At 38.2% G+C, this 115,343-nt stretch carries 114 protein-coding genes and 1 pseudogene (2 of these 115 running past the window's edge); 83 read left to right on the forward strand and 32 right to left on the reverse strand.

Translation table 11 applies throughout. The features are described 5' to 3' along the window. Nucleotides 1-284, forward strand: the 3' portion of a protein-coding gene (locus PHY84_RS00610; RefSeq protein ID WP_299856637.1) for a rhodanese-like domain-containing protein. 199 nt of this gene lie to the left of the window's left edge; the window shows 284 of its 483 coding nt (coding positions 200-483); its start codon lies beyond the left edge, outside the window; the stop codon is at nucleotides 282-284. A 2-nt stretch (nucleotides 285-286) separates the two neighbouring features. Next, entirely contained in the window at nucleotides 287-640 is a 354-nt protein-coding gene (locus PHY84_RS00615; protein WP_299856640.1) for a DsrE family protein, read from the forward strand. A 16-nt stretch (nucleotides 641-656) separates the two neighbouring features. Here PHY84_RS00615 and PHY84_RS00620 read toward each other — a convergent pair whose 3' ends face one another. Then, complete coding sequence (locus tag PHY84_RS00620; protein ID WP_299856642.1) at nucleotides 657-2,615, reverse strand: methyl-accepting chemotaxis protein; 1,959 nt, start codon at nucleotides 2,613-2,615, stop codon at nucleotides 657-659. A gap of 184 nt (nucleotides 2,616-2,799) precedes the next feature. Between PHY84_RS00620 and PHY84_RS00625 the strand changes: the two genes are divergently transcribed. After that, nucleotides 2,800-3,045 carry a helix-turn-helix transcriptional regulator gene (locus PHY84_RS00625; protein WP_299856644.1) on the forward strand — a complete coding sequence of 82 codons (246 nt, stop codon included), beginning with the start codon at nucleotides 2,800-2,802 and terminating at the stop codon, nucleotides 3,043-3,045. A gap of 69 nt (nucleotides 3,046-3,114) precedes the next feature. Here PHY84_RS00625 and PHY84_RS00630 read toward each other — a convergent pair whose 3' ends face one another. Then, a complete protein-coding gene (locus PHY84_RS00630; protein WP_299856646.1) occupies nucleotides 3,115-5,160 on the reverse strand; it encodes a methyl-accepting chemotaxis protein in 2,046 nt (681 codons plus the stop codon). A 360-nt stretch (nucleotides 5,161-5,520) separates the two neighbouring features. Continuing rightward, entirely contained in the window at nucleotides 5,521-6,642 is a 1,122-nt protein-coding gene (dnaJ, locus tag PHY84_RS00635) for a molecular chaperone DnaJ (protein WP_299856648.1), read from the reverse strand. Nucleotides 6,643-6,904: 262 nt separating this feature from the next. On the opposite strand from dnaJ, the gene PHY84_RS00640 reads away from it, so the two are divergent. The 24 genes from PHY84_RS00640 to hypF all read left to right on the forward strand — a co-directional run bounded on the left by PHY84_RS00640 (nucleotide 6,905) and on the right by hypF (nucleotide 35,397). Continuing rightward, nucleotides 6,905-8,092: a murein transglycosylase A gene (locus PHY84_RS00640; RefSeq protein ID WP_299856651.1), complete on the forward strand. Its 1,188-nt coding sequence runs from the start codon at nucleotides 6,905-6,907 to the stop codon at nucleotides 8,090-8,092. Between the two features lie 16 nt (nucleotides 8,093-8,108). Continuing rightward, on the forward strand, nucleotides 8,109-8,678 hold the full coding sequence (gene recR, locus PHY84_RS00645) for a recombination mediator RecR (protein ID WP_299856654.1): 570 nt from the start codon (nucleotides 8,109-8,111) through the stop codon (nucleotides 8,676-8,678). A gap of 1 nt (nucleotide 8,679) precedes the next feature. Beyond that, a complete protein-coding gene (locus PHY84_RS00650) occupies nucleotides 8,680-9,468 on the forward strand; it encodes a VacJ family lipoprotein (protein ID WP_299856656.1) in 789 nt (262 codons plus the stop codon). 3 nt (nucleotides 9,469-9,471) lie between these two features. Further along, nucleotides 9,472-10,074 carry an ABC transporter substrate-binding protein gene (locus tag PHY84_RS00655; RefSeq protein WP_299856658.1) on the forward strand — a complete coding sequence of 201 codons (603 nt, stop codon included), beginning with the start codon at nucleotides 9,472-9,474 and terminating at the stop codon, nucleotides 10,072-10,074. A gap of 5 nt (nucleotides 10,075-10,079) precedes the next feature. Next, the gene (locus tag PHY84_RS00660) at nucleotides 10,080-12,566 is read left to right on the forward strand and encodes an MMPL family transporter (RefSeq protein WP_299856660.1); all 2,487 of its coding nucleotides are present in this window, start codon (nucleotides 10,080-10,082) and stop codon (nucleotides 12,564-12,566) included. 74 nt (nucleotides 12,567-12,640) lie between these two features. Next, nucleotides 12,641-15,307 carry a glycosyltransferase family 2 protein gene (locus PHY84_RS00665; protein ID WP_299856662.1) on the forward strand — a complete coding sequence of 889 codons (2,667 nt, stop codon included), beginning with the start codon at nucleotides 12,641-12,643 and terminating at the stop codon, nucleotides 15,305-15,307. A gap of 63 nt (nucleotides 15,308-15,370) precedes the next feature. Then, the gene (locus tag PHY84_RS00670; RefSeq protein WP_299856664.1) at nucleotides 15,371-17,782 is read left to right on the forward strand and encodes a hydrogenase small subunit; all 2,412 of its coding nucleotides are present in this window, start codon (nucleotides 15,371-15,373) and stop codon (nucleotides 17,780-17,782) included. Next, nucleotides 17,763-19,436: a nickel-dependent hydrogenase large subunit gene (locus PHY84_RS00675; RefSeq protein ID WP_299856666.1), complete on the forward strand. Its 1,674-nt coding sequence runs from the start codon at nucleotides 17,763-17,765 to the stop codon at nucleotides 19,434-19,436. The genes PHY84_RS00670 and PHY84_RS00675 overlap by 20 nt, the downstream gene beginning before the upstream one ends. Nucleotides 19,437-19,623: 187 nt before the next feature. Then, nucleotides 19,624-20,724, forward strand: coding sequence for an AccI family restriction endonuclease (locus tag PHY84_RS00680; protein ID WP_299856668.1), 1,101 nt, complete (start codon nucleotides 19,624-19,626; stop codon nucleotides 20,722-20,724). Continuing rightward, the gene (locus PHY84_RS00685; protein WP_299856670.1) at nucleotides 20,724-22,316 is read left to right on the forward strand and encodes an Eco57I restriction-modification methylase domain-containing protein; all 1,593 of its coding nucleotides are present in this window, start codon (nucleotides 20,724-20,726) and stop codon (nucleotides 22,314-22,316) included. The genes PHY84_RS00680 and PHY84_RS00685 overlap by 1 nt, the downstream gene beginning before the upstream one ends. Before the next feature lie 37 nt (nucleotides 22,317-22,353). Then, nucleotides 22,354-22,875 (forward strand): HyaD/HybD family hydrogenase maturation endopeptidase, encoded by a 522-nt coding sequence (locus PHY84_RS00690; protein ID WP_299856672.1) that lies wholly within the window; start codon nucleotides 22,354-22,356, stop codon nucleotides 22,873-22,875. A 170-nt stretch (nucleotides 22,876-23,045) separates the two neighbouring features. Continuing rightward, the gene (hypB, locus tag PHY84_RS00695; protein WP_299856674.1) at nucleotides 23,046-23,744 is read left to right on the forward strand and encodes a hydrogenase nickel incorporation protein HypB; all 699 of its coding nucleotides are present in this window, start codon (nucleotides 23,046-23,048) and stop codon (nucleotides 23,742-23,744) included. Continuing rightward, nucleotides 23,744-23,986: a HypC/HybG/HupF family hydrogenase formation chaperone gene (locus PHY84_RS00700; protein WP_299856676.1), complete on the forward strand. Its 243-nt coding sequence runs from the start codon at nucleotides 23,744-23,746 to the stop codon at nucleotides 23,984-23,986. Before hypB ends, PHY84_RS00700 begins: the two co-directional genes overlap by 1 nt. Further along, complete coding sequence (gene hypD / locus PHY84_RS00705; protein ID WP_299856678.1) at nucleotides 23,979-25,124, forward strand: hydrogenase formation protein HypD; 1,146 nt, start codon at nucleotides 23,979-23,981, stop codon at nucleotides 25,122-25,124. The genes PHY84_RS00700 and hypD overlap by 8 nt, the downstream gene beginning before the upstream one ends. After that, the gene (locus PHY84_RS00710) at nucleotides 25,106-26,125 is read left to right on the forward strand and encodes an aldo/keto reductase (RefSeq protein WP_299856680.1); all 1,020 of its coding nucleotides are present in this window, start codon (nucleotides 25,106-25,108) and stop codon (nucleotides 26,123-26,125) included. The genes hypD and PHY84_RS00710 overlap by 19 nt, the downstream gene beginning before the upstream one ends. Before the next feature lie 3 nt (nucleotides 26,126-26,128). After that, nucleotides 26,129-26,620, forward strand: coding sequence for a histidine phosphatase family protein (locus tag PHY84_RS00715; RefSeq protein ID WP_299856682.1), 492 nt, complete (start codon nucleotides 26,129-26,131; stop codon nucleotides 26,618-26,620). A gap of 3 nt (nucleotides 26,621-26,623) precedes the next feature. Beyond that, nucleotides 26,624-27,364, forward strand: coding sequence for a CHAD domain-containing protein (locus PHY84_RS00720; protein WP_299856684.1), 741 nt, complete (start codon nucleotides 26,624-26,626; stop codon nucleotides 27,362-27,364). Beyond that, nucleotides 27,361-28,329, forward strand: coding sequence for a Fic family protein (locus tag PHY84_RS00725; protein ID WP_299856686.1), 969 nt, complete (start codon nucleotides 27,361-27,363; stop codon nucleotides 28,327-28,329). The genes PHY84_RS00720 and PHY84_RS00725 overlap by 4 nt, the downstream gene beginning before the upstream one ends. A 163-nt stretch (nucleotides 28,330-28,492) precedes the next feature. Further along, nucleotides 28,493-28,888 carry a type II toxin-antitoxin system PemK/MazF family toxin gene (locus PHY84_RS00730; RefSeq protein ID WP_299856688.1) on the forward strand — a complete coding sequence of 132 codons (396 nt, stop codon included), beginning with the start codon at nucleotides 28,493-28,495 and terminating at the stop codon, nucleotides 28,886-28,888. 261 nt (nucleotides 28,889-29,149) lie between these two features. Further along, the gene (locus PHY84_RS00735; RefSeq protein ID WP_299856691.1) at nucleotides 29,150-30,286 is read left to right on the forward strand and encodes a restriction endonuclease; all 1,137 of its coding nucleotides are present in this window, start codon (nucleotides 29,150-29,152) and stop codon (nucleotides 30,284-30,286) included. Further along, nucleotides 30,283-31,839 (forward strand): AAA family ATPase, encoded by a 1,557-nt coding sequence (locus PHY84_RS00740; RefSeq protein WP_299856693.1) that lies wholly within the window; start codon nucleotides 30,283-30,285, stop codon nucleotides 31,837-31,839. The genes PHY84_RS00735 and PHY84_RS00740 overlap by 4 nt, the downstream gene beginning before the upstream one ends. After that, the gene (gene hypE, locus PHY84_RS00745; protein WP_299856695.1) at nucleotides 31,832-32,824 is read left to right on the forward strand and encodes a hydrogenase expression/formation protein HypE; all 993 of its coding nucleotides are present in this window, start codon (nucleotides 31,832-31,834) and stop codon (nucleotides 32,822-32,824) included. The genes PHY84_RS00740 and hypE overlap by 8 nt, the downstream gene beginning before the upstream one ends. After that, nucleotides 32,825-33,169 carry a hydrogenase maturation nickel metallochaperone HypA gene (hypA, locus tag PHY84_RS00750; protein ID WP_299856697.1) on the forward strand — a complete coding sequence of 115 codons (345 nt, stop codon included), beginning with the start codon at nucleotides 32,825-32,827 and terminating at the stop codon, nucleotides 33,167-33,169. Then, a complete protein-coding gene (gene hypF / locus PHY84_RS00755) occupies nucleotides 33,166-35,397 on the forward strand; it encodes a carbamoyltransferase HypF (RefSeq protein WP_299856699.1) in 2,232 nt (743 codons plus the stop codon). The genes hypA and hypF overlap by 4 nt, the downstream gene beginning before the upstream one ends. Here hypF and PHY84_RS00760 read toward each other — a convergent pair. The 9 genes from PHY84_RS00760 to PHY84_RS00800 are packed head-to-tail and all read right to left on the reverse strand — an operon-like array spanning nucleotide 35,377 to nucleotide 43,733. Then, nucleotides 35,377-36,168: a shikimate dehydrogenase gene (locus PHY84_RS00760; protein ID WP_299856701.1), complete on the reverse strand. Its 792-nt coding sequence runs from the start codon at nucleotides 36,166-36,168 to the stop codon at nucleotides 35,377-35,379. The genes hypF and PHY84_RS00760 overlap by 21 nt on opposite strands. Then, a complete protein-coding gene (locus PHY84_RS00765) occupies nucleotides 36,168-37,571 on the reverse strand; it encodes a chorismate-binding protein (protein WP_299856703.1) in 1,404 nt (467 codons plus the stop codon). The genes PHY84_RS00760 and PHY84_RS00765 overlap by 1 nt, the downstream gene beginning before the upstream one ends. A gap of 39 nt (nucleotides 37,572-37,610) precedes the next feature. After that, on the reverse strand, nucleotides 37,611-38,288 hold the full coding sequence (locus PHY84_RS00770; protein WP_299856706.1) for an SPOR domain-containing protein: 678 nt from the start codon (nucleotides 38,286-38,288) through the stop codon (nucleotides 37,611-37,613). A 45-nt stretch (nucleotides 38,289-38,333) separates the two neighbouring features. Next, nucleotides 38,334-38,876, reverse strand: coding sequence for a DUF1882 domain-containing protein (locus tag PHY84_RS00775; RefSeq protein WP_299856709.1), 543 nt, complete (start codon nucleotides 38,874-38,876; stop codon nucleotides 38,334-38,336). A gap of 10 nt (nucleotides 38,877-38,886) precedes the next feature. Further along, a complete protein-coding gene (locus tag PHY84_RS00780; RefSeq protein ID WP_299856711.1) occupies nucleotides 38,887-40,134 on the reverse strand; it encodes a serine hydroxymethyltransferase in 1,248 nt (415 codons plus the stop codon). A 24-nt stretch (nucleotides 40,135-40,158) separates the two neighbouring features. Further along, entirely contained in the window at nucleotides 40,159-41,673 is a 1,515-nt protein-coding gene (gene lysS / locus PHY84_RS00785; protein WP_299856714.1) for a lysine--tRNA ligase, read from the reverse strand. A gap of 19 nt (nucleotides 41,674-41,692) precedes the next feature. Further along, entirely contained in the window at nucleotides 41,693-42,169 is a 477-nt protein-coding gene (locus PHY84_RS00790; RefSeq protein ID WP_299856716.1) for a Fur family transcriptional regulator, read from the reverse strand. A 2-nt stretch (nucleotides 42,170-42,171) separates the two neighbouring features. Continuing rightward, complete coding sequence (locus tag PHY84_RS00795; protein WP_299856719.1) at nucleotides 42,172-42,819, reverse strand: CvpA family protein; 648 nt, start codon at nucleotides 42,817-42,819, stop codon at nucleotides 42,172-42,174. Further along, entirely contained in the window at nucleotides 42,819-43,733 is a 915-nt protein-coding gene (locus PHY84_RS00800; protein ID WP_299856721.1) for a GGDEF domain-containing protein, read from the reverse strand. The genes PHY84_RS00795 and PHY84_RS00800 overlap by 1 nt, the downstream gene beginning before the upstream one ends. Nucleotides 43,734-43,898: 165 nt before the next feature. Between PHY84_RS00800 and PHY84_RS00805 the strand changes: the two genes are divergently transcribed. Then, nucleotides 43,899-45,248, forward strand: a complete 1,350-nt coding sequence (locus tag PHY84_RS00805) for a class II 3-deoxy-7-phosphoheptulonate synthase (protein WP_299856723.1) — start codon at nucleotides 43,899-43,901, stop codon at nucleotides 45,246-45,248. 15 nt (nucleotides 45,249-45,263) lie between these two features. Here PHY84_RS00805 and abc-f read toward each other — a convergent pair whose 3' ends face one another. After that, on the reverse strand, nucleotides 45,264-47,204 hold the full coding sequence (gene abc-f / locus PHY84_RS00810; RefSeq protein WP_299856725.1) for a ribosomal protection-like ABC-F family protein: 1,941 nt from the start codon (nucleotides 47,202-47,204) through the stop codon (nucleotides 45,264-45,266). Between the two features lie 368 nt (nucleotides 47,205-47,572). On the opposite strand from abc-f, the gene PHY84_RS00815 reads away from it, so the two are divergent. Next, nucleotides 47,573-48,970, forward strand: coding sequence for an MBL fold metallo-hydrolase (locus PHY84_RS00815; RefSeq protein ID WP_299856727.1), 1,398 nt, complete (start codon nucleotides 47,573-47,575; stop codon nucleotides 48,968-48,970). 22 nt (nucleotides 48,971-48,992) lie between these two features. On the opposite strand, the gene PHY84_RS00820 is transcribed toward PHY84_RS00815, so the two are convergent. Both PHY84_RS00820 and PHY84_RS00825 read right to left on the reverse strand, forming a co-directional pair. Next, nucleotides 48,993-49,235: a hypothetical protein gene (locus PHY84_RS00820; protein WP_299856729.1), complete on the reverse strand. Its 243-nt coding sequence runs from the start codon at nucleotides 49,233-49,235 to the stop codon at nucleotides 48,993-48,995. Nucleotides 49,236-49,325: 90 nt separating this feature from the next. Beyond that, the gene (locus PHY84_RS00825) at nucleotides 49,326-50,168 is read right to left on the reverse strand and encodes a universal stress protein (protein WP_299856731.1); all 843 of its coding nucleotides are present in this window, start codon (nucleotides 50,166-50,168) and stop codon (nucleotides 49,326-49,328) included. A gap of 227 nt (nucleotides 50,169-50,395) precedes the next feature. Here PHY84_RS00825 and htpG point away from each other — a divergent pair, with 227 nt between their 5' ends. Further along, nucleotides 50,396-52,288 carry a molecular chaperone HtpG gene (gene htpG / locus PHY84_RS00830; RefSeq protein WP_299856733.1) on the forward strand — a complete coding sequence of 631 codons (1,893 nt, stop codon included), beginning with the start codon at nucleotides 50,396-50,398 and terminating at the stop codon, nucleotides 52,286-52,288. Nucleotides 52,289-52,386: 98 nt separating this feature from the next. Beyond that, on the forward strand, nucleotides 52,387-52,893 hold the full coding sequence (locus PHY84_RS00835) for a hypothetical protein (protein ID WP_299856735.1): 507 nt from the start codon (nucleotides 52,387-52,389) through the stop codon (nucleotides 52,891-52,893). Here the strand turns inward: PHY84_RS00835 and PHY84_RS00840 are convergent, their stop codons facing one another. The 3 genes from PHY84_RS00840 to PHY84_RS00850 are packed head-to-tail and all read right to left on the reverse strand — an operon-like array spanning nucleotide 52,894 to nucleotide 53,722. Beyond that, nucleotides 52,894-53,064 (reverse strand): hypothetical protein, encoded by a 171-nt coding sequence (locus tag PHY84_RS00840; protein ID WP_299856737.1) that lies wholly within the window; start codon nucleotides 53,062-53,064, stop codon nucleotides 52,894-52,896. Between the two features lie 5 nt (nucleotides 53,065-53,069). Then, nucleotides 53,070-53,378 (reverse strand): hypothetical protein, encoded by a 309-nt coding sequence (locus PHY84_RS00845; RefSeq protein WP_299856739.1) that lies wholly within the window; start codon nucleotides 53,376-53,378, stop codon nucleotides 53,070-53,072. Between the two features lie 38 nt (nucleotides 53,379-53,416). Next, nucleotides 53,417-53,722: a DUF3817 domain-containing protein gene (locus PHY84_RS00850; RefSeq protein ID WP_299856741.1), complete on the reverse strand. Its 306-nt coding sequence runs from the start codon at nucleotides 53,720-53,722 to the stop codon at nucleotides 53,417-53,419. A gap of 147 nt (nucleotides 53,723-53,869) precedes the next feature. On the opposite strand from PHY84_RS00850, the gene PHY84_RS00855 reads away from it, so the two are divergent. Genes PHY84_RS00855 through PHY84_RS00865 form a run of 3 tightly spaced genes read left to right on the forward strand, consistent with a single transcriptional unit; the run spans nucleotide 53,870 to nucleotide 57,273 of the window. Continuing rightward, nucleotides 53,870-54,115, forward strand: a complete 246-nt coding sequence (locus PHY84_RS00855) for an OadG family protein (RefSeq protein WP_299856743.1) — start codon at nucleotides 53,870-53,872, stop codon at nucleotides 54,113-54,115. Nucleotides 54,116-54,125: 10 nt separating this feature from the next. Further along, the gene (locus tag PHY84_RS00860; RefSeq protein ID WP_299856745.1) at nucleotides 54,126-55,946 is read left to right on the forward strand and encodes a biotin/lipoyl-containing protein; all 1,821 of its coding nucleotides are present in this window, start codon (nucleotides 54,126-54,128) and stop codon (nucleotides 55,944-55,946) included. A gap of 4 nt (nucleotides 55,947-55,950) precedes the next feature. Continuing rightward, entirely contained in the window at nucleotides 55,951-57,273 is a 1,323-nt protein-coding gene (locus PHY84_RS00865; protein ID WP_299856747.1) for a sodium ion-translocating decarboxylase subunit beta, read from the forward strand. Nucleotides 57,274-57,305: 32 nt separating this feature from the next. Here PHY84_RS00865 and PHY84_RS00870 read toward each other — a convergent pair whose 3' ends face one another. Beyond that, nucleotides 57,306-58,253 (reverse strand): chemotaxis protein, encoded by a 948-nt coding sequence (locus tag PHY84_RS00870; protein WP_299856749.1) that lies wholly within the window; start codon nucleotides 58,251-58,253, stop codon nucleotides 57,306-57,308. 111 nt (nucleotides 58,254-58,364) lie between these two features. Between PHY84_RS00870 and PHY84_RS00875 the strand changes: the two genes are divergently transcribed. The 5 genes from PHY84_RS00875 to PHY84_RS00895 are packed head-to-tail and all read left to right on the forward strand — an operon-like array spanning nucleotide 58,365 to nucleotide 64,210. Continuing rightward, the gene (locus PHY84_RS00875; RefSeq protein ID WP_299856751.1) at nucleotides 58,365-59,162 is read left to right on the forward strand and encodes an HlyD family secretion protein; all 798 of its coding nucleotides are present in this window, start codon (nucleotides 58,365-58,367) and stop codon (nucleotides 59,160-59,162) included. Continuing rightward, the gene (locus PHY84_RS00880; RefSeq protein ID WP_299856753.1) at nucleotides 59,155-60,897 is read left to right on the forward strand and encodes a molybdopterin-dependent oxidoreductase; all 1,743 of its coding nucleotides are present in this window, start codon (nucleotides 59,155-59,157) and stop codon (nucleotides 60,895-60,897) included. The genes PHY84_RS00875 and PHY84_RS00880 overlap by 8 nt, the downstream gene beginning before the upstream one ends. Continuing rightward, nucleotides 60,885-62,069: an aspartate aminotransferase family protein gene (locus PHY84_RS00885; RefSeq protein WP_299856755.1), complete on the forward strand. Its 1,185-nt coding sequence runs from the start codon at nucleotides 60,885-60,887 to the stop codon at nucleotides 62,067-62,069. The genes PHY84_RS00880 and PHY84_RS00885 overlap by 13 nt, the downstream gene beginning before the upstream one ends. Further along, the gene (locus PHY84_RS00890) at nucleotides 62,026-63,231 is read left to right on the forward strand and encodes a TolC family protein (protein ID WP_299856757.1); all 1,206 of its coding nucleotides are present in this window, start codon (nucleotides 62,026-62,028) and stop codon (nucleotides 63,229-63,231) included. The genes PHY84_RS00885 and PHY84_RS00890 overlap by 44 nt, the downstream gene beginning before the upstream one ends. Then, nucleotides 63,221-64,210: an SAM-dependent methyltransferase gene (locus tag PHY84_RS00895; RefSeq protein ID WP_299856759.1), complete on the forward strand. Its 990-nt coding sequence runs from the start codon at nucleotides 63,221-63,223 to the stop codon at nucleotides 64,208-64,210. Before PHY84_RS00890 ends, PHY84_RS00895 begins: the two co-directional genes overlap by 11 nt. A 24-nt stretch (nucleotides 64,211-64,234) precedes the next feature. Here PHY84_RS00895 and PHY84_RS00900 read toward each other — a convergent pair whose 3' ends face one another. After that, nucleotides 64,235-65,317 carry a type IV pilus twitching motility protein PilT gene (locus PHY84_RS00900; RefSeq protein ID WP_299856763.1) on the reverse strand — a complete coding sequence of 361 codons (1,083 nt, stop codon included), beginning with the start codon at nucleotides 65,315-65,317 and terminating at the stop codon, nucleotides 64,235-64,237. A gap of 46 nt (nucleotides 65,318-65,363) precedes the next feature. Beyond that, complete coding sequence (gene gatC / locus PHY84_RS00905; protein WP_299856765.1) at nucleotides 65,364-65,654, reverse strand: Asp-tRNA(Asn)/Glu-tRNA(Gln) amidotransferase subunit GatC; 291 nt, start codon at nucleotides 65,652-65,654, stop codon at nucleotides 65,364-65,366. A gap of 122 nt (nucleotides 65,655-65,776) precedes the next feature. Between gatC and PHY84_RS00910 the strand changes: the two genes are divergently transcribed. From PHY84_RS00910 to PHY84_RS00975, 14 genes are all read left to right on the forward strand, one after another. After that, complete coding sequence (locus tag PHY84_RS00910; RefSeq protein ID WP_299856767.1) at nucleotides 65,777-66,364, forward strand: hypothetical protein; 588 nt, start codon at nucleotides 65,777-65,779, stop codon at nucleotides 66,362-66,364. Between the two features lie 4 nt (nucleotides 66,365-66,368). Continuing rightward, on the forward strand, nucleotides 66,369-67,364 hold the full coding sequence (locus PHY84_RS00915) for a hypothetical protein (RefSeq protein WP_299856769.1): 996 nt from the start codon (nucleotides 66,369-66,371) through the stop codon (nucleotides 67,362-67,364). Further along, a complete protein-coding gene (locus tag PHY84_RS00920; protein WP_299856771.1) occupies nucleotides 67,364-68,191 on the forward strand; it encodes a tyrosine-type recombinase/integrase in 828 nt (275 codons plus the stop codon). The genes PHY84_RS00915 and PHY84_RS00920 overlap by 1 nt, the downstream gene beginning before the upstream one ends. After that, the gene (locus PHY84_RS00925) at nucleotides 68,188-68,661 is read left to right on the forward strand and encodes an HD domain-containing protein (protein WP_299856774.1); all 474 of its coding nucleotides are present in this window, start codon (nucleotides 68,188-68,190) and stop codon (nucleotides 68,659-68,661) included. Before PHY84_RS00920 ends, PHY84_RS00925 begins: the two co-directional genes overlap by 4 nt. A 68-nt stretch (nucleotides 68,662-68,729) precedes the next feature. After that, nucleotides 68,730-69,233, forward strand: a complete 504-nt coding sequence (locus PHY84_RS00930) for a hypothetical protein (protein WP_299856776.1) — start codon at nucleotides 68,730-68,732, stop codon at nucleotides 69,231-69,233. Between the two features lie 5 nt (nucleotides 69,234-69,238). Next, nucleotides 69,239-69,952 (forward strand): sulfite exporter TauE/SafE family protein, encoded by a 714-nt coding sequence (locus PHY84_RS00935; protein ID WP_299856778.1) that lies wholly within the window; start codon nucleotides 69,239-69,241, stop codon nucleotides 69,950-69,952. 136 nt (nucleotides 69,953-70,088) lie between these two features. Further along, the gene (locus PHY84_RS00940; protein ID WP_299856780.1) at nucleotides 70,089-70,310 is read left to right on the forward strand and encodes a hypothetical protein; all 222 of its coding nucleotides are present in this window, start codon (nucleotides 70,089-70,091) and stop codon (nucleotides 70,308-70,310) included. A gap of 133 nt (nucleotides 70,311-70,443) precedes the next feature. Next, nucleotides 70,444-72,000: an ATP-binding protein gene (locus PHY84_RS00945; protein WP_299856782.1), complete on the forward strand. Its 1,557-nt coding sequence runs from the start codon at nucleotides 70,444-70,446 to the stop codon at nucleotides 71,998-72,000. Between the two features lie 96 nt (nucleotides 72,001-72,096). Then, the gene (locus PHY84_RS00950; protein ID WP_299856784.1) at nucleotides 72,097-72,906 is read left to right on the forward strand and encodes an alpha/beta hydrolase; all 810 of its coding nucleotides are present in this window, start codon (nucleotides 72,097-72,099) and stop codon (nucleotides 72,904-72,906) included. A 91-nt stretch (nucleotides 72,907-72,997) separates the two neighbouring features. Beyond that, complete coding sequence (locus tag PHY84_RS00955; protein WP_299856786.1) at nucleotides 72,998-73,810, forward strand: HDOD domain-containing protein; 813 nt, start codon at nucleotides 72,998-73,000, stop codon at nucleotides 73,808-73,810. Further along, a complete protein-coding gene (gene polA / locus PHY84_RS00960) occupies nucleotides 73,810-76,530 on the forward strand; it encodes a DNA polymerase I (protein ID WP_299856787.1) in 2,721 nt (906 codons plus the stop codon). The genes PHY84_RS00955 and polA overlap by 1 nt, the downstream gene beginning before the upstream one ends. Before the next feature lie 13 nt (nucleotides 76,531-76,543). Then, nucleotides 76,544-78,865, forward strand: a complete 2,322-nt coding sequence (opgB, locus tag PHY84_RS00965) for a phosphatidylglycerol--membrane-oligosaccharide glycerophosphotransferase (RefSeq protein ID WP_299856789.1) — start codon at nucleotides 76,544-76,546, stop codon at nucleotides 78,863-78,865. A 50-nt stretch (nucleotides 78,866-78,915) separates the two neighbouring features. After that, on the forward strand, nucleotides 78,916-80,145 hold the full coding sequence (locus tag PHY84_RS00970) for a PAS domain-containing sensor histidine kinase (RefSeq protein ID WP_299857035.1): 1,230 nt from the start codon (nucleotides 78,916-78,918) through the stop codon (nucleotides 80,143-80,145). Then, entirely contained in the window at nucleotides 80,117-80,791 is a 675-nt protein-coding gene (locus PHY84_RS00975; RefSeq protein ID WP_299856791.1) for a response regulator transcription factor, read from the forward strand. The genes PHY84_RS00970 and PHY84_RS00975 overlap by 29 nt, the downstream gene beginning before the upstream one ends. Here the strand turns inward: PHY84_RS00975 and PHY84_RS00980 are convergent. From PHY84_RS00980 to PHY84_RS00990, 3 genes and pseudogenes are all read right to left on the reverse strand, one after another. Beyond that, the gene (locus PHY84_RS00980) at nucleotides 80,778-82,481 is read right to left on the reverse strand and encodes a nitrite/sulfite reductase (RefSeq protein WP_299856793.1); all 1,704 of its coding nucleotides are present in this window, start codon (nucleotides 82,479-82,481) and stop codon (nucleotides 80,778-80,780) included. The two genes, PHY84_RS00975 and PHY84_RS00980, sit on opposite strands and share 14 nt — an antisense overlap. A 41-nt stretch (nucleotides 82,482-82,522) precedes the next feature. After that, nucleotides 82,523-83,224 carry an anaerobic ribonucleoside-triphosphate reductase activating protein gene (locus tag PHY84_RS00985; RefSeq protein ID WP_299856795.1) on the reverse strand — a complete coding sequence of 234 codons (702 nt, stop codon included), beginning with the start codon at nucleotides 83,222-83,224 and terminating at the stop codon, nucleotides 82,523-82,525. Next, a pseudogene (locus tag PHY84_RS00990) lies at nucleotides 83,187-85,451 on the reverse strand (ribonucleoside triphosphate reductase). Before PHY84_RS00990 ends, PHY84_RS00985 begins: the two are co-directional and overlap by 38 nt. Before the next feature lie 160 nt (nucleotides 85,452-85,611). Here PHY84_RS00990 and PHY84_RS00995 point away from each other — a divergent pair. Next, nucleotides 85,612-86,163, forward strand: a complete 552-nt coding sequence (locus PHY84_RS00995) for a thiamine phosphate synthase (protein WP_299856797.1) — start codon at nucleotides 85,612-85,614, stop codon at nucleotides 86,161-86,163. Here PHY84_RS00995 and PHY84_RS01000 read toward each other — a convergent pair. Then, nucleotides 86,144-87,397, reverse strand: a complete 1,254-nt coding sequence (locus tag PHY84_RS01000; protein ID WP_299856799.1) for an NAD(P)/FAD-dependent oxidoreductase — start codon at nucleotides 87,395-87,397, stop codon at nucleotides 86,144-86,146. The genes PHY84_RS00995 and PHY84_RS01000 overlap by 20 nt on opposite strands. A 105-nt stretch (nucleotides 87,398-87,502) precedes the next feature. Between PHY84_RS01000 and selD the strand changes: the two genes are divergently transcribed. Continuing rightward, on the forward strand, nucleotides 87,503-88,534 hold the full coding sequence (gene selD / locus PHY84_RS01005) for a selenide, water dikinase SelD (protein WP_299856801.1): 1,032 nt from the start codon (nucleotides 87,503-87,505) through the stop codon (nucleotides 88,532-88,534). Beyond that, on the forward strand, nucleotides 88,534-89,655 hold the full coding sequence (mnmH, locus tag PHY84_RS01010; RefSeq protein WP_299856803.1) for a tRNA 2-selenouridine(34) synthase MnmH: 1,122 nt from the start codon (nucleotides 88,534-88,536) through the stop codon (nucleotides 89,653-89,655). Before selD ends, mnmH begins: the two co-directional genes overlap by 1 nt. Here mnmH and PHY84_RS01015 read toward each other — a convergent pair. The 4 genes from PHY84_RS01015 to PHY84_RS01030 all read right to left on the reverse strand — a co-directional run bounded on the left by PHY84_RS01015 (nucleotide 89,586) and on the right by PHY84_RS01030 (nucleotide 93,989). Beyond that, nucleotides 89,586-91,517: an EAL domain-containing protein gene (locus PHY84_RS01015; protein ID WP_299856805.1), complete on the reverse strand. Its 1,932-nt coding sequence runs from the start codon at nucleotides 91,515-91,517 to the stop codon at nucleotides 89,586-89,588. The two genes, mnmH and PHY84_RS01015, sit on opposite strands and share 70 nt — an antisense overlap. Nucleotides 91,518-91,766: 249 nt before the next feature. Beyond that, entirely contained in the window at nucleotides 91,767-92,261 is a 495-nt protein-coding gene (locus PHY84_RS01020; protein WP_299856807.1) for an SCO family protein, read from the reverse strand. 111 nt (nucleotides 92,262-92,372) lie between these two features. Next, entirely contained in the window at nucleotides 92,373-93,494 is a 1,122-nt protein-coding gene (locus PHY84_RS01025; RefSeq protein ID WP_299856809.1) for an ABC transporter substrate binding protein, read from the reverse strand. A gap of 57 nt (nucleotides 93,495-93,551) precedes the next feature. Further along, nucleotides 93,552-93,989, reverse strand: coding sequence for a YchJ family protein (locus PHY84_RS01030; protein ID WP_299856811.1), 438 nt, complete (start codon nucleotides 93,987-93,989; stop codon nucleotides 93,552-93,554). 58 nt (nucleotides 93,990-94,047) lie between these two features. Here PHY84_RS01030 and PHY84_RS01035 point away from each other — a divergent pair, with 58 nt between their 5' ends. The 5 genes from PHY84_RS01035 to PHY84_RS01055 all read left to right on the forward strand — a co-directional run bounded on the left by PHY84_RS01035 (nucleotide 94,048) and on the right by PHY84_RS01055 (nucleotide 97,108). Continuing rightward, complete coding sequence (locus PHY84_RS01035; RefSeq protein ID WP_299856812.1) at nucleotides 94,048-94,677, forward strand: NAD(P)H-dependent oxidoreductase; 630 nt, start codon at nucleotides 94,048-94,050, stop codon at nucleotides 94,675-94,677. Between the two features lie 225 nt (nucleotides 94,678-94,902). Beyond that, the gene (locus PHY84_RS01040; protein WP_299856814.1) at nucleotides 94,903-95,985 is read left to right on the forward strand and encodes a site-specific integrase; all 1,083 of its coding nucleotides are present in this window, start codon (nucleotides 94,903-94,905) and stop codon (nucleotides 95,983-95,985) included. A 51-nt stretch (nucleotides 95,986-96,036) separates the two neighbouring features. Continuing rightward, the gene (locus PHY84_RS01045; RefSeq protein WP_299856816.1) at nucleotides 96,037-96,402 is read left to right on the forward strand and encodes a type II toxin-antitoxin system RelE/ParE family toxin; all 366 of its coding nucleotides are present in this window, start codon (nucleotides 96,037-96,039) and stop codon (nucleotides 96,400-96,402) included. Next, nucleotides 96,392-96,673 carry an XRE family transcriptional regulator gene (locus PHY84_RS01050; protein ID WP_299856818.1) on the forward strand — a complete coding sequence of 94 codons (282 nt, stop codon included), beginning with the start codon at nucleotides 96,392-96,394 and terminating at the stop codon, nucleotides 96,671-96,673. The genes PHY84_RS01045 and PHY84_RS01050 overlap by 11 nt, the downstream gene beginning before the upstream one ends. A 120-nt stretch (nucleotides 96,674-96,793) precedes the next feature. Further along, the gene (locus PHY84_RS01055) at nucleotides 96,794-97,108 is read left to right on the forward strand and encodes a hypothetical protein (protein ID WP_299856820.1); all 315 of its coding nucleotides are present in this window, start codon (nucleotides 96,794-96,796) and stop codon (nucleotides 97,106-97,108) included. Nucleotides 97,109-98,209: 1,101 nt separating this feature from the next. Here the strand turns inward: PHY84_RS01055 and PHY84_RS01060 are convergent. After that, on the reverse strand, nucleotides 98,210-99,214 hold the full coding sequence (locus PHY84_RS01060; protein WP_299856822.1) for a hypothetical protein: 1,005 nt from the start codon (nucleotides 99,212-99,214) through the stop codon (nucleotides 98,210-98,212). A 7-nt stretch (nucleotides 99,215-99,221) separates the two neighbouring features. Further along, complete coding sequence (locus PHY84_RS01065; RefSeq protein ID WP_299856824.1) at nucleotides 99,222-99,644, reverse strand: hypothetical protein; 423 nt, start codon at nucleotides 99,642-99,644, stop codon at nucleotides 99,222-99,224. Nucleotides 99,645-99,826: 182 nt separating this feature from the next. Between PHY84_RS01065 and PHY84_RS01070 the strand changes: the two genes are divergently transcribed. From PHY84_RS01070 to PHY84_RS01145, 16 genes are all read left to right on the forward strand, one after another. After that, nucleotides 99,827-100,096: a DNA-binding protein gene (locus PHY84_RS01070; RefSeq protein ID WP_299856826.1), complete on the forward strand. Its 270-nt coding sequence runs from the start codon at nucleotides 99,827-99,829 to the stop codon at nucleotides 100,094-100,096. Between the two features lie 292 nt (nucleotides 100,097-100,388). After that, nucleotides 100,389-101,165, forward strand: a complete 777-nt coding sequence (locus tag PHY84_RS01075) for a hypothetical protein (protein ID WP_299856828.1) — start codon at nucleotides 100,389-100,391, stop codon at nucleotides 101,163-101,165. A gap of 1 nt (nucleotide 101,166) precedes the next feature. Further along, entirely contained in the window at nucleotides 101,167-101,493 is a 327-nt protein-coding gene (locus PHY84_RS01080) for a hypothetical protein (protein WP_299856829.1), read from the forward strand. A gap of 16 nt (nucleotides 101,494-101,509) precedes the next feature. Next, nucleotides 101,510-102,280 (forward strand): hypothetical protein, encoded by a 771-nt coding sequence (locus PHY84_RS01085; protein ID WP_299856831.1) that lies wholly within the window; start codon nucleotides 101,510-101,512, stop codon nucleotides 102,278-102,280. A 140-nt stretch (nucleotides 102,281-102,420) separates the two neighbouring features. Continuing rightward, on the forward strand, nucleotides 102,421-102,690 hold the full coding sequence (locus tag PHY84_RS01090; RefSeq protein WP_299856833.1) for a hypothetical protein: 270 nt from the start codon (nucleotides 102,421-102,423) through the stop codon (nucleotides 102,688-102,690). Beyond that, a complete protein-coding gene (gene mobF / locus PHY84_RS01095; protein WP_299856835.1) occupies nucleotides 102,674-104,218 on the forward strand; it encodes a MobF family relaxase in 1,545 nt (514 codons plus the stop codon). Before PHY84_RS01090 ends, mobF begins: the two co-directional genes overlap by 17 nt. Then, complete coding sequence (locus PHY84_RS01100) at nucleotides 104,215-104,466, forward strand: hypothetical protein (protein WP_299856837.1); 252 nt, start codon at nucleotides 104,215-104,217, stop codon at nucleotides 104,464-104,466. The genes mobF and PHY84_RS01100 overlap by 4 nt, the downstream gene beginning before the upstream one ends. A 3-nt stretch (nucleotides 104,467-104,469) precedes the next feature. Further along, nucleotides 104,470-104,757, forward strand: a complete 288-nt coding sequence (locus PHY84_RS01105) for a hypothetical protein (protein WP_299856839.1) — start codon at nucleotides 104,470-104,472, stop codon at nucleotides 104,755-104,757. An 80-nt stretch (nucleotides 104,758-104,837) separates the two neighbouring features. Then, nucleotides 104,838-105,038, forward strand: a complete 201-nt coding sequence (locus PHY84_RS01110; protein WP_299856840.1) for a helix-turn-helix domain-containing protein — start codon at nucleotides 104,838-104,840, stop codon at nucleotides 105,036-105,038. After that, entirely contained in the window at nucleotides 105,035-105,196 is a 162-nt protein-coding gene (locus PHY84_RS01115; protein WP_299856842.1) for a hypothetical protein, read from the forward strand. Before PHY84_RS01110 ends, PHY84_RS01115 begins: the two co-directional genes overlap by 4 nt. A gap of 135 nt (nucleotides 105,197-105,331) precedes the next feature. Continuing rightward, nucleotides 105,332-107,062 carry a hypothetical protein gene (locus tag PHY84_RS01120; protein ID WP_299856844.1) on the forward strand — a complete coding sequence of 577 codons (1,731 nt, stop codon included), beginning with the start codon at nucleotides 105,332-105,334 and terminating at the stop codon, nucleotides 107,060-107,062. Further along, nucleotides 107,049-107,297: a hypothetical protein gene (locus tag PHY84_RS01125; RefSeq protein ID WP_299856846.1), complete on the forward strand. Its 249-nt coding sequence runs from the start codon at nucleotides 107,049-107,051 to the stop codon at nucleotides 107,295-107,297. Before PHY84_RS01120 ends, PHY84_RS01125 begins: the two co-directional genes overlap by 14 nt. Beyond that, nucleotides 107,294-109,183 carry a type IV secretion system DNA-binding domain-containing protein gene (locus PHY84_RS01130; RefSeq protein ID WP_299856848.1) on the forward strand — a complete coding sequence of 630 codons (1,890 nt, stop codon included), beginning with the start codon at nucleotides 107,294-107,296 and terminating at the stop codon, nucleotides 109,181-109,183. Before PHY84_RS01125 ends, PHY84_RS01130 begins: the two co-directional genes overlap by 4 nt. A gap of 2 nt (nucleotides 109,184-109,185) precedes the next feature. Continuing rightward, nucleotides 109,186-109,374: a hypothetical protein gene (locus PHY84_RS01135; RefSeq protein WP_299856850.1), complete on the forward strand. Its 189-nt coding sequence runs from the start codon at nucleotides 109,186-109,188 to the stop codon at nucleotides 109,372-109,374. After that, the gene (locus PHY84_RS01140) at nucleotides 109,352-110,431 is read left to right on the forward strand and encodes an ArdC-like ssDNA-binding domain-containing protein (protein WP_299856851.1); all 1,080 of its coding nucleotides are present in this window, start codon (nucleotides 109,352-109,354) and stop codon (nucleotides 110,429-110,431) included. The genes PHY84_RS01135 and PHY84_RS01140 overlap by 23 nt, the downstream gene beginning before the upstream one ends. After that, nucleotides 110,392-111,603 (forward strand): toprim domain-containing protein, encoded by a 1,212-nt coding sequence (locus tag PHY84_RS01145; protein ID WP_299856853.1) that lies wholly within the window; start codon nucleotides 110,392-110,394, stop codon nucleotides 111,601-111,603. Before PHY84_RS01140 ends, PHY84_RS01145 begins: the two co-directional genes overlap by 40 nt. Before the next feature lie 64 nt (nucleotides 111,604-111,667). Here the strand turns inward: PHY84_RS01145 and PHY84_RS01150 are convergent, their stop codons facing one another. Beyond that, on the reverse strand, nucleotides 111,668-111,886 hold the full coding sequence (locus PHY84_RS01150) for a hypothetical protein (RefSeq protein ID WP_299856855.1): 219 nt from the start codon (nucleotides 111,884-111,886) through the stop codon (nucleotides 111,668-111,670). 232 nt (nucleotides 111,887-112,118) lie between these two features. Here PHY84_RS01150 and PHY84_RS01155 point away from each other — a divergent pair, with 232 nt between their 5' ends. The 6 genes in view from PHY84_RS01155 to PHY84_RS01180 are tightly spaced (at most 16 nt apart) and all read left to right on the forward strand, a layout consistent with a single transcriptional unit that may run on beyond the window. Continuing rightward, a complete protein-coding gene (locus PHY84_RS01155) occupies nucleotides 112,119-112,259 on the forward strand; it encodes a hypothetical protein (RefSeq protein WP_299856857.1) in 141 nt (46 codons plus the stop codon). A 16-nt stretch (nucleotides 112,260-112,275) separates the two neighbouring features. After that, the gene (locus tag PHY84_RS01160) at nucleotides 112,276-112,611 is read left to right on the forward strand and encodes a hypothetical protein (RefSeq protein WP_299856859.1); all 336 of its coding nucleotides are present in this window, start codon (nucleotides 112,276-112,278) and stop codon (nucleotides 112,609-112,611) included. Between the two features lie 16 nt (nucleotides 112,612-112,627). Then, a complete protein-coding gene (locus PHY84_RS01165; RefSeq protein WP_299856861.1) occupies nucleotides 112,628-112,855 on the forward strand; it encodes a hypothetical protein in 228 nt (75 codons plus the stop codon). Between the two features lie 9 nt (nucleotides 112,856-112,864). After that, nucleotides 112,865-113,284, forward strand: coding sequence for a hypothetical protein (locus PHY84_RS01170; RefSeq protein ID WP_299856863.1), 420 nt, complete (start codon nucleotides 112,865-112,867; stop codon nucleotides 113,282-113,284). Between the two features lie 4 nt (nucleotides 113,285-113,288). Next, on the forward strand, nucleotides 113,289-113,942 hold the full coding sequence (locus tag PHY84_RS01175) for a hypothetical protein (protein ID WP_299856865.1): 654 nt from the start codon (nucleotides 113,289-113,291) through the stop codon (nucleotides 113,940-113,942). After that, nucleotides 113,929-115,343 carry the 5' portion of a hypothetical protein gene (locus PHY84_RS01180; RefSeq protein WP_299856867.1) on the forward strand. The gene runs 1,084 nt beyond the window's last position, so only the first 1,415 of its 2,499 coding nucleotides appear in the window; its start codon is at nucleotides 113,929-113,931; its stop codon lies beyond the right edge, outside the window. Before PHY84_RS01175 ends, PHY84_RS01180 begins: the two co-directional genes overlap by 14 nt.

Genomic DNA, 115,343 nt, shown 5'->3' on the forward strand with positions numbered 1-115,343 from the left:
AAAGGGCAGAGGGCTATATATATGATGATTTTGTTTCTGTCAATACAATCTCAATTACACGTGGAAATTTGGAGTGGGAAGTGCTTGATAAGATAACTGATAAAAATATGCTAGTAGTTACATACTGTAGAAATGGAGGACGGGGTGCTTTGGCGGCACAAACCCTCAAAAAGATGGGCTACAAAAATGTAAAAAATCTTAAAGGCGGACTTGCCGACTGGGCAAAAGCCGGTTATAGCGTAAAGACCGGCTTGGGTGTCACAAAACTAACAACAGGAGAATAAAAATGGTAACAATTATACTGAACCATGAGCCATATGATGGTTCCGACATAACATGGAATGCTTTGCGTCTCGCTTCAACGCTACATAAAAATGGAGAAAAAGTAAATATATTTTTGATGAATGATGCGGTTGATTTGGCAAGGGACAAAACACAAAAGCCTCAGAGTTACGACCATGACTTGGTTTTGATGCTTAAAAAACTATATGAAAGCGGAGTTGCACTCCAAGCTTGCGGCACATGCAATGCACGATGCGGAATTTTTAAAAATGAGCCTTACTTTGATGAAAAAGTCTCCTCAACTATGCAAATTCTCGCAGACTGGGTTGTGCAAAGTAAACAAGTGCTTACGTTTTAAGAGAGTAATGAGCTTTTTATGTCCTAAAAAGCTCCAGTTTTGCGTGCAGTTCATCCGTCATGGAGTTTAGGTGGTCTGCGGCTGCTGCTATCTCTTCAACACTTCTTGCATTTGTAGCCGAAATAGCGTTAATTTTGGTTACTTGTTCTACGATTGTTTCAACATTTTTGCCTGTTTTTTCAAAATCGCTTACTGTTTTGTCTGTGGCTAGAACCGCCTCTTTTACAATTGCTACACTTTGGTTTATCTTGTCCTCAACATCACTCGCACTGTTGGAGAGTTCTTGGACATCTTGGGCATTGGAACTCATTTGAGTGCTGACATCACTTATGGACTGTACGATAACATTGATGGTAGCGTTTATCTCTGTAAGGCTTCTTTGGGTTCGTTCTGCAAGTTTACGCACTTCATCGGCGACTACTGCAAACCCACGTCCATGTTCTCCCGCACGTGCCGCTTCGATGGCAGCGTTAAGTGCGAGAAGGTTTGTCTGATCTGCGATGTCGGCAATGATATTCAAAATATTTTTTACGTCACTTGCCTCTTTTGAGAGTGTTTCCATACGCTGGGCAAGCTCTATTTCAAGCTGTGCAGAATTTTGCACTTTGTGTGTAAGGTTGATAATCTCATCTCTTGCATGAGCGAGATTTTCATTAGCTTGGAGTATCTCTTTTTTGCTCTTTTGTGCTTCACTTATTGCAAGTTCAATTTCGCCTTTTATCTGCGTAGCTTTTTTGGTTGCTTCATTAACGGCTACTACGCTTTTTTCAACATTTTCTCCTACGCCTACTGCCGTTGTTGAGAGTTCATGGGAAATGGAAGCGTTTTCGCTTGAACTGCTTTTAGATGTCTCTATAAGTTCTCTGAGTGTTGCTAAGAGTTTATTGAAGCTTTGCGCCATTTGGCTTAGTTCAAGCGGAGCATTTTCATCCATTTTTATGGTGAGGTTATGGCTCTCGCCGATACCGATAAGAGTGGCTTTAAAATGTTCTATCGGGGTGCTTACAGATGTTTTGATAAGTAAAAGTATGAGTGAAGCAAAAAGAAGAATGCCTACAAATAAACCTATGGTTAAAGAGAGAATGTTAAAAGATATCTCATCAATTTTTTCATTTATGACTTTATCGGTATATCTGTAGAGTTCAAGTTCTACATCTCTAAGGATGTCTATGGAAGCGGTTACATTTGTAAACCATACATCCGGATCTACTTTAAAGTCTCCATCAAGCCCCTTGTTTTTAGCTATTTCTATCATAGCAAATGTTTTTTCAACCGCCTCGCCTTTGAAGTTGTTTTTGTAAAAATCTTGTAGCTCTTTTGGAGCGAGTGTTATAAATTTGCGGCTGTTAATATGGTATGCTCCAAAAGAACCGCCAAATGTAAAGTATGTATTTCCGGCAAAACTATCTTTTGTAAAAGCGCCATTAAGATTTGCTCTTATCTGCCCTAACTGCTCTTTTGCAGAAGCTAGATGCGTATAGGCTTGGATAGCATTTCTACCGTTTTTATCATCCATAAGCGATGGAATAATTGTCCCGCTATCAATGAGAGCGACAATAGTTTTGGAAAAGTAAGCTCCTGTATCCGGAGCGTTAAGCGAGAATGCATCCACTGCTGCTCTTTTTTGGTTTAGTTCGTTTAGGTTGTTTAAAACTGAACTATCACCTTTTGTTTGAGTGTAAACATTTTTTATCTCGGCAATTGCACCATCTACTTTGCCTCTTATATCGGAGAGTTTGTCGCCATTTTTTGCTCCATGAGAAGCTGCAAATCCTACACTAAGCCCTCTTTCTATTTGCATGAAGTGGATTGCTTTTGCCAAGGACTCTACCTCTTGGACACGATATTTTGTTGTGATTAAATTTTCTTTAATGCCCATGTCAAAGAGAATTTTGCCAATAGAGAGCGCTAAAATAACCAAAATTGGTACAAGTGCCAATACCATTAACCTTGCTTTTATGCTTGAGTTTTTCATAACTTTTTCCTTTTTTATAAGTTTTCCTGTGGGATTGAAAAATAGTGCCATATTATGACCAGTTGTTGATTTATTCAGAGGGTTCAATTGTTTTGTTTTTCACAATTTATTCCATAGGATAATGACTAAGGCATTGTATATCTATATAGTTTAATTTAAGATTAACCTATAGGATAAATTTGATATGAATTTTGCCAATATTTCACAGAAAGAGATAGACGATATATATAAAAATATATCTGCAAGAGTGAAATGTCTCAGAGAAGAGAAAAAAATGTCGCAACTTGAACTTTCGCTTGAGATAGGTATAAAATCTGTTGCTTTTTACTCAAACTGCGAAAATAACAGATACGGAAAACATTTTAATCTTGAGCATCTTTATAAAATAGCAAAGGCGCTTGAGATAGACGTGAGAGACTTGATTATTTGAGGATGTTGGAGGTCCCTTCAACACCATTCTGCTCTTCGACAAGCTCGGAGCGAATGGAGAAAAAGCTCTTTATGTCCTAAAAAGCTCCAGTTTCGCATGCAGTTCATCTGTCATAGAGTTTAGGTGGTCTGCGGCTGCTGCTATCTCTTCTACGTTTCTTGCATTTTTAGATGAAATCTCGTTGATTTGAGAGACTTGAGAAACTATGGATTCTACATCTTTTCCTGTCTTTTCAAAGTCGCTTACGGTTCTGTCGGTTGCACGGACTGCTTTGTTGACGATGAGTACACTTTCGTTTATCTTGTTCTCAGCATCTGAAGCGTTTTGGGCTAGATTTTGGATATCTTCTGAGTTGGAGTTCATCTGTCCGCTTGCATCTATGATGGACTGTACGATAACATTGATAGTCGCATTTATCTCTGTAAGGCTTCTTTGGGTTCGTTCTGCAAGTTTACGCACTTCATCGGCGACCACGGCAAATCCTCGCCCATGTTCACCAGCACGTGCCGCTTCGATAGCGGCATTGAGTGCGAGAAGGTTGGTCTGATCTGCGATGTCTGCGATGATATCCAAGATATTTTTTACTTCACTTGCCTCTTTTGAGAGGGCTTCCATTCTGGTAGCCAATTCTACTTCAAGCTGGGCGGCGTTTTGTACCTTTTCTGTAAGACGGATAATCTCATCTCTTGCGGCACTCAAGTTCTCATTTGCTTTGATAATCTCTTTTTTGCTCTGGGCAGCTTCATAAACGGCTCTTTGAATCTCATCTTTTATCTCTGCTGCTTTTTTAGTTGCATCATCTATAACAACAACACTCTTTTCTACATTTTCCCCGACACCCATCGCTGTAGTGGATAGCTCATGAGATATGGAAGCATTTTCGCTTGAGGATTGTTTGGAAGTATCGATAAGGTCTCTGAGAGTGCCTAGCAAATCATTGAAGCCATGCGCCATTTCTGAGAGTTCCTGTGGAGTGCTCTCGTCTGCTTTTAGCGTAAGATTCTTGCTTTGCGCAATCTCTAAAAGTTTGGATTTAAAACTCTCTATAGGTTTAATAACACTTCTGCTGATGAAAAACATCACCACGGCAACAATAATAAGAAGAACTATAACCGACGAGATAATAATCAAATCTCGCATCTCATTTGCATTTGCTATTACTTCGTTCTCGGTTATTCTGGATATAAATGCCCAAGTCAAATCCTGTCCGATTTTAAGAGGTGCATATGCAAAGGTAACCATTTCGCCGGTAAAGCCAATAACCGTCATATTTCCTGTTTTACCGCTTAATGCCGCTTTGACTGACTCGGTATCTACTTTTCCGGTAGCCGGATTTGCAAAAGATGCCTTTATGGTGTGTGTCTCTTTATGTAAAAAGCTATCGCTTCTCATAAGTTTGTCATGCCCAACCAAGAAATCCTCTTGTGTTTTTCCGTATCCAATTCTTTGGTTCATCACTTTTGAGACGGCGCTGTCAGATATTTGAAGTGCGACAACCGCTTTGATGGTTCCGTCAACTTTGACGGGAGTTGCTAAAAACATTGCAGGTTCGTTGTTGCTTGGAGCGTAAGAGGTCATATCTACAAATGTCGGGCGATTGTTTTGAAGTGCCATTTTGTATGCTTTTGCAAGTCCGCTATCTTTTAACGAGCCGCTTGTCAGGTTTTCACCGTAGTCACTCTCTTTTGCTGCACTATAAAGAACATGCCCATGTTTTGCGCAGATGATAAAGAAGTCGTGATAGCCATATGCTTTTATGTAGTTTTGAAAATACTCTTCATGTTTCTTGGTTTTTTCTTTTACCTCTTCATTTTTTACGGGGTACGGGTCGGTCGCACCTACTTCCAGCTTCTCATGCAGATGCAGCATATCTTCTACTAACTCTTTTACATCTGTTGAGCGAGAAATAGAGTCAATATTGTTGATGTTTTGAGTAAAAAAACCCTCAATTTGACTTTTTTTGATATCTCTTGATACAGACATCATCTTTTCATTGGCTGCTCTTAGAGCTGCTTTGCTCTCAACTACCGCTTCATATGTGGAAATGGTTGCCAGTACAACAAGTGATGTAATGGTCAGACCGACAATCTGTTTTTTTAACGATAACTTTTTCAACACAAACCCCCTTGTTTCAATCTATCTTTTAAGTTTTTGCATTTTTAAAAACTTACAGAGAGCTTCTGAGAAGGTCTGTGTCAATCTTTGGTTTAACGGGGCATGAATTTTTTTATGAAAATTTGAAACGAAAAAGAAGTTGTTGAATGGGCGGTTTTGAGTTTGAATTAAAAAAGTTGAGGGGGGGGGATTTAAATGATAAAAATTAGCCCTTTTTAAATTCATAAAATCAACCTTAATTTTGTTCAATTTTTGAAAAACGGGAAATTTTAATACAAATAAACTTAAATTAAACTGTTAGTAAAAATAATTAAGATTGTTTAAAACTGTGTATAACATCCCGAAAATTAAGGGATGTTGTTACTTAAACCAACTCTTCATCTTCTCAATAGCAGAGTACAAAACACTTTCATGCGGTTTTGATTCTATGCCAAAAGACTCTTGGAGTTTTGAGAGGAGTTCTCGCTGTTCGTCGGTGAGTTTGTTTGGGTATGTTATATTGACCTGTGCTATAAGATTTCCTTTGCCGTGCCCGTGAACATCGTCTATCCCTTCTCCTCTAAACACAAAGTGCTGTTTATCTTTTGTTCCGATGTCAAGTTTGAGTTCTAGCTCACCCGTGAGTGATGGGATGGTAAGAGTCTCTCCTGCGACTGCCTGTGTGAAAAAGACGGGAATAGCGATATAAACATCATTGCCGTCTCGCTGAAAATGTTTGTCCGGCTTGACGCTAAAAGTGACGTAAAGGTCGCCCCTTGTGCCACGTTTTCCGATGTTTCCTTTTCCTGAAACTCTGAGGCGGTTGCCGTTGTCAATGCCTTTTGGGACTTTGATAGTGACATTGCCACGCTCTTCATGGTAGCCTTTGCCATCACAGCTGTTACACGGTGCTGTAGGAGCGGCGCCTGTTCCATGGCATGCAGGACATGTTTGGGAGAAGGTCATAAAGCCCTGCTTCATAAAAACTTGCCCTTGACCTCTGCACTGGCTGCATGTGGAGAGTTTACCGTCTTTTGCTCCCGTACCGCTACAACTGTTACATGAGTTTTTGTACTTGAACTCTACCTCTTTTTCGCATCCAAAAACTGCTTCGTTGAAAGTGATGTTCATATCAACGTTCATGTCGAGGTTGTACTTTTCCATATCGGACGGGTTTTGGCGGCGGCGTGATGAACCGCCAAATCCGTTAAACATCTCTTCAAAGATAGAGCCTAAATCGTCAAATCCGCCAGACGAGTGTCCACGTCCGCCCATGCCGGCAAGTCCCTCTTTGCCGTATCTGTCGTAAATGCTTTTTTGTTTTTCATCGCTTAAGCATTGGTATGCTTCATTACATAGTTTAAATTTGTGTTCTGCTTCGCTATCACCCGGGTTTTTGTCAGGGTGGTAAATTTTAGCCATCTTTCTATAGGCTTTTTTGATGGTTGTCTGATCTGCATCTCGTGAGACCTCTAAAATCTCATAATAGCTTAAATCTTGCATCTTTTTCCTTGAAATTTTTTCGCAATTATAGCGTTTAAAATTTAAGGGAACCTCTAAAAATTCTAACCACCTTCAGCGATAGAGCCAAGTCCACACTCTGCGTTGCCTCTTTTTGCCTTAGCCTTAGCTAGGGCTGCAAAGAGCCGCCTTGATTGTGAACTTGGCTCTATCGCTGAAGGTGGTTAGAATTTTTAGAGGTGCCCTTAATACTATAGTTGGTAATTCACTATTCTTTGGTATGAAATTTGCTATAATCGCATTTATGAAAAGAAATATACTTTATGTAACCGCGATTTTACTTTTAGTCGGATGTTCCAAAGAGCCCATTGTCGTCATAGATGAAACACCTGTAAAAAAGCCTTTTGAAGTGCAAGAAAAAGTCGGAGACGGTGTTCAAGGGAGCATGCAAAAAAGTGTGCAGAAGGTGAAACTTTCTAACGTGCCTAATGTAGAGCTTATACCAAGCAGTTTTGAAGAGCTTCCGAATTGGGAAAATGAGGATTATGCGGCGGCTTTAAACTCTTTTGTTACAAGTTGCAAAACAACTAAGACAAAAGCACTTTATGAGAGTTTGTGCCATGCTGCAAAAGAGACGTCAAATCCTAAAGATTTTTTTATGCAAAATTTTGCACCTTATCAGGTTGATACATCTGATAAAAAGGATGACGGACTTTTGACCGGTTACTATGAGCCGCTTTTAAGGGGTTCTTTGAAAAAAAAAGAACCTTATATTTATCCTGTTTACGGAACCCCAAAAGATTTGGTTACCGTAAAACTAGCTGAACAGTATCCGGAGCTTAAAAACTATAGACTGCGCGGAAGAGTGGAAGGAAATAACGTAGTTCCATACTACTCACGCAAAGAGTTAAGCAAACGAAAGCTGGATGCTGAGATTGTTTGCTATGTGGATTCTAGGATTGACCTTTTCTTTCTTGAAGTGCAAGGTTCAGGAAGAGTTTTGCTTGAAAACGGAGAGATGATGTACGTTGGATTTGACAATCTCAATGGACATAAATACAAATCTATCGGAAAGTACCTTATAGAGTTGGGTGAAATGAACTACGCAGAGGCTTCTATGCAAGGTATCAAAAAGTGGTGTGACCAAAACCCGTCACGTGTAGATGAGTTATTAAATCATAACGATTCTATGGTTTTTTTTAAAAAGAAAAATCAGCCTGCTACAGGTGCGCTTGGCGTTGTGCTGACGCCTGAACGTTCTGTTGCAATTGACCAGAGCTATCTCCCTCTTGGAAGCATGCTCTATATGAGCGCAGACGCAAAAGAGAAAAACTTAAACCGAATAGTACTTGCGCAAGATACGGGCGGAGCCATCAAAGGAAGTGTGCGTGCCGACTTCTTTTGCGGATACGGAGATGAAGCAGGGCAAATTGCCGGCAAACTTAAAGCACCTTTGAAGCTGTGGATATTGTTGCCAAAAAAAGAGTCATAATGATAAAGGGTGTTGTGTGGAGAGTTCTTTAAGCAAATTTAACAAGCTCGTTGATGCACTTCAAGAGCTTCCGACCATCGGTAAAAAATCGGCTATACGTTTGGCGTACTACATTGTAATGAAAGATAGTTTTGTGGGTATGAAGATATCCCATGCTATAGAGGATGCGCTTGGCAGTATTCGGGAGTGCAGCTCTTGCGGTGGGATGAGCGAGGATGCATTGTGTGCTATTTGTTGTGATGAGAGCAGAGATGCAACACTTCTTTGTATTGTTGAAAACGCCAAAGATATTCTTCTTTTAGAGGAAAACAGACTTTTTGAGGGAAGATACTTTGTTTTGGAATCTTTAGAAAATTTCAATCTTTCAAAACTTGAAAAGATGGTTGCTTCGGGCGTTAAAGAGATAGTTTTTGCCCTAACGCCATCTATCGCAAATGATGCGGTTATGTTATATATTGAAGATAAATTAAGTAGTTTTGATATAAACTTCTCAAAAATTGCTCAGGGTGTTCCTACTGGGGTAAGTTTGGAAAATATAGATTTGTTGTCTCTTAGCAGGGCTTTAAGTGACAGAGTAAAGGTGTAAAATGAGGACGATTTATCTAAGTATGGTGAGTTGCGTACTTGTTTTTGGACTTAGTGGCTGTGGTTCAAAGAGTATAGAAAAACCGCAAGAAGTGGCGCAGGCACAAAAGAGTAACGGTGCGGATGATGAGTTGGCATCATTTACGGATGAGATGAAAGTCCAAGAGATTTATGATCCTCTTAGCGGTTATAATCGTATGATGACAAGCTTCAATGACGCTGCGTATGAGTATGTTCTTAAGCCAGTTGCAACCGGATATAAAAATATGCTCCATTTTGAGATTCGTAACTCAATAGAGAATTTTTTTGAAAATCTCTACTTTCCGGTGCGATTTGCAAACACTCTTTTGCAGGGAAAATTCTCTTATGCCGCAGAGGAGACCGGGAGATTTGTTATAAATAGTACGGTTGGTGTTTTAGGACTTTTTGATTCTGCCAAGAGTTGTTTTGAGCTTGAAGCGCATGAAGAAGATTTTGGTCAAACGCTTGGATATTATGGTGTCGGCGGTGGTCCTCATATCGTATTGCCGCTACTTGGACCATCAAATTTGCGTGACACGTTGAGCCTTTACCCAGACTCGGTTTTAAGTGTGATAGATTGGGAAGAGAGGGATTATTGGACGCTTACGGATACCCCTGCGGAGTATATCGGTGTAAAATCGCTTGAGAAGATAAACACTATCTCTATACATATGGATAAATATGAGAAGATGAAAGAGGATGCGGTGGATTTGTATCCGTTTTTGCGAGATATGTATGAACAGCGTAGAAAAAAACAGATAGAGGAGTAGGTTGTGAAGTATATTTATAAAATAGTTTTGGCGATTACCGCGGTGCTTTGTTTTGGGCAAAACTTGGCTGCAAATGAACAAGTAGAGCTAAAAGAGCATTTTTTAAAAAAAATTGATGAGATTATTCTTATTGTTGCAAAAAAAGAGTTTACAAAAGATGAGAGAAACGGCAAAATAGTCAAATCACTTACTCCAATGTTTGATTTTGAGCTTATGGCAAAACTAAGCCTTGGAAACAGATGGAAAGATCTCTCTGATACAGAAAAAGAGAAGTTCGTTGCACTTTATGTTGAGCGTATGAAGCAGTCTTACTCATCAAAAATTGATGCCTATAAAGATGAAAAAGTAGAGATAAAAAAAGTAGAGCAGGCAAAAGAGGATAGAATAACTTTAGTGACTGACCTTGTTAGCAAAACAGAAAAGCTTGAAATTGCCTATAAGTTTCACAAGCCAAAAAAGCCTATAGCTTCGAAAGACAGCTGGCTTATCTATGATGTTGAAATTTTGGGAGTAAGTATTTTAAAAACTGATATAGCTCAGTTTAAAGAGTTTTTACATACGAAAAGTATGAGTGAACTTATGGATGCTTTGGCAAAACAATCGTAGATTTTATGCTTAAAAATTTTTATCAAAACTATCTTCTAGGGTATCCAAAGATTATATTCTCCTTTATGGTTGTTTTGATAATAGCCGTGTCACTTTTTGCGTTTAAGCTAGAGATTGATGCGAGTGCCCAGACGCTTCTTTTGGAAAATGATAAAGATTTGGAGTTTTCAAGAGATGTGGCAAAGCGTTTTGAAGCACCGGATTTTTTAGTGGTTACATATACTGTCGATGGTGACTTGCTAAGCCAAGACAACATTGACAATATAACACTCTTAAGCAACAAAATCAAAAAGCTCTCTATTGTAGAGAGCGTTACTTCAATCGTTAATGTTCCTTTGTTGCAATCTCCGCCGATGCCTCTTAAAGAGCTATTAAAAGGAATCCCAACCCTCACATCTCCGGATATCAATAAAACACTCGTCAAAGAAGAGTTTCTAACAAGCGCCATCTATAGACAAAATCTTGTGAGTGACGACTTTGCAACAACAGCGCTTATGGTAAACCTTAAAAGAGACGAGCACTATTTTTCTCTTATAAACAACAAGGACAAATACTTAAAGCTTAAAAAAGAGCGAGCGCTTACTCACAGTGAACAGACAGAATACAAAAACGCTGCGGACGCGCTAAAAAAATACAGAGACACTTTAAGAGCGCAAAATCATGCAACAATAGTTTCATTGAGGGAGATGTTAAAAACTTTTATGCAAGAGCATCCAAAAATCAAGCTTCATCTTGGCGGCGTAGATATGATAGCTGATGATATGGTGGAGTTTGTAAAATATGATTTGAAAACTTTTGGTTTTATGATTATTGTTCTTTTGGTGCTGATTTTATATATTTTGTTACGGGAGAAGAGATGGGTTGCGATTGCACTTTTGATTTGCAGCGCCTCTCTTGGAGTTACAAGCGGATTGTTAGGGCTTTTTGGATGGGAGATTACGGTAGTGTCTTCCAATTTTATCTCCTTGCAGCTTATTATGAATATGTCGCTGGTCGTGCATCTTATTGTACGTTATAAGGAGCTACATGAACAAAATCCGCATGAAGAGCAAAAAAGTCTCGCTCTCGGTACTGTTTTTTCTATGGGTAAGCCATCTCTTTTTGTTGTTTTAACCACAATCGCAGGATTCAGTTCTTTAGTTTTTAGCGGTATTTTGCCTGTTATTAACTTTGGCTGGATGATGAGTATAGGTATGGTTGTTTCGCTTGTTTTGACCTATATACTTTTTCCAATTGTTCTGCTTTTTTTTAAAAAAAGCGAGGCAGAACAACGTTCAACATCTAAAGTTTCATTTACGTCAAAAGTGGCATATATTGCGTATAACTATAAAAAAACAGTTTTAGTCTCTGCATTTTTGGTTACGGTATTTTCTGTCTCCGGGGCGATGCAGTTGCGTGTAGAGAACAGTTTTATAGACTACTTTAAAAAAGAGACGCAAATTTATCAGGGAATGGCGCTTATAGATAAAAAACTTGGCGGAACAACGCCGCTTGATATTATTTTGACATTTAAACAAAACAGTGATGAAGTTGTTGCCATTGGAGTGAAAGATTCAAAAGAAGATGCGGAATTGGACTCTTTTACAGATGAGTTTAAAGAGCAAGACGGCGACAAAGAACAGTACTGGTTTACCCAAAATAAGATGCGCAAAGTCAAAGAGGTACATGATTATCTTGATTCCGTAGATGCTGTTGGAAAAGTGCTTTCTCTTGCAACGGCGGGAGAGATACTTCAGGTACTTAATGATGGAGTTGAAGCTGATGGGTTGACTTTGGCGCTTATGAATAAAGAGCTGCCGCAGGAGTATAGAAAAATTATTCTCTCGCCATATATGGATATCACAAACAATCAAGTGCGTATAAGTACGAGAATCATCGACTCTCTGCCGGAACTTGAACGAGACGCACTCATCAAAAAAATCGATGCCGACCTGAAAAAAATGCTTACCCCAAAGAATGAGGAGCATAAACTATCCAATCTTTTAGTAATGTACAACAATATGCTTCAATCTCTTTTTGATTCACAAATCAAGACGATAGGCGTTGTTGTATTTATCTTATTTTTAATGTTTTTGGTACTTTTTAGAAGTTTGAAAATTGCCGTTATAGCAATGGTAGCCAACATAATTCCGGTCGGTGTTATTTTTGGCTTTATGGGATGGATGAATATACCGCTGGATATGATGACAATAACCATTGCAGCTATCAGCATCGGTATAGCCGTGGATGACACTATCCACTATATTTATCGTTATTCCATGCTTTATCAACAGAGCAAAGATGCCAAGACGACAATGTTTCAAGCACATGAGAGTATAGGGGTGGCGATGTTTTATACCTCCGCAATCATTATGGTAGGATTTTCTGTTTTAGTACTTTCTAACTTTTTGCCGACTATCTATTTTGGACTTTTGACTATGATAGCGATGTTTATGGCAATTGTTGCAGATTTGATGTTTTTGCCTGTACTGATTTTAATTTTTGGAATTTAGAGGTACCCTTTAATTTTGCATCTTCATTTCAAAAATTTTGATGTACAATTCGTTTCATTTTTCTAGGAACACCATTGAAATATATTCTCGTTTCTTTACTGCTCGCTTCGCTTCTTCAGGTTTTTTTATGGCTTAACAATGATAAAAAATTTATTACCCCGCCAGATGCCGAGGATATCATCGAATCACTCTCTTATGCACCATATACAAAAAAGAACGAAAAAGAGATGCTTAGCGATGAAGAGGTCGTTAGAGACTTAAAACTCCTAAAAAAATTTACAAATACGGTACGTTTTTACTCCGCAGAGGATTCTCAAAAGGTTATGCCTTTTGTGAAACAGCTTGGCATGAAAGCGCATATGGGTCTTTGGCTCTCGGGAGTTGCCGAAGATAACGAAAAAGAGATTGCTTTGGCAAAAACTCTCATTAGTGATTATTATGACAACTTGGCATCCGTAATCGTAGGAAACGAGGTGTTGCTTCGTGATGACTTGAAGCCTGATGAACTCATTGTGCATATCAGAGATTTTAAGGGCTTTGTGGAGGGTATATTTAAGGGCAGACTGGATGTTAAAGAGCAAGCCATTAAAGATGAGCTTGCAAAGATAAAAAACAAGCGCAAAAGAGCCGCTAAAGAGAAAGAACTTCGCATAGAACTTGTAAAACATCCTGAGCATAGTGTGGCAGTGACTACTGCGGAGATTTGGAATATGTGGCTGCTGTATCCGGATTTGGCAAATGAAGTAGATATGATAAATATCCATATCCTTCCGTATTGGGAAAAAATAAAAGCTGAAAATGTTGAAAGTTTTTTCAAAGAGATTTATGCAAAGGTAAGGGAAATTCATAAAACTAAACCTATTACGATAGGCGAGTTTGGATGGCCAAGCCAAGGATATAACAACCAAGGTGCTGTTGCAAGTCCCGAAAATCAGGCGATGATAATAAGAAGATTTTTAAGAATGGCAAAAGAAGAAGGCTTTAGTTATAACATCATGGAAGCCTTTGACCAGCCTTGGAAAGGCGTGGATGAAGGGAACGTCGGGCAGTACTGGGGTATCTTTGATGCAAACCGCAAACTAAAATTTGAGATGCAGGGTGTCGTACTTGTAGAGCCGTTCTGGTTTATGCAGATGGTTGCAGCCGCTCTCATCGGGGCAATTCTGACATTTTACGGACTTAGAAACCAAAATATCAACTTTTTACACGCTATCACTTATGGGCTTGCTGCACAGGGTATCTCTTTTGGTATCGTTATGGCGGCGGTCTATCCGTTTATACACTATATGAATTTTGGTATGTGGATTATGTGGGGGATGGGTTCCATTTTGATGGTACCGCTGACTCTTATCACGCTTGCAAAGGCAAATGAGCTTTTCAAGTGTACTATCGGAAAGCCGCCCAAGAGGCTTATACCGCTTGATTTGAAGTCGGAACATATTCCTTTTGTCAGTATCCATGTTCCTGCATACAAAGAACAGCCTGCTGTTTTGGAAGAGACGCTTCGTGCTCTTGCACAACTTAGATATACAAACTATGAAGTTTTAGTTATCATCAACAATACTCCCGAAGATTTTTATAAAGCTCCTATCAAAGCGTTGTGTGAAGAGCTTGGTGAGAGATTTGTCTATCTTGACATTCAGTGTAGCGGATTTAAAGCCGGAGCGCTTAACAAAGCTTTAGAATTTACAAATCCTGAGTGCGAAATACTTGCTGTTATTGACGCTGATTATGTTATTAGCCCAAATTGGCTTATTGATTTGGTGCCGATTTTTGATGATCCAAAGGTTGCATTGGTTCAAGCGCCTCAGGACCACAGAGACGGGAATGACTCGCTTATTAAAACAGCTATGAATGCTGAATATGCTGGCTTTTTTGATATAGGTATGGTTGAGCGTAACGAAGAGAATGCTATCGTTGCGCATGGAACTATGCTTATGGTTCGCAAAAGTGCATTTGACGAAGTCGGACAGTGGAATACCGATACAATCGTTGAGGATAGCGAGCTTGGGCTTAGACTTTTTGAAGCGGGTTACATCGGGCACTATACAAACCGCCGCTATGGTCATGGACTGTTGCCAGATACCATTGAAGCCTTTAAGAACCAACGCCATCGCTGGGCATACGGTGCGGTACAGATTCTTAAAAAGCATTGGCCGCACTTTAAGCCGTCATCAAAAACGCTTACCCGTGCGCAAAAGCATCACTTTGTCACAGGTTGGTTTTTCTGGCTCTCCGACGCACTTGGACCGGTAACTGCCGTACTTAATATCCTTTGGGTTCCGGTTATCATCTTTGTTGGAGTTACCATCCCGACGATTGCCTTGACGGTGCCGATTTTGACCTCATTTTTAGTCAATGTTATACACTCTTTTGTACTATACAAGACAAGAGTAGGGGCAAAGTTCTACCACTCTACACTGGGTGCAATTGCGGCAATGAGTTTGCAGCTTATCATCTTTAAAGCGGTGTATGATGGATTTGTTAAAGACCGTCTGCCGTTTAAGAGAACGGAAAAAGGCGGTAACAGCAAAAAGAGTGTAAGCAGTCCTGTTAAAAACGAGATAATTTTGGCGACACTGCTTTTGGGTTCGTTTACTGCACTCATTATGACAAACCATCAGGACATCGTGGAGATTTATGTATTTTCCGCAACTATTCTTATCCAAAGTGTGCCTTATATCTCGGCAATTATTTTGAGACTTATTGAAAAAAGTTCTTACAAAAAAGAGGCTCTTTAAGTTTTCTTGCTTATCTTTTAAAAAAACTATAAAATAGGAGCATTTAAAAGAAGAGGAATCGTTATGAGACTCTTGATTGTCGGCGGCGGCATTGCTGCGGTTTATTTGGCAAATAGAGCAAAGAAAATCGATGCTTTGCTTGATGTTGTTATGCTAAGTGATGAGGCGTACGCACCTTACGATAGAATCCATCTCTGCTCCCTAGTCGATGAGAGCGCAACACTTCAAAAGATATCACTGCATCTTGACCCAAGAGTGCATCTTGAGCTAAACCAAAAAATCATTAAAATCGATAAAGAAAAAAAAAGAGTTTTTTCAAAAGATGCGATGTTTCATTATGACAAGCTTGTTATTGCAACAGGTTCACTGCCAAACACTCCGTTTGATATAAGCAAAATCAAAAATGCTGCCGTTTTTAGAAGCGCAGATGACGCAAAATCAATCAAAGAGGGCATAAAAGGAAGAGAAGTTGTTGTAGTTGGAGCAGGTCCCATTGCACTGGAGCTTTTGGAACGGCTGGGCAAAATGGAGAGTGTGCATAAAGTTACACTGCTTGTACGCTCAAATTTTTTATATGATAAAAATCTCTCACATGAATCCATAAAGCTCATAGAGAATAGCTACACAAAAGATAAGAAAATGACTATATCTTACGAAGATGAAATCATAGATATCGTAGTTGAAGATGGCGAGATAAAGAGGCTCAAGAGTAAAAAACTGGAGATTGAGAACCCTTTTGTGGTCTTTGGTATAGGGATAAAGCCAAATATTGATAGTTTTAGAGATGTTTTAGAGTGTAACAGAGGCATTTTAACAAATCTTTTTATGCAGTGCGAAGATGATATCTACGCTATCGGAGAGTGTGCAGAGGTAAGAGAACTTGGTTTTGTTGCTGGGCATGTCGAGGCTTGCGTGGATGAGGCGGAGTGCACAGTGGCACATCTACTGCTTCAAGAACCAAAAGAGTTTGTACGCAAAACAACGGTTGATATGCTCAAAGTCGGTGAGTTTAATCTAGTGGATGTGATCTCTGCAAAATTTTCAAATCCCTATGAGAAGGTCACGGTAAGTGCTGAGAACTGCGTCGATGAGTATTTTTTAAGAGAGAAAAAATTACTTCGTTATGTCGGTATCAACTCAAATACGGATATAGCTTTCATGCAAACTATTATGCAAAATGAGAGTGAAGTTGCTATCGACGAGCTGTATAAAAACAGAGTTGCTAAAGATAGAGGCAAACTTGTTTGCAGTTGTACAAGTTCGTATCATAATGATTTGGTTGATATAGTTGTGAAAAACGGCGTTGGGTCGTTTGCGGATTTGGCACACTTCTCACAAGCCGGCAGGGTTTGCGGCAGATGCAGAGGCGAGGTTGTCAAAATCATAGAGGGGTCACAGCATCTTATAGACTTTGGCAAGGTCAAAAAAAGCGCTCAAGATGTAGAGATAGAAAAAAAAGTAGAGGAAGCAAAAAAGAGAGTTGAGAGATACAACAAGCTCCATCCAAAAAATCAGCTTGATGCAAGCAATCTTGAAGCGGCTATGCAAAGTTTTGATATAAAAAAAGATGAGGTAAACAGATGGATTAGTATGGTAAGCGCAAATATGCAGCTTCATCCAAAATTTGAAGAAGTTGTGCAAAGCGGAGTTAAGGTTTTAAATAAAGTACCTATCATCTGGCTTGAGTTGGCGGATTGCAGCGGCAATTCGGAGGCTTTTATCAAATCTGCCAATCCTTCTATCGAGGATTTGATATTTGACTATATTTCGCTTGATTATCATGAGCTTTTGATGAGCGCTAGCGGCGATGCGAGCGAGAGTGCGCTTGAAGATATTATCAAAAATCAAAAAGGTGAATATGTGCTTATTGTCGAGGGTGCCGTGCCTTTGGGATTGGATGGAAAATACCTTAGAATCGGCAGGCAAGGAGAGACGGGTATAGAACTCTTAAGGAGATGTGCCAAAGACGCCGCACTTGTCGTTGCGGTGGGAAGCTGTGCGTTTGATGGCGGAGTGGTCGCTGCCGCGCCAAACCCCACGGGAGCCGTGGGTGTGGCAGAAGCACTTGGACGGGATGATGTCATAAATATTTCTGGATGCCCCACAAACCCTATAAACATAGTCGGTACACTGCTTTACTTTATGATGTTTGAAGAGATGCCTCCGCTTGATGAGTTTAACAGACCTCTTTGGGCGTATGAGGGCAGAATTCATGATAATTGCGAAAGAAGAGGACATTTTGAAGCAGGTGAATTTGTCAAAGAGTGGGGCGATGAGGGGGCAAAAAAAGGGTGGTGCCTTTTTGAGATGGGGTGCAAAGGTGCTTACGCAAATGCTTCCTGCCCGAGTATGAAGTTCAACAAAGGCACAAGCTGGCCTGTGCAAGCAGGGCATGGATGTATGGCATGTACAGAGAGAGGTTTTTTTGACAAATACGCAAATGAGAGAGTTTACCATGAAAAAAATAGTCATTGACCCAGTCACGAGGATAGAGGGGCATCTAAGGGTTGAAGTTGAAGTGGACGAGGGTGGAGTTGTAAGAGAGGCGTATGCGAGCGGAGGGCTTTTTCGCGGTATAGAGATTATTTTAAAAAACAGAGACCCTAGAGATGCAGGGCTTTTGGCGGGAAGGATTTGCGGAGTTTGTACTAACTCACATTTTCGTGCAGCGGTGAGCAGTGTCGAGGACGCTTACGGTATAGAGCTGCCAAAAAATGCGCAGATCATAAGAGACCTTATCGCAATGGCGCTCTTTATCCAAGACCATGTTGTGCATTTTTACCATTTGCACTCTTTGGATTTTGTGGATGTGACAAGTGCGCTTCAAGCTGATGCCGCTCTTGCGCTGGAGGAGGCGAAAAAGTATGCAAAAAATCCATACGCCAGTTCACTTTCTCATTACGAAGCAGTTTTGCTAAAACTTCAAAATTTTGTTAAAGCAGGCAGACTTGGACCATTTGCTTACGGATACTGGGGGCATAGCGCCTACAAGCTTACCCCCGAACAAAACCTTATTATCATTTCGCACTATCTTGAAGCGCTTAAATTTCAAACAGAGCTAAGCAAGGCAGTAGCGATATTTGGTGGTAAAACACCGCATCCGCAAAGTATAGTCGTAGGAGGCGTGACAAGCGTGGCAGATATGCTCAATCCACAAAGGCTTAACGACTACATCTTTAGCATCAAAGAGGCAAAAGAGTTTGTGGATAACGCCTATCTCTCAGATATGAAGCTTTTGGCAGCTGCATACAGGGACGAGATAAAAGCAGGCACTGGCAGAGGTGCGGGGAACTTTTTTTCTGTGGGGGGCTATGCCTTTGATGCAACACAGCAGCTCTTTAGCAGCGGAGTGGTCTATGGGCATGACTTTTCAAAAGTAGAGGAGTTTGACGAGAGCAAAATCACCGAAGAGGTGGATAGAGCGTGGTATAGTGCAGACGGTGAGGTGTGTTATACGGATTTAAACGACGACGGCACACTAAAAACAGCTAAAAGCGACGATAAATACTCATGGATAAAAGCTCCTAGATATAACGGTGAGGCGATGGAATGCGGACCTTTGGCAAGAGTGTTTGTCAGTTATGCAAAGTCAAACGAGCTTATAAAACCTTTTGTAGATGAGTTTTTAAAAGATACGGATTTGGAGCTTACGGATTTATCTAGCAGCGTCGGGAGAAATGCGGCAAGAGCCATAGAGAGTGCTTATATTTGTGAGTATGTTTTTAAGCTTGTATCCGATTTGCTTCAAAATATAAAGCACGATGACACACAAACTTGGGCAAAATACGAGTTTGAAAAACTGCCTCACTGTGCGAAAGGCAGAGCATTTTTTGAAGTCCCGCGCGGTGTTTTGTCACACTTTGTAAGCATAAAAGATCAAAAGATAGAGAACTACTCCGTCATAGCACCGACCACTTGGAATGCTTCGCCCAAAGATAGGTTCGGTAAAAGAGGGGCTTATGAACAAGCACTTATAGGCATAAAGATAAAAGACACCGCAAAGCCGCTTGAAGTGCTAAGAGTTATACACTCTTTTGACCCATGCCTTGCTTGTGCCGTGCATGTTATCGATGCAAAAGGCGTGGAGCTTGGCAACTATAAAATTAAAAGCGTGTCATGTATGGTTTGAAGCTTGTTTTATTTATAGATAAGCGAAATATATCGTTTGTGTAGATTAGTTTTATATGAACCTGTTTGTAAACAAAATATTTTTCGATTCAATGGTTATATATGAAGAAAAAGGTAAAATAAATAGACTTATCTGTGCATTATTGTATTCTGGCTTTTTGAGATAATAAATAAAAAAGGGAGTTAGTGTGACGTATTATGAAAATATAAAAAAATTAACTAAAACAGTTCCTGTGGAGCTGGTTGATTTTGAACAACCAAGAGACCAAGCAAGAACTCCTACACAAGCGTCATCAAATTTTATTACAAATAAAGAGCAGGGTGATTGGGCTGAAAACCTTATTACAAGGGCAGTTAATGAAAATTCTAAAAATTTTGTAGCGGTTAAATATGGTAAATCTGATGATTTGGTAGCAGGAGAAGAGGGATTTGATACATTTTATCAAGAATTTCAAAATGAACTTGACACAATTGGCAAACGACCAGACTTGCTAATTTTTAAAAGGTCAGATTTTGATAATAATTTAGGTTTTGATATCAGTCAAGTGCCACATTATCAAATAACTGATTATGTAAAAAAGGCAATTGCAGGTATTGAGGTGCGTTCAAGTGCATTTTTAATTGACAAATATGAAGAAGCAATGCGATTAAAAACTGAAAAGTTTATACAAATTGCACTAGAGACAAAACATAAAATTCTTTCTGATTTTTCGGATGTTTTAAATCATCCTGCAAGACAAAACTATATTGAAATTTTGAATAGTATTAATGAAAATACTCTAAACATAACAAATTTTAGAACACCAAGTTGGAGTTCATCTAAAACACTTATTGAAGTAAAAGAACTTTTCAAGCAACTCAAAAGTGCTATTAAAGAGATTCAAAAAAGAGATTATCTATCAATAACTCCAAAAGTTGAAGATATAAAAGTTGTTTATAAGTGGATTGAGACTTTTAATGTCCCCCATTTTTATTTCCAAGTATTTTTTGATAAAGTTTATGGTATTTCATTTGAGCAAATTTTAAAAATTATATCAGATTCTGATAATGATGGTGTGATTTTTTCTGTTGAGGCAGATGCAAAAAATCAAAACAAGACAACGATAAAAATCAACTCAAAATCTGGTGTTCAGATTGCTTCAAAAGTCGATGAACCAGAACATGAAAGTGTTAGAAAAGAGATGGATAGAGGACGGTTACTGTTTTATGTAACATTTAAAGGAGGAACCGCATATCTTGATTTAGATAAATTACAAACAATTTTAGAGATAGACGAAGTTGAGTTTTAATGATAGCAACGATAGAACATGTAATTAATAATTCAATAGAAAATGATTATTCTAAATCAATTTCTATTGAACATCGTAAAAAATTTGCACAATTTTTTACACCTTTTCCCATTGCCGATGCAATGTCTAAATGGATTTTAGGCAATGACCAATTAAAGAGTGTTCTTGAGCCTGCTTTTGGACTTGGTATATTTTCAAGAGCTATTTTAAATCATAAAAAAGATGTTTATATTAAAGGTTTTGAAGTTGACGACACTATTTTTGATAATGCAAAGAAGCATTTTGAAAATACAGAAAATGTAAACATTCTTTTACAAGACTATATGTATAACGATTGGAAAAACAAATATGATGGAATTATTTGTAACCCGCCTTATTTTAAATTTCACAATTATGACAATAAAAATATTTTAAAAGAAATTGAGACCAATCTAAAATGTAAATTGAACGGTTTTACAAATTTATATACTTTATTTTTACTAAAATCAATTCATCAATTAAGTAAAAATGGACGATGTGCCTATATAGTCCCTTCAGAATTTTTAAATTCGGATTATGGCAAATTAGTGAAAAAGCATTTAATAAAAAGTAAAACATTAAGACACGTTATTGTAATTGACTTTGAAGAAAATGTGTTTGACGATGCTTTAACAACAGCATCAATTATACTTTGTGCAAATGATAATTTAACACAAAGAGTCAAGTTTAGTAACATTCAATCTTTACAAGATTTAAGTAAAATAGACAATATAATTACTAATTATCCAAATCTTTCAGATGCAAAACAGGTATATGATTTTTCAGAATTAAATCCAGAAATTAAATGGAAAGCTTATTATCAAAAGCAAAATAGTATTAAGTTTAAGAATCTTGTGCCATTTTCAACTTATGCAAGAGTGGTTCGTGGTATTGCAACAGGCTCAAACGAATTCTTTACATTCAGTTCATCAAAAGCAAAGGAGTACAATATCGATGAACAACACTTATTGCCTTGTATTTGCAGTGCAAAAGATGTTAAAAGAGCATTTTTTAATTTACAAGATTTTGAAGAATTAAAGCAAAATGACAAATCTGTTTTTCTTCTTAATGCTCAAAATTCAACTGATAAAAATGTAAATTCTTATATACGAAAAGGGGAGGGTGAAGAAATAAACAAACGATTTCTTACGGCAAGTAGAAAACCTTGGTATTCACTTGAAAAAAGACCGCCATCACCCATTTGGGTTTCAGTGTTTAATAGAAATGGTTTGCGATTCATTAGGAATGAAGCAAATATTTCTAACTTAACTTCGTATCATTGTGTTTACCTAAAAGAATCTGGTTTGTTTTCTGAAATAGATGTAGATTTGTTTTTTGCTTACTTGCTAACAGATACAGCAAAACTAATTTTCCAAGACCAAGCAAGAGAATATGGGAATGGATTACAAAAATTTGAACCAAATGATTTAAATAAAGCCATGATCTTGAATCTAAATTGTTTAGATAATGATTCAGTTAAAAAAATTTTAGATTTTTATAAACTTTATAAACAAGGGATAAATTGTATAGATGAAATTGATAAGATTTTAATCAAGAATTTTAAAATGGTATAAAACAAGCTTTTGTGTCCATAGATTGGAGAGTAACATCATGAAAAAAATCATAGTTATCGGGGTTGGAAATCTGCTTTTTTGTGATGATGGGGTTGGGGTAATTGCGGCACAATATCTTAGAGAAAATTTTATCTTTGAGCCGGAGATTGCTGTCGTTGACGGTGGTACTCTTGGATTTGGGCTTTTTGAGTATTTTAGCACCTATGATACTGTTTTTGTAGTAGATACCATATCTATAGACGATGAAGCAGGAGAGATATATAAAATACCATCCCATGAACTGCTCACTCTTGGAGGTTATAAAAAAAGTGCTCATGAAGTAGAAGTTTTGCAGATGTTAGAGATATGCGAGTTGTATGATAAAAAAGCGGATGTAACTATTATAGCGGTAGTTCCAGAGGATATAGCTACTCCAAAGATAGGATTGAGCCAAACTATAAAAGATGTTTTTGATAGCTTGATAAATATCGTTATATCAGAACTGGAAGCACTCGGCATAAAAGCTATAAAAAAAGATAATTTTGATTTAAGTGATATAATAGAGTTAAAAAAAGGTTAGCTATGCGTTATTTATCCGCAATATTGTTGTGTTTAAGTACTTTAGTTGCTCACGAAGGTGAACATATACATTTTTTTAGTAATTGGCATCTTGATGATTTTTTACTCTTTTTAGGCACTCTAATAGGTGCATTGTCGCTTTATAGGTACTTTGCTAGAGGAAATAGATAAGTGTGTAAAGATTGCGGCTGCGGCATAAACGACAACCATGAGATAAATGATAAAAAAACAATAGAAGTCATTACAAAAATATTGGATAAAAACGATACTCAAGCCATGCACAATAGAGAGCATTTCGACGAACATAAAGTTTTGGCTATAAATATAATGAGTTCTCCCGGAAGCGGTAAAACATCTCTCTTAGAGAAGTTTGGGGAGTTGGCTAAGTTTAAATTCTGCGTTATAGAGGGCGATTTAGAAACAACAAGAGACTCTGATAGGCTAAGAGCAAAAAATATCCCTTCCATTCAGATACAAACACTCTCAACTTGCCATCTTGACGCATTTATGATACATAAAGCACTTCATGACATACCGCTAGAGGGTATGGATGTCTGCTTTGTAGAAAATGTGGGCAATCTTGTCTGCCCAGCTTCTTATGATGTCGGAACGCATCTAAATATCGTCCTTGTAAGTGTTGCTGAGGGTGATGATAAGATAGCCAAATATCCGGTCATGTTCCGCAAGGCTGATTTGATACTTATCACAAAAACCGATCTTTTACCTTACATAGAGTTTGATATAGAGGCGGAGAAAAAGGAAGCGAGAAAACTCCGCCCCAATGTGGACATCTTGGAAGTAAGCATCAAGGATGACAGCTCCATAAAAAAGGTGTTGAATTGGATAGAGTTTAAAAGAGAGATGCGCTGATGTGTCTCTCAATTCCAAGCCGCGTAACAAAGATAGATAAAGAGAGCAACACCGCAACACTCGATACTATGGGGGTTAGCCGTGAGGCTTCTCTGGAACTTATGCAAGATGGGAGCGTGGAAGTGGGTGACTATGTTCTTGTGCATATAGGTTTTATTATGAACAAAATCGACAAAGCCGATGCCCTGCTTTGCTTAGAGGCGTTTGAGGAGATAGCAAAGCGGATGGAAGACGATGAGTAGAGAGCTTGAACTTAAAGAGCTTTATCTCGGCTTTAGAGATCCGAAAACTATCAAAGCCTATGCAAAACTTATAGAAAAAGAGGCGCAAAAACTTGACTGTGATATAAACATCATGGAGGTTTGCGGAGGACATACGCATACTATTATGAAGTACGGACTCATCCAACTCCTGCCTAAAAATGTGAAGTTTATCCATGGTCCGGGGTGTCCTGTTTGCATTATGCCAAAGGAGAGGATAGACCACGCTTACATTTTGGCAGGGCAAAAAGATATGATAGTTGTAACACTTGGCGATATGATAAAAGTGCCGGGGAGTTTTGGCAGCCTGCAAGATGCAAGAAGCAAAGGTGCGGATGTAAGATTTGTCTATTCGCCCGCAGATACGCTAAAGATTGCAGAGCAAAACCCCGACAAAACCGTTCTGTTTTTTGCCATAGGTTTTGAGACAACTACTCCTATGACAGCGGCACTTATAAATCAAGTCATACAAAAAGATATAAAAAATATCCTCTTTCACATAAACCACGTAACGGTTCCTGAGCCGATGAGGGTTTTGCTTGATGATGAGACAAACAAGATAGACGCTTTCATAGGTCCGGCTCACGTGAGCGTGATAAGCGGAAGCAGGATTTACGGCGAGTTTGTGCGTGACTATAAAAAACCCGTGGTTGTAAGCGGTTTTGAACCTGTAGATGTTATAAAGTCTGTCTATATGCTCGTCAAGCAGTTTAGCCAAAAGAGGTGTGAAGTTAAGGTAGAGTACAGCAGAAGCGTCACGCATGATGGCAACATTGAGGCGCAAAAACTAAATGAGAAGTTCTTTGAGAAGCGGGAGCATTTTAGATGGCGTGGCATCGGCGACATTGCCCAGAGCGCACTAAAGTTAAAAGATGAGTTTGTGTACCTTGATGCGGAAATTATTTATAAAGATATATTGCCAAGTCGTAAGATAGACGACCATAAACTCTGTATTTGCGGAGATATTTTAAAAGGCAAAGCAAATCCTAAAGATTGCAAAGTATTTGGCAAAGCATGCACGCCATCAAGCCCGCTTGGAAGCTGTATGGTAAGCAGCGAGGGAGCCTGTGCGGCGTACTATAAATATGGGGAAATTTTAATATGCAATACAAATATATAGGAAAAACAGGGCTTAGGGTAACTCCCATCGCTCTTGGGACAATGAGTTTTGGTTCTTGGAGCGATGAAGCTGAAGCTTTTATGATTATGGACAAGGCTTATGATAGGGGGATTAACTTTTTTGATACGGCAGAGCTTTATCCGGTGCCGCCGAGGGTTGAAGATGTTGGTATAACTGAGAGCATCATCGGAAAATGGCTCAAGACAAAACCCAGAGATAGCATCATCTTAGCTTCAAAAGTCGCAGGTGCCGCAAACGGCTGGTTTGTTCCGCCCATCCGACATGGTTATACCGCCATTGATGCGTTTCATATCAAACGCGCAATTGAGGGGAGTTTAAAAAGACTTCAAACTGACTACATAGACCTATACCAAATGCACTGGAGTGATTCTGTTGTACCAATCGAGGAGTCGTTAAAAGCCTTTGACGCACTTGTAAAAGAGGGCAAGGTTAGGTACATAGGAACTTCAAACGATACCGCTTACGGACTTACAAAAGCAAATGAGACTTCAAAAAGATTAGGCATATCAAGATTTGAATCGATTCAAAATAACTTTTCACTTAACAATCCGCGGTTTTTGGATGAACTTGCAAATGTGTGCAAAAGAGAGCAGATATCGCTACTCGCTTATTCACCAATAGCAGGCGGTGTTTTAAGCGGCAAATACAACGCCGAGTTTTATCCGCAAAATGCAAGATATTCAGACTATCTCATCAGCAAAAACACTCGCCTAAACTCTCAAGCCACAAAGTTTGTAAATGAGAAATCTTTAAAATCTACTGCAAGATATTTGGAAATAGCAAAGAGACTTGAAATCTCTCCTGTAACTTTGGCTGTTGCTTACTCAAAGCAGTTTGATTTTGTAGCAACAACGATTATCGGGGCTAGAAATGTAGAACAGATGGATGCGTCATTTGCGGCTTTTGATGTAACTTTGAGCGAGGAGACGATGAACGAGATAAGAGCGGTGCAGCAAGAGATTATGTACCCGATGGGATGAGAGATGAAAAAACTCTATATTATCAGACATGCAAAATCGAGTTGGAGTGATGAGGCACTAGAGGATTTTGAGCGACCGCTTAACAAAAGAGGCAAAGCAAATGCCCCGATGATGGGAGAGAGACTAAAAGAGAAGCATATCATGCCAGACATCATCCTCTCAAGCCCCGCTAAAAGAGCCAAAAGCACGGCTCAAATGATTGCCAAAGAGATTGGATACAAGAAAAAAGTGCTTTTTGATGCAAATATCTATGAAGCGAATGTGGAAGTGTTGCGCAATATTTTAAGATCGCTTGATGATAAAAACGGTACGGTTTTTTTGGTGGGACACAACCCCTCTTTGAATGATTTGGCTCACTATTATGTAGATTTTGAGGCAAATATCCCAACATGCGGTGTTGTAGAGATAGCGTTTGCATCTAAAAAATGGGCAGAGATAGAACCAAAAGATGCAGAACTCCTCTCATTTGACTACCCAAAAAAGAGTGAGACATAGTATATGCAAAGCACACAAATAGAAAAAAAGCTCAAAGAGTTTAAAAAAATTCTCAAACATTTCACAAAAAAATCTCTGCAAAGCCCCGATGACGTCCACGTACTGCGTGTCAAATCCAGAGAACTTTTTTCTTTGCTAAGTAAAGAGGATGCATTTGCCAAGATAGTAAAAAAAGCCATCTCACTGAGCAATGAAATCAGAGATATCGATGTCTTTTTTAGCGACTACCTCGCATCTTTGCCCAAAAGATATAGAAAAAAACTCCAAGAGGAGATAGCAGAAAAAGTAAAAGAGGATGCAAGAGAAAAAGAGATAAAAAAACTCCGTAAATATCTCAAAAATCTACAAATCCCAAAGAGCCTAGAGCAAAAAACCAAAGAAGAAACCCCACAAACTCCACTACAAATAAAATTCCCACCGCTAGAGAAAAAGAAACTGCACAAATACAGAATCACCATCAAAAAGAGGCTCTACATAGAGAAAAACAGCTCTGTAAAAGATGAGAAAAAGATAAAAATCTTAACAGAGATGAAAGATGCCTTAGGTGCCATAAATGACAACTACAACGGCTTAGAGAGAGTTCATAGCTATGGTGTAAAAGAGAAGCTGTATAAAAAAATAGAGAGATATACGCAGGAAGAGAATGCAAGAGTGTATGAGAAGATAAAGGATAGTTACGGTGTAATCATTTCATTAGATGAGTATAATGCTACCCATAACCAAAAGGAGCTTACAAAGTTATGAGTTATGAACCGCCGTTTACGATCACATCCAAGATTTTAAATCTTGTGAGCCAAATAAGTGAAGCTTTAGCCAAAATTGAGATGCAAGAACACAATGTCATCACACCATATTTAAGAAAAATCAATCGCATTAAAACTTTAGCTGGTACTTTAGAAATAGAGGGAAATTTTTTAGGTGAAGAAAAAATCACGGCTATTCTTGAGGGAAAAAGAGTTTTAGGAACTGTATTGGAACTTGCAGAGGTAAATGGAGCTATAAAAGCATATGAGAAGTTTGAAGAGTACAGCTCTGACTCTTTAACAGACTTGCTTCAAGCACATAAAATCTTAATGGGCGATATTTTAACGACTGCCGGAACTTTTCGAAGAGTAAATGTAGGAGTTGGTGGACAAAACGGAGTGACACATGTTGCACCACCCTATGATAGAGTTCCTGACTTGATGCACGATTTGTTTGAATGGCTTAAAAAATCAGATGTGCATCCACTTATCAAAAGCAGTGTATTTCATTATGAATTTGAGTTTATCCACCCTTTTAGCGATGGAAACGGTCGCATAGGGAGGCTTTGGCAGAGTGTCATTTTGTACAACTACAAAAAAGTTTTCTCTTCAATTGCTACTGAAAGTATAGTAAGAGATTACCAAGATAACTATTATAAAGCTTTAGAAGATTCCGGTGCATTGGGTGAAAGTACATCGTTTATAGAATATATGCTAGAAATGATTTTAGAAGCAATAAAAAAGGTCGGTAATGAAGTCGGTAATAAGGTCGGTAATGCTTTAACTGACAATCAGATGCAAATTGTGCAAAACATAAAAGAAAACCCAAAAATATCAGCTAAAAAACTATCAAATATTGTAGGTATATCGGTTAGAAAAATAGAAGAAAATATTTCTAAACTCAAAGAGATGAAGATAATTGATAGAGTTGGTGGAACTCGCGGATATTGGGAAGTGTTGGAATAATGATGGTAGAAATAACTACAATGCCATCGAGAGGCTAAAAAATTACGGTGTAAAAGAGCCTCTGTACAATAAAATAGCCAAATATACACAAAAACGAAATCAAAAACTTTATGAGAAGTTACGGTATATGGTAAAATAATAGAAATAAGAGGCAAATTGTAAAATGAAAAAATTTGATGAGTGGAACGAAGCCAAAAAACAGATACAAAATGAAACCATAAAAGTAGGATATAAAAATAGAGATATTTTTTATATAAAAATGGGGCACAATATAGGCTATGAGCAAGATGGTAAAGGTGATAACTTTGTAAGACCGGTAGTAGTTTTAAAAGGATTTAACAAAGAAGTTTTTTTGGGGATTCCACTCTCTTCAAAAGATAAAGAAGGAAAATTTTACTATCGATTTGAATTTGAAAAAGATAATAGCATAGTAAAAAATATAGCTATATTGTCTCAAATTAGACTATTTAGCACAAAGAGGCTTTTAAATAAGATTGGAATGATAAGTGAAAGTGATTTTGAAAAACTAAAAGATAAGCTGAGAGAACCTATTGATTAACCCCGTCGAAAGACGGGTCGTCCCGAAGGAATTTAGAAGATAATTGTAGCAAAAAAATAATAAATATATAATAAATTAAATCTTAACAAAAGATATGCAATAGAATATCGTCAAAAGTATCTATGTAGTGCTGATTTATAAGTATTTGTTTCAGAGTGAGTAAGGCGGTGGAGTTAAAAATGGTGCTATATGGTAAAATAATAAAAATAAGAGAGAAGTTATAAAATATTTTTAAATGGCAAAAGTGGTAAAAAAACTGAAATGAAAAATATAATCTATGAATACAATGAAGTAAAAGATGAGAAGCTAAAAAAGTACATCATTGACACTCCTTTGCTTCATAAATATTTTAAACTTGACTGGAAGATTTTAAAATCACAGCAATACTGCGGAATACTAAATTTTGAAGATAAAGATTACTATCTGCTTCCTAAGATAGCCGATAATGATGATGAAAAAAACCTTGATATTTTTATCTATATGCTCATGTACGCTTATGATATAAAACTTGAGAATGAAGATATAGCGTCATGTAAAAATGAAAAGCATAATATCTTAGAAGTTTTTATACAGCTTTTTGCAAAAGGGCTGTTTAAAGAGTTCGGGCGAGGTGTTTACAAAGAGTATATAACCGAGCAGGATAATTTGACGACGCTTAGAGGTAAGTACCTTATAAACGAAAATCTAAAGTACAACTTTACAAACGCAAAGATATACTGCGAATATGACGAGTTTAGTATGAATAACACGCTAAATCAGTTTTTTTTGTACGCCGTCAAAACTCTTATGCCCTTTACCAGAGATAAAAAACTTCTAAAACAGTGCGAGTTGGTGCTTGATGAGGTGGAGTACAGACACTTAGATATAAATAGCTTTATGATTCATTTTAACCGCTTAAATCTAAGATACAGAGATAGTTTTGAGTTTGCGATACTTCTTCTTAGTAAATCTATCCCGCTCTTTTCAAAAGACAAGAAAAGCTTTGCGTTCTTGTTTGATATGAATATGCTCTTTGAGCGGTTTGTCGGTAGGATGATAAAAGAGATAGAGCCTGAAACAAAGCTACAAAGCTATGATGTTTATGGAGATTTGATTTTAAAACCTGATATTATTGTGGGCGATTTGATAATAGATACGAAATACAAAAAGCTACATGTAAAAGAGGATATAAAAAGAGACGACAAGTTTCAAATGTATGTTTACGGCAAAAACTACGGTATAAAAAATATGATGCTTCTGTATCCAAAACATCTGGAGCATTTTGATTATGATTTTGTTTTGGGGACAAACGGAGATGAAATTTTGATGAAGATAAAGAGCTTGGATTTGGGGTTTGATGGGTGTAGTTATGGGGAGTATATTGAGAAAATTAGAGAGAGACTGGAGAAAATAATATGAACGAAAACTTAAGTATAGCGGTTTTAACACATAATCCAAATGGAGACTGGGGTGATGTAAGACCATTGATTGAACAGCAAGGTTATTATGAAAAGTGGGGCAAAAGTATAAATCTTGTAGTTGGGCAAACAGTTTTGATTTATATATCGAGTAATATCCGTCAAATTCAATATATTATGGAAGTTACAAATGTTTATGATGATAGTATAGATGTAAAATTAATTAAAAAGCTTAGTAGAGAACAATCTCAGTTATTATCTTTTGAAAATTTGAAAAAACATGGTTTGAAAAAAGGAACGATAAATTATATTTTAGATAATAATAGACAACTATATGAATATGTAAAATCTGTTATAAATGACGACACAATTAAAGAAAAAAAAGATAAAAAATTGAATATAAAAAACATAATCCTCTACGGTGCTCCGGGAGTCGGTAAAACCCATAACTACCAAAATCTTATCTCTATGATAGAAGAGGGCAAAAGCCAAAATGAGATATTTTACACCGTTTCAAAAAACCTACATGTAGATTTACAAAACGAAACTTTTGAGAGCATAAAAAATGAGAAAAGAGTTGAGTTTGTAACATTTCATCAAAGCTACTCTTATGAGGATTTTATAGAGGGTTTTAGACCTAGCGACAATGGAAATATAGAGTTAGAAGATGGGATATTTAAAAATATAGCTAAAGAAGCAAATAGCAATATTGTTGATAGTTTTTCTAACAATATAAATATAAACTTCAAAAGTGTGCTGGAGCAGTTTCAATTAAAATTTGAAATCGGCAGTAAATTAAAAACTTATAGTAATAATAGCGAGTTTACCATCTCAAAATATACCGATAAATCCATTCATATTATGGTAAATGAAAATAAATTTTCTGTTTCATATTTGCCTCTTGAAGAAATATATAACAGCAATAAGATAAAACCTATCAATAATCCTCAAGATGTTATAGATGCCTTGTCTGGTAGGTTTAAAGGTTTGGCAACATATTATTATTCTATTTTTAGAGAAATGCTTTTATTTAAAGAAGTTAAGCAAAATAGCACTGCTTTAAAAAACTTCTACATAGTCATAGACGAAATCAACAGAGGAAATATCTCTAAAATCTTTGGAGAGTTGATAACGCTTATAGAAGAAGATAAAAGGGATGTTTACGAAGTTACGCTTCCGTACTCAAAAGAGAAGTTCAAAGTGCCTTCAAATCTCTACATCATCGCCACCATGAACTCTACCGACAAATCAATCGCAACTATAGACATAGCACTAAGACGAAGATTTACATTTTTGAAGATGAAGCCAAATGAAGATTTGGTACATGTAAAGGCAAAAGAGCTGTTTAATGACTTAAATAAGTTTATAAAAGAGAATCTAAACGAAGACTATATGTTAGGTCATAGCTATTTTATGAAGATAGAGAGTGATGAAGATCTGGAGTTTGTAAAAGAGTACAAGATAAGACCGCTTTTGGAGGAGTATTTTTATGCTGATGAAAAAAAATATAACGATGCTATTAATATTTTGAACAAAAAGAGCCAAGATGACTAAAACAATAAGCTTAGCCCACGGCAACGGCGGAGTTGAGAACAACGAGCTGATATCCAAGGTCTTTTACAGAGCTTTTAAAAACGATATACTCCAAAAGAGTGAAGATGCAGCTGTTATAGAAAGCGGAACATTGGCATTTTCAACAGATAGTTTTACGGTTACTCCGCTCTTTTTTGCAGGAGGAGATATCGGTAAACTTGCAGTATGCGGAACTTGTAACGATTTGGCTATGATGGGTGCAAAGCCAAAGTATCTAACTTGCAGTGTTATCATAGAAGAAGGCTTTAGTATAGATGAGCTTGAGAGAATAGTTTCATCTATGCAAAAAGAGCTTGATATTAACGGAGCCGTAATCGTTAGCGGCGATACAAAAGTAGTACCTCGTGGCAGTGTCGATAAGATATTTATCAATACCGCAGGAATCGGAGAGATTTTAAAAAAAGGTATCAGCTCAAACAAGATAAATGAGGATGATATCATACTTCTTAGCCGTGATATAGGGTGTCACGGAGCTACTATATTTGCTTCCCGTGAGGGGATTGAGCTAACAAGTACGCTTAAGAGTGATTGTAGCTCTCTTTATCCCATTGTTAAGAGGTTATTGGATGAAGATATAGATATAACGGCTATGAGAGATGCAACTCGCGGCGGACTTAGTGCTGTTTTAAACGAGTGGGCAAAACAGTCTGATATCTGTATAGAGGTAGATGAGAGTAAGATATCTATAAGCGATGAGGTAATGGGGCTTTGCGAGATTTTGGGTTTTGACGCCATGAGCCTTGCAAATGAGGGTACTTTTTTACTTGCCGTTAAAAAAGATGAGGCGCATAGGGCAGTTGAAATTCTCAAATCCTACAACAAAAATGCCTCTATAATCGCAAATGTATCAACTAAATATCTCAAAAAAGTTATCATAAATTCGTCGTGGGGTACGCAGAGATTTTTAGATATGCCAAGCGGCGAACTGCTTCCAAGGATTTGCTAAATGCATGAGTACGGCATTGTTCAATCTTTGATAGATAGTTGTGATGAACATGCCAAGAAAAACAGTGCAAAAAAAGTAATAAAGGTCGTAATAAAAATCGGTGTACTTAGTGGAGTGGAGCCGCATCTTCTAAGTGAAGCGTTCGAGATGTTCAAGTTTGGCACGATATGTCATGAGGCTGATTTGGTTATAAATATTCAAAAAGTAAAAGTGCATTGCAATAGTTGCGGCGCTGAGAAAGAACTTAAAAAAAATGAGTTTATCTGTCCAAAATGCGGCAGTTTTGACTTAAAAGTTCTTGATGGCGAAGATATGTATCTTATGAGTTTAGAGCTTAAGCAGTGATATTTGCCATCGAGATAAGAGGTGTGGTGCAGGGGGTTGGATTTCGTCCTTTTATATATAACCTTGCCGCTTCATCTGGGTTAAAGGGGCAAGTTTCAAACAACGGCTACGGCGTGCTGATACTTCTTGATGCGACACGAGAAAAAGTAGATGGATTTATCCGACAAATCAGGCAAAATAAGCCGCCTCTCAGCGAGATAGACTCCATAAAAATCACTCAAATAAAAAAAACAAAATCCTTTGAGGGCTTTAGCATCCAAATAAGCAAAAGTGCAAAACTGCTCTCAAGCAAGATTCCATCAGATATTGCGATGTGTGAGGAGTGTGAGAGTGAACTGAGCGACAAAACCAACCGCAGATTTGAGTATCCCTTTATCACATGCACAAATTGCGGACCAAGGTACAGCATCATAAAAAATCTTCCCTATGATAGAAAAAATACATCTATGGATGAATTTATAATGTGCAAAAAGTGCGAAGCAGAGTATAAAAACCCGCAAGACAGAAGATACCATGCCCAGCCCATAGGGTGCCATGAGTGCGGACCTGCACTCTCTTTATATGAGAGCAACGGCAAAAAAATAGAGTCTGAAAATATTATAGATGAGGTTGTACAAACTATAGCTGATGGTAGGATTGTAGCCATAAAGGGAATCGGCGGTTATCATCTTGTTTGCGATGCCTCAAACGATAGTGCGGTTGAACTTCTGCGAGAAAGAAAGAGACGACCTTCAAAACCGTTTGGAGTGATGGTAAAAGATATTGATACCTCAAAGCACCTTGCCTACATAAGCGAAAAAGAGGAAGCATTGCTCAACTCAAACAGACGCCCCATTGTTTTGCTTCAAAAAAGAGATGATTATGCACTAAGCCGATATGTGGCTCCAAATATCAGCCAAATCGGTCTTTTTTTGGCATATACTCCTCTGCATTATCTTATTTTGCAAAAATTAGAGAGACCGATAGTCGCTACAAGCGCAAATATCTCTGATGAGCCTCTGTGCAGAACTTATGATGAGATTATGGGACTATCATCCGTTTGGGACTGCTGTTTGGAGCATAACAGGGAGATAGTAAACGGCTGTGACGACTCGGTTGCTTTTGTGGAGAACGAGAAAATATTTATGCTAAGAGAGGCAAGAGGATATGCGCCTCTTTATCTTAAACTCCTGCATAAAACAGATAAAAAGATTCTCTCTCTTGGTGCAAACCAGAAAAGCACGGTTGCCATAACCATAGAAGATAGCGTTGTTTTATCGCCATATATAGGGGATTTGGGAAGTTTGTCGAGTGTGGAGCATTTCAAATCACATATAGAGACGCTAAAGAGAATCTATGATTTTACTCCTGATGTAGTTGTCTGTGATAAACATCCAAACTACGAATCTACCAAATATGCAAAAGAGTTAAAAGCGCAAAATGAAGTCATAGAGTTAGTGCAGGTTCAACATCACTATGCGCATATTTTGGCTACTATGGGTGTAGAGGGTATCGCTTCAAAAGTTTTGGGTGTTAGTTTTGACGGAACCGGTTATGGGGATGATGGCAACCTTTGGGGCGGAGAGTTTTTTGTTTGTGACAACAGTTCTTATAAGAGAGTAGGGCAGTTTAAATATTTCAGGCTTATCGGCGGTGAGAGAGCCATAAAAGAGCCACGGCGGGTTGCTCTTAGCTTCTTGTTTGAGATATACGGCGATGAAGCTTTTAAACTGAATAATCAGACAATTAACTCTTTTTCCAGCTCAGAGATAAAAACACTATATACAGTATGGAAAAACGGACTAAACTCTCCGCTCTCAAGCTCTTGCGGGCGGTTATTTGATGCAGTGGCATCTCTTTTGGATATTGTCCAAATTTGCAGTTATGAGGGCGAGAGCGGTCTGCTTTTGGAGAGCCTTTATGATGAAAATATTACAGAGTATTATGAGTTTGGCGTGCAAGATTTTGAGATAGATTTTAGCCAAATAGCAAAACAGATTTTAGTTGAAAAAGATGTACATGTAGCGGTTTCAAAGTTTTTTAATACAATAGTAGAGATTATTTATGATATGTACAAAAAGTATGATTTGCCTTTGGTTTTAAGCGGCGGAGTTTTTCAAAACAGAGTGCTTTTAAGGTTGATTATGAGAAAAATCCCTGATGTTATTTTGCCCGAGATGTTTGTCGCCAATGACGCTGCAATCGCTTACGGACAAGCAATTGCAGCGTTAAATCTCAAAACTCTTTGACATGTGAAGTTTGATATCGCCTGTTTTTAACTCATGATTGACAAATAGCTCGTTTGCCAAAACACCTTGACCCAAAAGCATATCGGCACCGTCTTTGTAAGTAATGTTTTTTTCTTTTGCCATCTTTAAAAACGGTGTCATTTTTCCGTAAATTGCATCTGCCGCAAATGAGCTGTTATCTAAAATTTCTTTGATTAGCTCCAACGGAGCAGGCAACTCTTCATCTTTTAGCCCCGCACTTGTGGTATTTACTACCAAATCATATTTTGATATTTTAAAATCATTCCATGTAAAGCTCTCGCACCCAAGCTCTTTAAAGTAGAGCAGTTTATCTTCGCTTCTATTTAAAACGCTCACTTTTATACCATCTTGTACAAATCTTGCGCAGAGTGCTTTTGCCGTTCCGCCCGCACCTAGAACTAAAATATTTTTAACTTCTCCAAACTCTTTTATAGCAAACATAAAACCGTCTGCATCGGTGTTGTAGCCTATTAACTTGCCATTTTCATTTATAAGGGTATTTACAACTCCCACTTTTTTTGCAAAGCCTCTTACTTCATCGCAAGCCTTGTATGCCGCTTCTTTATGGGGAACGGTAACATTTGCGCCGCTAAGGGCAAGAGCAAAAAAAGTCTCTTTTAGTTTTGAGCCATCACGCAGATGAACTCTTGTGTAGCACGCTTTGTAGTTTAGGTTTTTAAATACGCTGTTGTGCATAAGCGGGGAGCGAGAGTGCGAAACAGGGTCGCCAAAGATGGCAAACAGTTTCATTAGTCCAAATCTTCCAGTGAAGCAACAAGCGCGCCGAGTTTGTTTTTAACCTCTAGGTACTCAAGCTCGTTTTGACTGTCAGCTACCACGCCCGCACCTGCTTGAAGAACAACTTTGTCCTCTTTTACTAGAGCAGTTCTAATGGTTATTGCACTGTCCATATTGCCGTCAAATCCGAAGTAACCTATGCTTCCGCTGTAAAAACCTCTCTTTAGACCCTCAAACTCGGCTATAAGCTCCATTGCTCTTATCTTTGGCGCACCCGTCATAGTTCCTGCCGTAAAAGTTGCCATAAACAAATCAAACATATCTTTGTCATCTGCAATAGTTGCTGTTACATCTGAGACGATGTGCATAACATGCGAAAACCTCTCTATGTGCATCATATTTTCGACTTTTACACTCCCTGTCTTTGCTACACGGCTAACATCGTTTCTGCCAAGGTCTATCAGCATAAGATGTTCTGAGAGCTCTTTTGGGTCACTGAGCAACTCTTCTTCAAGCTCCATATCTCTTTGCTTTGTAGTGCCTCTTTTTCTTGTTCCTGCTATAGGGCGGAGGAGAAGTTCCCCGTTTGTAAGTCTAACCATAACTTCAGGCGAAGAACCGACGATATTAAAATCTTCGTATTCCATCAAAAACATATAAGGTGATGGGTTTTTACTTCGGAGTATTCTGTAAAAGCTGAAAGGGTCAACTTTTATCTTTCTTGTAAAGCGATTTGTCATAAGGATTTGAAAAACATCGCCGCTTCTTATCATCTCTTTTGATTTTTCCACCATCTCAAAAAACTGCTCTTTTGAGAATGCGAAAGTTCCTTTGTCATCACCTATGTTTCTCTTCATATGGACATATTCATAAGAGTTTTTTAACTCCGCTTCAACTTCTTCAAATTTATCGCTCATCTCTTTTAGAGTGCTGATAAGTGTAAGTTGATAATTTTTATGAGAATAAACCAAAATGATTTTTGGGAGGATGAGATCCAAATCGGGAGTGTTGAGTTCATCTTTTAAACCATCCATGGTTGTATGAAGTTTTGGTTCAAAAACCTTGACCATATCGTAGCCTATGTAGCCGATAAAACCATCCACATAACCTACTTTTAGTGCGGCAGATGCTTCTTTATAGATGGATGTATCAATGTTTTTGTAGTAATTCTTTAAAAAAGTAAAAGGGGAGACATCTTTTGTATGTGTTATACCGTCTGCATCTGTGTAGAGAGTTTTGCCATCTGCATACTGAACTCTCTCCCTCGCACCGATACAGATAAAGCTGTAATTACCCTCACTTGCTCCTGCACTCTCAAAGAGGTATGAGATTTCATTTGGAAAAAGTGCTTTCAATTTTGCATAAATGGCGACGGGGGCTAATTGGTCTTGAATAAATTGTTTAGAGTAAATCAAAAGAGTAACCTTCGGTTGCTCCGACAAGCGGAGCGTTTTTTAGATTTTTGTTAAAAAGGCGGCTGGCTCAACGGAAGCTCTTAATGCTTTAAGCGCTTTTCTTGCTTCCGCTTCATTGCTAAATGGACCAACTAGGACTTTATTGACAGGTGTAGTTTTATTTGAAACTTGATGAAAAGTGTAGCCGTAGCCAAGCTTGATTATAGAATCTAAAAAGCTTTTATTTGGCTGGTTTTTGGAAAAAGAACCAACTTGAACATAATAACCCGAAGGTGTTGCTGTCGATGGAGTTTGTGATTGTACAGTACTCTCTTTTGGAGAAACTGCTTTTTTCGTCTCTACGACTTTTTTAGGCTCTGCGACAGTTTGTTGTTGTGTTTGAGTTGTTGCTGCCTGAGTGCTGTCTTTTGTACTCTCCTGCTTCAATCTTTGTGCTATTTCATCTAAAGAACCGTTTTCTTTATTTGCTTCTTGGATGACTTTTACGTCCTCAAAAAGAGGTTCTCCGGCTACTGTTTTTGTCTCTTTTTGTGGTTCGGGAGGAAGTACTGCTTGTGGGAGATTGTCTGTGCTACTTGACGTTAAAGTATTCATAAGCATAACAACAAGGATAAGCACAATACCAAGCGTTGCAACTGCTAAAACAACTCTTCTGCTGTTTGCAGATGCGCTGTTTTTGTTGAGGATAATATCGTTTAATTCGCTTTTTTCTTCCATAATCTCTCCTTTTATTATCTACTTAAAATCATACCAAAAAGTTGGTTACATATGTTTTGACCATGAAGCACCGCGTTCTTTGGCATATACCTCATAAGGAAGTGCCAAAATATTGTACTCATCAGGCATATCTTGATTTGGAAACATACGCCACTGATTTGGTTGTTTTGCTGCCAGTTTCATACTTATCATCTTTCCAAGCTGTATGGCTTCCTGAAGTGTCGTATGTCCTTTATGGATATAAACATGCAGATGTCCCTCTGTTTTTGTTTTGTATGCCGTAAAGTTGATAAAGCCCTCTTCACGAAGAAGAAGTTGTGTTTTATGGTAAAAACGCTCAGGGTCTCGCCCATTGTAGTCGATAACTATATTTTCAACTTTACCGTGTTTGTTGATAAGTGAATGTGCGACCGTTATTTCGCCCTTAAGATGTTGGTTGATGACGGCATGAGTGAGTGTTGCGTTAACCTTCTCAAATTTGTTATAAAATGTACGACCTTTGAAGATAATTTTATCTACTACCACGTCCCTTTTAATCCAATAGTGATCCGTTAACATTTTTATAAGATTTAAATCTGCTGCCGTCATCTTTTAGCCCTTAATATGTCGATTGGTGATAAACCACAAAGTTTTGCGCTAGTTCTTTAAGCTCTTTTTTGACAGATGCTTGAAGCTCTGTGTTGTTGATATCATCAAGAACGTCAGCGATTTTGTTCGCTATGAACTCAAACTCCTTCTCTTTCATGCCTCTTGAAGTCAGAGCAGGGCTTCCTATGCGGATACCTGAAGTCACAAACGGACTTCTTGTCTCTCCCGGAACTGTGTTTTTGTTTACTGTTATGCCTGCATTTCCAAGAGCTATATCTGCATCTTTACCTGAAAAATCACGGTTGATGAAAGAGAGAAGAACCAGATGGTTGTCCGTTCCGCCGCTTACAAGCTCAAACCCTCTTTTTACCAGTACTTCTCCAAGAATTTTAGCATTTGCTTTTACCTGTTTTGCATAATCTTTCCACTCAGCAGAGAGGTTATACTTGAAACCTACCGCTTTTGCAGCGATAACATGAACAAGCGGTCCGCCCTGGATGCCCGGGAAGATGGCAGAGTTAAGTTTTTTTGCCATCTCTTCATCGTTTGTCATAATCATACCGCCTCTTGGACCTGCGAGAGTTTTGTGGGTTGTTGTCGTTACAACGTGTGCATGAGGGAATGGACTAGGATGCTCTCCTGCTGCAACAAGTCCTGCAACGTGGGCGATATCGGCAAATAAAATTGCTCCGACCGCATCGGCAATCTCACGGAATTTTGCAAAATCTATCTCTCTGGCATAAGCAGAAGCACCGCAAACGATGATTTTTGGCTGTACTGCTTTTGCAATTTCCATGATTTTGTCATAGTTCATACGACCGTCAAGCTCTACACCGTAAGTAAAAGAGTGGTAGTTTTTTCCTGAAAAGCTTGGCTTGCTTCCGTGTGTTAAGTGCCCGCCATGGCTGAGATCCATCCCTAAAAGCTTGTCGCCTGCATTTAAAAGTGCCGCATAAACCGCCGCATTTGCTTGGCTTCCTGAGTGCGGCTGTACATTTGCATAGTTACATCCAAAAAGTTTACACGCTCTGTCAATCGCCAACTGCTCAACACCATCTGCGTACTCACAACCACCGTAATAGCGTTTGCCCGGATAACCCTCCGCATATTTGTTTGTAAATACAGAACCCATAGTCTCCATAACGGCAGGAAGCGTGAAGTTTTCACTCGCAATCATCTCCAAATGCGTTGTCTGTCTCTCTAGCTCTTTTTCGCATAACTCAAAAATTTCGTTATCGAACTCTTTTAAAAAACTCATTTTTCTATCCTTTTCCTATTTAAATTAAATTGTCTCTTCGTTTTTTTCTTCGTTATGCAACGGTTTCATAGCAGGGAAGAGCAGAACATCTCTGATGGAATGCTCGTTTGTAAGCAGCATGACAAGTCTGTCTATGCCTATGCCTTGACCTGCCGTTGGAGCCATACCATAGCTAAGGGCCTCTATAAAGTCCAAATCCATCTCATGCGCTTCATCGTCACCGTTCTCTTTGGCTGCACCTTGTGCTTCAAATCTTTGAAGCTGATCCACAGGGTCGTTTAATTCGCTAAATGCGTTGGCGATTTCCCGCCCTGCGATGAAAAGCTCAAATCTCTCGGTGATTGCCGGATTTACATCGCTTCTTCTTGCAAGCGGAGAAATCTCAACCGGATACTCGGTGATAAAAGTCGGGTTTATAAGCTTCTCTTCAACAAACTCATCAAAAAGTTCGCCTTGAAGCTGACCTAAGTTTAGCCCATCTTTTACGACAATATTTTTGCTCTTTAAAAATGCAACTATCTTCTCTTTGTCGTTGACTATATCTTGCGGTACGCCGCCGATAGTAGTTAGAGACTCAATAAGAGGCACTTCGCTAAAGCGGCTAAAATCAACTTCCATCTCTCCGTAAGGGAGCTTTGTGGGGAGATTTAAGTGGTCAAAAAGATATGTAAAATACTCTTTTGTAATTTCAATCAAATCTTTATAAGTTTTGTACGCCCAGTAAAATTCTATAGATGTAAACTCAGGGTTGTGGGTAGCGTCCATTCCCTCATTTCTAAAGTTGCGGTTTATCTCAAAAACAGCCTCAAACCCACCGACAATAAGTCTTTTAAGGTAAAGTTCAGGAGCGATTCTTAAGTATCTGTCGATACCAAGAGCGTTATGGTGTGTCACAAACGGTTTTGCATTTGCGCCGCCTGCAATAGGGTGCATCATAGGAGTTTCAACCTCTAAAAAGCCCTTATCTTCAAAGAAGCGGCGAGTGAGAGAGATGACTTTTGAACGGATTTGGAATGTTTTGCGGACATCTGCATTCATGATAAGGTCGAGATATCTTTTTCTGTATCTTGTCTCTTTGTCTGTTATGCCGTGAAACTTTTCAGGCAGCGGCGCAATGGCTTTTGTTAAAAGTCTTAGCTTGTCTGCATGAAGCGAGAGCTCACCTTGACCTGTTACGAACGGGTATCCGCTAACTTCTACTATATCACCCACTTCTATATTTTTTTTAAAAGTTTCGTTGTAGAAATTTTCACCTATATTGTCTCTTGCTACATAGACCTGAAGCACACCGCTCTCATCCTCTATCTGGATAAAGCTCGCTTTACCCATGATACGAAAGAGCTTTATACGCCCGCTTAGAGTGTAGCAGCGGTTTTCATCTCTTTTGTTCTCGGTGTGGGCAATATCCGTATTGACATATAAAAACTTCTCAATGGTAGTGTCTCTTCTTGAATCATTAGAGTAAGGGTTAATTCCCTCTCTCTTTAGAAGCTCCGCTTTTTCAATTCTTTGTTGAATAAATTTATTTTCAAAAACCAATAATCTTTCCTTTTATTTTTTACTTTTTTTGGCAATTTTTACATATGCCGTAAATCTGCATAGAGTGGTCTTTCATCTCAAAACCAAGCTCCTGTGCGATTTTATGCTGTCTCTCTTCTATCTGTTCATCAACAAACTCCGTAATGCTTCCGCAAGAGGTACAGATAAAGTGATCATGATGGTGCTTTGCGCCAAGTTCATATTTTTTGCCTTGCGCACCAAAAGAGAGCGATGTAACCATGTCGGATTCTTCAAGCAAAGATAGCGTTCTATAAACGGTTGCAATTCCGGTTTTTAGGTCGGGAAACTTCTTTTGGATAAGGTTGTGGAGTGATTCCGGTGTGAGATGCTCATCAGCATTATAGAGTGTCTCAAGTATCACCTCTCTTTGGATTGTAAACTTCAGATTGTTTTTTTTAAGCAGCTGCTTAAAATCTTCCAGCAACTGTTTGTATTTAACGGTTTTGTCACTAAAATCAGTAGTTATTTCCGGCATATTTATCTCTTTTGACTTGACGAATTTTTATCTGTTATTGAATCTATTTTGTTTTTAGTATCTTCTACGATTTGAAGTGCGCTCTCTTGCAAATCTTTTGCAACATTGCCACTTATCATGTCTGAGCTTTCATTTAGTTTTGTATTAATACCGTTTGAGAGCTCTTTTGGGTCAAGTTTCATAATAACACTTCCAGTCTTTACCAAAATAGGAAAGAGTAAACTGTTGTGCATTACCTTGTCAAGATTTGGACGCATTGCATCTATGTTGTAGGCAGAATAAAAAATTACCGATGCAATAAGAAAAAATTTGCCGGCACTAAATATGAAGCCTAAAATTTTATCAAAAAAACCGAGACCGCTTAATAGACTCAACTTTTTGAAAATAAGACCGACTCCTACCATAAATAGCCAAAATAGTCCAAGAGTAACTAAAAAACCGGTAAAACTAATGGCTGCGCTGTTTTCAAACTTTAAAAGAGAATTGTTGATAAGCTGACCTACATCTTCCCCAACCCTTGAGGCAATAAAGATACCACCTATAATGCCGATTAGCCCAAAAAGTTCTTTAAAAAATCCGTTTATTATTCCTTTTAAACCAAGAAAAAGAATGAGGATTGAAACTATAATATCAAAAGTGTTAAACTCCATTATTCACACGCCTTTGAAACCATGTTTTTTCCATTTCTTTTTGACATATAAAGCGCTTTGTCCGCTCTTGAAAGCAGGGAGTCTGGCGTGTCGCCGCTTTTGAGCTTTGTTACGCCGATACTTGCGGTTACAGAGATGCGCTCACCCATATAGATAAGCTTGTTGGAGCTGACAAGATTTAAGAGTCTGTTTGCAATGAGTTCGCACTGTTCATCTGTATTACGGTTGATAACAACAGTAAACTCCTCTCCGCCGTATCTAAAAATCTTATCACCATCCCGAAGAGTTTTTCTGAGGACATTGGAGATAAAGATAAGTATTTTGTCGCCCGTTAAATGACCGTATTTGTCATTAATGGTTTTAAAATTATCAATATCAAGCATGATAACGTGCATGGCATAGGGAACACCCTTGTTAGAGCATACGTCAGCGAGATAAGCGCTAAGCGCTCTTCTGTTAAAAACTTTTGTAAGAGGATCTAGGTTTGATGTCTCTTCAAGGATTTTAACTTTTTGGGTCAAATCCGCAATCACTTCGTTTGCTTTTTTTACCTCTTCTATCATGTGGGATTGAATTTCATCGAACATACTAGAGAGTGAGTCTATGTCAATATGCTGTGAGGAGCATTTTTCTATAGCCTCTTGATTGCGTTCTGCCAGTTCACCAAACTTTTGGTTTGTACTTTTGTAGGAATTTAAGCTCTGTTTCATGAGCTCTTTATAAGAGTTTTTGAAACTCGCTTTTGCGTGTTCTATGGAGTCTATGTCTTTGTCGTTGATATCGGAAACTATTTCCATGGCATCTTGTAGATAAGTGACAACTTGCCCTTTTGTCGGCTCTTCTTCTGCTTCAATACGCTCAAGCAGATTTTCATAAATCTCCCCAATAAGCGCTTTTAAATCGTTTTTTTGCATAGTGACACAGTCCATTGAAAAATATGCTGCATTATACATTTCTAACCATAAAAAAAAGCTTTTTTCTATCATTGCGGATGTTAAAATTTGATAATCAGTCCTATTTTAGTTACTTTTGTGTAGAATCTCAAAAATTTTTTAGATTATTAAAGTAAAGGTTTAACTATGAGTACTTGGAATCCATCAAGCTGGAGAGAAAAACCTATCGTTCAGCAACCGACATATAAAAATATGGATGAACTTAAGCGTGTTTTGGATGAGTTGAAGAATTATCCGCCTCTTGTTTTTGCCGGTGAAGCACGTTCGCTAAAAGCACAGTTGGCAAACGCTTCCGAGGGAAAGGCTTTTTTGTTACAGGGCGGTGATTGTGCTGAGAGTTTTAGTGAGTTTCATGCACACAATATTCGTGATACATTTAAAGCGATTTTACAAATGGCAGTTGTGATGACCTATGCCGGCGGTCTCCCTGTTATCAAAATAGGTCGTGTCGGTGGTCAATTTGCAAAGCCGCGCTCAAGCGATACTGAAACTATCGGCGGGGTAACGCTGGATGCTTACCGCGGCGATATTATTAACGGTGTTGAGTTCACGTCTGAGGCACGTGTTCCCGATCCGCAGAGAATGATAAAAGCCTACAACCAATCAGCAGCAACACTCAACCTTTTACGTGCTTTTGCATCAGGCGGTTTGGCAGATTTGCATGAGGTACACAAGTGGAATCTTGACTTTACGCATCAGAGTGAAATCAGTAAAAAGTATGAAGATTTGGCAGAAGAGATTGGTAAGTCTTTAAAGTTTATGGAAGCATGCGGTATCTCATCAAAGACGCATAGAGCACTTCGTGAAACTGATTTTTATACATCACATGAGGCACTTTTGCTCCCGTACGAAGAGGCGTTTACCAGAAGAGATTCACTTACGGGAGATTGGTACGACACCTCTGCGCACATGCTTTGGATTGGCGACAGAACACGCCAGCTTGATGGTGCGCATATAGAGTATATGAGAGGTATCAAAAACCCTATCGGTGTTAAAGCCGGTCCGTCGATGGATCCTGAAGATTTGGTAAGACTTTGCGATATATTAAACCCAAACAATGAAGCAGGACGTTTAAATATCATCGTAAGAATGGGAGCTGACAAAGTTGGTGAGGGTATGCCTAAACTTATCCGTGCGATTGAGCGAGAGGGTAAAAAAGTTCTTTGGAGCTGTGACCCGATGCACGGAAACACTATCAAATCATCCAACAACTTTAAAACACGTCCGGTTGATGCCATCCTTACAGAGATGAAACAGTTCTTCCAAGTTCACAAATCAGAAGGAACATTTGCAGGCGGTGTGCATCTTGAGATGACTGGCAAAAATGTAACCGAGTGTATCGGCGGTTCATTTATCGTAACAGAGGAGGATTTAAGCTCTCGTTACCACACGCATTGTGACCCAAGACTAAACGCTGACCAAGCTTTAGAGCTGGCATTTTTGATAGCAGATACGCTTAAAGAGGCTCAACAGTAACTAGCGCATTTTGCGTTAGTTACTGTTTATCTCCTCTTCTTTCTCCTGAATCATCAACAGCTCTTCCACTTTTTCTTCATAAAGACTCCTTAATTCTTCAAGTTCTTTGGCTAATTGCGTTATACCGATTTTTTCATAACATGCAGGATTTGCCAAACAGCTGTTTTTCTCATCGATTTTGGCTTCAAGTGCGTCTATCTCAAGCGGAAGCTTCTCTAGCGCAATCTTCTCTTTATAGGTGAGACGCAACTCTTTTGGTTTGCTCTCTTTTGGTTTTTCTTCTGTTTTTTGGCTCTCTTTTTCAAGTTCGCTCAGCTCTTTGAGTTCATGCTCAAGTTCAAGATACTCCGTGTAGCTTTGATAACTCTCTTCTATATGCTTGTCTGCTTTGAAGATAAATAGTTTTTTGGCGATTTTATCGACAAAATATCTGTCATGACTGACGATGATGACCGCTCCGCCAAAGTTCATCAACTGCTCTTCTAGGATGTTGATGGTTGGAATATCCAAATCGTTTGTAGGTTCGTCAAGGATGAGAATGTCCACATTTTTGGTAAAGAGCAGGGCAAGGGCGATACGGTTTTTCTCTCCGCCGCTTAAGATGCCTATCTTTTTATCCAAAAACTCTCTTGGGAAAAGGAAGTTTTTCAAGTACCCAAAAACATGCATATCACGTCCACGGACACTTACTCTGTCGCCGCCAAAGGGGCAGAAGGTCTCTATAAGATTTTTTTCATCATCAAGCATCTCTCGGTGTTGGTCAAAGTAGCCCACGCTAAACTCTCCTCGCTTGATTTTCCCCTCCGTAGGTTCGATGCGCCCTAAAAGAGCCTTTAGGAGTGTTGATTTGCCGCTTCCGTTTGGTCCGACAATGGCGATAACATCTTTTTGAAGGATTCTTGTTGTAAAGCTTTTAAAAAGCAGTTTGTTGCCAAGCGTTAGACCGAGGTTTTCGACTTCAAAGAGCATTTTTTGCTTATTGATGCTTTTATCACGGTTGAAATGTTTTGCTTCACGCTCTAGTTCTAACGTCATCTTTTTTATTTTAGAAGGATTTGTTTTTGCATCTTCTCTTAGAGCCATCAGACGTTCTTTGCGCCCCTCGTTTCTCTTAAGCCTTGCTTTGACGCCCCGTGCAAACCACTCGTTTTCTCGCTTTAGTATCGTTAAAAGCGTCTCATGTTGTTTTTGGAGTGTTTGCATATACTCCTCTTTTTGCGTGAGATAGCTGCTGTATCCGCCGCTATACTCTCTAAGCGCACAATCCTCCACTTCAACACACTTTGTGGCTACTCGGTCGATAAAGTATCTGTCATGCGAGATAAAAACAAGAGTAAACTTCTCTTTTAAAATCAGCTCCTCCAAAAACTCTACCATGTAAACATCAAGGTGGTTTGTCGGTTCATCAAGAAGCAAAATATCCGGTTTTTGCAAAAGCAGCGAAGCAAGGGCAACTCTTCTTTGTTCGCCTCCGCTAAGCATCATAACGGGCTTGTCTTCATACGGTTTGAGGTCAAAATGCTTGATGATGCGCTCTATTTTGTCATCCAAGTTCCACGCATTGTGATGCTCAATATAGCGAGATAGCATCTCATGCTCATCAATAAGTGCTTTATTTTCAAACTCATCTGACAAGAGAAGAGAGAGTGTGTTGTAGCGCTCTTTTGCACGGTTAATCTCATCCAAACCCGCCTCGACCGCTTCTCGAACACTTTGTCCCTCTTGAAACTCTGGTCTTTGTGCAAGCATCTTTATCTCAAGGTTTTGTCTGCAAATCCTCTCACCGCCGTCTTGCTCAAGCGTACCGTTGACAATCTTCATAAGAGTAGATTTGCCGCTGCCGTTTTTGCCGATAATGACGATTCTCTCACCTTCATCTACATGAAAATTTATTTCACTTAAAATTTTTTGTGCTTCATAATGTTTTGATATATTTAGTAAATCTATAAGTGCCATTTTTTTTTGTCTTTGTATAATTTATGCGATTATAGTGTAAGTTACATAAGAGTTAAATTTGAATACATTACCGCACCGACAAATAAACTTAACTTTTGATGATATAATTTTGTCCATAATCAAGGCAAATTTTTGAAGCCCTAGCCAAGGCTCGGGCAAAAAAATTTAACGCAGAGTATGGGCAAAAGTATATCACCCTGCGGGAAGCACGATAAGAGGCAATCTTAAGATATAAAAAGTTTTGAAGTGCAACAGGCACTCCTGCAACTTTTTATACCTCAATCTCACCTCTTCTCGTACTTTCAAAAGTTAAGTTTATTTGTCGGTGCGGTAATAATCGACCAGATTGAAAAAACAAGGATGAAAGAATGGCAACTGTTACATCATACGGAGCGGCGCAGACTGTTACGGGTTCGTGCCACTTAGTAAAAATCGATTCAATAAAAATTTTGATTGATTGCGGTATGTTTCAAGGCAACGGCAATGAAGAGAGAAACTACGGGGCTTTTGAGTTTGACCCTTCAAAAGTCAACTATCTTGTCCTAACCCATGCGCATCTTGACCATATCGGAAGAGTGCCAAAGCTTATCAAAGATGGGTTTAATGGCAGGATAATTGCTACAAAAGCGACACATGATATAGCAAAAGTGATGCTGCTTGATAGTGCAAATATACTTCAAGAAGAGTATAAAACACTCCGCAGAAAGGCACGCAGACGCGGCGAAGAAGAGAGTATCTTAAAGCCGCTTTATACAAAAGAGGATGTGGATAGAGTTTTTGAGAAAAAGTGGTGTACGCTGGAGTATTTTGAGGAGCATAAGTTAAAGCATCATATCAAGGTGACGCTGGCGAATGCGGGACATATCATGGGAAGCGCTTTTGTGATTCTTGACTATCAGGAACAAAACAGACATAAGCGCATCATCTTTTCGGGTGATTTAGGCTCTCCTGAGAGGCTTATCATCGACAGTGCGGACAACATCGACCAAGCGGATGTTCTTTTTGTAGAGTCAACATACGGAGATCGTCAACATAAACCGCTTGAGCAGAGTGTTGCAGAGTTTAAAGAAGCCGTGCGCACTACACTACAGCAAAACGGCAATGTTATAATCCCGTCTTTCGCGCTTGAGAGGACGCAAGAGATACTTTGGCTGCTTCATGAGATGCACGATGATGGCGAGCTGCCAAAATGCCGTGTCTTTTTGGATAGCCCGCTTGCTATCAAAGCGACAAAACTATATAACCGTTTTCCTATTCACTTGAGTGATACGCTTGAGTATGCGCCCGGAAGCGGGGGTGACCCATTCTCCTTTGCATGGCTTGAAACAACGACAACGCGAGACCAGTCTATGGCGATAAACAAAACAAAAGAGCGCTCTATAATCATCGCAGGAAGCGGAATGTGTAACGGCGGGCGCATTATGCATCACCTCAAACATAGACTTTGGAACACGAGAAATGCCGTGATATTTGTAGGGTATCAGGTTCATGGTACACTTGGACGCAGTATCGTTGACGGCGAAAAGATGATTAAGATTTATGGCGAAGAGATAGCTGTTAAAGCAAAAGTTTACACGATTAACGGTTTCTCCGCACATGCAGACCAAAAAGAGCTAATCGAGTGGATAAGACCTATTGGGGGACTGAAAAATATCTACTTGATTCATGGAGAGATAGAGAAAATGGAAGTTTTTGCTTCTGAGATTCAAAATGAGCTTAAACAAGAAGTAAACATTGTTGAGTATGCAAAACCGATAAAACTTTAGAGGTGCCCTTTAGAGCTTTTCTTTAGGATTCCCCAAAACACAGCTCTTTAGCTGTGTACCATTGAGCAATGGCTGCATCGGTATAAGGGTACTCCCTTTGTGTATAGGGGATGGCGGAGTTACGGAGTTTTGAACGAACTATTCCCATTATGATAAAAGTTAGAACAAGTGCGAGTGCGGCTAAAAAAAAGTCATAAAAAAACCAAACCCAAAGAGTAATTAAAACTGTCGTATATTCCAAAAAGAGACGCAGAAAAAACGCCACAAACCTGCACTTTTTACTGTGCAGTTTAGGTGTCGGCTCTAAAAGTTCTATATATTCTTTATGATATACACTCTCTTGAAACAAAAAAAATTACCTGCTCTGTTTGATAATTAGCACATCCGTGGCAGAGTACTCAAGGATATCAAAAGCAAAAAAGCTTACATTTTGCGTCGCATGGATAACAAGCAAATCATGCTCAATCCCTATAGCTTCTTTTTGGAACATTTTTGGGTTTAAAGAACTTCTAATAGAATGTGCAGTCACATCAATTTCCTTTGGAAGCATAAGAGAGTTTACAAATGAGTCTAACTCCTGTCGTGACTCATCTATGATACTGTTTTCATAGGCTGCCACATCCTCTTCATTGAGTCCGTAGCGGCTTATTTCACTGACAGTAGTTGCAGGAAGATAGTATAGATTGACGAGAGTTATTTTTGCACTCTCAAAAAGCTGCGCCGTCTTTTTTATGGCTGATGCAGAAGCTTCAGACATATCTGTAAGAACCATAATATTCTCATAGGCAAGTTCATGATCGCTCTTCATCACTAAGAGTGAAGTTTGTGCATGCTTGATAATCTCTTTTGTGTGAGAACCCATAAGAAACTCATTTAAAAAATGCGTCTCTCCGCTGTTTCCCATGATGATGATATCTGCATCTAAAATTTTTGCAGTGTTTGCAATCTCTACTTTGACTTTACCGCTAACACAATGAAAATTCTCTTTTTTAAGAGAGCTAAAGTTTTTGTTCAGCTCAAGAAAAGCATTCTCTCTAAGAGCGCCTAAATCCACTTTTTTTGAAAAAAATGAACTCTCTATTACATGAACAAGATGCAACTCTCCACCCATCCTCTGTGTAAATACAATCGCTTTTTCCAAAACGACAAAACTACTCTTTGAGAAGTCTGTCGCAACCAGTGTTATAAATTTTTGCATAATTAACCCCTATAGACTTTTTTAGTGTAAACCTCTTCTATGAGATTATAGCTTATTTGTAAGATATTTATCTTTTTTACGATTTAAAAATCAATAATGAGTAAAATTGCCATATAGATACTAATCTATCTTTAGTCATGCAGACTAAAGATAGTTGATTTAATTTGCAATTATTAACCTTTTTTTGCTAATATTTCCTAAATTTTTTAACTATAAGGATTTCAAAGATGGCAAAACATCAATTTCAAACAGAAGCAAATCAGATACTTAATCTTATGATTCACTCTCTCTACTCAAACAAAGAGATATTTTTGCGTGAACTGGTTTCCAACGCTTCGGATGCGCTTGACAAACTTAACTTGCTCGTTTTAACAAATGACGCATATAAGAGCATCAGCTTCAATCCTCGTATTGATATCGTTGCAAACAAAGAGACAAAAACTCTTACTATCAAAGATAGCGGGATAGGTATGAATGAAGAGGATTTGATGAACAACCTTGGAACGATTGCCAAGTCGGGAACAAAAGCATTTTTAGAAAATCTAACTGGAGATCAGAAAAAAGATTCAAATCTTATCGGTCAGTTTGGTGTCGGTTTTTATGCTTGTTTTATGGTCGCGCATAGAGTCGAAGTAACAACTAAAAAAGCTGGTGAAGAGCAGGCATATCTTTGGATAAGCAAGGGTGACGGTGAGTTTGAGATAGAACATACCACTCAAGATGGTCACGGAACAACGATAGTAATGCACCTGAATGATGAAGATAGCGAGTTTTTAGATACATATAGAATTGAAAATATTATTAAAAAATACTCAAACCACATCCCTTTTGCGATTTTTATGGATAAAGAAAAGTTTATCGTTGCAAAAAAAGATGATGAAGGCAAAGAGATAGAGCCTTCAAGAACAGAGATTGAAAATAAGCAGATTAACCGTGCCAATGCGCTTTGGACAATATCGAAAAGTGAGATAAAAGATGAAGAGTATAAAGATTTTTACAGCTCTATCGCTCACTCTTCAGAAGAACCTCTTGCGTGGATGCACAACAAAGCTGAGGGTGCTATAGAATATACGACACTCTTTTACATCCCAAGTAAAGCACCGATGGATTTGTACAGAGTTGACTATCAGACAGGGATTAAACTCTATATCAACCGTGTATTTATCACAGACGATGAAAAAGAGCTGATGCCGACTTATATGAGATTTTTACGCGGTGTGATTGACTCAAAAGATCTTCCGCTCAATGTTTCCCGTGAGATTTTACAGTCAAATGCAGTGATGGCAAAGATAAAAAATGCCTCTGTTAAAAAGGTACTCTCAGAACTTGCAAAAATGGCGGCAAACGACAAAGATAAGTACAAAACATTCTTTAAAGAGTTTGGAAATGTCCTCAAAGAAGGGCTTTATAGTGACTATGGCAACCGTGAGAAGATTTTGGAGCTTATGCAGTTTAATACTCTCAATTCCCATGAACAGGTTATGTTTGAAGAGTTTTTGAAAAATGTGGATGAGACAAAAAAAGAGATTTATTTTATCACAGGTAAAACATCTATCTCTATGCTCAAAAACTCGCCTGCACTGGAGCGATTCAAGTCTCGCGGCATCGATGTTTTAGTGCTTAATGAAGAGATTGACACAATAATCTTTCCAATGGTAACTGAGTATAAAGAGTACAAGCTTGTTCACGTCAGCGATGCAAAATTTGATGAGAATGAAGATGAGAAAAAAGCGCATGAAGGGGTAGCAAAAGAGTATGATGGACTTGCAAAAGAACTCAAAGACTCTTTGGGAGATAGCGTAAAAGCTGTTGAAGTTACTTTTGATTTGGTTGATTCTCCTGTAAAACTCAAAGAAGACAAGGAAGACCCTGCATTTATGATGGCGCAAATTATGAGACAGATGGGACAAAAAGGTGATGCGCCTGCACCTGCGCCGATTTTACAGATAAATCCCAAACATGAACTTATCGTAAAACTGAAAAACTCTGTTGATCAAAATCTCATTAATGATGCGGCGCATCTTTTGCTTGATCAGGCAAAACTTTTTGACGGTGTTGAGTTGGAAGACACAATAGGGTTTATAACAAGATTAAACCGTGTTATTTCTAAAGCAGTATAGTTGCTTGTATGAGTGCTTTTGTAGCACTCATTATGCGGTTGTCTCTATTTTTTAAGAGTTTCTAATCATAAGAGAAAAAAATATGTTATTTTACTTCCATGAATAGCAATATAAGAGAAAAGAGGCGTCCTGAGAACGCCGAACTCCGCCGCAAAATAGACAGACTGCTACAAGATGGCGATATGTTTGTCAAACAAAATCTAGGACATTTGGGTGTTTCAAACTATAGCTATGAGATAGAAGAGGCGATAGAAGAGCTATCTTTAGAAAAAGAGATAGTTCTGCAGCTTATAGAAGATTATGTCATACAGATTTTAAAATCAAAAATTGCATTTTATGCATCCATTCACAAGCTTAAAAAAGATGCTTTAGATGGCAAAGTGTTAGACTACACAGATATTAGGCATTTGGCACATAAAAATTTGGGTGTTGTAAGAAATCTGCGTATAAAAGATGCTCAGAAAATTCTTGAAGAGATGATGGTTGAAGACAACTTGGACTATCTGCGACTCTATGCAAAAGCGCTGGAAATCTCTGCCATAAAACTAAATCCCCTTTGTGCGTATGAGACGCTCAATCTTATAGCAGTTAAAAATTCTCTTTAATTATTTTTCTCTAAGAGACTGAGAGACTTCCTCAAGTAGATTGGTTGGTTTTTTAATTAAGACGGCTTCTTCCTCTTTTGCCGGCAAAACAAAAGCAAGTATGATAAATACAAACGCAAAGAAGATACCGACTAAGATAGCAAGAATGATTTTTAGTTTGTGTTCATTCACTTTTTTTAATCTACTTTATTGAGGCTGTTGGAAGTCATATAAATCCAAAACTCTTTGTGAGAATAGCCTCTGTTTAAAAAGAAAATCTGCAATATAGCCACTCTATAAAGCGTGATTGCCATTTTTGCGTATGGTACAAAAAGAGACAAACTAACAAGAAGCGATTGCTCTTTGTCTCCTTTGGAGTTTATCATCTCCTGCATTCCTATGTTTTTACTAAGATAGAGCCCAAAAAGCAGTGAAAAAAGAAAGTTCAAAACCAATCCAAATATTATGTACGCCATAAACTCTTGTTCGTGCATTCCACCTATCATTGTTTCCTCCAAATTGTTTATTTTTGCGGCTATTTTATCTAAATAGAACTTTTGAGTTCATAAGATGCTATGCTCTTTTTTGTAAAAAATGTTCCAAACGGGATAAGTGATGCGATAAAAAAGAGTGTGCTATCTCCAACCGACCATTCTGCTTCTTGCCAAGCCTTAACAAGATAGTAGCAAAAAAGTATAAATAAAATTCCATGAATCATTCCAACAACTTTAACAGCCATAGGCACGGCAAAAAGGTACTTCATAGGCATTGCGATAAAAACAAGAGCTAGGTAAGAGTAGCCTTCAATGCTATTTATGCTCCCAAATTTTATAACATTTTCGTTTTTCATATCTATCCTAACTTTTTTTAAAATCTGTGAATTATATAATCAAAAAGTAACAATCAACCTATTTGATAAAATCTAAAAACCATTCGCAAACTCTTTTTAAACATAAATAGTGTACAGTAGCGCCAAACAAGTTTGGAGGGTGTGGTGATGGATATGAATCCTGTGCTAGAGAGTTTAAAATTCTTGGTTCTTGGAATGGGAACGGTTTTTCTTTTTCTTGTAATTATGATTTATTGTATGAACATAATGTCGAGTATTTTAAGTAAATATTTTCCAGAAGCAAGACCGGATGTAAATGCAAAATTAAATTTGGCGACAAGCAGCACACAAAAAGATGATAAAAAAATAGTTGCAGCCATTACGGCAGCGATTAAATACCATAGAGAAGGATAGGAAGCAGATAATGTCTAAAAAATTTATTGATATAATGGACACAACTTTCAGAGACGGGTTCCAGTCCGTCTTTGGCGGTCGTGTGTTAATGAAGGATTTTTTTCCGGCTGTTGAAGCTGCAAAAGTAGCAGGAATCAAGCACTTTGAGTTTGGCGGTGGGGCGAGATTTCAGTCTCTTTACTTCTATCTAAGAGAAGATGCATTTGAGATGATGGATGGTTTTCGTAAAATCGTAGGACCGGATGCAAATCTTCAAACACTTGCTCGCGGCATAAACACCGTTATGCTTGACACAGGCTCTAAAGAACTGATTGATTTGCATGCAAAGATGTTTAAGAAACACGGCGCTACAACGATTAGAAATTTTGATGCGCTCAACGATGTAGAAAACCTAAAATACTCTGCTGAGAGAATCGTGCATCATGGACTTAAGCACGAAGTAGTAGTAACGATGATGGATTTGCCTCCTGGATGCTACGGTGCACATACTGTAGAGTTTTATGAAAAAACTTTGCGTGAGATACTTGATAGCGGCATTCCATATCACAGTATCTGTTTTAAAGATGCTTCCGGTACATCAAATCCTCAAAAAGTTTTTGAAACGATTCAGATGGCAAGACGCTTGGTGCCTGAGGGAACACATATCAGACTTCATACACATGAGACAGCCGGCGTCTCCGTTGCTGCTTATATGGCTGCACTTGAAGCGGGTGTTGACGGCATAGATTTAGCTGCTGCACCGGTAAGCGGCGGTACAAGCCAACCGGATATCCTCACTATGCTTCACGCAACTAAAGGGATGAACTATGACCTTGGCGGCTTGGAGATTGATAAGATTTTGACATACGAAAAAGAGTTGCAGTCTTGTTTGTCTGACTACTTTATGCCGCCTGAAGCGACAATGGTATCTCCTATCATCCCATTTTCTCCAATGCCGGGCGGTGCGCTTACCGCAAACACACAGATGATGCGTGACAACGGAATTATGGATAGATTCCCTGAGGTTATTGCTGCGATGACTGAAGTTGTAAAAAAAGGCGGATACGGAACTTCTGTAACACCTGTTTCGCAGTTCTACTTCCAACAGGCTCTCAACAATGTAATGCAAGGTCCATGGAATGCAATTGCTCCTGGATATGGCAAGATGGTTTTAGGTTATTTTGGTAAAACTCCGGTTGAGCCGGATCCTGAAATTGTTAAAATTGCATCCGAGAAGCTTGGACTTGCTCCAACTACAGAGAAAGCTCTTGATTTGGCAAATGCCGATGAGAGCAAATCTTTGGCTACTTGGATTAACAAGCTAAAGTCAGAAAATATAGAGATAACAGAAGAAAATATCTTTATAGCTGCAGCTTGTCATGAGAAGGGAATCGCCTTTTTAAAAGGCGAAGGTGAGTTGATGGTTCGTAAACTGTCTGATATGAAAAAAGAAGAAACAAGCAAAGAGAGCGGGAGCAAAAATATGGGAAGCGGAAGTTATACAGTTGTAGTTGATGGTCAAAAATATAGCGTTCAGGTTGCAGAGGGCAATGTAGATATCCAAGTAACGGCAGTAAACGGCGAGAGTGCGGCAGTATCTGCTCCGACACCTGTGGCAGCACCTGCAGCAAGTGGAACCGGAATGGAGATCAAGGCGCTTCTTCCGGGAAGTGTTTGGAAAATAGTTGCAAATCCGGGTCAAAGCGTAAAAGAGGGTGATGTTATCCTTATACTAGAGTCTATGAAGATGGAGATAGATGTAGTAGCACCAAAAGGCGGTGTTATCAAGTCTATCCATGTAGCTACAAATGATAAAGTAGTTGAAGGTCAAACAGTAGCGATACTAGGGTAGTCTTATGAGAGCATTTTTAATAAAAATAGTCATGTTGCTCGCACTTTTTGGTTTTAGTGCTGCTTATGCTTCTGATGCGCCTGCAGTTGATAGAGAAGCAGCGAATGTTGAAACATATCAGCCAAAAAGCGTCGGCACTCTTGTTAGTGATTTTCTAAAATCAACCGGTATTTATGCTTTGGCAAATCCAGATCCAGACGAGTTAAATGCCAAAGGGCAGCCTATGAGCGATTTTCATAAATCATGGGGTAGAATCATTATGATACTTGTGACGTTTGTCATCTTTTATCTTGCAGTTGTTAAAGGTTTTGAGCCGCTTCTGCTTTTACCTATAGGTTTTGGCGGACTTTTGGCAAATATTCCTGTCGCAAATATGGCAGGGCCTGAAGGGTTTTTGGGCATCATTTACCATATGGGTCTCTCAAATCAGCTCTTTCCTATTCTTATCTTTATGGGTGTAGGAGCAATGACTGACTTTGGACCACTTTTATCAAATCCTAAAACTGCACTTCTTGGGGGTGCGGCACAGTTTGGTATCTTTGGAACACTGGTAGGCGCTGTTATGCTTGCAGAATATACAACGATTTTTGATTTTACGCTCAAACAGGCTTCCGCTATCTCCATTATCGGCGGAGCGGATGGTCCAACATCTATATTTATCGCAACAAAGCTTGCTCCTGAACTGTTAGGTGCTATTGCTGTTGCGTCTTACTCTTATATGGCGCTTGTTCCGGTTATTCAGCCTCCGATTATGAAGGCGCTTACAACGGATGCGGAGAGAAGAATCAGAATGAGTACCATGAGACATGTCTCTCGTTTAGAGAAGTTGGTTTTCCCTATCATGGTTTTAGTTCTTGCTATTTTGGTGCTTCCGGATGCAACACCGCTTATCGGTGCATTTATGTTCGGTAACTTCTTAAAAGAGACGGGCGTTGTTGATAGGCTCTCAGATACTATGCAAAATGCACTTATCAATATCGTAACGATTTTCTTAGGTTTGGCGGTTGGTTCTAAACTTGCTTCAGATCAGTTCTTAGTTGCTGAAACACTTGCTATTTTGGCACTTGGTATTGTGGCGTTTTCTGCGGGAACTGCAGGCGGTGTTATCATGGCAAAAATCATGAATATGTTTTCTAAAACTAAGATTAACCCGCTTATCGGTTCTGCGGGTGTTTCTGCCGTTCCTATGGCGGCACGTGTATCGAACAAAGTAGGTATGGAGTATGACCGTACAAATATGCTTTTGATGCACGCAATGGGTCCAAACGTTGCAGGTGTTATCGGTTCTGCGGTTGCAGCGGGTGTTTTAATCTCTATCTTCAAATAATCTTTCCCTTTTTTAAAGGGAGAGAAAATCTCTTATATTTTTTTATTCATAATCTCTACGATGAGCGGAATGATATTTTGACTTTTTGTCTTATCTATAAAAGCATCTGCGCCTAGTACTTGAGCTTCTCTTTTGTTGTTAGTGCCTGTCATAGAACTGTTTACTATGATAGGAATATCTTTTGTTTTTGCGTTGGCTTTGAGAAGCTTTACAACCGTAAAGCCAGACATCTCCGGCATCTCTATATCTGTAATCACAGCAGGAATAGCGGAGACATTGTCACCAAGAGTGTTGATATAGTCTAAAAGTAGTTTTCCATTGTTAAAAAGCTTCATGGAAATATGTGCGTTTTCAAAAATTTGTTTAAGGTGTTTTTGTGCTGTTTTTGAATCTTCTGCTATTAAAACTGTTCCAGTTTTGAGTTTTTTCGGTATTTCAATATTTACCAAATTTGCCGGTGATTCAAATACATCAACCATAGCTTGAGGAATGACGTCTGCAAGAAGTTTCTCGTAATCAAGCACAAGACATAAACTTCCATCTTCAAGTCGTGTATCGTTGATTACAACATTATCCTCGCCAACTCTATAACTATCCGGAGCATGCATCTCATTCCAGTTTTTCTTAATTACCCTAAAAGCAGACATTATGCGAAGTCCTATAATGATGCCATTAAAATCACATATTAATATATTCGATTTTTTCATTTCCTCTTTTGTAAGAGTTGTTCCAAGCCACAGTGGAAGATTTAGTATGGGAATTTGAAGTCCGCGCAAAACAATTGTTCCTTCCAAAAGGTAATGTGATGACGGTATCTGGGTGATATAGTGGTTTTTTGACTCAACAACTTCACGAGTTTTAAATACATTGATAGCATAATAAGCAGAGTCCGGTACATCACTTACACGAAAGACTAAAAGCTGTACCTCGTTGTTTTTTGCAAGATTTGTGGCAGCGTCAACATTGTCTAAAACAGACATAAATTCCCCTTTCTCTCTATTTCTAGGATGATACCAAAAATTCGGTCTATTCTGCTTGAATGTTAATGATGAAATGGTAAAATAAGCCCTTATTTCTTTAGAGGTGTTTTTATGAAACTATTTTTTTTGCTGCCGCTTCTCTTTGCTATTTTAGATGCCAAGGTATATTATGCAAAGGTTGAACCTTATGAGATAAGAGATATCTCTTCTAATGTTTCGGGTTTGGTTGTTCATGCAGATGAGAGTTTGGTTGGAACGAAACTCACGGAAAAACCTTATATAGGGATAGATTTTGAGCTTGACAGAAAAGAACTTGCAACTGTGCGTGAGAAAGTTATGTATCTTAAGAGTGTTATAGAGATAAATGAAGCTGTTCTTGTTAACATGGATGAATCGCTTGTTAAAAAGAGAGAAAATTACAAAAAAATAGAGCCTTTAAAGTTTAAATCTTCAGTTGAAAAAGACAGAGAGTTTTATGATTTGATATCAAGTGAAAATCTCTATCTTAGCACAAGAAAAGAGATTCAAAATTTAAAAATTCAGATAACAGATCTGAAACATAGAGAAGCACAACTTCAAAGAAGCATAGATGATAAAAACCTTGTAGCAAAAAACTTTGTACTCTATGAGATGCTTGTACAACCAGGGCAAGTAGTTGGCATGGCAACACCACTAGCCAAAGTTGCCGATACTTCAAAGGCAAAGTTAACGATATATCTTGATGAAGCAGATATCGTTGGCGCACAAAAAAAGGTTGTTTATATTGATGGAGAGAAGAGTCGTTATAAGATTTCAAGACTTTTACGCATAGCTGATGGAAAAAATATCTCTAAATACATGGCGCAAATCATTACAGAAGCACCGGAGCTATTTTCAAAACTGGTAAAAGTGGAGCTGAGGGATGAGTAATAAAACTGCGTGTCCGCTTGATTGTTATGACGCATGTGAGATAATTTTTGATAATCAAAAGCTAAGAGGAGTAAAAGAGGGGCATACACAAGGTTTTTTATGCCCTCATCTCAACCACTATGAAAAGCATGCAACTATCCAAACCCCACGATACAAAGGGGAAGAGATTTCACTTGACGTGGCACTGGAAAAGCTCAAAGTGATGTTGCAAAGTTGCGCAAAAAACAAGATACTTCACTATAGAGGAAGCGGGAATTTTGCACTTATGCAAGAGGTGACAGACCATTTTTTTGCTTCTTACGGTGCTGTTTTGACGGAAGGGAGTTTGTGTGATGGAGCAGGAGAAGAGGGAATCAAGCAAGGCAGAGGCAGCAACAAAACTATGCCTATCCATGAGATTGCAAAATCAGAAGTAGTTGTTTTTTGGGGCAGAAATCCGCATACTACATCAAGCCACCTTCTTCCTCTCATCAAGGGCAAAACGATTATAGTTATAGACCCGATAAAAACGCCCATAGCAAGAATGGCTGATTTGCATATCCAGCTTAAACCGCATACCGACCAGTTTCTGGCAATGCTGCTTGCACGTTTTTTACATATCGAGAGCGGATATGATAAAGAGTTTTTACAGAAGTATGCGAGCGGTTGTGAAGAGTACTATGAGTTGACGCAAAATCTGCGTATCAAGGCAGTTTTGGAGCAGATGGATGTCTCCCTCGGGCAGCTTGGAGATTTTTTGAGACTTGTAAAAGATAAGAGAGCAGCTTTTGTCTGTGGTGTCGGTGTCCAAAAATATCATGACGGTGCGGATGTGATGCGCTCAATTGACGCTTTGGCAGCAATGCTTGGACTCTTTGGCAAAGAGGGCTGCGGCGTAAGTTATCTCGGTGCTTCAAGGGCAAATATCGCCTCGCCTTTTTATACGCAGAGCAAAAAAGTCTCCAAGGTTTTGACTGAATTTAGCAGTTTTGATACGGTTTTTATACAAGGGGCAAATCCGCTTTCGCAGATGCCGGATTCAAATCGAGTAAGAGCATCGATGGAGCGGGTAAAAAATATTGTCTATTTTGGTCTTTTTGAGAATGAGACAAGCGAGGTTGCCGACCTTGTGATACCTGCAAAAAGCTTTTTGTATAAAGATGATGTAAGAACATCTTACTCACACAATAGAATCTCTTTTATGCCAAAGGTGGCAGAGACGGATGCCGGAATCAGTGAGTATGATTTGAGTGCATATTTGTGCAGAGAGTTTGGCATTGATTTGCAGAGTGAAGAGTTTTATATAAACCATTTTAAAAGTTTTGCAGTTCAAAAAATTGATGGGCTGCTTTATGTAGATAAGAGAGAAGAAATACCCTATGCTAATGGTTTTGATACAAAGGACGGCGAGTTTGTTTTTCTTGATGAGATTGACTCAAAAATAGATGAAAATGAGGGGCTGCATCTCATAACAAGTAAAAGCCCTACAAGCTTAAATTCACAATTTCACCGCCAAGAGAGTGTCTATCTGCACAGCTCTTTAGGGTTTAGGGAGGGTGAGATGGTAAGTGTCACATCGGTCAGCGGAAGCGTAAGACTTAGTGTCAGGCATAATAACGATTTGCGCTCCGATTGTGTTTTGATTTACAGCGGTACCAAAGGGGTCAACAATTTAACCCCTTCAAAGCATGCATTAAGCGCTAAAAGCGCAATATTCCAAGAAAATAAGGTGGAGGTTAGAAAATGGACAGTATAAAAGATTTAGATAAAAAATATGTTTTGCCAACCTATGCGAGAGCGGATGTTGAGTTTGTAGGCGGAGAGAATGCAAAACTTTATGACGTTAATGGCAAAAGATATATAGATTTTGCTTCAGGTATAGCGGTTTGCAGTGTCGGGCATGCAAACAAAAGAGTAAATGACGCCATCTGCAACCAGCTATCAAAGCTGACACATACTTCAAATCTTTACTATATAGCACCACAGGCAAAAGCAGCGCAAAAGATAGTCGAGGCAAGCGGCTATGATATGAAGTGCTTTTTTGGAAACAGCGGAGCAGAAGCTAATGAGGGTGCTATCAAAATAGCGAGAAAGTTTGGTGAAAAAGAGGGTGAAATTAAAAGATATAAAGTTATAACGCTACAGCACTCTTTTCACGGAAGAACGATTACAACGGTAAAAGCAACCGGTCAGGCGTATATGCACAACTATTTTGGACCATATCCGGACGGTTTTGTTTATGCAGATGATATAAACCATGTTGAGAGTTTGGTGGATGACCACACATGTGCGGTTATGATAGAGCTTGTGCAGGGCGAGGGCGGAGTACAGCCTTTGGATAGAGAAGCGGTGCAAAAACTTGCAAAATTTCTAAAGTCAAAAGATGTGCTGCTTATCATTGATGAAGTTCAGACGGGAGTTTACAGAACTGGTAAATTTTTGGCATCGAACTACTACGATATTGAGCCTGACATTGTTACTTTGGCAAAAGGACTAGGCGGGGGTGTGCCTATAGGTGTTGTTATGACATCGCATAAAGATATATTTAGTGCAGGAGATCACGGTTCTACATTCGGCGGAAACTTTTTAAGTACGACTGCCGCATGTGAAGTTATGGATATCTTGGATGAGATGTATGATGATGGCAGATTGCAAAGCAGCATAGACTATTTTGACAGCTCTTTAGAGAAATTTTATAGCGCACATGGGGATATCTTTACTTCGAAGGTCGGTATAGGGATGATGTGCGGGCTTCGTGTCAAAGATGGCGACACACTCGCTAAAATCATCTTAAAGGCAAGAGAAGAGGGCGTAATCGTACTAAGAGCAGGAAGAGATACGCTGAGACTTTTACCGGCTCTGACAATCACAAAAGAGGAAATAGATGAAGGCTTTGAAGCTCTCAACCGTGCTATTGGTTCTTTATAGCAGTACACTTCTTGTTTGTGATGAGAAGCTAGAAAACTATATTTCAGAGACTAAAAAAGAGCAGTTTCGTTATGATTATCAAAAAAATGAGGCTGAGAGTTCTAAACTCCGCGATTCATGGATAGCACCTCTTAATCTTAACTATAGTTACTCAAAAAGTAATCCTTACAGTGATGAACAGATTAGCGAAAACGCTTCTATCAAGATGGATCAGCCAATTTTTCAGAGCGGGGGTATCTACTATGGGATTAAGTTTGCAGAGGCTTCAAAAATCTATGCGGACTACTCCATTGATGTAGCAAAAAGAAAGCTTATAAAAGATGCCGTCTCACTGTTGATGCAGATTAAGCAGATAGATTTGAAAAGAGAGAAGCAGAATCTCCTTATAAAAAATGCAGAGATTAGTCTTGCGCAAAAAAAGGAAGATTATCTAAGCGGACAGCTTGATTCAGGTTTTTTAGACAGCGCTATAATTGAGCGAAATCAGCTGATTCAGGCACTATATGACATAGAGACAAGCAAAGAGCGGCTAATCTCAAAATTTAATGCCATAAGCGATATGGACTACAAAGATGCGGCTGTTCCAAAACTAAGAACGCTTACTCAAAAAGAGTTTTTAGATGAAAATATAGTCTTAACCATGTCGCAGAGTGAGATAGAAAAAAACCGCTATTTTACAGATGTTACAATGGCAAAATATCTTCCTAAAGTCAATCTTGTTGCAGGATATAACTGGGATAAGAGTGATGCAATCTTTCAGTTTGGACCAAACGAGAAGGATTACTACAACGTTGGGTTTAAAGCTAACCTGCCTCTTGATATCAACAGTTTTAGAGATATGGAGTCCTCAAAAGTTGACTATATGAAGTCAAAATTAGCAGTTGAAGATAGAAAAAGAGAACTCCGTGCCATATATGAACAAGTTATGCAAAATATACAAAACCTTGAGAAAAAAAAGCAGCTCAGTATCGAGAACAGAGATATCTATGAGAGACTTTTGGCAGATACAAAGCAGCTCTTTGAAGCCGGATATAAAGCAGAATTTGATGTTGAGCTTATGCAAAACTCTGTAGAGATTCAAAAGAGCGATGTTAACATCTTCGAAATAGATAAGCAGTTAGAGCTTCTCACGCTCTATGAGATGTATAAAAATGAGATTTAGCGACTATATGTCAGAGTGGCTGTACGGCAAAGACGGCTACTACGCAACCTATAAAAATATAGGCAAAAGCGGGGATTTTTACACCTCTGTAAGTACGAGTAAGTTTTTTGGCGGAACGATTGCAAAGCATATTATCTCTTTGGTTGATGAGGGTTTTTTAGAGCATAATGCCGTGATTTGTGAAATAGGAGCGCATCATGGCTATTTTTTAGCCGATGTTATAGAGTTTATATATTCACTCCGTCCGCAACTGCTTCAAACACTTAAATTTGTCATTATTGAGCGGTTTGAAGCGTTGCAGGAGTTTCAAAAAAATTATTTTCAAGAGAGCTTTGGTGACATTGTAAAGCTTACACACTATAAATCTTTAAGCGAGTTAAAGTGCGAAAATGCTTTTTTTATAGCAAACGAGATATTTGACGCATTCCCGTGTGAACTTTACTACAAAGGTAAAAGTGCAAGAGTAGATGGGCATGAAGTTGTTTTTGATGTTGAAGATGTATGGGTAGAAGAGAAAGCCAAAAAGTATCATAAAGATAGAGGCGAAATAGCAAAAGGATATGAAGAGTTTGCTAATGAGATGGCGTTATCGTGCAAAAAATTTGAGTTTATGAGTTTTGACTACGGAGAGATGCAAGCCCGTCCCGACTTTTCACTTAGGGTTTATGCAAAACATGAAGTAATTCCATTCTTCGATAAAAGTATGAAAAAAAATGAGTTGTTTGCCAAATCAGATATAACCTACGATGTAACATTTGCCCATGTCAGAGATGCTTTTTTAGAAGCCGGGGTGGAGTTTGTAGTACTCAAAGCGCAGATGGTAGCTCTTGTAGATATGGGAATCTTGGAACTTTTAGAGATACTTAGAGAAAAAGCAGATGAGAAAATCTACAAACAAGAGCTAGAAAAAGTAAAAATTTTAATTATGCCAAATTTTTTAGGCGAGCGGTTTAAGATGATGCGCTTTAGAAAAGTGTAAAAACCCTGCGATAAAGCAAGATTTTTACATATTGTGGAGGATTTTCATAAACTCTTCAGGTCTGTTTGAAGCTGTGATAGCGGTCTCTTTTGTGATAACTCTTTTACGAAGCAGTGCGAGAAGCTGATCTGTTTGTGTTGTCATATTTGTCTCATTCTGGTTTAGCTGCATTTGAGAGTAGATTTGATGTACTTTGTCCTCTCTGATAAGGTTTTGGATAGCCGGATTTGCTATTAAAACTTCTTGTGTTGCAACGATGCCGCCGCCGATTCTTGGCATAAGAGACTGAGAGATAACAGAAATAAGTGAAGAGGCCAGTTGCGCTCTAACCTGTGCTTGTTCTCCTGCATCAAAAACGTCAATGATACGGTTGATGGTAGAAGCTGCCGAGTTTGTATGCAGTGTTCCAAAAACGATATGTCCGGTCTCTGCAGCGGTAAGGGCGGCAGAAATGGTCTCTCTGTCTCTCATCTCACCTACCAAAATAACATCAGGGTCTTGCCTGAGGGCGTATTTAAGTGCTGTTGCGAAAGAACTTGTATCTGAGCCTACTTCTCGTTGTGAGAAGAGTGATTTAATGTTTGTATGGACAAATTCAACCGGGTCTTCGATAGTAATGATATGTTTGTTTGCGGTTAAATTAATCTCATGAAGCATTGAAGCAAGTGTTGTTGACTTACCGCTACCCGTTGGTCCTGTGACAAGGATAAGCCCTTTTTCTCTTTTTACAAGTTCTTTAAAAATCGGGTTGTTGTTAAATTTTTCAAGCGGTGGGACATCTATGGGAATCATACGGAATGCACACGATATTCCCCCGATAGTGCGGTAGTAGTTTGCACGGAAACGACCTACATTCTCAAGCTCAAAAGAGAAGTCAAGCTCATTTCTATCTTCAAAAATCTTCTTTTGTTTATCCTCGATTAGTGCATACGCCATCTCCTCTATCTCTTTTGCACTCAAAACCGGAAGGTTGAGCGGTTTTAGAGATTTGTCGATTCTGATTTGCGGCTCACTCCCCGGAACAAGATGCAAATCCGAAGACTCAAAATGTAAGACACTCTTGAGTAACTTTTTAATATCAATAGGTTTCTTTGTCTCTTCGCCCATATCTGACTCCTTGTCTATTTTGAATTTATTCTGCTAAATTATAACACTATTCTATAATCTTTGGTACGATAAAGAAATGATCACTGCTCTGTGGTGCATTTTTAATAATACTATCGTTGATAGAAGTATCGCAAGACGGAGTGTCTTCTCTTAAAAATGTAGCTGCGTCACTCATTGCAAATTTGTCATCTACGCCATCCGTATTTAGCTCGCTTAGGTTATCCACAAAATTAACAATTTGCGAGAGCTGCTCTATAATCTCTTCACGCTTATCGTCTGAAATTTTTAAAAATGACAATTTTTCCAGCTTGCTCAATAACGCATTATCTACCTGCATATAACAATCCCATATAATAATTTTCAAAGATTGTAACAAAAAAAAGCTCTCTCTTTGATGAAAGTTTAACAAAATATGCGATATTATTGTAAACTTTTTAAATAGCAGTGTAAGGAAGATTTTTGAGCTTAAAAGATAATATAGATATGGTAAAAGAGGAGTTAAACTCCGAAGAAAAGTTTTTTGAAAAAGCGGTTGTGACTGAAAAATTTATCAAAAAATATAAAAATGTTCTTATAGGCTCCGTTATTGCTGTTGTTCTTTTTGCTGTTGCAAATGTAGCATACGAGATGAATGAGAAAAGCAAGCTAGAGAGCGTAAATAAAGCTTTTGCAAAATTAAGCGCAAACCCGAAAGACGGTGCTGCTCTGAATGAAATCAAATCATTATCGTCTGAGTTGCATGATGCTTGGATTTTTTCGCAGGCAGTTGCAAACAAAGATATGGAATCACTTAAGGGTTTAAAAGATACAAAAGCGCTTATAGTAAGTGATTTGGCAGAGTATGAGATGGCGACGGATGAGGCTTCACTTCAAAAGTATGCTTCAAGACAGGATGCGATTTTTAGAGATTTGGCACTTGTTCAAAGTGCAGTGCTGCTCTTAAATGCAAACAAAATCCAAGAAGCAAGAGATGCTCTTGCTAAAGTTTCTAAAGGTTCTTCTATGGAAAAACTAGTAGCAGCTCTTATGCATTATGGAGTGAAATAATATTTTGAAAACATTATCTCTTCTGCTTATATCATTTAGCATTGTTTTTTTTAGTGCGTGTAGTTCTAAAGAGGTTTATAAACCTATAAAAGTTGTCGGTGACTGGAAGCATGCCGGAGACAGTGATGTAGTTATCAATGCTGTATCACAAGATGCCGCTATGGTCGAAAAAAGAAATGTTTTTGCCGGCGGTAAGGTTCTTGATGTTACTGTTGCGGAGGGTGAAAAACTCTTGGGTTTTAGCGATGGATGGGTTATAAGTTCAAATATAGACGGAAATGTAACACTGCAAAGCACTCAAGATAAAAAAGTAGAGAAATTTAATCTTAAAAAAACAGTTGCTGCCGCAAGTATAAGTGGTGATACTCTCGCCGTTTTGTTTGCAGATAATGAGATGGCGCTCTACTCGCTTGCATCCAAAACGCTGCTTTTAAAAGAGCAGGGCAATCCTCCAATCGTCGTAAACTCAAAATTGATAAAGCCTTATTTTAGGGATGATTTAGTAATTTTCGCAACGCTTGATGGGAAAGTCGTTATTGTAAACACGCAAACAAAAAAAAGATTGCGTACGATTATAGTAAGCAGTGAAGAACATTTTAACAATGTAATCTACTTTGGTCTTTTGGATAACAAAATCATTGCGGCAACGGCACACAAAATTCTCTCACTCTCAAAAGAGGAAGTGCGTGCTCCTTATGATATAAGAGGTGTTGTTGCGGATGATAAAACTCTTTACATTGCCACCAAGCAAGGCGAGATTATCTCTTTAAGCTCTGATTTGAAACAAAATGCGAAGTTAAAATTTCCGTTTGCCCACTTTTTAGGTCTTATTGTAAGCGGTGAGAAGCTTTATGCCCTAGAAAAAGAGGCGTATCTTATAGAGATGCCAAAAGATTTGTCGTCGTACAGCGTCTATGAAGCAGATGTTGAAGATGGTTATGTTTATATCAATGATAAAACCTTTTTTGTCCATGATGAGTATATTTCAGTAGAGAAGTAATGTCTAAAGAGCTTGAAGCTTTTATAGAGTATATAACAGTTATAAGAGCTTTGAGTAAAAAAAGTGTCGGTGCATATAAAAGCGACCTTATAGCTTTGGAAAATGCACTGCTAAAGCCTCTTATCGAGCTTGATACAAATACCCTTTTTGAACTTCTAAACAGCTATAAGAACAAAAGAACCCTCAATCGAAAGCTCTCTTCCGTTAATGCTTTTTTTGATTTTTGCTATAAAAGCCAATTTACAGAGGAAAAAACAAAGCTCAAATTTTCAAAAATCCCAAAACTTCTCCCAAAATTTCTCCCGTTTGAAGCGATACAAAGCAGTCTTGCTTTGATAGACAGAAGCTCTTTTATCGGTTTGCGTGATTATGCGCTGATACTTTTTTTGTATGCAACAGGAGCAAGGATAAGCGAGTGTCTTGGGCTGCAACGAGGAGACATCGAGGGGGAGTGGCTTCATATTAGGCATGCAAAGGGTGAAAAAGAGCGCATTGTTCCCATCGCCTCAGTTGCAAAAAAAGCGATTGATGCATATCTAAACGAGGCAAAAAATGAGAGAACATTTGTATGGCAAAACTATAAAGGCGATAGGCTAAGCCGTATTTCTGCCTACAAGGTTACACAAAAATATCTTGGTATCTCACCCCATGTGCTGCGCCACTCCTACGCAACATCGCTTATCGCCGGTGGTGCTGATTTGCGTGTTGTTCAGGAGCTTTTAGGGCATGCTTCACTTCTAACTACCCAAATATACACCCATATACAAAAGCAGGACTTAAAAGAGACGATTGAGGCTTGTCATCCTATGGCAAAAGAAAATCTATGAATAAAATCAACAACTCTTTGTTTTCAAAACCTTTTTTGAAGTCTCTCTTTTTTGTACAAAATAAGTGGCATCAGCACGGGGTTTTAGTGCATACGCTTTGCGTGATTTATCATATATTAAAAGCAGGGGAGTTTCGTTTTTTGGCGGCAGGATTGCTGCATGATATAGGCAAACCGTTTTGTGCATTTAAAAAAGATGAAGAAGATAGGGAATTTGACGAATATAGTTTTACGGATCATGAAGAGAGAAGTTATGAAATCATCAAAGATTGGAATTTTATAAGCTCTTATACAAAAGAGTTAGTGCGGTATCACTATCTTATCCGTGATGTACAAAAGAGTAAAACCGAAGATTTTGGTCGCTATGAACGTAAAAAAAAGATTTGGGATGGCTTGAGCGAAGAGTTCAAAAAAGATGTAGCACTTTTTATGAGTTATGATGATTTGGGCAAAGGGAAGAGAAGAAGATAATACAAATCTAACACAAATGTAACAAAAAAGGTGTAAAATTCAATTTAATTTAAGATTATGGGTTGTTTATGAAAAAAATTTCCTCTCTGTTTTTAGTTCTTGTTTTTGTTTTGCTGCTTATCTCTGTATTCTTTTTTTTAGCATCATCAAAGAAAATGATAGTCGTGCAAGAGGGAAATAGCGCGCAACTTCCTATTGAAATGGAAGTAGGACGTTTTCAGGATAGCGATTGCGGTATGGTTATTGATGAATTAAAAGATGCATCACAGGTCATAAGCAGCAGCGGCAAGAGCTGGTTTTTCCATGACCACGGCGGTATGATAAAATGGCTTGAAGACAAAGAGTTCAAAGAGAGTGCAAAAATTTGGGTTATGAGCAGAGATACAAAAGAGTGGACAGATGCAAGAGAGGCATTTTACTCGGTAAGTGACGATACTCCGATGGGATACGGGTTTGGAGCGTACAAAAAAAAGAGCAATGGGTACATAGATTTTGCTACAATGCGTCTTAGAGTTCTGCGTGGCGAGACACTGCGCAATCCGCTTATAAAAAAACAGCTAGGCAAAGAGTAGAAAATTTGGAAACAGTCAATCTTTTAACCATCGTCACTATTGCTTTTCTTGGCTCTTTTGGGCACTGTATAGGGATGTGCGGCGGAATTGTTTTGGCATATTCAACTCTAAAAATTGACCCCGAGAGTTCAAAAGTTTCACAGAGTGTTGCGCATTTGCTTTACTCATTTGGAAGAGTATTTACCTATACCATCCTTGGGGCTATTTTCGGTACGCTTGGGGGTGTTGTTACTTTTAGCAATACCGCAAACGGCGTGTTGCTTCTTGTCGCCGGGATTGCCATGGTTTTAGCTGGGCTATCGCTAATGGGGAAGATAAAATTTTTAACGCTTATAGAACACTCTTTTTCATCTTCGGATACATATAAAAATCTCTTTAAACGTGTTTTGCACTCCAAATCAAACATGAGTTTTTTTACTCTTGGCATGCTTAATGGTCTTTTGCCATGTGGATTTGTCTATTTTTTTGCCATTACTGCCGCAAGTACGGCAAGTCCTATTTATGGGGCTTTAGTTATGGCTGTGTTTGGTTTAAGCACCATTCCTGCCATGTTTGGGCTCGGGTTTTTAGCTTCTCTCTCTCGTGCGACAAGTATGAGAAACATGATGGTAAGCCTCTCCTCGTTTGCCGTAGTGCTTTACGGAATATACACGATTTATAATGGATATGACTTTTTAGCAAGAGCGGAAAAAACCATTACGGAATGTCATGGTAAATAGGGTTTCTATTATCTCTCCGTAAATAACAAATAATGTTAGTATAGACCTCTCAGAGCTGAATTATAATGGTAATCTATATAGCCTTGATGCAGAAAATAACATTGAAAATAGTATATCAATTATGTTTAGTGATGTGTTGAATACTTCCGAAGACGGTTCATTGCTGCTTAACATAGATGCTTTAGATACCATAAGCATAGATGGCGATAGTGATTTATCAGACGGAATCACTGGATGGAATAATTCGGGCAGTGCTTCAATTAATAATAAATATTATGAGATATATGGAAAATCAACAGAAACTCAGTATGCAGAGCTTTGGATAAATGTTGATGATATGGCTCCTCTAGTTCCTTAATTTTTAAAGACACCAAAGAGGCTCTTTGGTGTCTTATTTCTCCATGAAAAAACTGCTTCCGCTCTCTCTTTTTTTACTACTTCTATGGTAAAATAGAAAGAATCAGAATCAACTCAAACAAGACATTTAGAAAATGAAACTTAAAAAACTGCCGATTGGAATATCAACACTTAAAACTATCATGGAAGAAGGCTATCTTTATGTTGATAAAACAGAGTTAGCACAACATCTAATTGAAAATGGACAATACTATTTTCTCTCCCGTCCACGAAGATTTGGAAAATCACTTTTTCTTGATACTTTACGAACTGTTTTTAGTGGAGATAAGGAGGTTTTTAAAGGGCTTTATATCGGTGAAAGTGGCTATGAGTTTAGAAAACATCCAGTTGTTAGGATAAGTTTTGCAAGTGGTAAATTTACCTCTAAGGATGAATTTAATCAAAGAATATATGAGATTTTAAAATCAAACCAACAAGATTTAGGCATTGTATGCGATAAGGATTTGTCAAGTTCTGGTTGTTTTGAACAACTTATCAAAGAAGCATATTTAAAATACAACCAAAAAGTAGTCATCCTTGTCGATGAATATGATAAACCAATTTTAGATAATATTGAAAATACAGAAATCGCTAGACTTATGAGAGAAGAGCTTAAAAATTTCTATAGTGTGATAAAAGGGAGTGATGAATACCTTAAATTTGTATTTATCACAGGTGTAAGTAAATTTAGTAAAGTGAGTCTTTTTAGTGGGCTCAATAATATCCTAGATATTACGCTCAATCCAAAATATGCAACTATTTGTGGATATACCCAAAATGATGTAGAAACAGTATTTGCAAAGCACCTTAATGGGCAAGATTTTGTTAAAATCAGACATTGGTACAATGGGTATAAATTTCTGGGAGAAGGAGTCTATAACCCTTTTGATATATTGCTTTTTATTTCAAATGAGTTTATTTATCGCAACTATTGGTTTTCGACTGCGACCCCTACATTTTTGCTTAAACTTATAGAAAAAAATGACTATTTCTTGCCTGATTTTGAAAATATCACTAAAGATGAGTCGATGCTTGATAGCTTTGATGTGGACTATATTGAACTTGAAACTTTGATGTGGCAGACTGGGTATCTTACAATTATAGATTCAAAAGAAACTCCAATAGGGATGAAATACTCTCTCTCTATTCCAAATCAAGAAGTAAAAATATCACTTTTTGGTAGTATCTCTGATTTTATGAGTAAAATTCAAAATTCTATGGAAAACAAAGGCTTTATTTATGAATCATTTTTAAATCTTGATTTTAAAAGATTAGGAACCTCCATCAAATCCCTTTTTGCTTCCATTCCTTATCATCTTTATACAAATAATCCTATGTTTGAGCGGGAAGGGTATTATGTAAGTGTGTTTTATGCTTATGTTAAATCTATGGGTTTAGAGCTAAGGGTAGAAGAAACTACTAATAAAGGCAGAATTGATATGGTGGTTTTTTATCCAAATGCAATATTTGTGATGGAGTTTAAAGTTATTGCGAGTGAAACGAAGCAATCTACTGCTTTATCTCAAATCAAATCTATGAATTATCATGAAAAATACTTAAGTGACACGAGAGGTATATATCTTGTTGGGTTAGAGTTTAGCAAGAGTGACAAAAATATCTATAAACTTGAATGGGAAAAGGTTCAAAAATAGAGAAGCTCTCTTTTTTGTTTACATGCGACTTTGTAAAACATTTTTTTTGAATTTATGATGCCTTTATTTTTAAAGATGCCAAAAAGAGGCTATTTGGTGTATTATTTCTCCATGAAAAAACTGCTTCCGCTCTCTTTTTTACTATTGCTTGGCTGTGCCACGCCTGATTCGCAAGAGAGTCTGCGCGATGTGTCCGCTTATCTTCAAAAAAGTATTATTAAAAAAGAAAAGTTCGACATATTGGCGTTTGAGAGCGATTTGGCACAGTGCAATGGTGAGAGACTTTTTGTCTTTGTGGAGGGAGACGGAGCGGCATGGAAGAGCAGAAATGTAGTATCTAATGACCCGACTCCAAAAAAACCGACATCACTTTTTCTCTTAAACAGTGTTCAAAAAAAATGTTCTCTATATCTCGCCCGCCCATGCCAGTACACGGGGCAAAAATGTGATAAAAAAGAGTTTACAAGCCACAGATACAGCCCTGCGGTTTTAAAAAACTACAACGAAATACTCACGACTTACAAGCAAAAATATGCTATAGACGACTTTGTGCTGGTTGGATACTCCGGAGGAGGGGCAGTTGTAGCGTTGCTGGCAACCATGAGAGAAGATATATCTGCCATCGTTACGGTAGCTTCAAACCTAGACACCGATGCTTGGACAAGCTACCATAACGTCACTCCTCTCTATGGCTCATTAAATCCCGCACACTTTGCATATAAACTAGAAGACATACCACAGTACCATCTTGTAGGCTCAAGAGACACTATTGTTCCGCAAACTGTTTTTGAGAGCTACAAGAGTAGATTTTCAAATCAAAAAAATATCCATTTGTTTGTTTACGACAATGGACACTACGATGGCTGGGACTGTTTTTTTAGAGAGTTTTTCCAATCTCTATACTAAAGCATTCGCACTATCTAGCAAATTTCTATTGCAAAATTCAGGTTTAATTTATAAATTGCTATAATAATTAGAAAAAAAAGGGGTACTTACTTTGAAAAGTTCTATCATTGATAACATTAAAGCACTTCCTCCGCTCTCCTCAACAATTGTAAAAATCAACCAAATTTATGCTGATGAAAACTCGACTATTAAGGATATGGGAAATGCGATTGAGCATGACCCTATGATCGTTGCAAATATCTTAAAGATTGCAAACTCCCCGCTTTATGGTTTTGGTCGTGAAATCAAAAATGCTGCACAGGCGGTCAGTCTCTTTGGAATGAGCATGACACGCTCAATCGCCATAGGAAACTCCATAAGAAAACTACTCAATGTCGATATGCAACCTTACAGAGTGACGTCTGATGAGTTTGCTCATATCTCTTCACTGCAAGCCGCGCTCATCCTTGATTGGTACAAAAAAATAGACAGACAAAAAGCCGAAAAACTATATCTGGCAGCTTTTTTGCAAGAAACGGGAAAAATCCTTATCGCAAGCGAAGTAATTCAAAATGACGAAGCGATTAGTTTTGCGAGTGAAGTAGAGAACTCCAATAATCTGGCAATGGTGGAGAAAGCTTATGTCAATGCCACATGTGGAGAAGTGACGGCGCTTGTCTTTAAGCACTGGGGGTTTGATGAAGAGTTTATTGAGATGATTCACTACTCCGATGCGCCTTCTCAAGCACCTAGTGAGGTAAGGGAGTTTGCAACGGCTCTTAAAATTGTTAAAACAGTAGTTGCTATAAACAAGCCTTTTTCCGAGGTGTCTATCAACTTTGGACTTAAAATCGCACAGGACGCCGGTTATAGAGTAGAGTTGCTGGAAGAGTCAATTAATAACATCATGCAATCAGTGTTTTAATGAACAAAATAGTTACTGTTATCGACACATTTGGTTTTTTCTTCCGCAGTTTTTATGCACTGCCGCAGCACCTCAAAAACAAAGAGGGCTTTCCCACAGGACTGCTGACGGGCTTTGTCAATTTTATCTCCTCTCTTCAAAAGCAGCATGAGAGTGATTATCTTATCTTTGCTATCGATACTAAGGGGGAGAGTTTTCGCTCTCAGATAGACCCAAACTATAAAGCACACCGCACCCCGCCGCCCGCTGAACTTCTTATGCAGCTTCCCATAGCCATTGAGTGGATAGAGAAGATGGGCTACAAAACGCTTGGTCAAACGGGCTATGAAGCCGATGATATGATAGCAACCGTTGTACGCTTTGCAAAGACAAAAGGCTATGATGTGCGTGTCGTTTCACACGATAAAGACCTTTTTCAGCTTATAGACGATGGCAAAGTCGTTTTGGTAGATGCCATCAAAAAGCAGACGATTGATGAGCAGGCTTGCTATGAGAAGTATGGTATCCATCCAAAGCAGTTTATCGACTATCAGGCTATCTTGGGAGACAGTGCGGACAATATCCCAGGAGTGAAAGGGATAGGCAAAGTAGGAGCGCAGAAACTTTTGCAAGAGTATGGAAGTTTGGATGCTATATATGCAAATATAGAGAGTGTAAAACCCGCTGCTATGCAAAAAAAGCTTTTGGAGTCAAAAGAGGTTGCCTACATGTCAAAAGAACTTGTAACGCTCAGGGATGATGTGTTGGGGGATTTTGATTTTGAAGAGTACAGGATGGATATCGAAAATCCATTTTTAAACATCTATGACGAGCTTGTCAAATATGAGCAAAACGCTATTTTAAGAACACTGCAAGCAAAAAATGTTGTAACAAAAGAGGAGCATCAAGAGGCAGTAAAAAAAGTAGAAGAAGAAGTTCAAAAGAGCAAAGGAGTTCACTTTCAAGCAAAACTTCTTACCGATGCAAAAGAGATTGATGCGGTTTTGGCAACTTTGAGCAGAGACAGTGTTGTTGCTTTTGATACGGAGACTACGGGACTAGACTATGAAAAAGACACTCTTGTCGGGTTTAGTTTCTGTTTGAATGATACGGAAGCGTACTATGTTCCTATTGCTCATTTTTATCTCGGTGTGGGAGAGCAGATAGAAGAACACAAGGCAAAAGAGGCGATACGCAAGATATTTGGCTCACTTGTGGTTGGGCATAACATCAAGTTTGATTTGCATTTTGTTTTAAAGTTTTTGGGTGAAGAGGATTTGGAGATTTTTGCGGACTCTATGATTCTTGCATGGCTTATCAATCCTGAGAGTGCACTCTCACTTGACAAACTCTCTGAAGCGCTGCTTGGGCATACTATGCTTCACTACAAAGATACCGTCAAAAAAGGGGAGACTTTCGCAAGTGTGGCACTTGAAGATGCGTGTCGCTATGCGGCTGAGGATGCCTATGTAACGCGCAAACTCTACCATCTTTTTTTAGAGATGTTGGAGCTTCAAGGAGCATCGCATCTTATCAAAGAGGCAAGAGAGGTGGAGTTTCCTTTTATCAAAACGCTTCTGAAGATGGAGAGGGTAGGCATAGAGGTGAACCGCGCTTCGCTTGAGTGTTTTTTGGCAGAAGCAAAAGAGAGTTTAAATGATTTGACGAAAAAGATATACGCTCTGGCAGGGTGTGAGTTTAACATTAACTCCACACAGCAGCTAGGTACTGTACTTTTTGAAACACTTGGATTAGAGAGCGGCAAAAAGACAAAAACAGGATACTCCACTGATGAGGGTGTGCTTAGTTCACTTCAGGATGCACACGAGGTTATCCCCTATCTTTTAGAGTACCGAGAGGTCTATAAACTCTACTCAACCTACATCGAACCGCTTTTAAAACTTAGCCGTGCGGACAAGGCAAGCCGTATCCACACCTCTTTTGTGCAGACCGGAACGACTACTGGACGACTTAGTTCTAAAAATCCAAACTTGCAAAACATCCCCACTAGAACAAAACTCGGCACAAGGATACGAGAGGCGTTTGTGGCAGGAGAGGGCAAGAAGCTCATAGGTATAGACTACTCCCAGATTGAGCTTAGACTTCTTGCGCACTTTACGCAAGACCGTGTGCTTGTAGAGGCGTTTAGAGAGGATAAAGATATCCACATGCAAACAGCTATCGCCCTTTTTGGCGAAGAGGAAGCAGCGTCTAAGAGAAACATCGCAAAAACGGTCAATTTTGGACTGCTTTATGGTATGGGGCAAAAGAAGCTCTCCGAGACGCTTGGCATCACGACAAAAGAGGCAAAAGAGATTATCGAGAAGTATTTTGAGGCTTTTCCAACGGTTAAGAGTTATTTTCGCTCTGTTGTGGACTTTTCAAAAGAGGTGGGATATGTTGCCACACTTCTTGGACGCAGACGCTACTTTGATTATGCAAATGCTTCTCCGATGTTTAAAGCCGCATACGAGAGAGAAGCGGTTAACAGCCTTTTTCAGGGGAGTGCCAGTGATCTTATCAAGCTAAGTATGAACAAAATCCATAAAGCAATAGAGGATGAGGGGCTTGGTGTCAAGATGCTGTTACAAATTCACGATGAGTTGATTTTTGAAGCCGATGCCTCACAAGCCCAGATTTTGGGGAGAAGATTTCAAGAAATCATGCAAAACATTATGCCGCTCAACGTTCCGCTAAAAGCGAGCCTTAACATCGGAGACAACTGGAGCGAGTTAAAATAACTTTGTTGTACAGATGAGCATTATCTTTTTATCACTTTTTTTCTTCATCTTTGCTGTCGCAACTACAAGGTATAAGGTAAAGCATCAAAAAAGAGTTCTTTTTGATGCATCTCTCTTCTTTTTATATGGTTTTTTAACTATCGCCTATTTTGTAGCCAACTATTTTACAGGTGTCGGGATCAATGAAACAGTTGTAGCAACGATAAACTTAGGGGTTGGCGATGCCGGATTTGGCGAGTATCTGCTGCTTATCGCTGTTGCTTTTGTTGCTTTTGTCGCTCTTTTTATAGCGGCTTTTTTTTATTACCGTCATCTTGGCACCGTTGTTGCAGTGCAACCGCAAAAGATAAAATCCTTTTTGCATAACGGATTTTTGATTTTGGCATTTTTGACACACCCGGCTTTGCACAATATAAAAAATCTCATTTTTTCCGTCACAATCCAGCAAGCAGATGACTTTTACGAGTATTACAAGTTTCCCTCTGATTTTAACGGAACGTTGCGTAAGAAAAATATAGTTTTCATCTATGCTGAGAGCGTGGAGAGAACATACTTTGACAAAGAGATATTTGCCGATTTGATGCCAAATATGAGTAAGCTTATCCAAGATAAAAATGCTCTTGAATTTACAAATATCGTCCAGACAAACGGTACAGACTACACCATAGCGGGTACTACCGCCACGCAGTGTGCTATTCCGCTCTTTACAACTTCAGGAGGCAACTCAATGGAGGGGGTGGATAAGTTTTACCCAAAAGCTCTCTGTATAGGAGATATGCTGAAAAAAGAGAGCTACTATCTTAGTATGATGCAAGGCAGCAGTGTCCAATTTTCAGGTATGGATAAATTTTATAAGACGCATGGTTTTGACAGTGTTGAGGGAAAAGAGAAGCTGCTTAAGCGAGTAAAGGACAAAAGATATGTTAATGGATGGGGCTTATATGATGATACACTTCTTGAGTTGGCATACAAAGAGTTTGAGCATCTCTCATCCTCTAAAGAGAAGTTTGCGCTCTTTTTGCACACCTTAGACACGCACCATCCAAACGGGCATCTCTCCGCCTCATGTAATAAAAATTTATATATGGATGGCTCAAATAAGATTCTAAATACCGTAAAATGCGCTGATTTTTTAATTAGTGATTTTATAAAAAAAGTAAAAGAGTCTAAGTACGGCAAAGATACTGTTGTAGTTGTAGTTTCAGACCATTTGGCGATGAGAAATACGGCTAAAGAGAAGTTGGAACAATCAAAAAAAAGACGCAATCTCTTCGTTGTCTTTGACCCTGAGAGCAACGCATACGTGGCAGAGGAGAAGATAGGAACTCCTTTTGATGTCGCCCCTACGGTACTCTCTTTTCTTAACATCCATACAGATTTGGGTTTAGGCAGAAATCTGAGGGAAAAAGAGTCTATTTACGGTATGTTTGAGGATTTTGGCATTCGTTTAAACCAGTGGCGAAATGATATAGTGAGTTTTTGGAAATTCCCAAAAATGGCGGACTATTTTAGAACTGATTTGAAAAAGATGACGGTGTATATAGGAGAAAACCACTACAAACTCCCTGTTTTATTTAAGGTCTTGCAAAGCAGTGTTGAGCCGTATTTTGAGTTTAACCGTGCATGGAAGCTTTATGAGCAGTTAGAGCATTTTAAGGAAAATGAGAAGTTTTTATGGATAGATAGGTGTGAGAGGCTCAATTACATTTTTGATACAGACATCGCAAAGAAGTATTGTGTCGCAGAGGGTGTGGTAGGGCAATATTATCAAGTTCAAGGTATAAACCCTTTAAGAGAGTATAAAATTGGCGATGAGAGCGAAGAGTTGACCCAGATATATGACACAAACAAAGTATTGGAAAAGATAAATATGGTAAAAGCAAATGGAGTAAGTTACCCGGCTTTGATAAAAGATGCTATAGTATTTAAAAAAGAGGGGTATCCAAATTTTTTAAAAAATATGGAGGGTGTTTCATACGCTGAAAAGTTTGGACGATGGACGGATGCACAATTGCATCCAAGTGCACGTTTTACATTTGTAGAGCCGCTTCCTAAAAAATTTAGAGTTGAGCTTGTTTGCGGAGCTTATGGCGAGAATGTCGGAAATGTTGTCAAAGTCATGGTTGGTGGGAATATGCAAGAGTTTACGCCGCAACACAAAGAGCCTAGAAAGTATCTGCTTTCTTTTGAAAATGAGAATAACGCAAGCACCATAGAGATAGTGCCGCCAAAACCGTTTGTTTTAAAAGAGAAGTTGGAGGGAAGCGATGAGAGGGGGTTTGGACTCTCTTTGGTAAGTTTAAAAATAATTAATCTTGAGGATAGTAAAAAATGATAAAAAATTCATCTCTTGTATCCAAAGATAGTGTTTTAGGAAAAGTTTCGATGCTCAAACAGTATAAAGAGGCGATTGAGAAGAGCAATATTATCTCTAAAACGGATGCTGATGGGATTATCACTTTTGCCAATGATGAATTTTGCAAAATAAGCGGCTACAGCCAAGAAGAGCTGCTTGGAAAAAACCACAACATCGTTCGCCATCCATCTGTGCCACAAGAGAAGTTTGAGCTTCTTTGGGATACGATAAGCCAAAGAGAGGTCTATAGAGATACGGTCAAAAACCTTGCCAAAGACGGTTCCACTTTCTATGTAAATACAACCATTATACCAATTCTTGATGAAAATAAAGAGATTGTTGAGTATGTGGCTATTCGTTATGATGTTACAAAAGAGGTACTTTTGCGAGAGGAGCTTTTACGAAAAGAAGCAGCATATGAAGAGTTGAACAAAAGCCTTGAAAAAAGGGTGCAAGAGCAGACACGAGAGCTAGTCGCACTCAATGAAAATCTTCAAAAACGCATAAGCGATGAGGTGGCAAAAAATGAGCAAAAACAGCGTGTGATGTTTTGGCAGTCACGCCATGCGAGTTTGGGGCAGATGCTTGCCAACATCGCTCATCAGTGGAGACAGCCGCTTACGGAGCTAAGCCTTACACTTTTCAATATGAAAAAAGCAGTTGCAGCTCAAAATAGTGATGATTTTTCAAGATTTTACGATGAGAGTAAGTTTGCGATACAAAATATGTCACAAACGATTGATGATTTTGCAAATTTTTTCTCTCCAAATAAACAAAAACACCGCTTCAACGTCAAAGAGAGTGCCGAGGAGGCACTTACCCTTTTAGATAATGTTTTAGCAGAAGAGATGATAACGGTAAAAAAAGAGCTTCAAGACGGTTATGTTCTTGGTGTCTCAAACGAACTCACACAGGTTATCATCAACCTTGTCAACAACGCCAAAGACGCTTTTAACCACAATAGCATTCTTTTGAGAGAGATTGTGGTGCGCGTGAAAAACAACGGCGCTTTTGTGCTTGTTGAGGTGGCAGACAATGCAGGCGGTATATCAAAAGAGAATATTGAGAAGATTTTTGAACCATACTTTACGACAAAGCACAAAAGCCGTGGCACGGGGCTTGGGCTTTTTATGTCGCGGATGATTTGCGAACAGGGACTAGGCGGCACGCTTGATGTTAAAAGCAGTAAAAAAAATAGTATATTTAGTATAAAAATTCCATTGGATAAAGATGAAGAAGAGAACATTAAAAGAGCTTAAAATTCTGCTTGTTGAAGATGAAGAGAGTCTTGCAAGGCTTCTCAAAGAGGCGATTGGAGATAGTTTTCATAGTTTTACCATCGCAAAAGACGGAGTAGAGGGGATGGAACTCTTTAGAAAAATCAAACCCGATATCGTCATCACCGACATTATGATGCCGCATAAAACTGGGCTGGAGATGGCAAGAGAGATACGAGAGGTCAATACAAACATCCCAATAATCGTACTCAGCGCATTTAGTGAAAAAGAGAAACTTTTTGGTGCTATAGATGCCGGAGTGAGCAAATATTTTTTAAAACCATACCATGCAGAGGATATTTTGGAGTATATAAACTCTATCACCTCTAAAATTCAAGACAGAGTAGTGAAGCTAAATGAGTGCTTTGTTTTCAACAAAACGACCAATTCACTCTACAAAAATGAAAAATATGTTGCTTTGACAAAAAATGAGGTTAAATTTCTAACGCTTCTTCTGGAAAGTAAAAACAAAACACTTGATGAAGTCTCCATAAAAGAGAGCTTGTGGGGGAATGAGGCGAGTGATGAGAGAGTGCGAACCTTCATCAAGCGCCTGCGTGAAAAAACCTCGAAAAACCTTGTTAAAAACATAAAAGGTTTTGGGTATCAGCTAATTAGCGAAAGTTAGTCCTCTCTATTTTTGGTTTATAGTGAGGATCTTCCCCTTCTATCGTCCAGAGTTTTTTAGAGAGATAACTTACTGCATTGAAAAAGTTATCGTCTATATGCTCCCAAAAATCAAGATTTGCAAACTCTTTTCTCAAAAGCTCTTTTTCCTCTTCAAATGTTGTCGATACGTCCCTTGATGCAAGCAGAAGAGTTTTAGAACTCTCAAGGTTTGCTAAAACCCAAAGAGAGACAAACTCCTCAGAGTAGTTGTTGAGCACTTTTGCCGCAAACTCTTCAAAATCACTGTATCCACTGCGTTCAAAAAACTCTATAACAAGTGAGACGACACTCTCAAGGTGTAAAAACGGCACCATTGAGAAGAGCTGTCGTGCAGCCAAACCACCTGTCGAGTGCTGCGCACCGATAAAGATTCTTGCTCCTCCCTCCGTATCTCCAAAATTGTTGGTTTTTAAGCCAATAAGCCCGATATCGGTATGTCTATGTCGTCCGCACCCTTTTGCACACCCAGAAAAACCGACCTGTATGCGGTGTTCGTTAATCTTTGCAAGAGGAAGATATGATGTTTCATCTTTGATGCTCCAAACGGCATAAGGACAGAGATTGCCCGCACATGCTACGATGGTATCGCTGATGGCTTTTGATTTTAGTGGTGTCGATGGTTCTTTTAATCCGATAAGATAGATGTTTTGATCCATTCCAAAGCGGATTTGAAGAGAGTTTTTTGTTGCGTATGAGGCTATTTCTCTTATCTCATCCGTTGTGAGGCGTGAGAAATCTGTTTGGTAGCAAAAGCCGAATGTTCCGTCTTTGAGCGGATGAAATTCAGAGAATTTTGCTTTTTCTAAGACAATCTCTCCTGCACCCTGAAACTCTTTTTTATACTCACTTTTTATATGTGCCTTAAGCCCATCCATCCCGATTTCCTCTATCATATGAAAGATACGGGTTTTTGCGCGTGAAAAGCGAGAACCGTGAAGATAGAAGGCTTCCACAAATGCCTGGAAAAAAGGTACAACCTCTTCTTGTAGCAAAAAGATATCCGCATTTTGAGCTACTTCGGTATTTTTTCCGCCCATATAGACATTGAATCCAAAAACTCCCTCTTTTTTTGCCAATGCAAAGTAGAGATCGTTTGCAAAAAAAGAGGTGATATTGGCACGGTTACCTGAGATACCGACTGAGACACGGCGCGGAAGCATTCCCACATAGCGTGGATTTTTGATGATGTGTTCATGCATCTGCATCACAAGAGGGTAGGTCTCTATCTCGCTAAAAGTACCGCACCCGTCATATGCATCCGTAACAATATTTCTTACATTGTCTCCAAAACTCTGCCAAGTGGTAACGCCCAAAGCATTGATGCACTGATGAATCTCTAGCACATCCTCCGCACAAACTCCATGAAGTTGTAAGCCGCCCCTTGCGGTAAGAATGATGGCAAGACCATACTCCTGCACAATATCTGCTATTTTCTGAAAATCATCCGCACTTATGCGCCCTCCTGAGATACGGATACGGATAGTAAATTCATCTTCCAAAAAATTTGTATTAAAGATGCCAAAATCCTGAAGATAGTATCTATCACCCTCGTTGAGGCTCTCAAAATCTATATTTTCAAAATCTTTGTAGTAATCAATCGGTCTAAGCTGTGCTTTGTAGCGTTCTCTTTTGTTAAGTTTATTTTCCATGAGTATATTTTATCAAAATAATAAAAATAAATTAAACTAATTCAGCGAAAGATGATTTTTAAATCATTTTTGAGAAGTGCTTTATTGATTTTATGTTTTGGTTTTGTAAGGTTGCCTATGGTGACACCGGTGTCTAAAAACTCTTGGATGTAATAGATGTTTGTATAGTCACGCTCTTTCAAATCTTGTATGATGGTGTTAATATCCTCTTCATTTAACAAATCAGCGTGCAGTGTGGTTCTTGCCTCAAAGTTTGTTTTTGTCTCTATAAGATAATCAAGTGTTTTGGAAAATTCGTCAAATTTGTTAGAGTGGGTGATTTGTGTAAACTTCGATTGTGGAGCTTTGTAGTCAAGTGCGACATAGTCTAAGAGGTTTAAATCAAGCAGCTCTTTTATCTGTTTAAAGTTTGTACCGTTAGTGTCAAGTTTTATTTTAAAACCAAGCTCTTTTATCTTTTGGCAAAACAGCGTTAAGTCGTGTGAAGTTGCTTCTCCGCCAGATAAAACAACTGCTTCAAGCAGACCAACTCTTGTTTTTAAAAAATCGAGGATATCGTTATAGCCGTACTTGCCGTCTTTGGCAAAAACTATATCTTTGTTATAGCAGTAGTCACAACGCATATTACACCCACCAAACCACACTATACACGATAAGTGGTCGGGATAGTCCAAGTGGGTAAATGTTGTTAAATCGTAGATTGCCTTAGCACTCAGTGAATTGTTTTCTCTGTTTATGCTCACCGGTTTTCCCTACGTTAAAACTCTCAACAGGTCTATGATAACCCATAACTCTTGTGTAAACTGTACACTTTTGTCTTTTGTCTTTTAACATAGCCAAAGCTTCATTCTTACTCATTTTTCCACCTCCTTTTTAAGATGCGACAACAATATCGCTAAGTAGTTCTTCATCACACTTAGGGCAGAACTCATGCTCTCCGGGGATGTAGCCATGTTTTGGACACACTGAGAAGAGCGGAGTGACTGTAATGTATGGAAGCCTAAAGTTCGTGATAACATTTTTCACGAGCTTGCGGCACGCTTCTGTGGAGCTGATTTTCTCTTGCATATAGAGGTGAAGCACAGTTCCGCCTGTGTATTTGCACTGTAAATCATCTTGAAGCTTGAGTGCTTCAAACGGGTCGTTTGTCAAATCTACCGGTATTTGAGATGAGTTTGTATAGTATATGTTATCACCCATTCCTGCTTGGATGATAGAGCCGCCATAGCGCTTTTTGTCCTCTTTTGCAAATCTATATGTCGTACCCTCGGCAGGTGTCGCCTCAAGATTGTAAAGGTTTCCCGTAGCTTCTTGAAACTGAACCATTCTATCTCTGATATACTCAAGAAGCTCGATAGCAAACTCTTCGCCACGCTTGTCGGCGATGTCGTAACTGTCGCTTGTAAAGTTTCTAATCATCTCATTGATGCCGTTTACGCCGATAGTGGAGAAGTGGTTTCTAAACCCCGGTAAATAGCGTTTTGTATAAGGGTATAAGCCTCTTTCGTACATCTCCTGAATAAACATACGCTTCTTTTCAAGTGTAGATTTGGCATGTTCCATAAGCTCATCAAGACGCTTGTAAAGACCCTCTTTGTTGCCTTTATACAAGAAACCTAATCTTGCCATATTGATAGTGACGACCCCGATACTTCCTGTCATCTCAGCACTTCCAAAAAGCCCGCCGCCACGCTTTAAAAGTTCTCTTAAGTCAAGCTGCAAACGACAACACATTGAACGTACATGCCCCGGTTTGTATGCTTCTTCATTTGGAACAAGATTGCCGTTTGCATCGCGCTTATACTGTGAGCCTATAAAATTTTGAAAATATGACGAACCAACCTTTGCCGTATTTTCAAACAAAATGTCTGTGTTTTCTCCATACCAGTCAAAATCTTCCGTGATGTTTACGGTAGGAATCGGGAAAGTAAACGGCTGACCTGTCAAATCTCCCTCCGTCATAATCTCATAATAGGCACGGTTGATAAGATTCATCTCCGGCTGAAAATCTTTGTAAGTCATGCTCTCTAAAGAGTTCACACCTCTTTGTTTTGCCATCTCTTCTAGTTCGCTATCAAGAATGTTTTTAAAAAGATGTACCTGTTTGGATGTAGGAATCTGGTCTTTTAAATCTTGCGGTACTGTCCAGTCAATAGTGATATTTGTAAAAGGCGACTGTCCCCAGCGAGCAGGTACGTTCAAGTTATATACAAAACTTCTTATCGCTTTTTTGATGTCGTTAAATGGAAGCTTATCTTTAAAAGCATAAGGTGCCAAGTAGGTGTCAAAAGAGCTAAACGCCTGCGCACCTGCCCACTCGCTCTGCAAAATACCCAAAAAGTTTGCCATCTGCCCTAATGCTTCACGGAAATGTCTTGGAGCATCACTCTCAACTCTGCCGCGAACACCATTAAAACCTTCATCCAAAAGAACTCTCAAACTCCATCCGGCGCAGTATCCGGTTAAGCAGTCAAGGTCATGGATATGGTAGTCGCCGTTACGGTGGGCGTACCCTTCTTCTTTTGAGTAAACCTTGTCAAGCCAGTAGTTTGCTATGACTTTACCTGCCGTGTTGTTTACAAGTCCTGCATTTGAGTAGCCTGTGTTGGAGTTGGCTTTAATACGCCAGTCTGTTCCCAAGATGTACTCTTCTATGGTTTGCGTGGAGTTGATGTAGGTTGTATCTTCGCTTAGAAGAGAATCTCTTTGCATCTTATGCGTATGGCGGTAAATCATAAAAGAGCGCATGACGTCAAAATAGCGAGCTTTATATAGCTCTTTTTCTATCAAATCTTGGATATCTTCAACGGCTACAACTCTTTTGGTTTTGAGCTGGTCAAGAACATTGAAAAAAACAGTACTATCGTAAGTGATATTTTGGGATTTGAATGCTTTTTTGATTGCATCTTCGATTTTAAAAGATAAAAACTCTTTTTGTGTCCCGTCTCTTTTTAAAATAGTTTCAACCATTGCTATCCCTCGTTTTGTAAAAAAGTGTAGTAGTTTATAGAAATGGAAGTTAAAAAACTCTAATGAAAAATGTCACTGAGGCGTCACGAATGGCTCTATTAATTGCTACAAGGTATAATCACGGAGTTGTAAAAAAATTTAAAAAATTGAAGTTTTTGAAATGCGAAAATATCTGATAACCTCTCGGGAATTTTACGGAGACACTTCAGGAGAGTTTTGTTCAAATTTGTGTAAACAGATGAAAGAACATAAGCCTGAATTTGTTCTTTATCGTGATAAAGGTGCGCAAAATTATGAAGAAATCGCCGCTGCTTTTGTTGCGGAGTGCAAAAAATTTGAAAATATAAAACCTTTTTTGCATCAAGATAGTATTTTGGCAAAAAAACTCGGTGCAAGTGGCGTACATTTGACTTCCTGTCAATTTGATAAAGTAGCACAAGCCAGAGAAATGGGGCTTTTTGTAATCATAAGCACGCATACACACGAAGAGGTTTTAAGAGCGCAGATGCTTGGAGCCGATGCCGTGACTTACAGCCCAATCTTTGCTTCACCGAACAAAGGAGAGCCAAAGGGGGTAGAAGATTTAAAGGAACTTTTAGAGATATGCGAGATAAAAGTTTTTGCTCTTGGCGGTATCGTGACTGAGGAGCATATTGCTGCCATAGAGCAAACGAAGGCATACGGCTTTGCTTCTATACGCTACTTTTACTGAGCATTCCGGCAAGATACCCGCTGGAAAAACTCCATTGCAGGTTGTATCCTCCGCATGGACCGTCAAGGTCGATAATCTCGCCGCAAAAATATAAGCCCTTTATAATTTTGCTTTGCATAGTTTTTGGTTCTATCTCTTTTAAATCAACACCGCCGCGGGTAATCATCGCCATTTTAAAACCGTCGTGTCCGATAACCGTGAGCGGCGTCCAAGCAAGAAGCTCTATCAGTTTTGCTCTTTGCACTCCTGAGATTTTCTTGTAGGTTGTTTGCGCATCAATTTGGGCTAGGCAACACAACTCATTTGATAATGCAGCAGGAAGCAATGTTGTAACTAGCTCTAGTATGGTGCTCTGTGGATTTTTTGTTGCTGCATCTTTGAGATGTTTTGTGATTTGCTCCTCATTCATCCCTTTGGTAAGATTCAGAAGCAGAGGAACTTCGCCGTATTTGCCTAAAAGCGGAGTTATCTCTCTTGCTGCATCAAGTACGACGGGACCTCTTATACCGCTTTTTGTAAAAATAAGATCTCCGGTAGCTTTTAGTTTGTTATATTTTTTAATATCAATACGAAGTTCAACTTTTGCAATCGTATCGGCACGGCAGGCAGCCACCCACTCCTCTTTAACATAAAGCGGCATCATGGCAGGGTGAAGTTGTGTTACTTTGTGTCCCAGTTCTTTTGCCATCTCATGTCCCTCTCCCTCTGCGCCAAGAGCAGGATACCCAAGTCCGCCTGTTGCCACTATAACATTGCGGGCATAAAATATCCCGTTGTTAGTCTCTACGCCTGTTATTTTATTTTGTGAATGTAAAATTTTTTCAACTTTTTGTGATGTTAAAACTTCTATGCCAAGGCGTTGCATCTCATTTTCAAAAGCCGATAAAATTGTTTGTGAAGAATGAGAAGTAGGAAAGACGCGAAAGCCATCAGGTGCGTGTGTTGTAACACCGATACTTTGTAAAAACTGTATTAAAGCTTTATGGTCAAACACTCTAAGCGCATCCTGCATAAAGCGACCGTTGCGACCAAACTTAGCCATAAAATCTTCATTGCCAAGCGTGTTTGTAAGGTTGCATCGTCCCCCGCCGGTGGCTTTGAGCTTTGCGCCGATATGGGAGAGTTTTTCCAAAAGCAAGACGTCTTTACCGTCTCTTGCGGCAGTGATGGCAGCCATCATCCCGGCAGCTCCCGCACCAACTACGATAAGATTGTATTCTTTGCTCTTTTTCATACGTAATTGTAATGAAATTATTTTTGAGTTTGGTATAAAGATTGAAAACAATGTAAAAGTAGAGTAAAATTGCACAAAATTTTACAACCAAAAATCAGGAAAAAAATGCAAGAGATAAAATTAACAGAGTATAGTCACGGTGCAGGGTGCGGATGCAAAATCTCTCCGATGTTGTTGGATGAGATATTAAAAAGCGGTGCCGCGCAACCTTTTTTTGAGCAGCTTCTTGTGGGAAACGAGCATAAAGACGATGCGGCGGCGTATGATTTGGGGGATGGTTCGTCGGTTCTCTCTACTACGGACTTTTTTATGCCTATTGTAGATGATGCTTTTACTTTTGGGCGTATTGCAGCTACAAATGCACTTAGCGACATCTATGCGATGGGCGGCAAACCTTTGATGGCGATTGCGATTTTTGGATGGCCTATCGATAAGCTCTCCTCGGATGTGGCAAAAGAGGTGATTGAAGGCGGGCGCAGGGCATGCAGGGATGCTGACATTCCTCTTGCGGGCGGACACTCCATAGACTCTCCAGAGCCGATTTTTGGGTTGGCGGTAACTGGTATAGTTCAAAATGAAAACCTTATGCAAAACAGCGGCGCGGTCGAAGACTGTTATATCTTTTTGACAAAACCTATCGGCATCGGCATACTGACAACGGCGCAAAAGCAAAAAAAGATAGAAGCGGGTGACATAAATGTGGCGATTGAGGCTATGACTACGCTTAACAAAATCGGTGCATCTTTGGCACACCTAGAGAGTGTTGTTACCATGACTGATGTAACGGGGTTTGGTCTTTTGGGGCATTTGAGCGAAGTGTGCGAGGCAAGCGGTATTAGCGCAAATATCTGGTTTGATAAAGTTCCGCTTCTTGCAAATGTGGAAAAATACAGAACTCTTGGGTGCATTGCCGGAGGGACACGCAAAAACTTTATGAGTTACGGGCATAAAATCTCTCCTATGACGCAGCAGCAGCGAGAAATCCTTTGCGATGCGCAGACATCCGGGGGGCTGCTTGTTTTTGTTAAAAAAGATGGCGTGGATGCGTTTTACGAAGTAGCGCGTGAAGCAGGTTTGACACTTCAGCCAATAGGCGAGAGTGTTGCAAAAAAAGAGCATTTGGTAGAGGTTTTCTAGTGGCTGAGTTTTTTGATGATTTCAAGTCCATTGTTTTAAACAAAACGCCGCTTTTGGATGTTCGTGCGCCTGTGGAGTTTCAAAGCGGAGCATTTATCAATGCTCTCAATCTTCCCATCATGGACGATGAAGAGCGTCGTTTAGTTGGGATTTGCTATAAAAATGAGGGTAATGCAAAAGCGATAGAGTTAGGACATAAGCTTGTAAGCGGGGATGTAAAAGAGGAGCGGGTGAAGGCGTGGTGTGATTTTATAGATGCAAACCCATCTGCACTTCTCTACTGTTTTCGTGGCGGACAGCGCTCTAAAATAGCACAACAGTGGATAAAAGAGAGCGGCAGAGAGATAAGCCGCTTAAAGGGCGGATATAAGGCATTTAGAAGCTATCTTTTAGGGGAACTTGAAGAGTTTGGAAGCCATTTTAACCCTATCATTTTGGGTGGAAGAACAGGTTCAGGCAAAACTATAGAATTAAAAAAACTCTCCAATGCCATCGACCTTGAAGCTCTTGCAAACCATAGAGGCTCTTCATTTGGACAAAAAGTGACCCCGCAAACATCACAGATAAATTTTGATAACAATCTAGCCTACGAGCTAATCACAAAGCGAGAAGAGGGACATAAAAAGCTTGTTTTTGAGGACGAGGGCAAACATGTAGGTTCTGTTTTTATGCCACAGAGCCTTGTGGCATCCATGGCGGACGCACCGCTTGTTATCTTAGAGAGACCTATGCAAGAGCGCATTGCCATAACGCTTGAAGAGTATGTCGTAGAGGCGCAAAAAGCCTACCGTGATGCAGGATTTGAAGATGGTTGGGAGCAAAATATCCAAAACTCCATAAAGCGTATCCAAAGACGACTTGGCAACCAGCGTTATGAATATGTCAATAGACTTTTTGAAGAGGCATTTAAGAAGCAAAAAGAGGACGGCTCATTAAAGGAGCATGAGAAGTGGATAGAGTATCTGCTAAGAGAGTATTATGACCCGATGTACGACTACCAGATACAAAAACGCTCAGAGAGGGTTGCGTTTCGCGGGAACGAGCAAGAAGTTCAGGAGTACATCTTGTCTTTTTCTAACAATGCGATAAACTCATCTTCACACATCGGTTTTGCAAAATAGTAGCCTTGGATAGCGTCACACCCGTTGTCTCGTAAAAACTCATACTGCTCTTTGGTTTCAACGCCCTCTGCAACAGTTTTTAAATGCAAACTCTTGCCCATAGATAAAATCGTATTGACAAGCGATTTACCGTTCTCATTATCGACGATGTCATCAACAAAACTTTTATCTATCTTCAATGTGTCTATAGGAAATTTTTTAAGATATGAGAGAGATGAGTACCCCGTGCCAAAATCATCTACATAAACAGAGACACCTAGTTTTTTTATCTCTCTTAAAGCGCTCAGTGTGTTTTCTACATATTTGAGTATGACACCCTCCGTTATTTCAATTCCGAGCTGAGTAGGGTCTATGCGGTTGTATTCTATGTTCTCTTTCAAATCTTGATACAAATTGCTATTTTGAAACTGTCTTGTAGAGACGTTTATGGATATGCTCAAATCTTTAAAACCAAGAGAGCTAAATCGCTTTATAGCCTGCGTACTGCTTTGAATAACAAATTTGCCGAGATTGAGGATAAAGCCGGTGTTTTCCGCAAGCGGGATAAAGAGGCTTGGCGGTATGAAGCCTTTTTGTTTATGCTGCCATCTCAAAAGAGCTTCTGCGCCGATTATTTTTCCATTTAGAGCATCTACTTTTGGTTGGTAGTAGAGTTGAAACTCATTCTCTGCAAATGCTCTTTGCATATCATTGACAATATCGACTTCGGTATGTACTTTTGTGTTGAGTTCTTGAGAGAAAAAGCTGAAATTATCTCTTCCGTCTCCCTTGGCCTTATACATAGCAATATCAGCATATTTCATAAGATCTTTTACATTTTGTGCATCGTCAGGATAGATAGAAATACCTATGCTTGCCGAGAGTCTTAGCAAGTATCCTTTTATCAACAAATCTTTTCTAAAATTATTGAGCAGGTTGTTGATAGTAGGTACAAGTTCGTTTTGGTCATTGAAGTCCGATGCCACCATGATAAATTCATCACCGCCTATTCTTGCTATAAGAGTATCTTTCGAAACACTCTCTTTGAGCAAGGCGGCAACTCTTTTTAAAAGAGCATCGCCGATATCATGCCCTAGTGTATCGTTTATATTTTTAAAATGATCCAAATCCAAAAATATAACTGCAAATTTTTTGGCATTTTTTTCTGCATCGATGAGTATATTTTGAATCTTTTCGTTGAGGTTCAATCTGTTTGGCAAATCTGTAAGCATGTCATGCATAGAGAGATGAGCCAACTCTCTGTTAAGTTCATTGACCCGGTTTTGTGATTCATTGATGTTGATAGTATGTTCTATTTGAAGCCTTACGATATAACCCAAAACAAAAAGCTCTATGATTACGAAAATAGCATGAAGTATGACGATGTCAAATCCGCAGCCATAGTTAAAAACCATGACAGGCATATCAAAAAGCGAAACCTCGTAAAGCTGGAGATAGTTAAAAACAATGTGGTGTATAATCGTTGTTGCTGCCGCAAATACAAGAGGCATCACGTCTTTGTAGAGTGTCAAAATCGCCATGGCGATAAAGACATGAAAGTGCATTTCAATTCTGCCGAGATACTGCTGTATGAAGATAACAGAAAAGAGCATCATGGCAACTGCTATAAAGTATCTGAAATATCTCTCTCCCTTGAGATGTTTGTAGAGCAGCACCAGAGGTAAAACAATCAAAGCACCGCTGAAAAATCCGTAGTAATATGTAGAGTATTTTATGGATGTGACAAATGTTGCAATCGCCCATTGCAATACAAGCAATCGCAACATAACCCTGTCTGATTCGATATGGAAGAGCTGAAAATTCATCTTTGCGTAGCTAGGAATTTCTGGGAATGAAAATATGTAATTAACTATTTTTTTCACTTATCCCTCCTGCTTCTTTAGGGCACCTCTAAAAACTCTAGCCGTCTTCAGAGGGAATCAAAAAAGATGAGAGGACGCAAAATCTTTTTTGAGCCTTAGCCAACGCTAAGGCGATAAAAAGTTTTGCGGCATATCGCTTTTTTGAACCCTCCCGTAGGGCGATAGAGCCAAGCCCACACTCTGCGTTGCCTCTTTTTGCCTTAGCCTTAGCTAGGGCTGCAAAGAGCCGCCTTGATTGTGAACTTGGCTCTATCGCTGAAGATGGCTAGAGTTTTTAGAGGTGCCCTTAAGTGAAATAATATCATCAATTAGCTTTTTTCTTTGTATGGGATGGGTAGAGTAAATTGATTTTAATACTTTGCTGTTTTGGTTGTTTTTTATAAGGTAAATATTGTCGGTATGGTTAAGTTCCGTATCATCGCTAAGACTTCTGGCAAAGTATAGTTCAAAATTCCTGTCCATAGAAAACAGCTCGCCCTTTGAGAGATAAACACCTTTAAAAGCATTGTTAAAATACTTTGCAAACAGATCCGGTTGAAACGAGTCAACTTCAGGAGTAAGGTTTACAAATATAACATCCACGCTCTCTCTTAGCTCTTCAAACTCTTTGGATTCATAGAGTTTTGACATCTCCTCTAAGATTGGTGTACAGACATCTCTGCATCCAAAATATCCAAAAAAAAGCAGTACAAACTTTTTATCGCTTTTTATAAAATCAGCTTTTACATTTTTTTCAATCACCATAACACCTTGGGAATTTTGGCTAAAAAAGATGGAGTGTATAAACGGGACAGCACTGAAGAATAGAAGCAAGACAAAGAAGAGGGCTGCTTTATATTTTATACTCAATTTGTATTACTCTTGTGATGAAAAATCTTTTTTTTGTAGCATCACATATAGAGTGACTGTTGTGAAAAAGAAAATAGCCGTCATAACTGCAAAAATATTTAGAAGGACTGTTCTGTTTTTTTCGATAAAATCCTTGTCTTTGCCTAATATGGTAGAGTTTCTTGCGATATACTCAGAGAGTATCACTCTTGCTTCCACCAGCTCTTTTGAGTTGAAAATATATAAATTTGGGCTCTTTAGCAGAGAAGCTACATTTTTTAGCGTTTTTTCATCAAGATAGCGCAGCACTAGTTTCGCAGCCTCTTCGCCTTGCCGCAAACCGCTTGTTACATAACCGCCCACAACGCCCTTGTGCATATAAGCGTCTTCCATGCTCATGATGACAAGTTCTTTGTTTTGTTTCATTCTTCGTATGGACTCTTGTGGTAAAAGCAGACTCTTTTTTTCATCTTTTATATTGCCGATGGTTGTTAAAATAACAAAAGTTTTCGATTTGTTTGGCAGTTGGCTCTCAATCTTTGAAATCTCATCCTCGCCGATATAGTGAAATTTCAAATTTGCAAAAACAGCCTCTTGGGTTTGAATCTCTTTTTTTATAAACTCATAGGTGTTTGAGTTGTCACCGACAATGTAAATATCTCTTGTCTGCGGAGAAAACTGCTTTATTAGCTCTATGTTTGGTTTTATCTCTTTTAGCTCATACACGCCTGCATAGATGTCGTTTGGAAGTTTTTCATGCATACCCAAATCGTTAATACCGGAAAAAAACACAGGTATTTTGTTTGTACTGTTTTGAAAAAGTTTCTCATAATGCTCATGCACAAAACGAAGAGCGTTGTCATCAGAAACATAGATAAGACTCGGAGTTGCATCAGCGTATTTTGTTTGTAGATATTCGATAAATTTGTTTTGATACTCAGGAGTAAAATCTACGCGTTTTGTATCAAGATATTCACTGTAAATTTCAAACTCCTGAGTGTTTTGCTCAAGCGTTGAGACAAAAGAGGAGTGTTGGTTTTTTGTCCATTCATACTCTTGAGAGTAGGAGTGCAGAGCAAAAATCCTTATTTTTTGTGAACCATAGAGCGCATATGCAAGACAAAATAGAAGAAAAAATATTTTTAACAAAGACTAACCCGCCTGAGTGATTTTGTCGTATCATATCAGAGAATGGATTAAATTTTTTTATGCACAACACTTTTTATACTTTTTGCCGCTTTGGCATGGACATGGGTCGTTGCGCTCTATCTTGGAGTTGAAAATTTTTCCATCTTTATAGAGCCAATTCCCTTCTTCACAGATAAAATTGCTCTTTTCATGCTGTACTTTTATGCCATTGCCATCTTTATAGTAAGCTCTAAACTCCACCGTCTGCTCTTTTGACGCAACGACCTCAAGCCCAAGCCACTCCACACTTTTTGCATACTCTTCTATGAGTGCTACATCATCCTCATAGCGATTCTCTTTTGTTGTTGTTTTTACTATGTAAGCACCGTTGCCCACCACATAAGCGCTATATCTGCTACGCATAAGCTCTTCGGGTGTTTTAGGCAACGCTTTATCCTCCAAAAAAGGTTCACAACACTTGCTAAAAGGTTTTTTACTGCCGCAATAACACTTCATACAGTCTCCATAAATTTTTCTTTATTATTGTACAATTTTTCAAAAAAAAGAGGTAAAAATGCACAAAACATTTGGTGAAGCGATGGATTTTAGGCATGCGTGCAAGATTTTTGATGAGAATAAAAAGATATCCGACAAAGAGATAAGAGAGATACTAGAAGCTGGACGCAAGTCGCCGTCCTCTTTTGGGATGGAGCCGTGGAAGTTTTTGGTTGTCACAAATGAGGAGCTAAAAGCCAAACTCCAACCATTTTGCTGGAATCAGCCACAAATCACGACTTGTTCGCATTTGGTGGTTGTCTTAGCGGCAATCGAGAGTTTGCGAGTGGAGTCGGGAGTGCCTGCAAAGAGGTTCCAAAGAAGAGCGATGCCAAAAGAGAAGTTTGATTTTTATATAGATTTGTACGCAAAACATCTTGAAAAAACACTCTCAAACGATGCAAATACACTTTGCTGGAGTGCAAGACAGACCTATATCGCCGCTGCAAATATGATGACATGTGCCGCAACACTTGGCATCGACAGTTGCCCGATGGAGGGGTTTGAAAAAGAACATGTTGAGGAGCTTCTAGGACTTGATACTAAAGTATATCAACTTTCACTTATTATTCCTTTTGGCTACAGGGTAAACGAACAATCAGCGCAGTTACGACTCTCTTTTGATGAAGTTGTTGAGTTTATAGAATAGGTTTCTTATGATGCAAAAGTTAATGAATTTGGTTGCGGAAGCCGGATTTGAACCTGCGACCTTCGGGTTATGAGCCGTATTTAATTATATTTTCTATAATCCTTAAAGAACAAAAACAATCCTCAAACTACCACGAATAGGGCTTTACATCAAATTGCTATTTTTTCTATATTCCGTTAAAATTACAATAAAATTTATTGTAGGTTGGAAATAGGTTGGAAAAAAATGTCAAGAAAAAGAACTAAATTTACAGGTGTTTATTATCGCGAAACTACTACAAATGAAAAGCCTGACAAAACATATTATATCACATTCAAGAATGCTCAAAATAAAATGCAAGAGTTAAAAATAGGAAAATTTAGCGAGGGCATAAGAGAACAGTATTGTAATTTAAAAAGAAACGAGATTTTAACGAAACTTAGACTTGGCGAAGAGGTACATTTAAAGCATAGGCAAAAAGATAAAATCTATTTAAAAGATATCGCCGAGGAATACTTTAACACCAGAACAGATAGTGAGAGTAAAAATAAAGATATCTCTTCATATAAAAAACATCTTCTCTCATATTTTGAAAATACAGACTTAAGCACTATTGACAAAAAAGATATACAACTTTTCAAAAAGATAAAACTTGAAACACCATTAGCTCCAAAAACTGTAAACAACATATTAACGCTGCTTGGCACTATAATAAAATATGGCATTAGTGAAGAGCTGCTTACAAACGATATTTCAAAGTTTATAAAAAAAGACAATATTGATAATGACAGAGAAAGGTTTTTAACCGTCAGCGAGATAAATAAACTTTATAAAGCGGTTGAAGATGATAAACGATTGTATCTCTTTTGCAAGTTATCTTTAACTACAGGTGCAAGACTTGCTTCTACTATGAACATAAGAAAAAAAGATATAAATTTTACACATAAAATTATCACACTAAAAGACTTTAAAAACAATACTACATATAAAGCCTTTCTGAAAGATGATGTTGTGGAGCTATTAAAAGACTATACAGCAGATATAGACCATTCTGAAAAACTATTTGATGTCAACAATACTACAATTCAAAAGCCTATAAGAGAGATATTGAATGATTTGTTTAATAAAAAAGTAGATACAAGCGATAGAAAAAACAGAGTAGTAGTTCACTCACTAAGACATACTTTTGCTTCACACCTTGCAATCAATGGAACGCCTATTTTTACTATTCAAAAACTCATGAATCATAAAGATATAAAAATGACTTTAAGATATGCAAAACTAGCTGATCACAGTGGTAGAAATGAAGTGGATAATTTAGAGTTTTAAAAATTGACTTTGTGTATCTTTTTTGATACAATCACAGACATAAGGACTGGAATGAACAAGATAATAGCCGTTAGATTTTATAAGACAGAATCAGGCAATGAGCCAGTTAAGGAGTGGCTCCTTTCTTTAGATAAAGAAGAGAGAAAAATCATAGGCACAGATATTCAAACTGTAGAGTTTGGATTTCCTATTGGTATGCCTTTGGTTAAAAAAATCGATACAAAGCATAAACTTTGGGAAGTTAGAAGCAGTCTTAACTCAGATAAAATTGCAAGAGTCATTTTTACGATTTACAAAGATTGTATGATTTTGTTGCATGGTTTTATAAAAAAAGAGCAAAAACTGCCTGAAAAAGATAAAAACATAGCAATAAATAGAAGAAGAAAAATTGACACAGGGGAATGTGATGAAGAATAAACATATTGGAAGTGATTTTGGCGACTTTTTAAAAGAAGAAGGCATCTATGAAGAAGCTAATGATATAGCAATTAAAAGAGTGATTGCCTATCAGCTTGAACAAGAGATGAAAGCTCAAAATATCACTAAAACAAAAATGGCACAAATGATGCACACAAGCAGAGCTGTAGTAAATAGATTGCTAAGTCCTGATAACAGTTCATTGACTCTAAATACATTGGAAGCTGCAACAAACGCTTTAGGAAAAAAATTAAATATATCAATAGCTTAGAAAATTGGTAATAAGCTTTTAAATAATCAGTATATAATCAAATAATAAGTATCTTAAGCCTTTTGTAAGTTATAAAGGATTATAATTACATTATATCAATTATGTAAAGGCTATAAAACAATGAATAGTATAACACACAATATGTCAAAGGAAAAAATAGAAGATTCTCTATTTATTTTTTTATTTGAGAATTACAATGAGTATAAAAACGGTACTCTAAGTGATGAAAAACTAGAAAAGCTAAACGAGGCATTACCCAATTGGATTGAACATGTAGAAAATGAGCTACAAAAAGATTTTGATAGGATGGTTGATTATATTGCATTTAGGAATGGAACAATAGATTCTACGATTGTAAAATTACTCAACGACGCAAATGAAAACTGGCAAACTGAAATAGAGGAAGCCATAAGAGTTGCTTACAGAGTAGCTTGAGAGGGCTTAAATCCCCTTCTTACAAAAGAAATATTGTCACAATAATGTCAAAAAAGCGAATGATTTAAGTTGAAAAGTTATTTTTATAGAAAAAATGTTCTATATTCATCAATTATTTCAATATTACGTTATTAACATTAATTATCAACTAAGTGTAAATCGCCATCCGATTTAATATAATTTTAACATACAAATTACTGAACGGGGTACTAAGTTGTAGGCTCTCCCCAAGGGCCAAGGAGACTCCCAGTCTCCCGTTGAGTAATTTAAAAGATACAACTTAGTACCTTGTGTCTCGCTCACCAATAGAATTAATCAAAACACAAAAAAGATAGACAGTACAACTATCAAAGCTTTAAAACACTTATGACACAAAAAGGAGTTTTGAAGTAGTAAATATGAAAGACTCTATCAATCTGGAACTAAGTTTGGCGACCAGTGAAGATTGATAAAGCTTGGCACATAAAGGTTATGTGGTATTCGCAATTATACCACAACTTTATTAAATCCATTCATATTTTTTAAAATTGTCAAAATAAATAGTAGTGGTAGAGGTTAGGACTGCGGGGTTGCAAATCCCTTAAAAAATGACACTAACTGGAGCTGGCGTAGTTGTATGTAAACCCATAAATGGAACTTGTGTTGCATACTTAAAACCAGCGGTATAAAACTAAAGTCACTTGAATGCAAATCAAGTAAAAAAAGCAGAATAGACCAAATGTACAGAGTGTGAGGCGGTAAGCGGTTCAATTCACTCTGGAGATACCCGTAGTTGAGCTAAGACTCAAGTAGTGACTCCCTTTATGTCGGCAATAGTGGCTATGATACGCTGCTTAAGCTGTAAGATATAAAGGTTATGGATAAGGGCTACCGTCCATATAATAAGCCTCGGAGAATGAGTACAACATTAACCGATATGTCTTTTTTAAGGCAGAAACTACCCCTTGTAAAAGAATAATTGGCGTTGACAAAAGTTATTTTTTTATAAGGGGTAGTTATGTCTATTTCGGAACTACCCGCACATACGAACAAACTTTAGAGGGTTTAAAAAAGAAAAAGATTGAAAAATAGAACATAACGAGATAAAAAAGATGGTTGAAACTATCTATATTTCTTATCTATTTTTTCAAAATTCATAAGAAAATATGAATCAAACATCTCATCACTCCAACCATCATGTGCATATTGGTAATCAATACTATTATTTTTATACTCGTATGGTATATTTATTTTTTGTAGCTCAAGTTGTAAATTATCATATTCATATTTTATATCTTTTAATCTTAGACTAAAAAACCAATAGTCTAATTTGTCAATATTTATGTCTTTTAAAGCAACAAAAGCTATAAGATATGAATAATACATGCTTAAAATGTTATTTTCGTTTCTTTTGCAAAGCAGATTTCTATAAAACATATCTCTTTTTTTGCAGTTTTCACTATTTTTACATTTATTAAATATGTTAAAAACAGAAAATTCTACGCCACTGTTAAATATAAATGTACATTTAAACGGTAGTTGTGTCCAAATTGCAAATTTAGCTACACTAAAGCTTTCGATAAATTCAGTTGTTTTTTTTTCAATTTTTTCATACTTAAAATTTTCTATGTCTTGCAAAAAATTAAAAACTTTTACAAATTCGTCTTTAAAGAATATTGGTTCTCTCCATTTAACAGGATTATTACATATATTATGTAAGACCTCAAATATTATTTTTTGAGAGTTTATATCATCAATACTTAATGCATCTAGGATAATTATTTTAAGTAATATTTGAATTTGATTACATTTTTCTATCTCATATTTAATATCGTTATGAATTTTATATCTTGTGTTGAGCTCTTCTGTTTTTTGTACCGCCTCATCAAGACTTTGAAGACGGGAAGTTTTAACAACTATATCAATATGATTGTTTTTAATATACTCTAATTTTAGATTTAAAAATGAATGTAGAAGATTGTCCATATTTGTTAGATTGTTTTTATACCAGCTCTCTATTTGATTAATATCGATAAAAATGGGAAATATATTATCTTTTAATTGATAATAATTATTTTGAACCCCTATTTGTTGATTGCCGCTGCCATATTGATTAAAATTACTCATGCATATTTTATAAAGTAGGCAGTGTAGATATTAACTTAGTAAGCTCTTGTTTAAGCTCTTGTTTTTTATTTAATGCGTTTGCGACACTATTTAAAGCCTCTACGAGTTTTAAAATATCCTCATCTATTTTTGCAGGGTTTGCAGGGGTAGTGCCAAAATTATTAATATTGCTACTATCACGATTATTTTGCGTGCCAATTTGTTGATTGCCGCTGCCACGTTGAGTAAAAGAAGTATTTACACCCCCAAATATCTCACTATATATACCTAATTCTCGACACTTTGATGCGATTGCCTTGATGTAATTATTTTTTTTCCACTGGCTAATGGCTGGTTGTGATGTGTTGATTTCTTTTGCGAGCTCACTAATAGTAAATACATTATAGTAACTCATTAGTTTTTCAATTAACAATTCAGCTTCATTTTTCAATCATAATCCTTTATAATTTGTAATAATCAATATATAATCAAATAATAAGTATCTTAAGCCTTTTGTAAGTTATAAAGGATTATAATTACATTATATCAATTATGTAAAGGTTATAAAATAATGAATAGTATAACACATAATATTGAAGAGATAGATAAAAATTACAACACAAAGGATAAAAAATGAAAATTGACGATGAAACACACATTAAGCTGATGATTAATGAGATTAATAATCTTGACCCAAAATATAAAAAACTAATTGCACTGAATCAGAAGCAAACCGCAAATGCGATAGGAGTGAGCAGCTCAACCATGGAAAGCTGGCGAAGAGAGGCGGTAGGGCCCGAGTACAAAAAAATGGACCTGGGTAAAAAAGGCAGAGTTCTTTATTCAAAAATCGCAGTCGCAGCATGGATGGTCAATGGAAGCGGCACGATTAAAACAGCGTAGCAATATCGCTACGCATTGACGCCCCTACTAAATCTTCAATAAAGCCCTATTTTTAGGGTTTTATCGAGGATTAAAAACCTAGTTACTTGAAATTGATCACAAAGACAGCAGCAGCAGAGCCTAATAACCCCATTAAGTCATATTTATATGTGATGAGCATGGTAAAAAGGGGGTGAGCATGTCGTGATCGCAACCTAACCAAAAAATTAAATTAAATTTGATTTTGCATTTATTACGGTGTTTCCTAAGGAAACAGTAAATGCAGTACAAAATTTAACAGAAAGGTAAAAAAATGAAAGAAGTTGACTGGGATGCCTCCGACGAGGGCGTGGTTGATTTTGAAAATTTAGAAAAATCAGAGAAAAATATACCCTTTAAAAAAGAGCCTACCACTGCAAAACCTAAAACAGGTTTTAACATAAATTTTAGAGATTTAGAGGATGTCGTATCGGCACTCACCGCGGCGGAAATGCAGCTGCAAAATAATATAACCGAGCTTAAAAAGCTTGATAATCTAGCCTCACGAGCCAAAGTAATTGAAAGCTTAGATACCTCTAAAATTTTGGAGCAAATCGAAAAACTCGGCTTTACACAAATTGCGCGAAAAATTACGGACAGCTTAAAAGCAGAACTTGAGACACAAAAAAAAGAGATATACACGAGTTCATCGGCGCTTGAGACGGCGGCAAAAGATATAAGTGTAAAAGCCGAAAACTTACGAATTGTCGCGGATGGCTTCAAAAATTTGGACAACATGCAGGACGATCTCCAAGAGTTCACAAAAAGCGTAAAAAAATGGCGAAACAAAAGCATGTTTATAGCGATTGGTTTATCCCTATTTTTTGGGATTGCGAGCGGTACGATAGTAAGTAATATTAATACTATTTTATCGCCCGAGAGCATACAAAACGCGCAAATTCTTAAGTCGAAATTTGGTGAAATTGTCGCTTTGCGCGACGAGCAAAACCCAAAACTGTATTACCTTGCAATCCCCGAACATAAAAAAATCAAGGAAGTTGTAAGTTTTGTGCAAGACGAAACCAGATACATAAAAATCGAGGCAAAATAAAATGAAACCACTTGAAAAATTTAAGGCGCAAAGCCCACCAAAACGGCGAGTTTCACGCTTAAAAAAATTTGAAACAGAGATATTTGAGTTGTACGCCGATGGCTATCAGGTCGAGCAAATCCAAGAGTTTTTAGCTGCAAACGGTGTAAAAATAAGCGTGCGAGCAATCAATAAGTTTAAACAAAACTTAAGCATAAAATCAAATTCCTCCTTAAAAACCTCGGGCGGCACTGCCGCCCCCGCAAAAAATACCAAAAAAACAGTTGAGGAGCTTAAAAACTCCCCCGATACAAATATAGCTACCAAGCTATTTTTACAAAACCTATAAAAATAAGGATAACTAAATGTTAAGTAATTATGACCTAATTGCAGTAGTAGGCTTAAAAGGCGGCTGCGGCAAAACAAATACATCATGGCATGTACTCCCTGCGGTTTTGCAAAACCAAAACCAAGAGTTTAAAATTTTTGAGATTGACGATAACAACAGTAGCTACTACTTTGTTAACTCAAACTTAATAACCGCCAACAAATGTCAAACTGTAAAAACAAACGATAAAAATATCGTTGCTCAAATTGTCGTCGATACAATCGCCGGCGACCAAAAAATCATAATTGACGGTGGCGGCGGGAACGATAGCCGCAAGGCTATTGAGCTTATAAAAGCCGTGGGCGAGGATGTCCGCAAGCTTTGGCTTATACCGTTTGATCGCAATATCGACAATTTTAAAAGTGCAATTGAGACATCCGAGCTAATCGGCGACCCTCAAAACACGGTCTTTGTGCTTAACGGCTACACCGCCGATAAATCAGAGTTTGACTGGTTTTACTCTAAAAAAATTGATAACTATGTCGAGGTGCCTTACAGTGATCTTTTTCACTTTTCGCAGGAGCAAAAATTAACGATTTACGACCTCTCTCAAGTCTCAAAATCAATCCCAAAAAGTGAAATAAAACAAATCTTAAAAGGTAAGTTTTCAAAAGATGGGATACTTGATCAAGACAAGTTTATATCCAAATTCAACGAGTACCTCAAAAGCGAAAAAGCCGCGGAGCTGCTAAATGAGATTTTTGACAATTTTGCTCAAAAAAAGAGCCAAAATCGCAAAAAGAACTGAAAAAGAACAAGACGGTACTCAAAAGGTACCGAAAGAGAACAACTATGTTGTTGCACCAATGCCACTTTTGTTTTTTCAAAAAAAAAGTGGCGTGCTTGGGTGTAGTTTGGGTGTAAAAATAAAAAAAATGGGAGAGAAACATGAAAATTTACAAAGCGACAAAAAGTCATTTACATTTTAAAAAAGGTGATTATGTGGTACTTATTAGTAGTGAGGTTGTACCTACCCATACTAATTTTACTAATAATTCAAAAAAATCAATCTCTGTAAAAGTTGATATTTTCAACAAAAACCGTAAAAAATATGATGGTTTCAAACACGATATAAATCCAACTAAACTTAAAGAGATGATGGATTGTTTAGAGTTAAGTAGTTTACAAAAAGAGGATTTGTATGTTGACGGTTCGTAAGTTATCAATGAAGCAAGCGGCGACATACTATTCCAAGGATAACTACTATACCCAACAAATTGGGGAGTATTACGGTAAGCTTAAGGATGGTTTAAGTTTAAATGACCTAACTCATGAGAGTTTTATTCAAATCTTACAAGGCATCCACCCGACCACGGGTGAGAGCCTAATCGCTTCAAAAAAAGGCAAAGAGGCGGCGGTGCCAGCCTATGATTTTACTTTTTCGCCCTCAAAAAGTGTAAGTATCGCCTACGAGGCGGCACTTGCTAAAGGCGATACCACCCTTGCTAATGCAATGGAGATGGCACATAACAACGCCGTAAATACGGCTCTGTCTCACATCGAGTCAGAGCATATAAAAACAAGGGTTCAGACAAAAGGTAAGCGGCAAAGTATCAATACACGTAATATGATCGCGGCAAAATTTCAGCATGATATAAATCGTTCGCTTGAGCCACAGCTTCATACTCACTCTGTAATTTTCAATTTTACAAAATCGGCGGACGGCAAATATCGAAGTCTTGACGGTTCCCATCTGCTCCAAAAAGGGCAAGCCGCCTTATCACAAAGTGTCGGGCAGTTCTACCGCGAAGCCCTTAAAAATGAGTTGCAAAAGGCGGGTTTTGAAATTAGAGATGTCGATAAATCTAAAAGTTTTTTCGAGCTTAAAAATGTCGACGATAACCTTATCCAAGCTTTTTCAAGCCGCACTATTGCGATTAAAGCCAAAGTTGAAGAGCTAAAAAAAGAGCATCCTCATTTGAGTAAATCACAGCTAAGTTTGCGCGCATTTTTCAACACACGCCAGACAAAAAAAGAGGTAAATCGAGATGAAGTTCGTCATAAAAATGTTGAGCTTATGTCAAAACATGTAAATCTTGACAAGCTTTTATCCTCTTTACAACCCAAAAAATCAGCTCGAAAAGAGCAAATCCAAGAGCCTAAAATCGAACAAGCCGAGCTTAAAAAAATCATTAATGAGGCAAAAAGCGAGATACAAAACAAAAAGCACCGCACACCTCTTAATGTAACCATTAAGGCGGCGGCAAAAATAGATACTCCAATATCTATTACAACCCTTTTTAATCAAGTCAAAAATGAGGAGGTACGACAACAAAAGCAATTAAATACGATGCACGAGGTGCTTTTAAATAGCCTCAAATCCACAAAATTAGACACTCAAAAACTATTTGAGAGTCTCAAAACACCAAATATAAAAATTCAAATCGAGGAGAAATACGAAAATGCCCGAGGAACAAATAACCGAGATAGATTTATTACTAGTTATCGTGACAGCACAGCAGAGCTTGAGCGAGCAAAACAAGCTAATTTTAGAGATGTTGCAGACCTTACTACCGTCGCCGAGCGAGGAGAGCCAAGAGCCGAGTTTGAAAGATCTCATGATGTTGATGCTAGAGCAGCAAGAGGTGATAATTCAAATGCTGTCACAATCAGCGACATCAGAAGAGCCGAGGAGCTTCACAGAGCAAGGTACGGACAAAACCAAAACAAAGGAGTCGAAAGATGAGTGAAAATTCAAATTTACAAGTAATACATGAGTTGAGCGAGGCAATTCGAGAGTTAAACCCCGACCGTGTAGCGTGGGTGTTTAAGTGGCAAATCATAGATTTACGCCAAAAAGCCCAAGTACTTTTAGAGTCAGTTTCAAGACTTGAAGCCAACGAAAAAGAAGCGGCAATTACCGCAGCACAAGCGTTTTTGACTGAAATACAACCAGTCGTTCAAGAGTTAAACAATCAAAAAATAGGAGCTTAAAAAATGCCGACACTATGCCCAATTTGCCAAAAAGGCACACTTCGCAGCAGCAAATATTCTCAAAATGTTTATTGTTCGGAAATAGAATATGACGTGCTGCCAGGCGCCGATTATCCTCAAAGCGTCGGCTGCGATTTTGATTTTGATTTTGGCCGATCAAAATCAGAATTTGGAGTGGAGTTAACTACGGCGGATGTTAAAACACTGATCGGCGGAGGTGAAATCGCTTTGCCTGATGGCGACACATTAATTTTCGACCCCGCAAAACGTCTTATGCGAAAATCAAACTAAAAGGATCTAAGTATGAGCAAAAAAAAATACACAACTTTGACGAAATAACCAAAGGCGCACTTGCAGTTCTAATATCTCAAATGCAACCAAAACAAAAAGAGGGTTTTACAGTTGCTCAAGCCGCTCAAATGTTAGGCATAAGTGTTGCAAAACTCTCTCAAATGAGACACAATAAAAAAGGACCTCAATTCTATCGTGAGGACGGAAAAATCCTATATACACCATCAAGCATAAGGGTTTTTATCTCTCAAACCAATGTAAAAAATAGGATAAAAAAATGAAGCTACTATCTAGTTTTATCTTCATCCATCTAAAAATGTTTTTTTGGTATTTTTTAGGTGCAACGATTGTAGGTTTTACTGCTTCAACCATCGTAAAAATTCACGATGCAGGCATATCGTTTACGACACTATTGCCATTTTCGCAATTCTTTAAATAAGGGTAAAAGAGGTGCAAAATCTTAAAAATGAAGTAAACCCGACAATCAGTCAAGAGGTGCGGTTACAAAGTACTACTTTAGTACCTATTACACCGTCAATAAATCAAATTTCAATACCAAATCAGGAGTAATAAAATGGATTTATATGCTAAGAAATGGACAGTGTTGCTAGGCTCGGAGCCATTAACACTATGGATAAAAAACGACCAAGTGCAGTCAGCTAAGTTTATGGACAAAAAAGTCCAATTAAATTTAGATACAGAGGCAATTAAACTTATCAAAGATAATCCCACAAAGGTAGTAAACGGTAACAACCTTTTACAAAACCAAAACTTCACGCAAAATGTCTCAAAAATGATGTCTTCTAAGTTAGAGTTAGCAATCGCAAATAACGATAAAAAAACCTTAAGTCGATACGCTAGAAGTGATTTAGTGCCAGAGAACATGAAAGATAATTTCATCCACGCTATTAACCGTCCAAACGGTTTAAGAGGTGTCTTAACTCGTGCCGTAAATAACACAAATAAAATCATACAGACTTTATCAAAGCGTATTGATAGATTTTTCGACAAAGTCGCAGATAAAACTGCCAACCAAAGATTAGATCCGTATCTAAGCGACTACCAGCTTAAATATGTTAATCGTGCGCCGCCATTTTCTCAAAAAGATTTAGGGGAACATGTTGACCCTAAATTAATGCAGTTTGCCGAGGAGTTCTATAAACAAAAGGGGCTTAAAGACACCCTTAATCCAGACCAGTTGAGTGACAGAATCATCCTAAATGAGTTTTTGGAGAAAGCCGTGAGCAAAGGGTACGATTTAAAAGACTCTTCCGTAGCGATAAATAAAGTCGGACATCAGACATATCTTGAAGGTTTTAAAAGCTATTACAATGATTATCTTATCGGTGAAAAACAAAATTTTCAGCAGACGATAGAAGATCTTCAAAAACGCTTACATGTTCATGAACTCAAAGCCGCTGCTAAAAACGAAACAATCGAGGATTTTAAAACCCTCTCTAAATCCCTTGACCAAAGCGACCGCATAGACCTTTTAGTTAAAAACAAAGAGTATCAAGGAATGGATGAGGAACAAAAAAGAAAAGTCGAAGATAATCATATTTTTAATCCTGAACCAATCCTACAGCGTGCCGCGGAGCTTCAAAATATAGCCGAAATTGTGCAGTCTGTTACTCCTATCGTTGAGACCGTAATCGATAGAACGCCGACAGTTGATTTTTTGGATAAAACTGTTTTATCCAAAATTAACGAGCAATGGCAACACCAGCAGACGGTTAATCGCCAAAATGCAACCCCCACAAGAGACTTCATGAATATATCAGCCGTTAAGTTTAACGGTGTTTCCAAAGACTCCTTAGACAGATGGGGAGAGACGGCAAAATCTCATGCAAGAGCAGATGCAGGTGTGATAGATGCTTTTATAAACGCTAGTTTAAGAAATGCAAATGAGCTTTTGAAAATCGGTGTGCTAAAAGAAGTTTCAAAAGATAATTTTAAATTTGTTGACAATTTTGCAAAGCAATCTCTCTATAACAACATAGATAAAACAGTTGCCGAAATCGCAGAGGCAAATCAAGGTAAGCATGTAACCCGTGAGACCTACTCAAAAGACGAGATAAAAGAGCGTGTAGCTCACATGTCCTCAGAGCAGAGCTTTAAAGATATGCTCACTCCAAGCGGAGAGCTTGACTCCAAAAAGCTTTATGACTATGCGCAAAAGCTTCAAAGTGTTGCAGCGGCATTACATGAACAAGAGAGTCCAAGTAAAGCAGTCACTAGAGATGAGTTACAGCGTGCTAATCAGGGTGCTCAAAAATCCCAAGGAGTAGAAAATGTTCGGGGATAAACGTATTTTTATGGAGCTGGGCGACGAAGAGGATTTTGAGAGCAATAAATCACAAAAAAAAGAAGTCAGAAAAGAGATAGAGGACACCGCTATCGACAAGCTTATTGACGGTGTAGAGGTGCTACATATGAGCGGGGGTATGGCAACAATTGCCGTGCCTCTTGAGTTGCTAAAAATTTTTAAAATGTTTTCAAAACTTTTAGATATCACACAAGAACAGGGGATGACAAGATGACAGATTTACTTCTTACAACCGCGGCACTTACTGCTGCATCGTTTTATTTTTTTGGAGTTAAAAAAGAGAGCGGTTTTGTATATGCACGCTTTCCTGGACTTGCGCACAGAAACGCAGGGGGTAGTTTACCAAATCCGCTGGAGGTTAAAAGAGGCTATATGTGGACACCAATATCAAGACTAAAAAGCCTTTTTAGAGAGAATAAAAAAAATACAGTCTTTATCGATGAGTTTCGCTTTGATGATGATTATGCGTATAAAGCAGGTATCAACGGTTTTTACCGTAAAAGTGCTGAAAAAACAGAGTTCTACTTTGACCCTCTCAAACTCACGCAGGGCGTGCTTTTAGTCGGAAAGATGGGGGCAGGTAAAACTGAGTTTTACTTTAGTGTCTTATCCCAAAAGTTCTATAGCCGTGCAGTTATTCATCAGGTAAAGGTTGGGGATTTCGTAGAACCTCTTTTAGGCAAAAACGACATGCTTTTTAGTCCGTATGATAAACGAGGGTATCTTTGGGATGCAATGTCAGAGTCAGAGGGTATCTTAAAAACATTCTTTGAAAACTTTGCAAATAGTGTTATGGGCGATAAAAAAGATTTTTTTTCCAGTTCAAGCCAGAGGCTCTACAACGAACTAGCTCAAAAGATACGCACAAAGTATAAAGATGAACCCTCAAGTGTTAAATGGCTACTTCTTATCAAAGCAATAAAAGATTTATTCGCAGAGATGGACAGCGGTTCTCAAAAGTCTAAACAAGATGTCAAAAGCACAATGGAAGCTATTTTAGAGCCTTTGGAAATTATGGCTTTTAAAATGCAAGACCCAAAACAAAAGAGTTTCGTTATCGCTGACTTTTTTAAGCGCAAAAATCAATGTAAACTTATTTTGGACAATATTCCAGAGTATGAAAAATCTCTTACTCCATTATTTACAGCGTTTGTAGCTTGTATGTCTCAAGTTCATACAAGCCTACCAGATAGCAAGACTGACTTCACCCTGTATGCGCTAGACGAATATCTCAGCTTTGCGCAAATTATGGATGAACCGTCGAAAAAGCGTTTGCATACTCTTATTCGCTCCAAGGGCGGGATACTCATGCCTGCCGTGCAGTATATCCCCAAAGATGATAAGAAGTTGCAGCAGCTATTGACATCATCCGCTTACGCATGGATCTACTTTTCGGTGATTGAGGAAGAGACAATCAAGCTTTTTAAGGATGCCGTCAGCGAGACAGAGTATGTTTATTTTGAAAAGAGCCATAGCAAAGGCGAGAGCGGCAGCAGTACAAGTACAAGCACTAAAAACGAGAGAGTCAATCTTATAAACAATCATCTCTTAAACGGCTTAGGTACGAAGTATGAGCATATCTGCTACATACCAAACGAGAAAGTTTTATATCTAGGTTATACGCCTCAAGCGAACTTACCTAAAAAAGCTGAAAAATCAGTTCCGTCGGATTTGTCAGAGTTTTATGCTATTAAATACAGAATTGATAACGAAGAGCAAGAGGACTATAAAAATCTTACTTTTGCGGACTTGTTTAAAGAGAAACCGTTATCGAAGCTTGAGGAGTACAAGCTCTTTAAAAAATTCGAGAAGGCGAAAAGACAAGGCGAGGAAGCAATGGCAAGTTTTAAACAAGCTGAAAAACTAGAAGCCGTAAATCTTGAACTGTTGTTTTCTAAATACATGGAAGATAAACAAGTTGTAAGCAATAAAATGAAAATGTATAGCATTCAGCAGAGGTTTGAGCTTTTTCACAGTTATCGAAAGATCAAGGATGATGATGCGGCAGCTCTTGAGTTCATTGAAAAACATAATTTGTTTGGAGCGTTGCCGTCGTTTTTTACCTTTAATGAAGAAGATTTAGGAGAGGTGAACTTATGAGTATGAAAAGAATAGATGCAATTAAAAAGATGTCAGGCGCGGCGAACAATGCCGCACCTATAGAGACCCCAAGCAATGAATCGATTTATCCCTGGGATATTAATCTTGATTTATCAGAGTTCAGCGATGAGCAGATAGAAGAGTTCTATGATGCACAAGAGGTTCAAGATGAAAAAAGAACAACCAAATAAAGCCGATGAGCTGCTCACCAAAATAAATGAGAAGTTTGAGACTCTAGCTGCCAATCTTGACTCTAAGCAGACGGAAGATGAGATTAAAAATTACTTCAAATTTGCAGGACAGTTTCATAAATACTCGCTCAGAAATCAGATGCTTATAGCTGATGAGGCTATGTTTAGAAATGCAAATGTTGAACACATGGCAAGTTTTAAGACATGGAGTGATTTAAAAAATAGCGACGGTGCAAGAGCGAGTGTTAAAAAGGGCGAAAGAGGTTTTACGATTTTAGTGCCGACACCATATATCAAGTATGAGCTTGATTCAAACAGAGAGTATCTGCTCAATGCAAAAGGTGAAAAGATACCAAAATTAGATAATCAGGGAAAAGTACAAAAAGGTATGGCATTTAAAGCGGGGACAGTTTTTGATGTGAACCAGACAACTGCCAAAGAGATAGGAGTATATAAAACGCTTGATTATCGTTCTAAGATAGATATCAATGAGGCTCTTTTTGAGAGACTTAAAAAAGATATCTCTGAAAAATTTAATGTCAATATCGATGTCGAATCTATTCATGGCGGCGCAAAAGGCTACTATAGCTTTTTAGAAAATAAAATAGCCATAGATCCAAAGTACACCACAAGCGAGCGTATATCAACTCTTTACCATGAGCTAGGACATCATCTTATTCACGGTGAGCAATTTAAAAACGGCTCTCTTGACTACTCTAATTTACACAAAGACAGAGGCGCAAGAGAGGGCGAGGCGGAGTCCTTTAGCTATATACTCTCTTCAATGACTGGTATTGAGAACAAAAGCGAACTCTACATAAAGACCTGGGGAAATAATGGAAAAGACCTCAAAGAGAGGTTTGAGCTTATAACAGGTAAAGCAAAAGAAGCTATACAAACTCTGGAGCTTGAAAGCGTAATCAAGCAAGAGCATTTTAAAAATTTAATATCTGAATCCAAAAGCCTCTCAAGTGGCGTAAGCGTAGAGGATGTTAAATTTGCAAATATCGGCGGGCAATGTCAACAAAGACAGGAAGAGAGAGGAATATCAAGATGAGCCAAAAAAAATTTACAGATCAACAAATCAAAGTCTTTATCTCACAAACCAACGCAGAGCTTGTCTTGCAAGACCCTCAACCCGTTTTGCAAGATTTAGGGATAGAGTACAAAGAGTTAGGTAATGACAGTTATCGCATGAACATAAGAGGAGAGAAAACGCCGAGTGCGTATATCTCTCTCAAAAACGGCTTATGGAAATATAAAGACTTTGGCACAGATAAAAGCGGCAATATCGTTAATGTAGTGATGGACTACACAGGCAAAGACTATAAATCGGCTCTTAGCTACTCACTTCAAACTTTAGGCGTGCCTAACTATCTTGAGCAGGCTCTTAATTCTAAACAGCAAGATTATCAGCTCTCTCAAGCAGATAGAGAGCGTATAAAACAACAACGAGAGGCAAATGCACAGCGTGAGAGTTCTCATCCTCTATCTAAGGTTACCACCGTTTATGAAGTCTCTACTAATCAAATGGCAGTCGATTATTTGGCTTCAAGAGGTATAGTAAAAATTCCACCTCAAATGAAAGTTATAAATGGCGAATACACGAATAACAAAGGCGAGGTAAAACGCGCTTTTGGTGTAGGCGTGCTTACAAGAGACGGCACAGGTGCAGATATCCATTTTTTGCAAAAGATAGGCGATTTAAAAACTCTTTCTCTTGGCGAGAAAGATATCTCATTCTTTAAAAACCCGCAGAGCAACAAAGTAGCCATATTTGAAAGCAAAATGGATTACGCCGCTGCATATCAGCAAATGCCGCTAGACGATGTAAATGTCATTATCGCAAACAGCGTATCAAACGCTGCTAAAGTTGCCGAGCTGTTAGTATCAGAGGGCTTAACACAAACCCCTATGATTTTCAATCAAAACGATGCAGCAGGCTATCGTTTCGTTGCAGATATTATGCAAAAAGCAGAGATACCAGAGGTTAAGAGTATCGGATATCAGGTTATGACCGAATATAAAAAAGACATTAACGACTTGCTGCTTGAGGGCGTTAAAATAGCCGACCGCATAGAAACGCGACCGCTTGAGTATTTTGCAGATATCGCTGCTTCACTTGAAAGTATCCAAAAGGCACAACAGACCCCAAGCAAAGCGGTGACAAGAGAAGATTTACAGCAACGCACTAAGCAACAATCTCAAGAACAGGAGCAAGAAAGATGATGAGAATTTTGAGCAGCTTTACTGCTCAGGGTTTGAAAAAGAAAAAGATGGAGCGTTTGAGGTTTTAGAGAGAAAGTTTTTTGACTGTTTGAAGAGCGGTTTTTAGTTCTTCCAACTCTTTAGCTTTATAGTAATACTCAATAAAAGCACTTACCCATGAGGGTACTTTAGAGGACTTCCCCCACTTCTGTACTGTAGCTAGGGGAGTGTTTACGATTTGAGCAAATCTTATTAGTGTTAAATCCTCTTTTGCAAGAAAATCTTTAAAATCTTGATCGTTCATTTTTTGTATAACCTCAAATATAATAAGTATATATTGAATTATATCTTAAAATACCACTCAACGCAATAGTAAATATCCGAAATGGAGATAATATTTAAAAGAAAATAGTAAAAAACCTGCTTTTTACTTGCTTTGTTATTTCTATTTGGTTATAATAATATAAATAAAAGAGCCATTTCGGATATTTACTTATCTCTTAAATGACTTTTTAATAAATAAACAGGAGACAGAGATGCCAACAATAGCTACCATGCAACCAATAAAAAGTTTTCACGAAATAGTAGAAATGGTGATAAATGCACCCGTACATGATTTGATTGGTGGAGCGATAGGATTTTTTATCATGATCGCCATCATGAAAAATAGAAAATAAAGAAAAGGGAGAGAAAATGGGCAGTTTACAAGAAACAAAAGAGACAATTAAGTTCTATGAGAAAGCTATTAAAAATGCACAAGAGATGATCAAAGCACAGATAGAAAATGACATAGAGTTTCAAATCTTCTACGCAAAGTTAAAAAGCATATCGCCAGATTATGGTTTTATTTTCTATGACCACAATTTGAAGTTCGCTATGTATAAAATGATACATGATGGTGCCGAGCATAAATCTATCAACTACTTTGAAATAAATAGCAATGGTGAAATTGTCTATACTGAAAACAGTTTCGATAACATCGAAGAGATCGCAAAAGAGGCTCAAAAAATAGTCTCTAAATTTTTATAAAAAAGAGGATTAAAAAATGAACAGATGTAAACGAGATGAGATTGAAGCTCTAAACTTTAATTTAAATGTTTTGGTTGAAAAATCAAAGTGTGAGTTATCCATCGCAGGCGCAACAATGGCAAAAGAGTTGATTTTGACTTTGAAAAAAGTTAAATCCATGATTGAAAAAAAAGAAGCGAGAAATATCGAGCTAATCTGCTCAACTCTCCCGCTTTTATATTTTCAAATCCCAACCATAAAATAAGGATAACACATGTCAAAAATCGCAAATATTTACAGTAATACAGGTTTAAAAATCAATAGAGCGGTATTGGGGGCGGAACGCTTTTTAAGTGAGGCGGCTTTATATGTAATGCCAGTTTTTCTCGCGTTATGCTTATTTTTCTTTTTTGCTCAGATGGACTACATCAAAAATGGATATAAACGAGATTTTACACAGCTATCGCAGGCAAAACAAGAGAGGTTGAATTATCTAAAAAGTGAAGAAATTCGACTGTTTAGAAAAGCAGAACAACTGAGAGAAAAATTAGATTTTGCAGAGGCAAGAGAGATTAATAGCCAAAGAAACCCAATTATGGCGGAGATGGATAGTATCGTTAAACAAGCTCCTTACGATGCATGGAGCTATAGGCTATATTTAGCGGTCGGTGCAGTCAGACCACACAAGGATTAATAAAATGGAAACTATACAAAACCTCACACTCACGCAAAAAGTAGCCATCTTATGGCTACGCAATGTTGACCGCGGACTTAGCATTTTTAAGATGCTACAAACTATGCCACAAGCATTCAGATATATATTTTATACTGGGCTTATTACTTTCACGATCGCGGGGATGATGTTTCTATCAACTTTTATCCCGAAATACGATAACGCCTTCTGGCAGTTACTGGGTAACACGGTATTTTATGGCGTGGCGATAGGCATTATATTAGTTGGTAGCATAGAAAGCGTTTTAAAACTCGATGTCGCTCAAATTTTTGCAGATGAAAAAGCAAGAAAAGCCGAGATTAAAGCAAAGAAACTTCAAAAATGGCGCTTACGCAATATGAGTATTTGGAGCCGTATTTTTATCTACATCTCATTTTACCTGCTTTGTTATTTCATTATCCAAACATCCACTCAAGGTGCAGTTTTTGCTCTTTTTGGTATGGCAGATATGAGCAACCCAGAAGTACAAAAACAAATCAATCTATTTTTTAATGAGTATAACTCACTCATACAATGGTTCACATTTTTATACATTGTCAGTGGACTTGCTTTAGACTATTTCGTCTCAAAAAACAGAGCAAAACAAGCTCAAAAAGAGGTCCAAAATGAAACCCTTTAAACTCATAGCCTTAGCGGCTCTTTTGTTTTTACAAACCTCTCTCTTTGGCAATTACCAAAGCAAATATATCCCCGATCAAGTCAAAAAAGATTTTTCAGAGGGTACGGTTGGTAAATATCAAGTTGAAACAATCCCTACTGTTACTTTGGCAGAACTTCAAAGCAAGGGTGTTTACGGTGCTAGTAGCACCTTGACCAAGCATATCTCAGGCACTCCTGATTTTAAAGCTATTGTTGCAGCGGATGTTTGCAAAGTTGATGCTCCTCAAGCCTACACGAGCACGATATATGAGATGGACTTGCCAAATGGCGTAATTACTTGTATGTACGCTGCAAAAGGTGACTTATATAATCCGATGGGGTTGTATAAAGTCAGCGTTCCAGAAGTCAAGGCTTATTACAGTGTTGATACGCAAGCGGCTAAGACTGCAAAAGCGGCAGAGATATCGGCAGCAGAAGCACAATTCGCCCCTCTCATGGCAAGAAAAAAAGAAATTGCAGATCAAGCTCAAGAGCAAGTTAACGCTGGCTTTTTGACAATACCAGAATTGATTTTGGCAGCGGTTTTAACCGATGATGAGATTATTGATATAGCAGCCACAAAAGCAACTGGCAAATTTTCACTTAAACCAGGATATACCTCTAAGTTTACAAACAATGGCGAAATCGTAGATAACACCGAATACATTCTCGCAGATGCAGCGGGCATATATGAAGTATATGCGGGACTTGCAAGCGTTTCTATGAACTTTCTTATGATTTTAGTTGTCGGTTTTGGGGCTTATGGCGGGGCGCGGTTTTTTGGTGGTAGGTTTGCCAATAAAATGGAAGATAAAAAAACTCACGATGCATCTGCTCCTTATTATGTGGGACTCGTTGCGGGTGTTTTACTATTCTTTCCACAGGACCAAATTAATATTAATCAAGCAGGAGAAGCAACAGAGTATGAACTTTTAAAAACTCAATATCAAGAGTTTGAAAAGTTTGGTTACTACACTTTCGCAGATTGGGCAAACCAGAGTGCTAAAGTAATTATAGATACCGAGATGGGTACGATTATCGGCAAAAGCGGTTTGGGGACTAAAGAGCAGATTGTTGATACAACTGCTCAAATCACTCAAAGCCAAAAACTAAATGCTTTTTATGTTGATAATTACAATACCTGCTTAAACGATATTTACAAGCAAGAAAATCTGACGCTGTACGATGGCAAGTCAATTTTTGGCGAAACAGATAAAAGCACATTTCCAAGCACAGAACATTGGGCATACGCTGCCTATAAAGGCAGAACGCTAACAAATGGATATTATGAGACGGGCGATGAGGGAAGTTTAAAGGACGGTGCGGCAGGAGCTGGTGAATACCCAAAATTTGCATTTAGCGCGTGTGGAAAAGCCGACTA

Source organism: Sulfurimonas sp., from assembly GCF_028694605.1.
In the GTDB taxonomy this organism is placed as follows: Bacteria; Campylobacterota; Campylobacteria; order Campylobacterales; family Sulfurimonadaceae; genus Sulfurimonas.

Bases quoted from the DNA above. Each gene is read 5' to 3' on its own strand.
- PHY84_RS00800 (WP_299856721.1), bottom strand. From the start codon at position 43,733: ATGCAAAAAAACGATTTAAAAGCGCTTATTGGGGAGATTTATGAAAAT.
- PHY84_RS00625 (WP_299856644.1), top strand. From the start codon at position 2,800: ATGAATTTTGCCAATATTTCACAGAAAGAGATAGACGATATATATAAA.
- PHY84_RS00890 (WP_299856757.1), top strand. From the start codon at position 62,026: ATGAAGGCTTTGAAGCTCTCAACCGTGCTATTGGTTCTTTATAGCAGT.
- PHY84_RS00725 (WP_299856686.1), top strand. From the start codon at position 27,361: ATGAGTTATGAACCGCCGTTTACGATCACATCCAAGATTTTAAATCTT.
- PHY84_RS01110 (WP_299856840.1), top strand. From the start codon at position 104,838: ATGCAACCAAAACAAAAAGAGGGTTTTACAGTTGCTCAAGCCGCTCAA.
- PHY84_RS01080 (WP_299856829.1), top strand. From the start codon at position 101,167: ATGAAACCACTTGAAAAATTTAAGGCGCAAAGCCCACCAAAACGGCGA.
- PHY84_RS00865 (WP_299856747.1), top strand. From the start codon at position 55,951: ATGAGAGCATTTTTAATAAAAATAGTCATGTTGCTCGCACTTTTTGGT.
- hypD (WP_299856678.1), top strand. From the start codon at position 23,979: ATGAGTAGAGAGCTTGAACTTAAAGAGCTTTATCTCGGCTTTAGAGAT.
- PHY84_RS00735 (WP_299856691.1), top strand. From the start codon at position 29,150: ATGAAAAATATAATCTATGAATACAATGAAGTAAAAGATGAGAAGCTA.
- PHY84_RS01165 (WP_299856861.1), top strand. From the start codon at position 112,628: ATGAACAGATGTAAACGAGATGAGATTGAAGCTCTAAACTTTAATTTA.
- PHY84_RS00880 (WP_299856753.1), top strand. From the start codon at position 59,155: ATGAGTAATAAAACTGCGTGTCCGCTTGATTGTTATGACGCATGTGAG.
- PHY84_RS00660 (WP_299856660.1), top strand. From the start codon at position 10,080: ATGCTTAAAAATTTTTATCAAAACTATCTTCTAGGGTATCCAAAGATT.
- PHY84_RS00790 (WP_299856716.1), bottom strand. From the start codon at position 42,169: ATGCCGGAAATAACTACTGATTTTAGTGACAAAACCGTTAAATACAAA.
- PHY84_RS01145 (WP_299856853.1), top strand. From the start codon at position 110,392: ATGTCAACAAAGACAGGAAGAGAGAGGAATATCAAGATGAGCCAAAAA.
- PHY84_RS01050 (WP_299856818.1), top strand. From the start codon at position 96,392: ATGAAGAATAAACATATTGGAAGTGATTTTGGCGACTTTTTAAAAGAA.
- PHY84_RS01105 (WP_299856839.1), top strand. From the start codon at position 104,470: ATGCCGACACTATGCCCAATTTGCCAAAAAGGCACACTTCGCAGCAGC.
- PHY84_RS01070 (WP_299856826.1), top strand. From the start codon at position 99,827: ATGAAAATTGACGATGAAACACACATTAAGCTGATGATTAATGAGATT.
- PHY84_RS00760 (WP_299856701.1), bottom strand. From the start codon at position 36,168: ATGAAACTGTTTGCCATCTTTGGCGACCCTGTTTCGCACTCTCGCTCC.
- gatC (WP_299856765.1), bottom strand. From the start codon at position 65,654: ATGCAGGTAGATAATGCGTTATTGAGCAAGCTGGAAAAATTGTCATTT.
- PHY84_RS00825 (WP_299856731.1), bottom strand. From the start codon at position 50,168: ATGCAAAAATTTATAACACTGGTTGCGACAGACTTCTCAAAGAGTAGT.
- PHY84_RS00970 (WP_299857035.1), top strand. From the start codon at position 78,916: ATGCTCAAACAGTATAAAGAGGCGATTGAGAAGAGCAATATTATCTCT.
- PHY84_RS00815 (WP_299856727.1), top strand. From the start codon at position 47,573: ATGGCAACTGTTACATCATACGGAGCGGCGCAGACTGTTACGGGTTCG.
- PHY84_RS01160 (WP_299856859.1), top strand. From the start codon at position 112,276: ATGGGCAGTTTACAAGAAACAAAAGAGACAATTAAGTTCTATGAGAAA.
- PHY84_RS01075 (WP_299856828.1), top strand. From the start codon at position 100,389: ATGAAAGAAGTTGACTGGGATGCCTCCGACGAGGGCGTGGTTGATTTT.
- PHY84_RS01100 (WP_299856837.1), top strand. From the start codon at position 104,215: ATGAGTGAAAATTCAAATTTACAAGTAATACATGAGTTGAGCGAGGCA.
- PHY84_RS01125 (WP_299856846.1), top strand. From the start codon at position 107,049: ATGTTCGGGGATAAACGTATTTTTATGGAGCTGGGCGACGAAGAGGAT.
- PHY84_RS01120 (WP_299856844.1), top strand. From the start codon at position 105,332: ATGGATTTATATGCTAAGAAATGGACAGTGTTGCTAGGCTCGGAGCCA.
- PHY84_RS00895 (WP_299856759.1), top strand. From the start codon at position 63,221: ATGAGATTTAGCGACTATATGTCAGAGTGGCTGTACGGCAAAGACGGC.
- PHY84_RS00900 (WP_299856763.1), bottom strand. From the start codon at position 65,317: ATGGGCGAAGAGACAAAGAAACCTATTGATATTAAAAAGTTACTCAAG.
- PHY84_RS00995 (WP_299856797.1), top strand. From the start codon at position 85,612: ATGCGAAAATATCTGATAACCTCTCGGGAATTTTACGGAGACACTTCA.
- mobF (WP_299856835.1), top strand. From the start codon at position 102,674: ATGTTGACGGTTCGTAAGTTATCAATGAAGCAAGCGGCGACATACTAT.
- PHY84_RS00740 (WP_299856693.1), top strand. From the start codon at position 30,283: ATGAACGAAAACTTAAGTATAGCGGTTTTAACACATAATCCAAATGGA.
- PHY84_RS01085 (WP_299856831.1), top strand. From the start codon at position 101,510: ATGTTAAGTAATTATGACCTAATTGCAGTAGTAGGCTTAAAAGGCGGC.
- abc-f (WP_299856725.1), bottom strand. From the start codon at position 47,204: ATGGCACTTATAGATTTACTAAATATATCAAAACATTATGAAGCACAA.
- PHY84_RS00885 (WP_299856755.1), top strand. From the start codon at position 60,885: ATGGACAGTATAAAAGATTTAGATAAAAAATATGTTTTGCCAACCTAT.
- PHY84_RS01030 (WP_299856811.1), bottom strand. From the start codon at position 93,989: ATGAAGTGTTATTGCGGCAGTAAAAAACCTTTTAGCAAGTGTTGTGAA.
- PHY84_RS00615 (WP_299856640.1), top strand. From the start codon at position 287: ATGGTAACAATTATACTGAACCATGAGCCATATGATGGTTCCGACATA.
- PHY84_RS01045 (WP_299856816.1), top strand. From the start codon at position 96,037: ATGAACAAGATAATAGCCGTTAGATTTTATAAGACAGAATCAGGCAAT.
- hypA (WP_299856697.1), top strand. From the start codon at position 32,825: ATGCATGAGTACGGCATTGTTCAATCTTTGATAGATAGTTGTGATGAA.
- PHY84_RS00845 (WP_299856739.1), bottom strand. From the start codon at position 53,378: ATGATAGGTGGAATGCACGAACAAGAGTTTATGGCGTACATAATATTT.
- hypE (WP_299856695.1), top strand. From the start codon at position 31,832: ATGACTAAAACAATAAGCTTAGCCCACGGCAACGGCGGAGTTGAGAAC.
- PHY84_RS00945 (WP_299856782.1), top strand. From the start codon at position 70,444: ATGAAACTTAAAAAACTGCCGATTGGAATATCAACACTTAAAACTATC.
- PHY84_RS00775 (WP_299856709.1), bottom strand. From the start codon at position 38,876: ATGACGGCAGCAGATTTAAATCTTATAAAAATGTTAACGGATCACTAT.
- PHY84_RS00675 (WP_299856666.1), top strand. From the start codon at position 17,763: ATGAAAAAAATAGTCATTGACCCAGTCACGAGGATAGAGGGGCATCTA.
- PHY84_RS00875 (WP_299856751.1), top strand. From the start codon at position 58,365: ATGAAACTATTTTTTTTGCTGCCGCTTCTCTTTGCTATTTTAGATGCC.
- PHY84_RS00835 (WP_299856735.1), top strand. From the start codon at position 52,387: ATGAATAGCAATATAAGAGAAAAGAGGCGTCCTGAGAACGCCGAACTC.
- PHY84_RS01140 (WP_299856851.1), top strand. From the start codon at position 109,352: ATGAAAAAAGAACAACCAAATAAAGCCGATGAGCTGCTCACCAAAATA.
- PHY84_RS00925 (WP_299856774.1), top strand. From the start codon at position 68,188: ATGAATAAAATCAACAACTCTTTGTTTTCAAAACCTTTTTTGAAGTCT.
- PHY84_RS01150 (WP_299856855.1), bottom strand. From the start codon at position 111,886: ATGAACGATCAAGATTTTAAAGATTTTCTTGCAAAAGAGGATTTAACA.
- PHY84_RS00975 (WP_299856791.1), top strand. From the start codon at position 80,117: ATGAAGAAGAGAACATTAAAAGAGCTTAAAATTCTGCTTGTTGAAGAT.
- PHY84_RS00700 (WP_299856676.1), top strand. From the start codon at position 23,744: ATGTGTCTCTCAATTCCAAGCCGCGTAACAAAGATAGATAAAGAGAGC.
- PHY84_RS00855 (WP_299856743.1), top strand. From the start codon at position 53,870: ATGGATATGAATCCTGTGCTAGAGAGTTTAAAATTCTTGGTTCTTGGA.
- PHY84_RS01135 (WP_299856850.1), top strand. From the start codon at position 109,186: ATGAAAAGAATAGATGCAATTAAAAAGATGTCAGGCGCGGCGAACAAT.
- PHY84_RS00770 (WP_299856706.1), bottom strand. From the start codon at position 38,288: ATGGAAGAAAAAAGCGAATTAAACGATATTATCCTCAACAAAAACAGC.
- polA (WP_299856787.1), top strand. From the start codon at position 73,810: ATGAACAAAATAGTTACTGTTATCGACACATTTGGTTTTTTCTTCCGC.
- PHY84_RS00670 (WP_299856664.1), top strand. From the start codon at position 15,371: ATGAGACTCTTGATTGTCGGCGGCGGCATTGCTGCGGTTTATTTGGCA.
- opgB (WP_299856789.1), top strand. From the start codon at position 76,544: ATGAGCATTATCTTTTTATCACTTTTTTTCTTCATCTTTGCTGTCGCA.
- selD (WP_299856801.1), top strand. From the start codon at position 87,503: ATGCAAGAGATAAAATTAACAGAGTATAGTCACGGTGCAGGGTGCGGA.
- PHY84_RS01090 (WP_299856833.1), top strand. From the start codon at position 102,421: ATGAAAATTTACAAAGCGACAAAAAGTCATTTACATTTTAAAAAAGGT.
- PHY84_RS00980 (WP_299856793.1), bottom strand. From the start codon at position 82,481: ATGGAAAATAAACTTAACAAAAGAGAACGCTACAAAGCACAGCTTAGA.
- PHY84_RS00690 (WP_299856672.1), top strand. From the start codon at position 22,354: ATGAAAAAAATCATAGTTATCGGGGTTGGAAATCTGCTTTTTTGTGAT.
- PHY84_RS00685 (WP_299856670.1), top strand. From the start codon at position 20,724: ATGATAGCAACGATAGAACATGTAATTAATAATTCAATAGAAAATGAT.
- PHY84_RS01130 (WP_299856848.1), top strand. From the start codon at position 107,294: ATGACAGATTTACTTCTTACAACCGCGGCACTTACTGCTGCATCGTTT.
- PHY84_RS01020 (WP_299856807.1), bottom strand. From the start codon at position 92,261: ATGGTGATTGAAAAAAATGTAAAAGCTGATTTTATAAAAAGCGATAAA.
- PHY84_RS01060 (WP_299856822.1), bottom strand. From the start codon at position 99,214: ATGAGTAATTTTAATCAATATGGCAGCGGCAATCAACAAATAGGGGTT.
- htpG (WP_299856733.1), top strand. From the start codon at position 50,396: ATGGCAAAACATCAATTTCAAACAGAAGCAAATCAGATACTTAATCTT.
- PHY84_RS00795 (WP_299856719.1), bottom strand. From the start codon at position 42,819: ATGGAGTTTAACACTTTTGATATTATAGTTTCAATCCTCATTCTTTTT.
- PHY84_RS01055 (WP_299856820.1), top strand. From the start codon at position 96,794: ATGAATAGTATAACACACAATATGTCAAAGGAAAAAATAGAAGATTCT.
- PHY84_RS00620 (WP_299856642.1), bottom strand. From the start codon at position 2,615: ATGAAAAACTCAAGCATAAAAGCAAGGTTAATGGTATTGGCACTTGTA.
- PHY84_RS01115 (WP_299856842.1), top strand. From the start codon at position 105,035: ATGAAGCTACTATCTAGTTTTATCTTCATCCATCTAAAAATGTTTTTT.
- PHY84_RS00715 (WP_299856682.1), top strand. From the start codon at position 26,129: ATGAAAAAACTCTATATTATCAGACATGCAAAATCGAGTTGGAGTGAT.
- PHY84_RS00730 (WP_299856688.1), top strand. From the start codon at position 28,493: ATGAAAAAATTTGATGAGTGGAACGAAGCCAAAAAACAGATACAAAAT.
- PHY84_RS01170 (WP_299856863.1), top strand. From the start codon at position 112,865: ATGTCAAAAATCGCAAATATTTACAGTAATACAGGTTTAAAAATCAAT.
- dnaJ (WP_299856648.1), bottom strand. From the start codon at position 6,642: ATGCAAGATTTAAGCTATTATGAGATTTTAGAGGTCTCACGAGATGCA.
- PHY84_RS00780 (WP_299856711.1), bottom strand. From the start codon at position 40,134: ATGAGTTTTTTAAAAGAGTTCGATAACGAAATTTTTGAGTTATGCGAA.
- PHY84_RS01155 (WP_299856857.1), top strand. From the start codon at position 112,119: ATGCCAACAATAGCTACCATGCAACCAATAAAAAGTTTTCACGAAATA.
- PHY84_RS00860 (WP_299856745.1), top strand. From the start codon at position 54,126: ATGTCTAAAAAATTTATTGATATAATGGACACAACTTTCAGAGACGGG.
- PHY84_RS01035 (WP_299856812.1), top strand. From the start codon at position 94,048: ATGCACAAAACATTTGGTGAAGCGATGGATTTTAGGCATGCGTGCAAG.
- PHY84_RS00870 (WP_299856749.1), bottom strand. From the start codon at position 58,253: ATGTCTGTTTTAGACAATGTTGACGCTGCCACAAATCTTGCAAAAAAC.
- PHY84_RS00920 (WP_299856771.1), top strand. From the start codon at position 67,364: ATGTCTAAAGAGCTTGAAGCTTTTATAGAGTATATAACAGTTATAAGA.
- PHY84_RS00850 (WP_299856741.1), bottom strand. From the start codon at position 53,722: ATGAAAAACGAAAATGTTATAAAATTTGGGAGCATAAATAGCATTGAA.
- PHY84_RS00805 (WP_299856723.1), top strand. From the start codon at position 43,899: ATGAGTACTTGGAATCCATCAAGCTGGAGAGAAAAACCTATCGTTCAG.
- PHY84_RS00710 (WP_299856680.1), top strand. From the start codon at position 25,106: ATGCAATACAAATATATAGGAAAAACAGGGCTTAGGGTAACTCCCATC.
- PHY84_RS01175 (WP_299856865.1), top strand. From the start codon at position 113,289: ATGGAAACTATACAAAACCTCACACTCACGCAAAAAGTAGCCATCTTA.
- PHY84_RS00720 (WP_299856684.1), top strand. From the start codon at position 26,624: ATGCAAAGCACACAAATAGAAAAAAAGCTCAAAGAGTTTAAAAAAATT.
- PHY84_RS01000 (WP_299856799.1), bottom strand. From the start codon at position 87,397: ATGAAAAAGAGCAAAGAATACAATCTTATCGTAGTTGGTGCGGGAGCT.
- PHY84_RS01040 (WP_299856814.1), top strand. From the start codon at position 94,903: ATGTCAAGAAAAAGAACTAAATTTACAGGTGTTTATTATCGCGAAACT.
- PHY84_RS00650 (WP_299856656.1), top strand. From the start codon at position 8,680: ATGAGGACGATTTATCTAAGTATGGTGAGTTGCGTACTTGTTTTTGGA.
- PHY84_RS00930 (WP_299856776.1), top strand. From the start codon at position 68,730: ATGAAAAAAATTTCCTCTCTGTTTTTAGTTCTTGTTTTTGTTTTGCTG.
- PHY84_RS00640 (WP_299856651.1), top strand. From the start codon at position 6,905: ATGAAAAGAAATATACTTTATGTAACCGCGATTTTACTTTTAGTCGGA.